The organism is Posidoniimonas polymericola, from assembly GCF_007859935.1.
Taxonomy (GTDB): domain Bacteria; phylum Planctomycetota; class Planctomycetia; order Pirellulales; family Lacipirellulaceae; genus Posidoniimonas; species Posidoniimonas polymericola.
Genome location: NZ_SJPO01000018.1, coordinates 1 through 82446, shown reverse-complemented (window position 1 = coordinate 82446; position 82446 = coordinate 1). Strand labels below are relative to the sequence as shown.

Below are 82446 nucleotides of genomic sequence, written 5' to 3'. Positions count from 1 at the left end.
ACACCGCCTCTAAGGCGACCAAGCCACCGCATCAAGACCAATCTTACTACTGTCAGAGGGTTAACGGCGTAAGGTGCCACCCGCCGCTTCGCCAAGGAGGTTGGATGTCGCCGGTTCGTTCAACTCCACTATTTGACTGAACATCAAGCATTGCGATACCATTTTAGTCGCGCAACGAGAAGCTCAGCCGTCGTAGAGGGTCTTAGAGGGCGGACCACGGCACCTCTCGACCAGTATCCCCGTCCAGTTGAATCTGCAAGGAGAACGAAACTCCGTGACGCTCCGAACTGTCCACAGCAACGAGGCTCCCGAGGCCGTCGGTCCTTACTCGCAAGGAGTGTGGGCCGGTGAAATCCTGTACCTGTCCGGCCAAGCCCCGCTCGATCCAGCAACAGGCAAGCTCATCGAAGGCCATGTCGGGGAGCAGGCCAAGCGGGTTTTCGACAACCTGGAAGCGGTCCTCACTAGTGCCGGACTTGCAATGAATCATGTAGTCAAATGCAACGTCTATCTCGTCAGCATGGACGACTTTCAGGCGATGAACGAGGTGTACGCTCAACGGTTCACTGCGCCATTTCCAGCACGCAGTACCGTTGGAGTCGCGGAGCTCCCGCTCGGTGCGCGAGTGGAGATTGAGATGATCGCACGGCGGCCTGAGCAATGAACGAATCCACGGGACACTCAGAGGCCGAAACCGTTGGGGAGGGCGAGTTACTTCGCTTAGCTGCATTTACGGACAATCCGCAGGCCGGTAATCCTGCGGGGGTCTGGATCGGCGATACGCCTCTCGGCGACGATGAGATGCAGCGAGTAGCGACAGAGGTAGGATACTCCGAAACAGCGTTTGTAGTGCCTTCTCAGGGACAAGATCGCACCGTTCGCTTCTTTAGTCCCGAGGCCGAGGTCTCCTTCTGCGGTCACGCAACCATTGCAATCGGCGTTGCACTCGGCCAAGCACATGGGGATGGCGCCTATCGACTAAACACTCCGGCGGGCGACGTGCGGGTCGATGTCACCACGCACGACGGTGTTCTCGAGGCGGCGTTGACGTCGGTAGAACCTCGATACTCAGCCGCCAGTACCCAGCTGCTCACGCGATCGTTGTCAGTGTTGAGCTGGGAGGCCGCCGACCTTGATCCGGCGATCCCTCCTGCCAAAGCATTTGCAGGGAATTGGCATCTCGTCATTGCCGTGAGCGAAGCGAAACGTTTGGCAGAATTAAGCTACGACTTTGATGGGTTGAAGTCGCTTATGTTGCAGGAAGGCTTGACCACACTGCAACTAATCTGGCGTGAAGACGCGAACACTTTTCGATCCCGCAATCCGTTCCCCGTGGGGGGAGTGATTGAGGACCCCGCCACTGGAGCAGCCGCGGCTGCTCTCGGCGGGTATCTGCGTGGGATAGGCCAAGTAGCCGCACCCGCTAAGATTCTCATCAAGCAAGGCGATGATATGGGACGGCCGAGCAGGTTGACCGTGGACATCCCTGCCGCGGGAGGGATCATCGTGAAAGGCACAGCGGTGTTGATTCAAGCCGGCCGTGGCGGTTTCTAAACTTCTGGTAGCTGGTGATTCTTTGTCACCCGCCGTGAGCCCAGTTCTTCAACGCCCAGGCGTAAGACTCCTGCGCCCGTGAGCCGCTCCAGCTCGGCTTCGCCGCCCGGAGCCGGCGCACAGAAAAAAAGCCCCGGCCGCAAGCGACCGGGGCTTTCTAGGTTTTCAGCGAAGCGGCCCGCCTTACAGCGCGGCGATCTTGGCGATCAGGTCGACCGTGCGGCAGCTGTAGCCCCACTCGTTGTCGTACCAGCTCACGATCTTCACCATCTTGTCGGTGATGCCCGTGGTCCACGGACCGGCAAAGATGCTGCTGTGCGGGTCGTGGATGATGTCGGTCGAGACGATCGGGTCCTCGGTGTAGGCGAGGATGCCCTTGAGCGGGCCTTCGGCGGCCTTCTTCATCGCGGCGTTGATCTCTTCGGGCTTGGCGGCCTTCGTGAGGTTGACCGTCAGGTCGACGACCGAGCCGGTGACCACGGGGACACGCATGGCGTAGCCGGTGAGCTTGCCCTGCAGCTCGGGGATCACCAGGCCGACGGCCTTGGCGGCGCCGGTGGTGGTCGGGATGATGTTCATCGCTGCGGCGCGGGCCCGGTACGGGTCGGCGTGCGGCAGGTCCTGCACGTTCTGGTCGTTCGTGTAGGCGTGGATGGTGGTCATCAAGCCGTGCTCGATGCCGAAGGTCTCGTGGAGGACCTTGGCGACCGGGGCCAGGCAGTTGGTGGTGCAGCTGGCGTTGCTGATGCACTTGTGGTCGGCGGTCAGCTTGTCGTCGTTGACGCCGAGCACGCAGGTCAGGTCGGCGCCGTCCTTGGCCGGCTGGCTGAGCACGACCTTCTTGGCTCCGGCGTCGAGGTGCGAGTCGTAGCCCGCCTTCTCGGCGGTCTTGGCGGCGGCGAACACGCCGGTCGACTCGACACAGACGTCCACGCCCAGCTCGCCCCACGGGCACTCGGCCGGGTTGCGGATGGCGGTGGCCTTGATCTTCTTGCCGTTGACGATCAGGTGCTCGTCATCGAAATCCACCGTGCCGGGGAAGCGGCCGTGGGTGCTGTCGTACTTGAGCAGCGTGGCGAGCATCTTGTTGTCGGTGAGGTCGTTGATCGCGACCACCTCGAACTCATCGCTCCGCTCCATCAGCCCACGAAACGTCAGCCGTCCGATACGGCCAAAACCATTGATGGCGACTTTGGTAGCCACGGTAGGATCTCCTGATTCAATCAATACGTCGGGGTCAGCCAGTAGGTGGGGCAAACGGCCGACAGGTGGGTAATGCCTGGGAAAAAACCTTCCAGCGAGCGAATTATACTGCTGTCGTGGGGTACCCAAAAGGGGCGCAAGAAAAGCACTGATTCGCGCATATTGGAGGACTTTATCCGCTTGCCGTCCCGCCGTTGGCGATCGGCGCTCTACCCCCTAGAATCCTGTAGCGGCCGGACCCACCGCCGGCCCCCGAATTCTTCTACCGCTCTCAAGAGGCCCCTGATGACTGGCATGAGCAACCCTTCGACCGGCGCTAAGTCCTTTATTGTGAAGGTCCAGCGTCAATCGGCGCCCGGCGAAGCGACCCGCTGGGAGCGGTTCCGCGTGCCGTACGAAGCCAACCTGAACGTCATCAGCGTGCTGCAGAAGATCGCCGCGATGGCCAAGACCTCCGACGGCAAGGACACCACGCCGGTCGCGTGGGACTGCAACTGCCTCGAAGAGGTCTGCGGCGCGTGCACCATGGTGATCAATGGCCAGGTGCGTCAGTCGTGCTCGGCCCTGGTCGACAAGCTGCTGGAAGACTCGCCCGGTGAGATCGAGCTGCGGCCGATGAGCAAGTTCCCCGTGGTCCGCGACCTGGTGGTCGACCGCGGCCGCGTGTTCAACGCGCTCAAGCGGGTCAAGGCGTGGGTCGGCGTCGACGACTACTACGACCGCGGCCCCGGGCCCAAGGAGAGCCAGGACCAGCAGGAGACCCGCTACCCGCTCTCGGAGTGCATGACCTGCGGCTGCTGCATGGAGGCCTGCCCCCAGTACACCAAGGTCGAGGTGAAGAAGAAGGCCGGCGAGTCGGAGGCCGACTTCGAGGCCCGCCGCGAAGCCGAGTACTCGACCGCGTTCCTCGGCGCCGCGCCGATCAGCCAGGCGATCCTGTTCAACGAGCACGGCACCGGCAAGATGGCCGCCGACGACCGCCTCGAGGAGCTGATGGCCCCCGGCGGCGTGCAGGTCTGCGGCAACGCCCAGAACTGCGTCGCGGTCTGCCCGAAGGAGATCCCGCTGACCCGCAGCATCGCCCGCGCCGGGCGGCAGGTGACGGTGTACTCGATCAAGAAGTTCTTCGGGCGGTAAGCGGGCCGACTGCGACCAGACTCAACAGCAACGCCGCCCCCGGCTCGGGCGCGGCGTTGTTTGTTGGCGGGGTCGCGGCGATCGTCGCGCCGTAGTTGTCGCGCCAAGCCTGCAGGTCGCTCGGCTGGTACGCGCCGCCCGGGTTGTCGCGCCACACCGTGTAGTCGGCCGCGTCGACGACGCCGTCGGCGTTGAAGTCGCCCGGCAGGGCTTCCACCACCGCCAGCGACAGCGTTGTGGCGTCGGTCTGGACCTGCCACCGCAGGCCGGCCGAGAGTGCGGGCGCGGCCGTGAGCAACGGGTCGCCGGTGACGCCGCCGCTGGCGGTGATCAGCGGGAACGCATCACCCAGCTCGGGGGCGTAGGAGCCCGCTAGCGAGAACTGCAGCTGACCGTCGATTACCAGCGGCCCGACCACCTCGGCGACGCCGTAGCCTCCGCCCCCGGCGTCGCCCGGCAGCTGGGCGAACAGCGTGGCGTTCTGCAGCGAGAGGCCGTCCAAGAACACGGCCCGCGAGCCGGCGAAAACGCTCAGCGTGCTCTGCGCGAGCAGCACGCTGTCGTGGAATCGCAGCACGCTCTCGTTGGTCACCGCGATCGAGGCGCCGTCCCGCGAATCGACCCTGCCGTGGATATCGTTGACGCCGCCGATCGCGGCGATGCGGCCCTCGTTCTCTAGGTTCGTGTTGAGGCGGTTGCTCGGTCCCACCCGCACAACGCCGTCCTCCAGCGTTATCGAGGCCGCGCCGTCTGGACCCGAGAAACTGCCGCGGTTGCGGAGGCCGTGGAGGGCGACAAACTCGCCGCCGGCGACCGCGACTTCGCCGTTGTTCTGGAACGGATAACCCTGGAAGGATTCGAATTGCAGCCGCTGGTCGCCGCCCACCTCGACGACGCCCGAGTTGCCACCGCTCTCCATCTGACTGTAACGGACGCGACCGTCTCCCGACACACGCCCGTCATTGCCGAAGTTGCCGGTCACCACCGCGCCGCCGTCGAGGGCAAGGCGCGCCAACTCGCCCAAGTAGACCTCATTGGCGGTCAGCAAGCCGCCGCTCGCAACTTCAACGTCGGCGCTGAGACCCTGAGACTGGTAGCCGAACGCCCCGCCGATGGCGAGCACCGAGGACTCGCCGCTGACGCGGAACTCACGGAGCGCACCGCCATACTCGTTGAAGGAGCCGATCTGCGCCTGCGCCCCGCCGGTCACCTCGAGCAGGGAGCGGAGAGAACCCTCGAGCTGCAGACCCTGCATCTCCCATCGGGACCCCGGGCCGCTCACCCGGGCAATACCGACGCTGAGGTCGACTTGGTTGTTCCTGACGCCGAGCTTCACGGCGGCGGAGGCCAGCACAGAGCCGCCATCGACGATCACCTCGCCATACGCCCCCACCCCGATCTCGACATCCTGGCCGTCGACGACCGGATTGGGGTTCACGACGCCGACAACCGTCACGGCCGCGTGGACGGTCGCTGAGAACAGCAGCACCGGCAGCACAGCCGGCAGCACGCCGCGACCCAATTGGCGGGCTCGCATGACAGCGGGTCTCGGGAGGGAGAGGAAAACAAGAAGACCGTTCGGTCCCTCCAGAATGGCAGCGGCCGCACGCCGAGTCAACAAATGCTGGCCTCGCGGCTGCCACCCTGGACAGCGGCCGGCCACCTGCCGCCTAGATTACCGGTGTTTAATGGTCCGTTCCGCTTCTGGCACGGCCGTTGCTTCTCATCAGGCCAGCCACTCAACGGGTCAACGACCCGATTCACCAACGACCAGTTTCAGCACTCAACCGGAGGGAAAAACGATGGGACTTATTTGGGCGTGTATCGTGTGGGCCGTGTTTGGTTTGATTGCGGGCGCGATCGCGCGACTGCTGGTGCCGGGCCGTCAGGCGATGGGCACGCTGGCCACCATGGTGCTGGGCATCATCGGCTCGTTCGTGGGCGGCTTCATCGGCTACATGTTCGCCGGTGGCGAGCTGGTGCAGGCCTCGGGCTTTATCATGTCGGTGATCGGCGCCGTGATCGCGCTGCTGATCTCGATCTACGCCGGCAAGCGGAACGCGACTGTGTAACGCAAACGGCGACAACCGAAAAGACAAAACGCCGCGGGCCCGTCTGCCCGCGGCGTTTCTTTTTGCACTTGTCTCGCGCCGCTCACGCCCCCGCCATCGCGCGGCGGCCGCGGCCGTTCTGGGGCGGCGGCGTGGGCTTGGGCGGGGCGCTGGTCAGGCGGAACGAGCCGGGCGACAGGAACTCCTCGACGCGGTGGCGCAGCTCGGCCTCGAGGCTCACGCGGCGGCCGCTCTCGAGGATCACCGCGCCGCCGTCCGCCAGCATCAGCTGGAGCTTGAGCGGCATCTTGCCCGGGTAGCCGCGGACGATCTCGCGGAGCGTCTTGAGCCCCTCGGCGCCGTGGCGGGTCTCGTCCACCATGATGGTGACGCCGCTGGTGAAGCGGGTCTCGAGTTCGGCGACCGGCATCAGCTCGTTGATGATCAGGTTGACCTCCTCGGCGCCGGGCCGGCGGTCGACCACCGCGCGGATGCCGACGATCGCGTCGCCCACGACCTGGTCGCCGAACTGGGCGAACTGCTCGGGCCACATGATGCACCGCACGATTCCGTCGAGGTCTTCCAGGTCCCACATGGCGTACTTGCTGGGCATGCCGGGCTTGGGGTTCTTGGTGTGGCTCATCTTGATGGCGGCCAGCATGCCGCCCAGCACGACCTCGCTGCGGTGCTCCAGGTTGCCCAGGCTCTTGCTGGTGTGCGTGGCGTAGGTCCGCAGGATCTGCTCGTACTCGGCCAGCGGGTGGCTGGAGAGGTAGTAGCCGAGGACCTCCTTCTCGTAGGTCAGCAGCTGCTTCTCCTCCCAGGGCGCGGCGTCGGGAAGGTCGAGGCAGGCGTCCTCGGTCGCTTCGTCCTCGGCCTCGTCGAACAGGCCCTTCTGGCCGCTGCGGCGGTCGGCCATCGCCGAGGCGCCGGACTGCATCGCCCGCTCGACGCCGGCCATCAGCCGCGCGCGGTCGGCGCCGAACGAGTCGAACGCGCCGGCCTTGACGAGGGTCTCGACCGTGGCGCGGTTGCACGACTGGGGGTCGACGCGCTCGCAGAAGTTGAACAGGTCGGTGTAGGGGCCGTTGGCCTCGCGTTCGGCGACCACCGCGTCGGCGGCGCCGCCGCCGCACGCCTTGATGGCGGACAGGCCGAACAAGATCCGGCCCTCGCGGACCGCGAAGTCGACGAACGAGGTGTTGACGTCCGGCGGGACCACCTCGATCTCCATCCGCTCGCAGTCCTCCAGGTGCTCGACCAGCGCGTCCTTGCTCTTGAAGTTGCGGCCGGGGATGTCGCCCGACAGCAGGGCGGCCATGAACTGCACCGGGTAGTGCGCCTTGAGGTAGGCGGTCATGTACGCGATCAGGGCGTACGCGGTGGAGTGGCTCTTGTTGAAGCCGTAGCCGGCGAACTTCTCGATCATGCCGAACAGCTCTTCGGCCTTTTTCTTGTCGAGCCCCTTTTCCTGCGCGCCGTCGATAAACTGCTCTTGGAACTTGGCGATGATCGGCAGCTTCTTCTTGCTGATCGCCTTGATGCACTTGTACGCGTTGGACAGCTCGATGCCGCCCAGCAGGTTCAGGATCCGCATCACCTGTTCCTGGTACACCATGACGCCGTGGGTCTCGGCGAGGACCTCCTCCATCACCGGGTGCGGGTACTCGGCGGGCCGGCGGCCGTGCTTGACCTCGATGTACTGGTCGACCATGCCCCCCTCGAGCGGGCCCGGCCGGTACAGCGCGGCGGTCGCGATGATGTCGTGGAACTTGTCGGGACGCATCCGCTGCAGCAGGTCGCGGATGCCGCCGGACTCGAGCTGGAAGATGCCCTTGGTCTCCCCGCGGCAGAGCAGGGCGTACGACGGCTTGTCGTCCAGCGGGAACTTGTACGGGTCGATCCGCTCGCCGGTCGACTCCTCGATCAGGTCGATGCTGCGGGCCAGGATCGTTAGGTTGCGGAGGCCGAGGAAGTCCATCTTCAGCAGGCCGGCGTCCTCGACGTCGTTCATCGACCACTGGGTGATGACCTCGGTCTTGCCTTTGACGTGCTGCAGCGGCACGTACTCGCTGACCGGCTCCTTGGCGATCACCACCGCGGCGGCGTGCGTGCCGACGTTGCGCGCCAGACCCTCGATCTTGCGGGCCAGGTCCAGCAGCTCGCGGATCTCGGGGTCGCCCTCGTAGGCGGTCTTGAGCTCGTCGGACTGCTCCAGCGCCTTGTCGAGGCTGATGCCGAGCTGGTCGGGGATCATCGCGGTGATCTGGTCGACGCGGAAGATCGGCATCGACATCGTGCGGCCGACGTCCTTGATGGCCGCGCGGGCCGCCAGGGTGCCGAACGTGCCGATCTGTGCGACGTTGGCTTCGCCGTACTTCTCCTTGACGTACTGGATGACCTCGACCCGCCGCTCCTTGCAAAAGTCGATGTCGATATCCGGCGCCTCCAGCCGGCTGATGTCCAGGAACCGCTCGAACAGCAGGTCGTACTCCAGCGGGCAGACGTGACTCATCTTCAGCGCGAAGCAGACGATCGAGCCCACGCCGGAGCCACGCGCCGTGCACGGGATGTTGCTCGCCACGGCGAAGCGGACAAAGTCCCACACAATCAGGAAGTAGTCCGGGAAGCCGAGCGTGTTGATCACGTGCAGCTCGCGGTCGATGCGGGCCATGACCTCCTCGGACAGCTCGCCGGTCGCGTGCTCGGGCCCCGGGGCGACCCCGTCCTGCCAGCGGTGCGGGGTGTCGGCGTACCGCTCCTTGAGCCCCTTGATGACCAGCTCGCGGAGGTAGGCCTCGCTCTCCTTGATGTCGGGCTCGTCCTTGCCCGGCGCGGTGAAGGTCGGGAAGAACCGCTTGCCGAGCTCCAGCTCGAGGTCGACCGAGTCGGCGATCTGCTGGCTCCGCGCGAGGGCGTCCTCGTGGCCGGGCAGGGCGGCGTACATGTCCTCCGGGCCGCGGAGGTAGAACTGGTCGCCCTCCATCTTCATGCGGTTGGTGTCGGTGCGGTACCGGCCGGTGTTGATGCACAACAGGACGTCCTGCGCCTCGGCGTCCTCCTGGTTGACGTAGTGGGCGTCGGACGTGGCGACCAGCGGCATGCCCATGTGGTTGGCCAGGTCGACCGTCAGCTCGAGCGCCTGCCGCTGGATCTCGACGCCGTTGTTCTGGATCTCGAGGAAGTAGCGGTCGCCGAAGGTGTTGTGGAACCAGTGGACGATCTGCTCGCCCTGCTTGAGGGCCTCGTTGGTGGTTCCGCCGGCCAGCAGGGTGCGGCTCAGCTCGCCGCTGACGCAGCCCGACAAGCAGATGATGCCCTCGGAGTACTGCTTGAGGATCTCCTTGTCGATCCGCGGTTTGTGGTAGAAGCCCTCGAGGTACGCCCGGCTGGCGAGCTTCACCAGGTTCTGGAAGCCGGTGCGGTTCTGGGCCAGCAGCGTCAGGTGGTAGGCGGCCGCCTTGCTGCTGGACGCGCCGCCGCGGTCGCGGCGGCTGCCTGGGGCGATGTACGCCTCGTAGCCGACAATCGGGTTGATGCCCTGGTCCTTGCAGGCGCGGTAGAACTCCAGCGCGCCGTACAGGTTGCCGTGGTCGGTCAGGGCCAGGCCGTTCATGCCCAGCTCCTTGGCCCTGCCTACCAGCTTCTTGATCGGGCTGGCGCCGTCGAGCAGGCTGTAGTGGCTGTGGCAGTGCAGGTGAACGAACGGCTTCGCATCCATCGTGCGGCGGGTCCTTCCTCAAGAATGCGGGAGCAGGGCAGGGCGGGTGGAACAGAGCCCAGGTGTCTCAGTTCTCGGTAGCTTCGAGCACGCTCCAGCATTCTAGCGGCGGCGTGGAGGCGCCGCCAATCGGCCGAAAAACCTGCAGGATTCGCCCGCTGCGTTAAATCGCCAACGTCAAACGCCCACTTCAAACCGCCCACGTCAAACCGATAGCGCCGCGGCGACCAGCACGTTCACCACCGCCGCCACGCCCACCGCCGCGATCGCTACCGCGGTCGCCCGGGCGGTGACCAGCGTCACGGCCTTGTCGGCCAGCCCGTCGGACAGCCCGTCGCGCATGGCGAGCAGGTCGAGCCGGGCGTGGTCGCCCGGGGTGCCGGGGATGTGCTCGATAAGCCGCTCGGTGATTGCCCAGCCGGCGGCGCCGGTCAGCTTCTTGGCGATCCAGCGTCCCTGAGCGGGGAGCCAGCGGTCGAGCGAGTCGCCGCCGAACAGGTCGCCGAGGTGCTCGGCAAGCCGCTCCTTCGCCTGGCCGACCGTCGCGCCGTCGAGCTCGGCGGCCACGGCCTTGGAGCCCTCGGGCCGCTTGTCGCTGACGCCGAGCGCCTGCTTGAAAATCACCTTGCTGAGCATCGGCCCGACACTGGTCGCGTTGACCCAGTCGCGAAGGGTCTCGGTGACGGCCAGCCGTACGCCGCTCGCCAGGCCGGCTAGCATCACGCCGATCGACACCAAAATGCTGACCGCGACCAGCCGCCAGTACGCCTGATCGCTGACCAGGTAGTAGCAGAGCCCGCCCACCAGCAGGGCGAACAGCCCGCCGCCCAACAGGGCGCCGGTGAAGAAGCGGTGGAGGTTGTCGGTGACTAGCCGGAGCAGGAACTTCATGCGGAGAGCTTACAAGATAATGTCGAATGACCAAGCCGGAATGACCAATGGCCGTTGAACGAGAGGCCGTGTGGTCACTGCGGCTTGGTCATCGGCTACGTCACTCGCTGTCCGGCTCGCCGATCTTGCGGAGGTACTCGGCCAGCAGCGATTGGACGTCGAGCAGCTCCTGCCAGTTCTCGAAGGTGACCTCGACCGCCTCGCCTTCCTTGGGGGCCGCGACCGCCTGGATCAGCACCCGGACCCGCAGGTGCAGGTACTCAAGGATCTCGGAGAACTGGGCGGCCTGGGCCGGGCTGAGGCCGACCGGCACGTCGGGGGGCGAGGGGATGTGCAGCGTGCTGCGGAGCTCTTCCTCTTCGGACCACTGCAGCTCGGACTCGTCGTTGGGGCGGTCCTCGGCGCGGCGGGCCAGCTCGTCGGGGTCGAGGTCCTCGGCGATCGGGGTCCCGTTGGCGCGGAGCTCCTCCAGCCGGGCGGCGATCTGTGCGCGGGTGCCGTACAGCAGCACCGAGCGGCCGACGTGGATGAGGTCGCCGTAGCGGAGGATGCGGAGCTGGGTCTCCTCGCCGTTGACGCGGGTGCCGTTGGTGCTCTCCAGATCGGTCAGCACGACCTTTTCCTGGTCGTCCTGGATCTTGATGTGGAAGCGGCTGATCCGTTCGTCGTTGAGCTGGACCGTGTTGCCTTCTTCGCGGCCGATGGTGACCGGCACGGCGAGATCCTGGTACACGGTGCCCCGGTCGCTGCCGTCGAGAACTCGCAGGGTAATACGGGACATAGAGCTACGCTGGATCTTCAACGCCAACCGGGGGGCCCCACAGGGCGTCGGCGGCCCGCCTGGGGCGGCCGACTTCCGGGGCCGGCGGCCCTATCTTCCCTGTGAACTTCAACTTGCGCTTATAACACGCCGGGAATTGGGAAGCAAGTTACCGGCCATTTTCTCGCGATTTGTGGCGGGAAATCGCCCCCCCAATCAGGCCAGCACCACCGCCGTGTCCGCGATGTCGTCGTGCAGGCAGTAGCGGGACTTGCGGAAGATCATCAGCGGGTCGAGGAGACCGAAGATCATACCGATGATGGGAATCAACCCAATAAACCACAACAGGAAGTAGCGGTGGAGAATCAACCGTGAGAACTCGGCCTTGCTGCCGTCTTTGCGGACGATCTTGATACCAAGAGCCTTCTTCCCCACGGTCTGGCCACTAGCGCTCAGCAGGTAGCCGTTCACCAGCAAGTAGGCCGCCGCCGGCGTCACGATCGTCAGCACCAGCTGCAACGGGGACATCGTCGCATAGATACTCCAGACGTTCAGCGGATTGAATTCTTCGGGGTTTGCTGGCGGGGCCTGAAAGAACCCGATCTTGAACAGGTAGTACGCCGGCAGCATGACGATGTTGAGCACAATGCCGTCGATGATGATCGCCACGAGCCGCTGCCCGCGGCCCGCGAGCCGGCTACCGAACATGTATTCCCGCTGGTCGCCCGACTCGGCGTCTTCCGACAGCGGCGAGGCGTAGGGGTTCGGGGCGTCGGGCATTGGGGAGATCTTTCCGGCTAGGATGACTGCGAGAGCTGACGACATTCTAGCCGCTGCATTTCACCGCAACAGCCACGCATCCCAATAATTCAATCGGCCAGCACCACCGCCGTGGCGGCGATGTCGTCGTGCAGCGAGTAACGAGACTCTCGCAATGCCAGACCGAGGCTGTAGAACGCAAACAAGGCATTGAAACCAGGGACGAAGTACAGCGGCCAGAGCAGGGCGGTGCGGCGTATCAGGATCTGACCGACGGTCACCGGCGAACCGTCTCGCGAAACAAATTTCAGCCGCTTCCACCGCATGCCGAGCGTCTGGCTACTGCGCTCTAGTGAGCGGTAGTTGAGCGCGCAGTACGTGGCAAGCGACGAAAGGCACCACAAGGCGAAGATCGCCCACAGCATCCAGCTCGAGAACGCATCCGGCTGCTCCGCAAGCGGCAGCCCGAAGAGCGGAAAAACCGGACTGAACGCCAGCGGCGCCGCGAGAAACTGCGCCGCGAACCAGTCGATGACGGCGGACTCGAGCCGGGCCCGGCGACCGGCGAGCGGATGGCCGTCGACTTCAGGAACAGACCGCGTTGGTCCTTCATCGGTCTCCGGCGACTGATAAGGGTTCTGCGTCACTCGCATCCTCGGGAGGCCCTCGACGGGGATCAGGCGCCGTAGCCGCGTGCTGAGCGTAGCTCTAACCTCTCCTCGGCGTTCATAGCAAGGAGGCTTGCCGTCGCCTCGCCGGTAGAGGTAAGCCCGACGACCCGAGCCCCCTCGAAAGCGAAGTGGTCGGCCCAACGCTCGGTGCGAGGATTGAACAAGGCCACAGGCGGTCCCTGAGTTCCTGGCACAACGCTTGCGATGTTCGGCCCCTTCTTGCCGTTGCAGTAGGGGCACGCTAACGCAGTGTTCTCCTCGGTGTACTCGCCCCGGTGCTGACCGGCGATGATCCGGTCAACCGGGAAACGCAGCATGCGGTCGTGGTCCTGGTGAACCGTGCAGTACTCGCAGCGGTTGCCTGCCCGCACGATGACCAGAGCGCGAAGGTCGGAAGTGGGAGGCACCGCTTAGCCCCGGCTAGGCGGGGACTGCGATAGTAACTTCTCAGCCTCGGCCTGCATGACGGCCACCACGGTCGAGGCGCCGACCATCGAGTGGTAGGCGCTCTGCTCGGCCGCTGAAAGTGTGCCGTCGCTCGCCTTCTCGGCGAGCTCGTCGAACCGCCGCTGCGTCGCATCGTCGGCGCGGAACGCCACGAGGCTCTGCAGCGCGGCCGCGTCGAACGACGAGACCAGCGGCGAGAGTGCTCCTGCGACCACCGAGGTATCCAAGCGGATGTTCATAGGCGCATCCTACCACCCCGCTCGGGCGGGCGGCAACAGAAGTGCGGCGCCGCTTGCCGGCGAGGTGTAGCTCGCCGGCTGCTAGCCCTAGCGGGGCGTCGCGGCCTAGTGCCTAAAGTGCCGCGTCCCGGTGAACACCATTGGCAGGCCGTGCTTGTTGCAGGCGGCGATGACCTGGTCGTCGTTGCGGGAGCCGCCGGGCTGGATGAACGCCTTGACGCCGGCGGCGGCCGCGGTGTGGATCGAGTCGTCGAACGGGAAGAAGGCGTCACTCGCCATGACCGCGCCGATCACCCGGTCGCCCGCCTTCTTGATCGAGATCTCGACCGAGTCGACGCGGCTCATCTGGCCGGCGCCCACGCCCACCAGGGCGTTGTCCTGGCTGAGCACGATGGCGTTGCTCTTCACGTGCCGGCAGGCGGCCCAGGCGAAGCGGAGCTCGGCCAGCTGCGCGTCGGAGGGCTGCGTCTCGGTGACGACCTTCCACTCGGACTCGTCGTCGGCCATGTCGTCGGCCGCCTGGGCGAGGTAGCCGCCGTCGATCGCGCGGAGCTGCAGCTCGCCGCCGCCCGGCTTCACCTCGCCGACCTTCAGCAGCCGCACGTTGGCCCGCCACTTCGGCTTGGTGGTGAGGATCTCGATCGCCTCGGTCGTGAAGTCGGGGGCGACAATCGCCTCGACAAACTTGCCCGGCTCGGCCAGGCACTCGGCCGAGGCCGCGTCGACCGTCGTGTTGTAGCCCAGGATCGAGCCGAACGCGCTGACCGGGTCGCCGTCCCACGCCTTGCGGGTGGCGTCGCCGACGCTGAGGGCGGTCGCCGCGCCGCACGGGTTGTTGTGCTTCAGCACGGCCACGCCGGGCACGGGCAGCGACCGCGCGACGCCGAGCGCGGCGTCGAGGTCCAGCAGGTTGTTGTAGCTGAGTTCCTTGCCGTTGAGCTGCTCGGCGTTGACCAGCGAGGTCGGCCCGGCGTCGGCGTTGACGTACAGCGCGGCCGACTGGTGGGGGTTCTCGCCGTAGCGGAGCGGGCACTTCTTGGTGACCGTGATGCTCAGCTCGGCCGGCGTGAGGTCGTCGCCCTCGGCGGCGGCCAGCTTGGCGAAGTAGCCGGCGATGGCCGTGTCGTACTCGGCGGTGTGGGCGAACGCCTCGCCGGCGAGCGCGCGGCGGAGTTCGGGCGTGGTAGCGCCGGTCGCCTGAACCTCGGCGAGGATGCGGTCGTACTGGCCGGGGTTCGAGGCGATCGTGACGAACGCGTGGTTCTTGGCCGCGGCGCGGACCATGGTCGGGCCGCCGATGTCGATCTTCTCGATCGCCTCGTCGACGGTGACGTCGGGCCGGGCGATGGTCTCGCGGAACGGGTAGAGGTTCACCACCACCAGCTCGAACGGCAGGATGCCGTGCTCCTCGGCCGCGGCGACGTCGGACTCGTTGTCACGCCGCTGCAGGATGCCGCCGTGCACCTTGGGGTGCAGCGTCTTGAGACGGCCGTCCATCATCTCGGGGAAGCCGGTGTAGTCGGTGACGTCGCGGACCGGGATGCCGGCGTCCTCGAGCGCCTTGCGCGAGCCGCCGGTGCTGCACAGCTCGACGCCGTGGTCGGCCAGGCTCTTGGCAAATTGGGCAAGCCCGGATTTGTCGCTAACGCTGATTAGCGCCCGCTTGATCTTTGGCGATTCCACAGTATTCCTTCTGGCTTCCTCGTTGCGACTTTTTGTGCGGGGTTTCGCACCTGGTGCAAGAAACCGGGCGGCGGTTGCGAACCCTCTAGCAATGCGGGCGTAGAACAAACAGGCCGCAAGGCCTCCTGCGAACGAAATCACTACGCTGCAAGCGCGGCACGATAGCACCTCAGGCCGCCCCTTTCAACTTACCGCCGCGGTCCAAAGTCCTCCCCCTCCTAAACCGCGGCGGCTGAAAGGGGCGGCTATTTTCGTGCGCCGGCCTGGCTTTTCTACTCGGCCGCGATGCCCGGCGGCGGCGACTTGATCGCCCCCCACTCATCGGCTGCCCGGCCGGCGTTCACACTGACGCCGCACCGCGCGGTGACGCCTCGGCTAGTCCTCGGCGACCTCCCGACGACCTCCCGACTGGCCCCTTTCAATGACGCCTGCACGGCGCCCCCAACGGGCCCTAGCAGGCCACCCGGGTGGCGGGTTGCCTGGCCCGGCAGAGCGGGGCAGGGCGGGGCCGAACCAGACTTGTCAGAAAAGGCGAACCGACCGCGAGCCATTCCCGTAATGGGGGTGTCCAATCAAACGGACAAGCTCAACCGACCGGGGACACGACTCTCCGGGTTCTTACGGCACGACGCCAACCACCAGGTCCGCGTTCTCTTCCGCGGCGCCCCAAGCGCCGCCGGCCGCAGCCGACGCCTCTCAGCCGACGCCACCAAATCGTCACAGGTGGTTGTCCGTAACGAGCCGCACCACACAGCCAACCCCTAGACACCGAGCGCCCGGCGCGCCGGACCTCCGGGATGGCCGTGATGTGCGGGTCGCGCCACGCGGCCGCCGGGGAACGTGCAAAAACTCTCGCTCCCGTTTTTTGACCGGCGCGATTCTGTGACCTATATTCGCCTGTGCCCGCAGCTCTTTTGCCGCAGCGAGCGCCTGGCCTGGCAGCGACAACCCTCACAGTCGTCGCTGGGCCGCACGACCCGACCTTCGGGGCCTCCCAACGGGGTGGCAGACGGGTACGGGGAGTGAAACGGAACTCGGTCAACCTGCCGGACGCCGCGGGCCCCTAGAGAAGATGGAACGAAGCATGCTGAATCGGGTCGCTGACTTGCTGCAACGCTGCCTGCTCGCAACCGTGGTCGCTGGCGTTCTGACCTCGGGCGCCATGCCGTCGATCGCCCGGGCCCAGTCCGCGTCGCCGGTCGTCGAAGCCCCGGCCGGCCCCTCGGCCGCCACGCTCCTCGCCAAGGGGCGCGAGCTCGAGAGCCAGAAGCGGTGGGGCGACGCCCTCGCCTTCTACGAGGACGCCCTCCGCGAGCACCCGTCGGACGCCTCGCTCCGGCAGCGGTTTGTCACCGCCCGCATGCACTTCAGCCTCGAGCGTCGGTACACCGACGACAGCTTTGTCGACTCGGTCCACGAGCTCAGCAGCCAGCAGGCCGAGGGCCTGTACCGCGAGCTGCTCAGCAAGATGGAAACCCACTACGTCACGACCCCCCAGTGGGACGCCGCCGCCCGCAAGGGCATCTACGGCCTGCGGATCGCGTTGCAGGAGCCGCAGTTCCTCCGCGCCAACGGCGTGCGGGCCAGCTCGAAGCAGGTCTCGCAGCTCGATGAAGAGCTGCGTCAGCTCGGCTCGGGCGCCCTCACCAACAGCAGCCAAGGGGCGTTGGCCGCCCAGCAGCAGGCGGCCCGCCTGGCCTCTTACCGGATCGGCCTGAACCCGGTCGCGACCTCGCTGGAGTTCACCGCCGCGGCCGCCGAGACGCTCGACCACTATTCATCGTTCCTGACTCCCGCCCAGCTGCGGGACGTCTACTCGCAGATCGAGGGCAACTTTGTCGGCCTCGGCGTTGAGCTGAAGCCAGACAACGGCGCCCTCCTGATCGTCCGCGTGATCCCCAACAGCCCGGCCGAGCGGGGCGGCATCCACGACGGCGACCGCATTGTCGCGGTCGACGGGCAGGCCACCGCCGAGCTCAGCACCGACGAGGCCGCCGGTCTGCTGACGGGCGAAGAGGGCTCGTACTGCCGCGTGACGGTGGTCTCGCCGCGAGAGGAGGCCCACGTCGTGGCCCGGCCGACCGAAGGCCGGCTGTCGAGCTGGATGGGCGAGCCGACCGTGACCCGCGACCTGTCGGTGCGGCGTGAGCACGTCGACGTGCCGAGCCTCGAGGACGTGCGGATCCTCGACCCGCAGTACGGGGTCGCCTATGTCCGCGTGCCGGTGTTCCAGAAGTCAACCAGCCGCGACCTCGACGCCGCCCTGTGGGACCTGCACGGCAAGGGGATGCGGAGCCTGATCCTCGACCTGCGGGGCAACCCGGGCGGCCTGCTGACCTCGAGCGTCGAGATGGCGGACAAGTTTGTCGCCGAGGGTCGGATCGTTTCGACCAGCGGCCGGAGCGAGGGCGAGACCATCGACTTCCGGGCCCACCGGGCCGGCACCTGGCGGGTGCCGCTGGTGGTGCTGATCGACGGCGACAGCGCCAGTGCTAGCGAGATATTTGCCGCGGCGATCAAAGACTCGAATCGCGGCGCCATTGTCGGAGAGCGGTCTTTCGGCAAGGGTTCGGTGCAGGGGATTTTCTCCCTGGGACAAGGTGGGGCTGGGATCCGCCTGACGACCGCTAAGTTCTTTTCGCCCCTCGGTCATCCAATCAGCAAAGTCGGGGTTAATCCCGATATCGTCGTGCGACGAGCTACGAGCTTGACCGAAGGGCGTTCTGAAAACAGCGACGCGGCCCTCACCCGGGCCGTCGAGGCGGCCAAGATCCAGGTGGCGATGCGGTAGCGGGCCGGCGGCCCGGCTTTCCGCGGGCCCAACTGGGCGGGCCCCCCGCATTGACGCGGCTTCCGCGGGGCTGGATACTGGGGGGCAGTGCGGCTCGGCGGCCATTCTCGGCCCGCCCCTTGCTTCTTTGCCGCCCCCCTTCGAATCACTGCAGCGGAATCCAACATGCCGGCGCCTCGCCAAGAAGACGACGACGACCTCTACGACGACGATTTCGAATTCGTTGACGTCGACGACGACGATGACGACCTCGACGAAGAAGAGGCGCCCGCCCCTAAGAAGAAGAAGACCGCCAAGAAGCCGGCCCGCAAGACGGCCGCCGAGTCGAAGGACGGCCCCAAGAAGAAGGCCGCCAAGAAGGCGCCCAAGAAGAAGAGGGCCAAGAAGAAGGTCAAGCAGCAGGACGATCCCGAGTCCGACGACCCGACCGACGACGAACCCGCAGAGGAGGCGTCGCCGCAGGCCGAGGTGCCCAACGAGCCGACGCCCGAGGACGCGAAGCCCACGGAGTCGAAACCCGAGGAGCCGCCCAAGCCCGAGGCCAACTACGTCGTGCACATCTACGAGCACGCCGGCTACCGGCGGACGATCGAACGCGACTTCACCGCCGAGGACGCCGAGGCCTTCGCCGCCGAGTACAGCCGCACCGCCAAGCCGTACACCCGCTTCGCCGTGCCCGCCCTCAAGGGCGAAGAGCCCTCGCCGGTCCTAAAACCGTAACGCCCGGCACGACCGGCCCCGCGCGGCAACCCACCGCGGGGAGCCCGGGCAGAGCCTGTCAACTGCTGCAATCAGCGCCGCCCCGCGGGCCTGGCGCAACCGGTGCATCCACACCCTGGAAAAGCTGGTTCGCCCCCGCAATCTGAGGGGCGCGACCGGAGCCCGGTGGTACGATGGCCTGTAGCTCTGCGCGAAGCGCGGCCGGCGGTCTCCCCCGTGATGCCCCGGCGAGCCACACCCTGACTCTCATGTAACACGGGCTGCCGGACCATGATTCATCGCTCCTATCGCTTTCGCTCTCTCGCTGCGCTAGTCACGTGCTGCCTGCTCTCGTGCTGCCTGCTGCCTGCGCCGGCTTGGGCCCAGATGTCCCAGGAAGAGGCCCTCGAGAAGTACAACGCCATGCTCGAGCAGGGGCAGCAGCAACTCGAGGCCGAAGAGTACGAGGAGGCCGCCGCAACCTTCAGCGAGGCGATCACCGCCAGCGGCGGCGCTTCGGGGCCCGGCTACATCGGCCGCGCCACCGCCCGCAAAGAGCTCAAGGAATACGCCAAGGCCCAGGAAGACCTGAAGAACTTCCGCCAGTACAACCAGTCGCGCGACCCGGCCATGCTGGCCGCCGCGAGCAACCTGAGCGGCGAGATCTACCTCGAGATGGGCGCCCTCGGCGACGCCCTGGCCGACTTTGAAGAGGCCGTCGAGTCCGACTCCAACAACCCGCTGTACCAGTTCAACCTCGGCAAGGTCTACGCCCTGGCCGGGGCCCCCGATCAAGGACGCAAGGCCCTCGACAAGTGGATCGAGGCCGGCGTCGACGACCCCGAGAAGAACGCCGAGGCCTACCGCCTGCGGGCCCAGACCTACGCCCAGAGCGGCAAGTTCGAGGACGCCAACGCGGACATCCAGGCCGCCCTCGCCATCGACGACAAGGACTACGAGGTCTACGCCCTGCAGGGCATGATCGCCGCGATCCAGGAAGACTGGGCCGCCGGAGCCGAGGCCTACCGCAAGGCGATCGAGAACTACGAACCCGAAGAGGACTCCGACCTGCCGTACGTCGAGGGCCAGCTCCAGCGGGCCGCGATGCTTGAGGAGGCCGCCAAGGAAAGTGAAGACCCCGAGGAGCAGCGTCGCCTGTTCCAGGAGAAGCTCGACGAGAGCCAGCGGCTGCTCGACGCCCTGCCGGACCGCCCGCAGCTGGCCGCCGCCAAGGCTTCCGCCCTGTTCAGCCGCGGCGTGGCCGAGCGTCAGCTGGGCGACCTGGCCTCCGCGGTCGGCTCGTTCACCGAAGCGATCGACCTCAACCCCGGGCTGGCACAGGCGTACTTCCGCCGCGGCATCTGCTTCTTCCACATGGGCGAGGAGCGGATGGCGATCGACGACTTCGACAAGGCGGCCAGCATCGACTTCGCCACGCCGCACTCCGCGCTGTGGAAGGGCCGCGTCTATGCCCAGCTGGGCGAGTACTACGAGGCCCTGAAGTCGTATGCCCAGGCCCTGGCCGTCAGCGACCGCTACACCGACGCCTACGTCAACCGCGGCCTGGTCTACGTGCAGCTCGGCGAGTACGAGCGGGCCATCGCCGACTTCAACGACGCCATCCGCCTGCAGCCGACCAACGGCCAGCACTACTACTTCCGCGGCGTCGCGTACGCCCTGCAGGGCAAGCACGACAAGGCGGTGAAGTCGCTCGCCACGGCGGTCGACTTCGACGACCAGCTCGCCCCCGCCTACCTGAAGCTGGCCGACGAACTCGACGCCATCGGCCGCTCGGACGTCGCCGCCGACTTCCGCGCCCGCGGCAACGAGCTGAGCAACCAGGTCAGCCAGTAAGCCAACCGGCGACTCAACGAGAAACGAAAAAGGCCCCGCGGGATCCGCGGGGCCTTTTTTGTTGGTTCATGCTTTGCTTGTAGCGCAACGGACTTCCTCAGTCGCTGGCGACCGCGCAGGGCGCTTCGCCGGCCTCTTGCCCAGTACCCTTCATAAATCGCTTCAACGGCAGAACGACTCCGAGCGTCACACCGAGCAGCGCAGACACTGAGACGACCGTGAGATCCAGGAAGAGCAGAATCGTGTAGTACTCGCCGTGGTACTTGAACGAGCCGGGCGGGGGAGGATTCCGCTTGTCCCACCAGTCGTGCAGCGCATCAAGTGCGGAGTCGGGGTAGGGGAAGGGACGCGGCCAGCCTGCATCGCCCCAGGGCGTGCCCCACCGAAGCCGAAACACCAACGCGACGCCCAGCAGCAAGACCGCCACGGAAATAGCTATCCCCGTCGCCCATGGACGACACCACGTTCCGGTACTGACTTCGCTACGTCCGTGTAGGCTGCAAGTTAGTGCGTAGACGACCGCTGAAATGAACGGCGCCATAGCGGCGACGTGCTCACTCAAGAAGTAGGCTATGTCTATCCAGTTTGCCGCCGCTACAGCGGCAAGAGTGAATCCGGCAAACATCGGCATGAGGCCGAACTGAATCCTCCCTTGCCGAATACTTTGCATACCTCGCGTCCGCTAGTCACCGCAATTTACTGGGAACTACGTTGACAATACTCGCAGCGGCTGCGCTGAGGTATTGCACCATGATCGATCGCAGGTTCCATGCCTGCTGCTACTTGTGCCCCATTGGCGGATAGCCACCACAAAACGCCGGCTATGAATGCTGGTCCTTACGGCTCACCTCGAACCTTTTCCAACCAGCGGGTGTCTGGTTTCGCCGCCTGCCACATTCGCCATGTTGCGATCGCTTGCCGGCCACTCAGCCCTGCTTGCCCGATCATGCCCACCCGCCCACACAGCTATGCTCGCTTCGCCCGGCTGGTCCGGAAGGCTCGGGGCGGCCACGGTTACGCCGCCAACAACATCGCCGCCGAGTGCCGCATTCTCGGCCGCCCCGAGCTGGCCTACCGCTGGTGGGTCCGAGCGGCCGCCAACGGCGACGGCGACCACCTGCTTGAGGTCGCCTACTGCCTGCATCACCAATTAGGCGTCCGGCGAGAGGTCGCCGCGGCTCGGCATGCCTATCGACTCGCGATCGATTCGCCATCCATCACGCCCTACAGTCGCGAGGAGGCTTGCTACCACCTCGCGACGCTGCTGCTGAGGCACGTCCCTGGCTCGCGGAACGACGCGATCTTCTTGCTCATCCAAGCAAACGCCGACAAGGACTACCCCCAGGCCGGCGCCCTCCTCGACGTGCTGCTGGCAGGCGGCGCACCACGGCGATTTTGCTGCTGCCGGCGGTGGTTGGCGGTGGATCTAGGCCGAGCTGACCGCTGCCCGGTGCACCGCCAGACGCGGGCGTTTTGTCGCTACCGACGACCCACGCCGAGTGCCCGACACCCGAAGCGAGTGTAGCCCCGACTACCACCACCCACGCACGCCGAACAGCATGGTCGACAGGCCGGCCGAGCCGGCCTCGACGTACTCGTAGCCGGTGTAGACCTCGACCTCTCGCCATTGCAGGCCGAGGGTGGTGCGGCTGCGCAGCAGGCGCTCGTGGCCGAGTGTGCCGAGGTCGATCTCGGTCGAGAACACCACCGGCTCCCACGGCATCGCGTCGAGGCCGTAGGTGAAATTGAAGCCGGCCTCGTTGTGCGTGTCGGCCAGCCAGTTCATGCCGACGCCGCTCCGCCAGACGATCCGCTCGCCCTGCGCGAAGCGGAACACCAGGTTGGCGTCGCCGATAGCAAGGTGGTCCTCGCCGCCGGCCGCCAGCTGCTCGTAGTAGCTGCTGATCGAGCCGTCGAGCGTCAGCCGCCAGACCGGCAGGTCGACCTGCAGCTTCGTGCCGATCTGCTCCAGCCCGCTGAAGTCGGTCCCGTAGTCGACCTGCGCCCGGGCCGACGCGACGACGTTGGTGCTGTTGCAGAACCAGTTGGTGTCTTTGTAGGCGATCTGCCTCTGCTCCGCGGCGTAGCTCTCGAAGCGGTCGCAGCCCGGCTGGTCGAACGCCGCGTAGGGCAGGTAGTACGGCGCGGCCAGTACGCCGAACACCACCATCGCCTTGAGGTCGTCGAACGGATCATCTTCGCAGTCGTAGAAAGACCGCCGCCGCTTGGCGGGCTTCGGTTCCTCCGGCTGCGGGGTGTGCGCGGATTGGCGGAACTCCTCGAGCTGCTGCGTCTGACCAACCGACGCGGCAGCGCCCACCAGCAGCAACAGCACAGCGTATTGCGTCAGGCGTTTCATGCGGGCGGCTCGACGGTTCGAAACGGGCAAAGGGCGGCGACTTTAGCCACTCCCCGACAAGCGGTCCACCGCGATGCCGGTTGTTGCTAGCAGCCGGGGGCTGCATGCCCGCCACCATGCGGGCGCGAGACTAATGGCCACGAGACAATCCTGCCGCGTCCCCAAGCTAACGGTCTGTCAGGGCTTCCACATACGCATGGATCGCGTCTAGCTGCTGCTGGAATGCCTGCTGCTTATCTGGTTCGTGCTGGCTGTCGCGCAGCTGCTGGATTGATTTATCAATCCGCTCCTGCAGCTTTTCGTCGTTGGTCTCGACCGCCTCGAGCTCGTGGATCGCCTCGTCAGAGAACGTAGTGAAGGTGGCTAGCGCCCCGGCGGCGTTGAGACGGACCCAGTCGTCGCTGTCGTTGAGCATGCGGGCGATAGCCTGCATCGACTCGCGGCGGTAGGGGTCGAGGCTGGCGATGCGCCCGCAAGTCCACCCCCGCACGGACTGGTCTGTGCTCTCGAGGGCCTTGGCGTAGCGGGTCTGCAGGTCGGCCAACTCCAGCACGTCGACGCCCGCGGGAATCCTCAGGGCGTCCAGCTCGACGCCGTCACCGAGGTAGATGTGCAGGTACGGGTTCGGGTCCCACACGTTACTGCCGAGGGGAAGCGTCGCCATGTGCTTGGCGATCCCGCCGAGGAGATGCAGCTGCCAATCGAATTCGACCTGACGCTCTTGGTTGAAGGAGTGCGTCTCGCCTGGCCCGGGGTGGATCACAACGGCCAAGCGGTCGGCCTTGATGCGGGCGAAGTCAGCCAACGCGTCGTTCAGATCGGCCGTACTGCCCTGGTAGTAGAACGACTCGTTGCCATTGACCCACTGATGGTAGACCCGGTGCTTGCTGTTGATGACCGGAATCGCGCCCGGCCAATCGCGGTAGTTCAGGGCGGAAAGGCAATCGTTGCCGAATGACTCCATCCCCATTCCGCTTGCGCTGGTCACGCAGGAGAGCACCAACCCAATCGCGGCGATCGTACGCAACATCGTGTCTCTCCCAAATGGGTTGGTAAGCGATGGAGCTCATTGCCCTCGGCCCATTGTCGCCGGGTGATGAAGCCGAAGCAACGATTGAGACCGCGATTCGAACGCGATAAACGGGGGGCTATTCCACCACTTCTTCCACCATCTCCCAGGCGCAGAGACGCACCCCCTCCATGCTATCGAGCCGGACCTTTGGGAGCTTGGATTGCCGCACTTGCAGTTCGCCCACCTGCTTCGCTAGTTCCGTCAGTCCTTTCAGGCGGTCCGGTGAATCGACGGGGCCGTACGCCGATGCTGGCTCTACTCGGCTGCTATCGATGTGGACAGCGACCGTCACCAACCGCGACTTTTCGGTAGCCCGGGGAGGAGTCGTCTGATGCTGCAACAGGACCTCGCCTGCTTTTCCGATGGCCACGACCGTTCCTTCGAGTGGGACGCAGAATCTAAATTCTTCGTTCTTCACCGCCTCGAAAGCTCTTGAACCCTGGAGCCTGAGTAGAGCTACCGCCGGTTTGCCCGTGAGTTCTAGTAGCACCGGGTCGCCCACATGCAGGCTTGGCGTCGGGTCCGCTGGCTCCCCACCTACGCAGATCTGACAGACGAGGCACGCCGCTAACGCCAACGAAGACTTCAGGGCCATGGGAAAGCTCTTCTCGAAGTTCTGAGTACTGGGTGCTGAGTACCGAGGCTACACGCCGGACGCGGACAAACAACCCAGAGGTGGATGCTCGTGAGATTTTTGCACGAGAACCGTCGCCGGTGAAACCTCAATCCGAAGGACTGCTATCACAAGTCCGCGTGGATTGGCTGAGATGCTCGGGCATCGGTTCCGCGTCGGCGGAGACCGCCGTTGGCCGCCGGGGGCGCCACGCTACACACGTCCTAACTCGTCCTGCCGAACAAACGCCGCACCAACCATCGCCAACAAGCTAGACACCGCGCCGCAGGCAACGAACCAGCCATACCCAGCGAATGGAGAAGCCGCCGTTCGCTGCCAGTGAGAGAGCCAAGACTGGGAGACTTGAGGCTCGAGCGCGTAGGTGAGCCCCCAACCAATCGCGGCCAGAAACGCCACTTTCGCCAGCATCTTTGGCTGCCTGAGGCCGGCGGCGTAGCATCCAGCGGTTGGGAGAATACACGATGCCACCATCGCTAGGGCTGGTAGCTCAGTCTGTAACGCCGCCAAGAGCCCCAGCAGCATCCCGAGCGCACAGCCGGCAATGCACCCGCAGAACAATCTGAAACGTGGATGAGACATACGTAGGGATTGTAGCGGCAGACCCCGCTGAGCGTGAAACGCTGACCCAGGATCGCCCAGAACCGGCTGCCCGAAACACGAAAAAAGGCCCCGTGGAAACCACGGGGCCTTGGGAACATTGGCATTCAATCTCGGACGATCAGATCTCCAGCGAGATCTTCTCTTCCTTCGCGGCGGCGCGGAGCTTGTTCAGCGCCCGGACCTCGATCTGGCGGATCCGCTCCTTGGTGACGCCCATCTCGGCGCCGACCTCTTTGAGCGTGAGCGGCTCTTTCGAGTGGTCCAGGCCGAAACGCGAGCTGACGATCTGCTGCTCGCGCTCGTCGAGCTTCCGCAGCAGACGCGTGATCTTCGCCTCACGGTCCTTCTGGGCCGTCTCGTGGATCATCGGGTTGTCGCGCGACTCCTCGGTCGCCGCGAACAGCTCGTCGTGGCTGGTGCGGAAGCGGTCGCGGTGCTTGAACTCGCCGGGGATCGTCCGGGCGAAGTTCTTCATGATCGCCCAGCTGGCGTAGGTGCTGAACTTGTTGCCGCGGGCGAAGTCGAACTTCTCGATCGCGCGGAGCAGCGACATATTGCCGTCGGACACCAGCTCGAAGAAGTTCTGGTCCGCCGACACGTGCCGCTTGGCGATCGACACCACCAGCCGCAGGTTGCAGCGGGCGATCTGGTTCTTGACCTCGACCGCCTGCTCGGCCAGCTGCTCGATCTCGTCCATCAGGGCCGACTTGGGTCGCTCGAGGTCGAGTTGATCGCGGAGCTTGGCCGCCTTGTGCTTCAGGTAGTTGTACTTGCGGAAGACGTGCCCCTCCTGCTCGCGGGTCAGCAGCGGCATCTCGTACAGGCTAGCCAGGTACGGCGGCAGGTCCGACGGGCGACGCACCTTCTTGGTCGGCTGGTCGGAGTCGGGCATCTCGCCCAGGCACGCGTTGTCGGCGCCCTTGCGGGTGAACCGCGGGTTGGGTATGTAGTCGAGCTCGAGCTCCATGATCCGCTGCGCGCGGACCTCGCTGATCACGCGGTAGACGGTGGTCTTGGTGCGGCCGTAGCGTTTGGTGAGTTTGTCGACCGACACGCCGCGGCGGAAGTCGCGGTAGATCTTCGCCCGCTGCGAGTCCTTCAGGGGGCCCTTCACGTCGGGGAAGATCGCCAGGTCGGGGTGCTTCTGGTCGAACTGCTTGAGCGCGGCGCGGATGGTCTCGACGCTGCGGCCCGAGCGGCGGGCCAGCTGCCGCGACACCTCGGCCTGGCAGCTGCCGTCGGACGCGAGGCGGCGGGCCTGCTCGAGGATCTCGTTGCGCTGCTCGTCGGAGAGCTGGCTAAAGCGGGCGCCCCGCTCAACGCGGTCGCGGTTGGACTGCACGAAGCGGTCGACGCTGCTCCGCAGGAAGCCGACCCGCTTGCGGCCGTCGAACACGAACCGGCGGCTCACGAGGCCCTGCTCGCGCCAGCGGCTGATCGTTTTGGTTGAGACGTTGAACTGCTCGGCGACCTGGTCGACCGTCAGCACCGGCTCGCCCATGGCGTCGGCCGGCAGGTCGGTGGCGTCCGACAGGTCCTCGATGAACAGCCGCAGGTCGTGCAGCAGCTCCTCGCCGACGATCTTGACGAAGCTGTCCTCGGCCGGGCGGTAGCCGGTAATCCGGAAGAACACGAAGTCGAACGGGTACTTTTTGGCCGGATCGATCTCCGCAACCAGACGCTCGGCGGCCTCGATCTGCTCGATCCGCTTCTCGCGGGGCGCATAGCGCACCTGCTGATCGCGGAATTGGTCCAGGATGGAATGGGTGTATGCGCGTTGCATGGCGTGGGCCTTCTTCTCGGGTTCGGTCTACCAGCGTCGGCCTACCAACGCCGGTCTCCTTACCGTCAATCTCGTGTATTCGCCGCGTCCCTCCAGTGCTTGCCATGCTCTCAGCATTTCTGCTGCCAGAGCGTTCGGTTCCCTGCGGGGGCCACGCCAATTGGGCGGGCCGGCCCGCTCCTCCGCCGGGGCGACACGGCCCACGGCGTTGAATAACGCAAGCTCAGCTGCCGCCTATCCAAGTGCTAGCACGAATGGCGCCCAAACGCTTGGGACGCCCTAACTGGCCGACCCTTTGGGTCAAGTCTGCTAGCGGGGCGAGGCGGCATTTGTTGTACGCAGGTAAGTCGCGTGGGGTCGAGAGAAAGTTCACTGGTTCATTAAACCGACCGCCCACACGCCCTCGCAGCGCACCCCAAACACCACACCTAAACCCTACCATATTATAGACTTAGACCAACACCCTAAATCGGATGCCCGTGTCTGGCAGAGGGTTAGCGCGCTTACTTTCGGGGAGGATTTGCCCCTCTCCGCCCGCCCGCAGCGGCTTTCCCATGAATTCTTCCACCGCTTGTGGACGATTTATCAAATCCAGCACGTCCGTCCGAAACGGTACTCCTTCTCAGCGAACACGAGGTTCTTGATGCCCCGCTCCCTGACCGCCGCCCTGCTCGCGACGCTGTGCGGCCTGACTGCGGCCGCCACTGACGCTGCCGAATACAACCTGACGCCCTCGGCCAAGGCCGGCCAGGCCTACCAGGTCGAGGTGCAGCTGAAGGTCGGTGGGGACCTGACCGTGCGGGACCTCGACGCCGCGCCCGCCACTCAGAAGGAGGGTGAGGAGCAGGCCGAGGGCCCGGTCCGCAAGCTGCCGATGAGCGTCGAGGGCCGGTTGGCCTACGAGGAGGCGCCGCTCGCCGAGAAACAGACCGCCCGCCACTACAGCGTCGCGATGGCGACCATCAAGGTAGGCGATGGCGGCAAAACGCCCAACCTGACCGATGGCCGCCGCCTGGTGGTCGCCGAGCAGACACCCCAGGGCGTCAAGTTGGCCTGCCCGAACGGGCCGCTCACCCGAGAGCAGCTCGACCTGATCGACGTGGTCGGCGGCACGCCGTTCCTCGACGGTCTGCTGCCGGGCGAGTCGCTCCCCGAGGGCAAGGCCTGGGCGGTCGACGGCGAAGTGATGGGCGCCCTGCTGGGGCTCGACTCGGTGTCGGTCTGCGAGATTTCCAACGTCATCGACGAGGGGACCGCCGGCTACGTGAAGTTCCAGGTCGCCGGGGTGGTGCACGGCGAGGTCGAGGGCGCCACGACCGAGTTCGACATCCGCGGCCTGGGCCTGTTCGACCGCCACGCCAGCTGCGTGACGCGGCTGAACCTGGCGATCAAGGAAAAACGCTCGCTCGGCCCGGCCACGCCCGGCTTTGTCGGCGTCGCGAAAATCAACATCAAGCGGGACCCGATCAGCAAGCCCGAGTTCCTGATCGCGGACGCGCTGGCGGCCGCCAAGGGTCAGACCGACGCCAACCTGGTGCTTCCCTCGCAGGACCTGGGGTTCGAGTTCCAGCACGACCGCTCGTGGTTCGTCGCCTCGGCCGGGGGTCCGCGGGTCTCGCTGCGGCGGATGCACGAGGGCGCCCTGGTGGCCCAGGCCACCATCACCCGGCTGCCGTCCAAAGCAGGCGTCGAGCCGTCGCTCAAGCAGTTTGAGGCCGACGTGCGATCCTCGATCGGCGGGGCGTTCAGCGAGCTGATCTCGGCCGGCGAGTGGACCAACCAGGCCGGCTGCGGCTGCCTGGGCGTGATCGCCCGCGGCAAAGTCGACGACATCGAGCTAGAGCACCGGCACTACCTGGTCCGCTCGCCCGGCGACGGCCGCACCGTTTCGCTGGTGGTGACCCTGGCGGCCGGCGACCTGGCCGCAGTGGCCGACGCCGACAAGCTGCTGGCCGACGCGGCCCGGCCGCTGGGCAGCGCGGTGGCTCAGAAGGCAACGAACAAGAAGTAATCCGGCCACGGGTGGCGCGCCCAGCATGGGCATGGTGAACCACCAGCGGGGCCCCACGCCCATGCCGGGCGTGTCACGCTGTGGACGTAGCCTCCCGCTCGGCGCATAAGAAAGGCCGCCGAGCTGCGGGGACTCGACGGCCTCATCTGGGGAGGGAATCTGTCGGTGGGAACGTGTCTCGGTGGGCGGCTTGTTTGGCCTGCGTTGCTTGGGTCCCGCCAACGCCGGCCTGGCTCACTGCCCGATCTCTTCTACCGGAAGACAGCAATTGCACGCGGTGTGCCAATCGGCCATCCGCCGCGGAGGCGTTCAGCGGCGTCGGTCGCAACTCGTTACTGGCAAGCCATTTCGATGGCGCCTTCCCACCGTGGGGCCGGCGGGGAAGAATGGCAGCTGGGCGTGCTAGCGTGTAAGCCTGGGACCACCAGATTGTAGAAGGTTCCAAACTGGTCTGAACCGAGCCACCCGCCCCGGCGTACCAGACAGCTGACGCCGCCCCAAACACCCGCCTGTCCTCTTTTGCCCCTATTTGGCGACCGATGCTATCGCTGACCGACGTCAAGAAGTCGTACCCGGAGCCCGGCGGCACACGGCTGCCGATCCTCGACGTCCCGCGGTTTGAGGTCAACGAGGGCGAGCAGGTCGTGATCCGGGGCCGCAGCGGCTGCGGCAAGACCACGCTGCTCAACGCCATCAGCGGGCTCACCACCATCGACAGCGGCTCGATCTCGATCGCGGGCGTCGAGGTCACCAGGCTCCCCGAGTCGGGCCGCGACCGCTTCCGCGCCCGCAAGCTCGGCTTCGTGTTCCAGACGTTCAACCTGCTGCCGGCGTTCACGGCGCTGGAGAACGTGATGCTCGGCATGACCTTCACCGGCCAGACCAAGGACCGGGGCAGGGCAGAGGAGCTGCTGGGGAAGGTCGGCCTTGGCCACCGCCTGCACCACAAGCCGCAGGCGATGAGCGTCGGCGAGCAGCAGCGGACCGCGGTCGCGCGGGCGCTGGCCAACCAGCCGGTGCTGCTGCTGGCCGACGAGCCAACCGCCAACGTCGACCCGGGCCACCAGCAGCAGGTAGTCGACCTGCTGCGGCAGGTCTGCCGCGACGAGAACGTGGCGATGCTGCTGGTGACCCACTCGCCGGAGGTCTCCGGCCAGTTCGAGCGGGTCGAGCAGCTCGAAGAGGTCAACCGCGTGGTCGCCAGCTCGGATTCACTTGCGCACCACACCGATGCAACTAGCGGGGCTAACCCCCTCCCCTAGCCCCTCCCCCTGCCGGGTAGGGGGAGAGTTTTGGCCAGCCACTAGCCACCAACCACCATCACGCAATGAGTTTCTGGACGATCGCCTGGCGGAACATGCAGCAGCGGTGGCTCGCGTCGTCGCTGACGGGGCTGTCGATGGCGCTTGGCGTGGCGGTGATGGTCTGCGTGATCGTGATCCACAGCGTCGCGGTCAAGCAGTTCAACCAGGACGCGGCCGGCTACCACTTGATCATCGGCAGCGGCAAGGGGAGCAAGACCGACCTGGTGCTCAGCACTGTGTTCCACGTCGGCACGCCACTGTTCCCGATCCCGTACGCCTACTACCGCGACTTCACCGACGGCCCGCACGCCGACCTGACCGCGGTCGCGATCCCGTACTGCCTGGGCGACAGCTACGAGGCAAACGGCCGCCTGTACCGCGTCGTCGGCGTGACGCCCGACCTGTTCGACAAGATTCAGTACGGCACGGACCCCGACGGCACGCCGCGGATGTACCAGTTTGCCGACGGCGAGAACTTCAAAGCCGACCGCTGCTTCGAGGCAGTTGTCGGATCGATGGTCGCCTCGCAGGCCGGCCTCAACGTTGGCTCCACCTTCAACCCAACCCACGGCATCAGCGCCGAGGGGGACAAGCACGAGCCGTTCAAGGTGGTCGGCGTGCTCGAGCCGACCGGCACCGCCAACGACCGCGCGGTGTTCGTCAACATCGAGGGCTTCTACCTGCTGGCGGGCCACTCGCTCACCAAGCCGCACGAGGGGATCGAGACCCCGCCCCCGCCCGCCGCGGACGCCGAGCTGAAGGGCGTCGTCGCGCAGCCGGTACTCTACGACAACGACGGCAACGAGGTCGAGCCGCTCGCGCCCGAGCTGCGCGAGGTGACCTCGGTCCTCGTGCTGTGCGCAAACCCGTTCGGCTCCAATGCGCTGATCTACGCCATCAACAAGGACGCCACCCGCAGCGCCCAGGCCGTGGCGCCGGGCGGTGTGGTTACCAAGCTGCTCGAGGAGATCGTCGGCCCGGTGCAGGTCGTGCTGCTGGTGCTCACGATCATGATCGTCATCGTGGCGTCCATCAGCATCCTGGTGAGCATCTACAACTCGATGAGCGAGCGGAGCCACGACATCGCCGTGATGCGGGCGCTGGGCGCCAGCCGGGTGGCCGTGATGCTGATCGTGCTGTTCGAGTCGATCCTGCTGTCGGTCGCCGGCGGCCTGGCGGGTATTGCGCTCGGGCACATGATTGTCGGCGCCGCGGCGCCGTACGTGGTCGAGGCGACCGGCGTGCGGCTGGCGGTCTGGGAGTTCGACCCGCTGGAGCTGCAGATTATCCCCGCGTTGGTGGTGCTGGCGTCGCTGGCGGGTTTGATCCCGGCAATCTCGGCCTACCGCACCGATGTGGCCCGGTCGCTGAGCGGCGCCCGGTAGGCGAGCTTTCCCCTCCAGAGCAAGTCGCCAAGCGGCAATCGCTAGTTTCCCTCACTCACGGGGGAGAGGGAGATTAAGGGCTAGCCGCGGCGGAGGGGGATTAGATGGCTTGGGGTTCTGCCGACCCCGCGTAGAATAGAATCCTTGCCTTTTGCAACGCGTCCGCACCATCAGGTGACCCCATGCGTCGAATTGCCATCTTCCTGCTAACCCTCTCGCTGCTCACCGGACCGACGGCCCGCGTGTTCGCCTGCCCGTTCTGCTCGGCCGAGCAGAGCACGCTGACCGAGGAGCTCGGCACGGCCGACGCCGCGGTGATCGCCCGGCTGGTCCGCGAGGCGTCGTCGGTGATGGACGCGGGTAACGGCCCCCTCGACCCCGACGCCGGCAAGGCCGGGTTCCGCGTCGAGGACGTGCTGTTCGGCGAGGGGATCGAGCCCGGCAAGACCGAGTTCGACGCCATCTACTTTGGCGAGTCGGACAAGGAGGCCGCGTACCTGATCCGCGGCATCGGCGAGCCGTACGAGTGGGCCATCCCGCTCAAGCTGTCCGACCGGGCGGTCGACTACGTGAAGCAGCTCCGCTCGCTGCCCGAGTCCGGCCCCGGCCGGATCGCGTTCTTCCAGGACTTCCTGCAGGACGAAGACCCGATGCTGGCGCAGGACGCGTACGACGAGTTCGCCCGCGCCCCGTACTCGGATGTCCGCGGGATCAAGGACCAGATGGACCGCCAGCAGCTGCTCGCCTGGATCGAGGACCCGGCGGTCAGCCCGAGCCGCCGGCGGCTGTTCCTGACGATGCTCGGCGTGTGCGGCACAGAAGAAGACCTCCCGCGGCTCGAGTCGATGCTGACGTCGGACTCGCGGCGGCTGATCCCCGCGGCCGAGGCCGCGGCCGCCGCCTCGTTCGCGGCCGGAGCCCCGCTCGGCTCGACCCTCACCATCGAGGCGATCCGCCTGAACGAACGCGCCAAGAAGCAGGGCCTCGACGCGCTGATCGCCTGCTACCTCACGCTCCGCGGCCCGGATGGCCTCGACCTAATCGACCAGCGGTTTCTGTCGGGCGAGAAGGTCAACGGCATGGCGGCCGACTACTCCCACATCTACTCGGCGCTGATGGCATTGCGGTTCCTGGCCGAGGAGTCCGACATCGTGCCGATGGACCGCCTGGTCACGTCGGCGCGGCTGCTGCTCGACAACCCCGACTTCGCCGACCAGGTCATCCCCGACTTGGCACGCTGGGAAGACTGGTCCGTGCTCGAGCGGCTGACCGACATGTACGCCCGGGCGGGCGAGGAGGACTCCGGCGTGCAGAAGTACGTCCGCGAGCCGATCATCACCTACCTGGACGTCGCAGCCGAGCAGGAGGGCGAGGTAGCCGACCGCGCCGCCGCGGCGCTCGAAGAGATCGAGGGCGTCGACCCGGCCGCCGTGAAGCGGGCCCGCAGCCTGCGGGCGTTTGGTTTCCTGGCCCAGGCTCGGCCCAAGGCGAGCACAACCGCGGACGCCCGCCAGCCCACCGGCCTGAGCAACGTGGGCGATGACCCGGTCGTGCTAGCCGAGGACGAGGCCACCGACGAGCCGCCCGCCGAAATGGAGTCCGCCGACAACAACCTGCCCGACCCGTCTGCCTTCGCGACGCCGCAGGGGAGTCGGATGGCGAACCCGCGGCCGTCCGACACCGACGAGCTGCAGGGCGTGATGCCCGGCCCCGCGGCGGACGAGCAGAAGGCGGCGGAGGGGGAATCGGTCGCAGACGCCCCGGCCGCCAATCCCGAGGATCCAAAACCAGCCGCCGCCAACTCGGTCGCAACGCTCGACCCCGCGCCCGAGCCCCCCAGCCGCACGCTGTTGATCGCCGCGCCCACCGCGGCCGGCGTGCTCTGCTTCGGGCTGTTCTGGATGATCCTCCGCAGCGGCGAGAGTTGAGCCGCGAAGCGATCGGGACGATGCGCGAGGAACTAAGTCCAAGGGTCGCACGCCCTGACAAGGGCGTGGTGAATCGCCACGAGAGCCCCAAGCCCACGCAGGGCGTGCTGACTACTTCTTGAGCCGCCGTGCCCGAAAGAACTCGCTCAGCACGCGGCCGCACTCCTCGCCCATCAGGCCGGCGGTGACCTCCACCCGGTGGTTCAGCCGGTCGTCGGTGAGCAGCTGGTACAGGCTGTCGACCGCCCCCGCCTTCGGGTCGGCGGCGCCGTACACCACCCGCGGGATGCGGGCCTGCACAATCGCGCCGGCGCACATCGGGCAGGGCTCGAGCGTGACGTACAGCGTGCACCCCTCCAGCCGCCAGGCCCCGAGCGCCTCGGCCGCCTGCGTGATGGCGATCATCTCGGCGTGCGCCGTGGGATCCCGCAGCGTTTCCCGTTCGTTGTGGGCCGCGGCCAGCACCCGGCCGTCTGCTACAATGAGGGCTCCCACCGGGACCTCGCCCGCTTCAGCGGCCGCCTGGGCCTGCTGCAGGGCCAGGCGGAGGTAGCGTTCGTCTGGTTGATCGTTCAAGCTTCGCTCCGCGTCGTCATTCCCCGCGTCCTCATTCGTCCCGCCCGCAGCCTGCCCCCGCGCCGATGCCCCCGCGATCCACCCTCAGAAACACGCTGCACGCCATCGATCGGCGGTCGCAGTGGCTGCTGCCAGTCTACCTCGTGGTGTTGGTCTTTGCGACGCACTACCCGGCCGACGTGCTGCCAAGCGAGAGTATCATCGGCATCGACAAGGTGGTGCACGTGCTGGCCTACGGCGTGCTCGGCCTGCTGATCGCCATGCGGCTGCCGCAGTCCTCGGCAATCAAAACCGTGCTGCTCACGACCGCCATCGCGTTCGGTATCGGGCTGCTTGACGAGATCACGCAGCCGTACTTCAACCGCATGTGCGACCCGCTTGACCTGCTGGCCGACCTGGTCGGCGCGGCGATAGGCAGCGCCGTCTGGCTGAATATACGTAGCGGCGCATGCCCGGTGACGGATTGAGAGGGTAAGCGGCCGGGTGGGCCACCGCGTCACCAATAGCCGGTCCGCTGATAGGCGATACCGGTTTGGCGGTCAAAGTAGTAGACGGCGCCACCGCCGTCCGGCTCGGTGGGGCTGTGAAACTCGACCGCGCTTTCTAGAGTCGGCCACCCGAGATCGCCAAACGCTAGTTGCATTGTCGTGGCGTCCGCCGCAGACTCCTCTCCCGCGTATCCCCCTCGCTCCACGGCAGAGCGCGAGCCGTAAGTCTCCCAGAGGCCATCAAGGTACGACTGGAAATCCGCCTCCGAAATCGAGTAACGGGCTCGGTACCCCTGCGCGTGCTTGTGCATCTCGATGTCGACCGCTGCGTCCGGCAGGTAGCGTCGGGCGCGGAAGTCATCGATCTGGCTAACGTCGGCGTAGTCGAAGCGACCGAATCGCAGGGCGTCGATCCCGAGCTGCACTACCGTGCACGAGGGGACCAGGGCGAATAACGCGAGCATCGTGGCGATCAGGAACGTAGACCCCCGCTTCCACCGCCACCGCGGCGCCGCCGCGGTGAGCACGACCACCAGCGACGCCAAGCAGGCCGCCGAGATCTGAAATGGGAGTACAAGCGGCCACAGCATCGTCTTGCGGCTCGCCTAGTAGTTCGGCGTCGGGGCGCGGAAGTCGTCGAGGTCGACCGACTTGAACCACTCGATGGTCTTGGTCAGGCCCTCGCGCAGGGGGACCTGCGGCTCCCAGCCGAGGTGCTTCTTGGCCAGCGTGATGTCCGGCTGACGCTGCGTCGGGTCGTCGGACGGGAGCGGCTTGGTGACGAACTTCGACTTCGAGCCGGTCAGCTCTACCACCTGCTCGGCCAGCTCCTTGATGGTGAACTCGCCCGGGTTGCCGATGTTGACAGGGCCGATGAAGTCGTCCGGCCCGTTCATCATCCGGATCATCCCCTCGATGAGGTCGTCGCGGTAGCAGAACGAGCGGGTCTGGTTCCCCTCGCCAAAGATCGTGATGTCCTCGCCGTACAGCGCCTGGCGGATGAAGTTCGACACCACGCGGCCGTCGTAGGGGTGCATCCGCGGGCCGTAGGTGTTGAAGATCCGCACCACACGGACGTTCACGCCGTTCTGGCGGTGGTAGTCCATGAAGAGGGTCTCGGCGGCTCGCTTGCCCTCGTCGTAGCACGCACGGGTGCCGATCGGGTTGACGGCGCCGCGGTAGCTCTCTGGCTGGGGGTGCACCTCGGGGTCGCCGTAGACCTCGCTGGTCGACGCCTGGAGGATCTTCGCGCGGCACCGCTTGGCCATGCCCAGCAGGTTGATGGCGCCCATGACGGACGTCTTCATCGTCTTGATCGGGTTGTACTGGTAGTGGCCCGGCGCGGCGGGGCACGCCAGGTTGTAGATCTCGTCGACCTCCAAAAAGATATCGTGCGTGACGTCGTGCCGCACCAGCTCGAAATTCGCCCGGTCCAACAGGTGCGTGACGTTCGACTTCTGGCTGGTGAAGAAGTTGTCCAGGCAGATGACGTCGTGCCCGTCGGCGACGAGCCGCTCGCACAGGTGGGAGCCGAGGAAGCCGGCGCCGCCGGTCACGAGGATACGCTTGATTTGGGACATCGAAACCGCAGAGGTAGGAATAGGTTGAGGGAGCATCTAGTTTGATTGCCGGCCCGCGAGTCCGCAAGGTTGCCGCGGCGGCCACCCGCCGGCGGCCATCAGCCCGCGGATGGCGGATGGCGCAGCATTGCCGGCTACGCGCTTTCCGCGGCCGCTTTTTGCAGGCGTTCGACGCGGACCCGCTCGACCCGGCGCTTGCTGGCGTCGACCACGGTGAGGTGCATCAGCTCCTGCCAGACGAACGACTCGCCCGGCACCGGCACACGGCCCAGCTCGGAAAAGACGAACCCGCCGATGGTGTCGAAGTCCTGGTCCTCGGGGAGGTCGAAGCCCATCATCTCGTTGATCTCGTCGACGTGGGCCCGGCCGATCGCCTCGCAGACGTCCTCGTTGATGCGTTGGACCTCCTGCACCACCTCCGGGTCGTACTCGTCGACAATCTCGCCGACGATTTCCTCCAGGACGTCCTCGATGGTCACCAGCCCGGCGACCCCGCCGTACTCGTCCAGCACAATGGCGATGTGGGTGCGGAGCTGCTGGAACATCTCCAGCAGGTCGTCGACCGCCTTGGACTCAGGCACAAACACCGGCTTGCGGACCAGCTCGGCGAGCGGGGTGCGTGGCTCGTCGCCCGGCTTGGCGAGCTCCGGCAGCAGGTCCTTCACGTACAGCACACCGAGGATGTCGTCGCGGTTGACGCCGTACACCGGGATCCGCGTGTGGCCCATCTTGATCACGTCGGCCAGGATGTCCTGCCAGGGCGTGTCGGCCTGCAGCATGTGCATATCGGTGCGGGGCGTCATCACGTGCCCGACGTCAACGTCGCCGAGCTCCATAACGCCCTCGATCATTCCGCGGGCATCTTCTTCGAGCAGGCCCTCGCGGTGGCCCTCGGTGACGATCGTGCGGATCTCTTCCTCGATGGTCTCGCCGTCGAGGGTGACCGGCGTCTGGCCCATCATGCGGTGCAGCAGCGCGTCGAGCCCGCCGGCCAGCCAGAGCACGGGGGTCATCCCCCAGCCGACCAGCTTCCAGGCGGGCCAGGTGTAGTACAGGAACGACGACGCGCACAGCCGCGACACCGACCACGGCAGCCAGATCCGCAGCGCGCTGAACCCGACGCCCAGCAGCGCCGCGCCGGCGACCACCACTCGCAGGCTCGGCATCACCTCGGCCTCGGCGAGGATCTCGCCGAACCACTCGAACAGCGCCCAGTAGGCGGCCGCCGCGAAGAAGACCGACGTGCAGACCACCACCAAGATCTCGGCGGCCAACGCGTTGCGGTCGTGGGCCTTGAGGATCTCGCTGAAGCGGTCGAGCCGGTCGGATCGCTGGCAGAGCTCCTGCAGGTCGTGCCGCGAGAATTCCCGCAGCGTCCGGGCGCCGATGGCGCCCAGGCAGGTGAGTACGGCGGAGATGACGGCGAGCCACAACAGCGCGTCGGGGGACACAGTCAGTTGTCTCCTGTGGGGGGAGCGGGGGTCGGTGAGGGGAAGAACCGGCTCAGCCAGCGTTGCTCGGCCCGGCGCATCTCGGCCGCCTGGTCGTCGGACTTGTCGTTGTAGCCCACTAGGTGGAGCGTCCCGTGGATGACGTACAGCAGCAGCTCCTGCGCGGCGGGCGAGCCGTACTCCACCGCGTTGCTGGCGGCCGTGTCGGAGCTGACGATCACCTCGCCCTGGAAAGGGCCGACCCCGCCGGAGAGGTCGAAGCTGAGGACGTCGGTCGGGTAGTCGTGGTCGAGGAACTCGCGGTTGAGCTTGTGCATCTGCTCGTCGTCCACGACGGCGATGCTGAGCACGCCGTCGGCCACCTCGGCCTCGGCGAGCACGGCTGCCGCGGCGTCGATGAGCCGCTGCTCGTCGACGGCGAGGGTCGCCTGCGAGTTGTTGACTGAGATCTCCATCGGGGCGGCCTAGGCGGTCTCCTGATCGGGGTACTTCACGCGGCCGTGGTAGACGGCGGTCAACGACTTCACCAGGCTGTCGCCCACCTTGCGGAGCTCCTGCAGGGTCAGGCCGCACTCGTCGAACTGCCCGTCGTCGAGCCGCTTGCGGGTGATCTCCTCGACCAGGTTCTCGATACGCGCCGGGGTCGGCTCGACCAGCACGCGGCTGGCGCTCTCGACCGCGTCGGCCAGCATCAGCACGCCGGCCTCCTTGGTCTGCGGCTTGGGACCGGGGTAGCGGAACGAGCGTTCGTCGACCTCGGCGGCGTCCGGGTCCTCGTTCTTCTTGTTAGCGGCCTGGCGGTAGAAGTACTCGACCAGCGTAGTGCCGTGGTGCTGCTGGATGAAGTCGACGATGCACTCCGGCAGGTTGTTCTGCCGCGCGAGGTCGGCGCCGTCCTTGACGTGGGCGATGATCACCAGCGTGCTCATCGCCGGCACCAGGGTGTCGTGCCGGTTGGCGCCGCGGGTCTGGTTCTCGATGAAGTAGCCCGGCTTGAGCATCTTGCCGATGTCGTGGAAGTAGGCCCCCACCCGCACCAGCAGGCCGCGGCCGCCGATCGACTCGGCCGCCGCCTGGGCGAGCGAGGCGACCGTGATCGAGTGGTTGTACGTGCCGGGCGCGCGGCGGATCAGCTCCTGCAGCAGCGGGTGGGCCGGGTCGCCCAGCTCGATCAGGCTGAGGTCGGTCTGCACGCCGTACACGCGTTCGACCAGCGGCAGCAGGCAGGTCATCAAAGAGCCGGCGATGATGCACCACAGCGCCAGGTTCAGCGCCAGGCGGAGGGTCGGGGCCAGCTCGTGCCCGGCCACCACGCCGGCGCCGATCGCGGTCAGCAGCCCGACCACCGCGGCCAGGAAGCCGACGACCAGCAGCTTGCTGCGGGTGCGGACCGAGTCGAGGGTGAGGATCGCGCCGGTGGCGGCCGCCTGCAGCACGATGGCGTCGACCAGGTCGTAGCCGACCGCCATGACGATCACCAGGGTCATGGCCGCCGACAGCAAGAGCGCGACGTCCTGCCGGCTCACCACGGCGATGGTCATGCCGAACAGCAAGAGCGGGATCGCCTCGGCCCGCCAGCCGTTGGCGTGCGTCAGCAGCATCACGCCGACGGTCGCGAGGATGGTCAGCAGCAGGGTCACCAGCCGGGGCAATTCCGACACGAAGCCGCCGTCCAGCCGGTAGACAAAGAAGCCGCCGACCGTGAACAGGGCGAGGTACATCCCCAGCACGGCCAGCGCCAGGCCGAGCCGCTCGGCGGCGCTACGCTCGGAGAGCTCCTTCTGGTACTCCAGCTCCAGCCGGCCGAGCTGCTCCTCGGAGAGCGGCTGGCCGGCGGCGGCGATCAGGTCGCCGGGCTCGAAGTGCTTTTCTTCTACTTCGACCTTGTCGGCCGCCTCCTGCTGGGCCGCGGTCGTGGCGTCGCGGTTCAGCTTGAGCGACACCGCCAGCGGCAGACGCTCGCTGATCCGGGCGAACACCCGGTTGGCGATCTCCAGGCTCGACGCCTTCTGGGTGACCTGCCGCTGCAGGCGGTTGAGCACGTCCTCGAGGCGGACCTCGCTGATCGGCACGGTGGCGTCGAAGCTGCCGGAGCTGCCAAGCGGGCGGACCTCGATGCGTTCGGGGTTGGCGTTGTGCTCGGGGTCGAGCCGCGCCAGCACGCCGTGCTGCTCGAGCGGCAGGAAGAGCTCGTCGATTGTGTTGTTGAGCGCGTCCATCGCGCCCTCTTGCGAAAGCGCCTGCTTGAACCGTGCGAATTCCTCGGCCTGCTCCTCAGTGGTCGGCTCGGGGGTCCCCTCGGCCAGCGGCGGGGAGAAGCTCTCCCACAGGCCCTGGTCGACCGACTCGAAGTCGTCGGCGCTGATCAGCTTGCTGAGGTCGTTCTTGAGCTCCGACTTGAGCAGCGTGATCGGGGCGGCGCCGTGGTCGTAGACCGCCACGGCCAGGCGGCGGGCCTCGTCGCGGGCCTTCTCGGTGGCGACCGGGTCGATCTCCTCGAACGGCGTCCGCACGGTGACGGCCCGCTCGGGGATGCGGTCGGGACGGAAGTCGCGGGGCGGGTCCCAGCCGCGGGTCATGGCGAGCATCGCCAGCGCGGTGATCATGCAGAGCGCGATGCGCAGCAGCACGCGGCCCTTGCGGAGGTTAGCCGCCAGCATGGCGAACCTGCCCCGGGGCAGCTCGACCGAGGCCACCCGCTGGCTCCGTGTTCGCGTTTTAGCGCCGGTAGACATGAGGCATTACGAACGAGTGTCCGAGCCCTCCTCGTAGGCGTCGACAATCGCCTGCACCAGGCGGTGCCGCACGATGTCCTCCTTGGAAAGCTCCACCCACTCCGAGCCCTCGATCCCCAGCAGCCGCCGCCGGGCGTCGATCAGGCCGCTCATGGTGTGCGGCGGCAGGTCGACCTGCGTCGCGTCGCCGGTGACGACCACCCTGCTGTTGGCGCCCATGCGGGTGAGGAACATCTTCATCTGGCCGACGGTCGTATTCTGCGCCTCGTCCATAATGATGAACGCGTTGTTGAGCGTGCGGCCGCGCATGTAGGCCAGCGGCGCGACCTCGATCACGTCCTCGGCCATGTAACGCTTGAGCTGGTCGAAGTCCATCATCTCGCCCAGGCCGTCCAGCAGCGGGCGGAGGTACGGGTTGATCTTGGCCCGCAGGTCGCCCGGCAGGTAGCCGAGGCTCTCGCCGGCCTCGACCGCGGGGCGGACCAGCACCACCTTGCGGACCTTGTCCTGCCGCAGGGCCTCGACCGCCGCGGCCACGGCCAGGTAGGTCTTGCCGGTGCCGGCCGGGCCGATGCAGAAGACGAGGTCGTTCGAGCGGATCGCCTCGATGTAGCGGCCCTGGCCCGACGTGCGGGGGCGGATGCTCACGCCCGCCCGCTGGACGTCCACCTTCATCTCCGACGCCCCGGTCGGCTTGGCGTCGGTGAGGTCGGCGAGCACGCTGTCGACAAACTCGGGCGAGATGATCCCGCCGATCGCGACCTCGTTCTTCAGCCGCTCGATGATGGCGGTCGCCTGCAGCACGGCGTCCTCGTCACCGCTGACGCGGATCTTGCCCTCCCGCGCGTGGATCTTCGCGGGCACCGCTTCGCGGATGCGGCGAAGGTGTTGATCTGAAGGGCCGAAGAGCTGTATGAGCTGGTCGGGACCACTGACCGGGATGAAAGCTTCGATCATACTAGGGGCGTAGGGAGGCGGGCCGCCGAGCGGGCGGCTGTCGCATGCCTACGCAACGCCTTCGGCCTGTGGCTGAAGAATGGGGTCTTTCCTAGGAACAACAACGGCGGCCCGCGGCCGCCGACACAGCGGGGCACGTGTCCCCGCCGCTGCTTCAAACTATACCTGATCCGCGGATACCGACGCCAGGAGTTGGCTTGTTGCCGGGCGCAAGTGGCGCAAGGGACTCGGGTTGTGACGATTGCGACAAATCTCCTGCGGTAGACAGCCGCCGCCGCCGCCCCGCGGCGCAGGTCCCTGCCCGGCCCTCACGGCCCAACCAGCTGGGTCACCCACAGCACGTAGGCGATGGGAGCCGCAAAGATGATCGAATCGAGCAGGTCGAGCACGCCGCCAAACCCGGGCAGCCAGCTGCTCGAATTCTTGAGACCGGCGTCGCGTTTGAGCAGCGAGATCGCCAGGTCACCGCCGACCGCCGCCAGCACCATTGCCACCGAGTACAGCCCCACACCAACCACCCAGGCCACCGGGCCCTTCTCCGAGACGCAGCCCAGCCGCTCGGCGACCGGGCCCAGCACCAGGAAGCCGCCGAGCAGCCCGAGGGCCATCCCGCCGGCGGCGCCCTCCCAGGTTTTGCCCGGGCTGAGGATCGGCGTCATCTTGTGCTTGCCGAAAAACTTGCCGCTGAAGTAGGCGCCGGTGTCGTTGCACTTGGTGATCGCCACGACCGAGAGCAATGCCAGCAGCCCCCAGCGGCCCTCCTCGCCCCAGCGGCCGCCGGTGATCAGCCGCAGCTGCACCACGAAACCCATCAGGCCGCCGCTGTAGGCGATCGCCAGCACCGACTGCGACAACCGGATGGTCGCGATGCCCGGCTGCTGGTAGCGGGCCATCTCGACGACGATCGCCATTAGCACGCTGAGCGCCAGGCCGATGGCTGTCCAGCCCGCGCTGGCGACCGCCTCGCCACGGGTCGGGTAGAACAGCGGCGCGAAGCTGATGACCACGGTGATCAGCGCCCCGGTCGCCACGACGTAGCGGGTAGGCGTGATGTGGCGGGGCTGGCCGGTGGCGGAGTCGCTCTCGTACAGCTTGGCGTTGCTCTCGAACAGCCGCACCAGCTCGCCCGCGCCGAGGAACGACCCCAGGAACGCCAGCGGCGAGAGCCACAGGCCCGGCCGGGGCGAATCGTAGTCGAGCCAGGCCAGCCCTACCAGCACGCTCACCAGCAGCACGCCGAGTACTAGTCGCCAGATGAGCACAGGTGGTAGTCGATCGAGTTAGGGGTGCGCGGCGGGGTTAGACGTTCAGCCCGCCGTAGCGGCGCTCGCGTCGGGCGTAGTCTTGGATTGCCCGGTGGAGGGTCGCCTCGTCGAAGTCGGGCCAGCAGTCGTCGGTGACCCAGATCTCGGAGTAGCTCACCTGCCACAACAGGAAGTTGCTGATCCGCAGCTCGCCCGCCGTGCGTATCAGGAGGTCCGGATCGGGGATGCCGGCGGTGGTCAGGCGGTCGGCGATCAGCTGCTCGTTGATCTGGTCGGGCGCGAGGTCGCCGGCCTCGACCTCCTCGGCGATGCGGGTCATGGCGTCGGTCAGCTCGGCGCGGCCGCCGTAGTTGATCGCCAGGTTGAGCCGCATGCCGGTGTTGGCGGAGCTCAGCTCGATGGTCTTGTCGACCTCGGCGAGGACGTCGTCGGGCAGGCCGCAGCGTCGGCCCAGCATCGACACGCGGATGTTGTTCTGCGTGATCGTCGGGCGTTCATCGATCATGTACCGGGCGAGCATCTGCATCAGGAAGTCGAGCTCTTCCTGCGGCCGCTTCCAGTTCTCGCTGCTCAGGCAGTAGAGGGTGAGCGCCTGGATGTGCCCGAGCCGGGCCGCCTCCTCGGTGACCGCCCGCACGGACGACACGCCGCGCTGGTGGCCCTGCATGCGGGGCAGGCCACGGCGCTCGGCCCAGCGGCCGTTGCCGTCCATGATGATCGCGATATGCTTCGGCCACCGCTCGGGGGGCAGCTCGGCAAGCGACAATGGCGGGTCGACGCCGGCGGTCATGGGGGTCGGTGCGGTCGGAATGGAGGGGGCGCCTTCGCGGGGCGGTTACTGGTGGGTGTCTTTCGCTCAGGCTCCGACCGCGGCGGCGGCAGCTTGGATCGTCTGCTCACGCCCCGGGCCGACCGAGACGTACTCCACCGGAGCGCCGACCAGCTCGCTCACCCGCTTCAGGTAGCCCAGCGCCGCGGCGGGCAGCTGGTCCATCTCCGTGCAGCCGGTGATGTCCTCGTCCCAGCCGGGCAGGGTCTCGTAAACGGCGGTGACGCGACGCAGGTCGTCGACGTGGCTGGGGTAGGTGTCGGTGGTGCGGCCGTCCAGCTCGTAGGCGGTGCAGATCTTGATCTCCTTGAGGCCGCTCAAGACGTCCATCAGCATCACGCTGATGCCGTCGACGCCGCTCAGCCGCGCCGTGTACCGCAGCGCGACCGCGTCGAGCCAGCCGCAGCGGCGCGGCCGCTTGGTGACCGTGCCGTACTCGTTGCCCTGCTCGCGCAGGTGCTGGCCGTACTCGTTGTCCTGCTCGGTCGGGAACGGCCCGCCGCCGACGCGGGTCGAGTACGCCTTGACGATGCCCAGCGTGTGCGTGATGTGCTTGGCCGGCACGCCCGAGCCGTTCGACACGCCGACGCCCGAGCTGTTGCTGCTCGTGACATACGGGTAGGTGCCGTGGTCGACGTCCAGCAGCGAGCCCTGCGCGCCCTCGAACAGCAGCTGCTTGCCCTCTTCGGCGGCGGTCAGCAGCATGTCGGTGGTGTCGCAGACGTGCGAGCGGAGCTTCTCGGCGAAGACCGTGTACTGCTCGATCACGGCGTCGGCGTCGAGGTGGTCGGGGGCGGTGAGCATCTCGTTCTTGGCGGCCACGATGTGGCGGACGCGGTCCGGGAACGAGTCGCGGTACAGGTCGCCCATGCGGATGGCGAACGAGCGGCCGACCTTGTCGCGGTAGCAGGGGCCGATGCCGCGCTGCGTGGTGCCGATGTCCTCGCCCCCGGTGCTTTTGTCGAGCACGCGGTCCTCGGCGAAGTGCCACGGCATGATGACGTGCGCGCGGTCGCTGATCTTGAGGTTGTCGAGGTGGGTCATCCCTCGACCCTCCAGCTCCTCGAGCTCCTCGATCGCCTTGGCCGGGTTGATCACCACGCCGCCGGCGATCACGCAGGTGACCCCCGGGGTAAGCACGCCGGAGGGGAGCAGCGACAGCTTGTAGGTCTGGTCGCCGACGACCACCGTGTGGCCGGCGTTGGCACCCCCCTGATAACGGACCACAAAGTCGGACTGCTGGGTCAGAAGATCGACGATCTTCCCCTTCGCCTCGTCGCCCCACTGGAGGCCGATCACACAAACGCCAGGCACGCGGGACCCCCGCTCGTAGCATAGTGGGCAGATTCAATCTGGACAGAAAACGAGCCGACGCTTGCCCAAGCCAACGCCGGCCGATCCCCGGACGGATGCCCGCCCGGCTGCAAACCCAGATTCTACGCGGGCTTTCGACCAAGGGTCAACCGCCGGCGTCCCGCGGCCGGCCGCCGGCCCACCGGCCAGCAGGCGGCCGGGGCAGCTATCGTTGACCGCCCCACAAATCGGCTCTAGGCTGCCGCAGACGGACGCGGGGGAGTTCCTTATCTCACGGAGGTGGACGATGAAGCTTCGGAACACGGTGTCGCTGTGCCTGGTCCTGGTGGCGGTCGGCCCAGCGGCCGCGGTCAATCTCGTGCTCGACTACTCCTACGACTCGAGCAACTTCTTCGGCGCCGGCAACCCGGACGGCCCCGCGGCCGGCGCCGCCGCGAAGGCCGCCCTGGAAGAGGTCGCACGCTACTACTCAGAGATCCTGCAGGATTCGTTCTCCGAGGTGCGGACCCCCGATCCGGTCGTCAACGGCTCGGCCGAGTACTCCTGGACCTGGAGCCAGACGTTCACCCACCCGGCCACCGGCTCAAACGTCACGATCGTCGACCCGACCATCAACGCCGACGAGTACCGCATCTACGCCGGGGCCAGGTCGATCGCCGGCACAACGCTCGGCATCGGGGGCCCGGGCGGCTACGGGTACAACCTCGGAGGTTCGTACTTCCCGTCCGACCTGGCCCTCATCAACAGCACCACCGATCAGTTCCTCTCGCAGGTGGTGCACCGGGGCGAGCCCGACGGCGAGTTCGCCGCGTGGGGAGGATCGATCAGCTTCGACTCAGACACCAGCACCAACTGGCACTGGGACTGGACCACCGACGTTGAGTTCCTAGAGAGCGACTTCTACTCGGTCGCCGTGCACGAGCTCGGGCACGCCCTCGGGCTCGGCGCGTCCAACGAGTGGTCCTCGCTTGTGCAGAACAACAGCTTCCTCGGCGCCAACGCGTACGCGGCCAACGGGGGCTCCTACCCGTCGGCGTTCGGCGGCCACTGGCAGTTCGGCGTCGAGAGCACCGTGCTCGGCCTCGACACCGTGCAGGAGGCGGCCCTCGACCCCGACGTCACCAACGGCACGCGGAAGTACCTCACCACGCTCGACGCCGCCGCCCTCAAGGACATCGGCTGGGAGGTCGCGACCATCGCGCCGCCGATCGGGGGCGACCCGCTGTTCGGCGACTACAACGACGACGGCTTCGTTGACGCCGCCGACTACACCCTCTGGCGCGACAGTGTCGGCCAGCCCGCCGGCTCGCTGCCGAACGACCCCTCCAGCACGACCATCGGATCCGAGCAGTACCGGGCGTGGAGCGACAACTACGGCGCGGCGGCCACTGCGCCCGGCGCGACCGCCGCGCCCGAGCCCTCGGCGATTGTGCTGCTCACCGGCCTCGGATGGTGGTCACGCCGCCGCAGGGCGGCTACTCCACCACGACCTCGACCGGCATAAACAGCCCGACGCGTTCCTGCTGCAGCAGTCGGGCCCACAGGCCCATCCGACCGACAGCGTCCCGCAACCCGGCCGGCAGGGCCAGGCCCTCTACCCGCACCGAGACCTCCCGCTGCTCCTTGCCGCCGCCGAACAGCTCCTGGAACAAGTCGGGCTGCTCCGGCAGGGTCATAATGCGGACCTTGTCGTCTGCTTTCAGGCCGGCCTGCACCTTGGCCGCGTTGATCGCCTGCTGCAGCGAGCCGAGCTCGTCGACCAGGCCGTTCTCCTTTGCCTGGCGGCCGGTGTAGACCTTGCCACTGGCGAGCTTGAGCAGGGCCTCGTGCTCCATGCCACGGCCCTTGGCCGCCTTGCTGGTGAAGAGCTCGTAGATCTCCTCCATCATCCCCAGCATCGCCTGGCGTTCTTTGTCGCTGAACTTGTTGGTGCTGCTGAACACCCCGCTGTTCTCGCCCCGGCTGATGACATCGACGTTCAGGCCGAGCTTGTCGTACAGGCCGGCGAGCGCCATCTTGCCGCTCACCACGCCAATCGAGCCGGTCACGGTCTGCGGTTCGGCGAAGATCTTGTCGGCGCCCATCGAGATGTAGTAACCGCCGCTCGCCGCGACGTCGCCCATGCTGGCGATGATCGGCTTGTCGATCTCCTGCGTCTTCCGCCAGATGAGGTCGCTCGCGATCGCCGACCCGCCCGGGCTGTTGACCCGCAGCACGATCGCCACGACGTCCTTGTCACGGTCGGCCTCGTCGAGCGCCTTGACCAGCGAGGTCGAGCCGATGGTCGACGCGCCGAACAGGTCGGACTCGCTCTCGCCGGTCATGATCGGGCCGACCGCGTAGACCACGGCGATTTTCTTGCCGCGGGCCGGGGCGTCGTTGCCGGCGCCCGCCAGCACGCCCATCAGCTTGAAGAACCCAGCCGGGCCAGAGAAGTCGGTGTCGACCTTCTTGCCGCCGTAGTTCTCGACATACACCAGCTTGCTCCCCTCGTGCTTGTCGGCCAGCGTCTGGCGGACCTCGTCGGGGTACGCGATGCGGTCGATCAGGCCGAGCCGCTTCGCCTCGCCGGCGCCGAGCACGCCCTGGTCCATCGCCTCGCGGACCTGGGCCTCGGTCATCGGCCGGTCGAGGCCGATGGTCTCGTACATCTGGATGTACAGGTCGTCAATCAGCGCGGTGAGGTTCTTCTTGACCGGCGGGCTCCAGGAGTCGCGGGTGTAGGTCTCACCGGCGCCCTTGGCGTCGCCCATGTGCAGGAAGTCGGCCTCGACGCCGATCTTCGCCAGCAGGCCCTTCATGAACAGGCCCTCCGCCCGCACGCCCGGCAGCACCAGCAGGCCGCTCTCGGGCATGATGATCTGGTCGCACGCGCAGGCGATCAGGTAGTCGCCGGCGGTCGCCATCTCGAGCTGGGCATGAACCGTCTTGCCCGACTCGCGGAACCGCGTGATGGCGGCCCGCAGCTCGCACACGCCGCCGCGACCCACGCCCGGGCTGCGGATGTCGAGCACCAGGCCCTCGATGCTGTCGTCCTCGGCCGCGCGGTCGAAGCGGGCGATCAGCTTCGCCAGGTGCGGCTTGAGGTCCGCAAACGGACCGCCGCTGCCTGGGCCCTCGGGCACCGCGCCGCTGAGCACCACGTTGGCGTAGCGGACCTTTTCCTTGGGCTGCTTGGCGGCCGGCTTGTCGCTCTTCGTTTCACCCTTCTCAGATCCCTTCTGGGCGACCCGCACCCCCTCGGTCTGGGGATCGGCCGCCTGGGCGGCGGGGCCGACGATGGGCCCGGCGACCAGGGCCAGCAGCAGTGCTAGCACGAGCGGGCGAGCAGCGCGGTAATTTGAACGATTGGAGCAGCGGTGGTTCATGATCTTGTCGTGGTCGTTGCAGGGCTGGGTGTATCGTGACGCGGCAAGGCTCTGGGGGGCATTCGCCCCACGCCGCCGGTTCTTGCAGCAGGAATCGCTTCATTCTGGGCGGCCGCAGCGTTAAACAGCACGGGCCGGACGCACCTACCCCATCTTACCGCAGGGGCCGCCCTCGGGCGCTGAAAAACGCCCCGCGGCCGGTCTGGCTCGATTCTTCCCATTTCGCTAACGTCCGCCCCCTGACCAACCGACACGCCCTCGACCAAACCAACCCAGTGCCCGCCCCGGCACAACGGAGATCGCCCATGCTCGGCCGCATGCTCACCCCGCCCCTCACGCTCGCCCTCGTCGCGGCGTCGCTTGCGCCCACCGACGCCGCCGCGCAGAACATCTTCCGCCGCTTCGTGCCGGTGGAACGCGTCGCCGCCGACCCGGGCGCGTCCTACGGGCTTAGGCAGTCGCACGGCCCGTGGCTGATCATGGCCGCCACCTTCACCGGCGACGGCGCCGAGCAGCAGGCCAACCAGGTCGCCCTCGAGCTGCGTCAGCGGCTCAACGCCAGCTCCTACGTGCACGACCTCAAGCTCGAGCTCGACACGACCGACGTCGGCCGCGGGGTCGACAAGTACGGCAACAAGAAGCACATGAAGTACCGCGGCGGCGACACCGTCCACGAGTGGGCCGTGCTGGTCGGCGACTACCCGGCCATCGACGACCCCGAGGCCCAGCGGATGCTCGACAACGTCAAGCGGTTCGAGCCCGACGCCCTCAAGATCGAGGACGACAAGCCGACCTTCCAGACGCTCGCCTACATCCGCCGTCACCAGGAACAGATCATCCAGAAGGTGAGCAACGCCGAGCCCCACGGGCCGATGCGCACCGCGTTCATCACCCGCAACCCGCTGCTGCCGCAGGAGTACTTCGTCCCCAAGGGGGTCGACAAGTTCGTGTCGGACATGAACAAGGGCGTCAAGCACAGCCTGCTCGATATGAAGGGCCGCTACACGGTGAAGGTCGCCACGTTCGCCGGCAAGGCCCAGCTGCAGACCGCCTCGCTCGCCAACACGCGGAGCCAGAAGCGGTCGGACGTCGACCCGCTGGTCGAGGCCGCCGAGAACGCCCACCTGCTGACCGAGGAGATGCGCCGCCTGAACATCGAGGCCTACGAGTTCCACGACCGCTACGAGAGCTACGTCGTGGTCGGCTCGTACGACGAGGTCGCGAAAATCGACGACGAGGGCCGCCTGTACCCGACCGACGCGATGATGCCGGTGATCCGCGCCTTCGGAGCCGCCTACAACACCCCGTCCGACCCGCTGCAGCGCGTCCGCCTGCCGGACCAGGTCGCCAGCGAGGTCTCGCAGGTCGAGGGCCAGTTCAAGCAGATGTTCCAGCAGAAGCACGGCCAGGTCGCCAGCGGGTTGAACCCCAAGTTCGCCCGCGTCCCGCCGAAGGACCCCAACGCCCGGGTGATCCCCTTCGACATCCACCCGCACGTGATCGAGGCCCCCAAGCGGAGCATCAGCGGCTCATTCAGCCTGTTCCGCTAGGCAATTTCACTCGCTCCCCCTCCGGGGGAGGGCCGGGGTGGGGGTAAAGCGGAGACACGGCTTGTCCGCCCGATCACTCATAGCCAAACTTGAGGAGCAGCCCCCGGCGGCAGCCGGGGGTTCCGCGGAGGGTACAGTGCCCGCGAGCTCGCCAGCCTCCATCGCGGCCCCCTCTTCGTTTTGTCCAAGAATACGAAGCGAGGGGACAAAACCCTCACCGGCCGGATCGCCGTCGTTCGTGTTTCCCCCTACTGCTGCAGGCTCTGCCGAGGTTTCCGACACACGCTGCGGCGCCGATTTTGTCCGCTGCGCCGACTCCCGGTTGGCCGACGCGGCGAGCTGCCCCGCCATCTCGCGGAGCGCTGCGGCGACCGGTGAGGGCCGCTTGGTTCTGGTGGTCGGCGGCAGGGCGGCGGTGCTGGGCTGCTCCCTCGGCTGACGCCGAGGACTCTTGTTGATCGAACAACGCTCACCGGCCGCGGGTCGCGCGGAAGCAATCTGCTGGATCTCCTGCTCGAGATTCCACCGCTCCGCCGGCTGCTTCGGCTTCGACTTGGCCAGCTGCTGCTTGCGTTTAACCTGCTCGCGCCGCGCCCGGCGTTCGCGATCTTCCTGGCGGTCCTGCCGGTCGACCAACCACGCCGCGGCCCGCCAGTGCGTGGCCGCCGCCTGCCGCACGGCCTGCAGCGGCCCGAGCCGCGCCGCCATCCGCGCCCGGCGGACCCGCTCGTCAAAGCCCTCGTCCCGGGTCTGCTCCCGCCCGATCGTCTTCTCGCAGCAGCCGACATACGCGGCCGCCTCGCCCATGGTCATCCCCGCCGTCAGCAGCGCACAAACCTCCCGCTGCTTCCCCTCATCCAGCACCCGTGGTCGCGCCATCGTCGGCCCCCTGTCGTTGTCGGTTCGATCGCGAATAGACACCTCTGTCCACATTCGAATTTTCGCCGACTAGGTGGCCCATTCCCACTGAAAAGCACCGAAGTAGCACCACTCTCCGAGCCGTCAACAAGCAACGCCGCCGCTCAAAGAAAGCGTGCCCACACACATGAGCCGGCCATCAGGTGGCACGCGCTGAAAGGGCGTGGTAGCCCCGCTGGTGATTCACCACGCCCTTTGAGGGCGTGCCACCCAGCAACCCCAGCCCCCGCTGCAGGCCATCAGCCGCGGGGCGTTAGCCCCCGGCGAGGCCTCCCAAGGCCAGACATCGTTTGATTGACTTCCAGGCAACCATGCCGCATGATCGTAGTGAGGAACCATGCCATGGACATGCAACTGCCCCCCGACATCGAAAGCCAGCTCAACCGGCTCGCCGCCAGCGGCGCCGATGTCCAGCAGTTTGTCGCGCAGACCCTGCGTGAAGGGTTTGAGCGGCATACGCAGGAAGACCCCTCGCTAAGCGAAGAGGAGTGGCAGGCCGGCTTCAAGAGCTGGGTCGACAGCTTTCCCCAGCGGAAGACAACGATGGACGACAGCCGCGAGTCGATCTACGAAGGCCGCGGTGAATGAGGTTCCTGCTCGACAGCAACATCCTCTTGCGACAACAGAGCCATCGAGTCCAGTTTCGACTGCCTGCACACAAATCCCATCCGCCGGGCACTCTAGCAGAATCCAGTCGATTGGAAATGGCCGAGTGCCTGCTTCTACCTGCCTAACGAGGTGGAGCCGGATTCGCCAAAGACCGCGCGCACCGATTGCTATTGGCTGGCCCCATAGATCGCGTGAAGTGCAGATGATAGGCTACTGGGGCCCTCACTTGGTCGAGTTTTCATCGTCTGTATGCGATGGAACGCTAGCAATGTTGCTAGCACACGCTACTGCAACCTCGTGACGATTAGCATCGTTACATGTGTGTCCGATCGGCGCACTATCGCGGAAGGGGACCAAGTGTAGGGCACTTTTCTTTGCCTCCAGAATTGCATGAATTCTCGTCAAGACGTCGCAACTTACCTAGGGATCAGTGACGCCCGGCTATGCGCCATACTCTACGGCTACTGCGATCGGCGACGTTACACAGAATTCCAGATCCCTAAGGCCTCCGGTGGCCATAGGAAAATCCTCGCGCCGCCCAAGCGACTCAAGTGGCTGCAGTCTACGCTCCTGCGACGGCTGGAGGGCCAGTACACTCCAAAGGTGTGCGTCCATGGATTCGTGAAGAACAGAAGCATCGTGACTAATGCTCGTGTTCACTGTGGAAGACGCCTAACAGCATCATTCGACCTGGAAGATTTCTTTCCCAGCATCCACATAGGACGCGTGAAAGGGATTTTCAAGAACCCTCCCTTCTCATTTGGCGAGGACGCTTCGGAGGTCCTTGCTCAAATCTGTTGCTGCGACGACGGGAAACTCCCCCAGGGAGGCGTCATGTCGCCTTATCTTTCCAACCTCGCGTGCAGGTCACTCGACAACGACCTACTACGACTGTCAAGACAACATCGGTTGCGTTACTCTCGCTACGCAGACGACCTAACCTTTTCCAGCAACGACCGATACTTTCCGCACGAAGTAGTAGAACTCGATGTCGAGCAGCCGCAACCTGGCGAGCGGCTCGTGGAACTTATAACCAGCAACGACTTCCGACTGAATCACTCGAAAATGGTGTTCAGAACGTCGACGCGCCGGCAAGAAGTGACAGGGCTAACAGTCAACGCTTTCCCAAACGTAAGCCGCAAATTCGTCAGAGGGATAGAGGCAGCCCTATCGTCCTGGAGAAGATTCGGGTACGACGCTGCGCAAGCACATTTTCTAGAAAAGTACCACGAAGGTGGAGGCTCAGAACTTTCGAGCGTACTACGAGGGCGAATAGCCTTTCTAAGCATGGTGCGAGGAAAAGATGACTTTATCGTGCGGCGCCTTTCACGCGAATTCAACGATCTAGGCCAACCAAGCATTAACGTCAAACCTCTCACGACCGCACGCCCTAGCCCTCGGCACAATTCCCGGGCTGAGTGGCAGACTTGGATTCGCAAATACTCGGAAGGTGTGCTTCACCTTCTCTTTACTTCGCCAGAAGGCGACCCTTCTTGCGGAACTGCTTTCCACATCGGAAAAGGCACTTTTGCGACAGCCCGCCACAACGTCTTTACAGAATGTGGTGCAGTACACGACGACCTGAGGCTCAAGCACGATGGCAATGAGTTCGTTGCCAATGTGCTCGCACCGCTCGATGCAGACGCGAATACGCCTGATGTCGCCCTATTAAGCTGCAATGCGCTTTCGAAGCTCGCGAGAATCCCGACACAAGTTCGGTTGCCGGAACTCGGTGAAGAGATAGTGGCGATTGGGTTTCCCAGTATCCCCCAACGCAATGTTACGCAGGTGGTACACAGCGGAATCGTCGAAGCGCTTCCTGTGAATTACAGTGACCGTCTCCGATTCATCCAAGTCAGCTTCCAAAGTGGCGGTGGCTTGAGTGGAGGAAGTTTGATTGATGCTGGAGGCAACCTTCTGGGTGTAGTTGTGGAAAACGTATTCATGCAGGCCGCCGATGCTGGCGGAATCACCGCGCCGTCGAGACCCTACGGGCAGGCGGTTCCCGTAGAGTACTTAGACGATCTGCTCAAATCCTATGATCGACAGCAACGGCCGATTAGATAGAAACGCCTCTTCGGACGTCGCCTTGGCTCCACCGACTAACCACGCGACGTCGGCGTGCTTCACTGGCAGCTCGGATCTAGCCTCCGCTACTTCAAATACCGAGCCACCGCCGTCAGGATCTCCCCCAACTGCAGCAGCTTGTCGCCGCTGGTGTCGATCAAAGCGAAGTGCTTGGTGAGGCGTTCGTTGGCGGTCGCCTCCTCGACGCTCAGGCCGCCGTTGTGGTCGGCGTCGGCTAGGTCGAACATGCCGACCAGGTCCTGGCCGGTGTGCACCGGCTTGGAGCCGGCGCGGCGAGCATCGTCGCGCGGCAGCACCACGTCGAAGTAGCCGAGCATCATCTCGTCCCACGACTGGTCGCCCCAGCGGACCGTGGCCGACGGGTCGGGGTTGGCCAGGTTCTGCTTCGAGTTGTCGAACGCCGCGCGGCAGTGGATCACCGACCCCGCCGGCAGCTCGCGCGGCTCCGTGAGCACGTAGCGGGTCTGCCAGTTGAAGTCGTAGGCGGGCACGTCGAGCAGCACCTCGCGGGCGCCGCCCGGCGTGGCGAGCTCGTAGCGGAACGCCTTGCCCCGCAGGTGCATGTGCGGCGAGAGCGACAAGAGCGTCGTGGCCCGGTCGAGCGGCCGGCTGCTGGCGGTCACGACATGCTCTGGCTCACCGGGCGGGATCTCGAACCGCATGTTGCCGATCTCGCAGGTCACGACCTCGCTGCTGACCTGCTGGGGCTCGGCGAACAGCACGCCGAGGCGGCTCATGTCGGTCTGCTCGGAGCCGATCGGCGTGTAGTGCATCTCGAACACAAAGTTGGACCCCGCCGGCACCAGCTTGGCCGCGCCGGTGGGCATCGGGTCGAACCGCAGGCCGGGCACGTACGCGGTGAGGAAGATCCAGCCGCGGCGGTCCTCGCCGCCGGGCGGGTCGGCGTAGACGATAATGTGGTGCACCACCTGCCGGTTGCCGGGCTGCACAACGGCGGCCTCGACCCAGCGGTCTTCTTCGTAACCCGATGGGCGCGTGAAGTACTGGTACGGCACGCCCGAGGGGCCGCCTTCGGCGGGGATCGTGAACGGCTGGTCGGCCATGTCGGTCACGGCGTCGGGCTCGCGGGCCGTTGGCCAGCCGGCGGCCGTGGTGGTCGGCTCAATCGCTTCGGACGGCTCGCCTTCGGGGCAGCCGTTCTCGACCCACTGGTAGACGAGCTGCTTCTCGTCGTCGGGCATGCTGCGGTCGTTGGCGAAGTGGCCGTAGTCGGGGTTGGCGTGCCAGGGCGGCATGCGTTGCTCGCGGATCACCTCGGTGATCATGTCGCCCCAGCCCGACGCCTGCTCGTAGGTCAGCAGCGGGAAGGGGCCGATCTCGCCCTCCTGGTGGCACTCGACGCACCGCTGCTGGAAGATCGGCGCGATGTCGCGCGTGTAGGTCACTTGGCTGTCTTCTTTGGTCTCGCGGGTGCGGCCGATCAGGCAGCCGAGCGCCTTGGTCGCTGGCTGCGAGACTTCTTTGCCGGCCAGCAGCTCGTCGAGCGCCGCGCGGAGGTCCTCGCGGGTTGGCTCATCGCGCTGGATGCCGACGACGTACTGGTCGTCGACGCGGCCCTGGTAGCGGACCCGCCGCGAGCGGTCGAGCACGAACACTTCGGGCGTCCGCGTCGCGCCAAACTGGTCGGCCACGCGGTTGGCCTGGTCCTTGAGCACCGGGTACTGGACTTCGTGCCGGCGGACGTAGGCGGTGATCTCGGCGAGCGAGTCCTGCGAGTTGGAGTCGACCGCCACGAACCGCACGCCGCGGGGGCCGTACTCGTCGGCCAGCGCCTGGAGCCGCGGCCCGTACAGCTTGGCGAGCGGGCACTCGGTCCCCAGGAAGGCGACCACCACCAGCTCGCTGGCGGCCTGGTCGGCCAGGGACCACGGCTTGCCGAGGTGGTCGGGCAGCGTGAAGTCGGCGACCAGCCGGGGCGCGGCGTGGGCCGCCTGCGGGGCGAGCAGGGGCGCGGCCAGCAGGCCGAAAGTGAGCGAGGACAACACGAGGAGACGGTGCATCGGAAGCGTCCTGCCGGTGGGTTGCGGGGCGTTCGGGGTCCCTGCATTGTGCGCTGGGGCCGCAACGGCGCGAAGCTCACAACGCAAAGGCGCCGGTGACAGCGCTTGCGGCGAGCGTTATCCTGAGTAATTCACCCAAGGCATTCATCCTCCCTACAGACGCGGGCCCTCGTCGTGCGAATCGCGATCCCCAGAGAAACCGCCCCGGGAGAACGACGCGTCGCCGCGTCGCCCGATTCTGTCCGGGCCCTGCTGAAGCTGGGCCACTCAGTGGCTATCGAGTCCGGCGCCGGCGAGGCCGCCGGCTTCACCGACGACGCCTACCGCGACGCCGGGGCCGAGGTGACCGACCACACGCAGCCCTTGTGGTTCGACGCCGAGCTGGTCCTCAAGGTCCGCCCGCCGTCCGACGCCGAAGTCGAGCTGCTGGAGAAAGGGGACCTGCTGGCCTGCTATCTGCAGCCGGCCCAGAACGGCGAGCTGCTCGCCAAGCTAGCGGCCAAGGGGGTCACCGCCCTGGCCCTCGAGGCGGTGCCGCGGATCACCCGCGCCCAGTCGATGGACACCCTCAGCGCGATGGCCAACATCGCCGGCTACCGCGCCGTGGTCGAGGCGGCCAGCAACTTCGGCCGCTTCTTCGGCGGCCAGATGACCGCCGCGGGCCGGCTGCCCCCGGCCAAGGTGCTGGTGATCGGCGCCGGCGTCGCGGGCCTGGCCGCCGTGGGCGCCGCCAAGGGCCTGGGCGCCGTGGTCCGCGCGTTCGACACCCGGCCCGCCACCAAGGAGCAGGTCGAGAGCCTCGGCGGCGAGTTCCTGACGGTCGAGATCGAGGAGTCGGGCGAGGGCGCCGGCGGCTACGCCAAGGAGGTCTCGCAGGCGTTCCTCGACGCCGAGTTCGCCCTGTTCCGCGCGCAGGCCCAGGAAGTCGACATCGTCATCACCACCGCGCTGATCCCCGGCAAGCCGGCGCCCAAGCTGTGGCTGAAGGACATGGTCGAGCTGATGAAGCCCGGCTCGGTGGTGGTCGACCTGGCGGGCGAGCAGGGGGGCAACTGCGAGTACACCGAGCCCGGCCAGAAGATCCAGACCCACGGCGTCACCGTGATCGGCTACACCGACCTGGTGAGCCGCATGGCCGACACCGCCAGCGCGCTGTACGCCAACGTGATGGTCAACCTGATCAAGCACCTCGGCGGAGCCGAGCCGCAGATCGACATGGACGACACCGTCACCCGGGCGATCACCGTCACGCATGACGGCGCGGTCACCTGGCCGCCGCCACCCCTGCCTGCCCCCACGCCCGCCGCCGCGCCGCCGGCGAAACCTGCGGCCAAGCCCACCGAGGCGGCCGCTCCTGCCGACGACCGCCGCTCGCCGCTCGACGCGGTGATGATCGGCGCCGGGCTGCTGCTCGCCGCGGTCTGGCTGTACATGCGGTTCCAGCTGCACGAGGCGCCCGGCGCCACCGGCGGCGAGGCCCAGCAGTTCGTCCAGCACCTGACCGTGTTCGTGATGGCGTGCATCGTCGGCTGGCACGTGATCTGGAACGTCTCGGCGGCGCTGCACACGCCGCTGATGGCGGTCACCAACGCGATCAGCGGCATCATCATCGTCGGCGGCCTGCTGACCGGCGGCTCGCTCGGCGAGGCGGGCTTCACCCCGGCGGTCGCGCTCGGCCTGGTCGCCATCCTGCTGGCGATGATCAACGTCGCCGGCGGTTTCCTGGTGACCCAGCGCATGCTCAAGATGTTCAGAAGAGGATGAGCTGGCTGCGGATTGGGGACTTCGGATTGCGGGTTGTCTCGTCGCAATGCCGGCCCTGGCTGAATCCGCAATCCGAAATCCGCATTCCCCAATCGGCCCCCTCCAACCACGCGATACCACCTTGGACCAGGTTCTCCTTTCCATCCCGTACCTTGTCGCCGCGGTGCTGTTCATCCTGAGCCTCAAGGGGCTCAGCAGCCAGGAGACCGCCCGGCGCGGCAACCTGTACGGCATCATCGGCATGGCGATCGCCGTCGGCGCGACGATGACCTCGCACCAGATCACTAGCCAGGGGCTGGTGTACGTCGGGATCGCAGTGCTCATCGGCGCCGCGATCGGCGCGGTGATGGCCGCCCGCGTGGCGATGACCTCGATGCCCGAGCTGGTCGCGCTCCTGCACAGCTTTGTCGGCGCGGCGGCGGTGCTGGTTGGCTTCGCGAGCTACTTCGGCGAACACGGCGAGACCGTCATCGGCGTCCGTATCCACCTGACCGAGATCTACCTGGCGGTCTGGATCGGCGCGATCACGTTCACCGGCTCGCTGGTCGCCTTCGGCAAGCTGTGCGGCAAGCTGTCCGGCCGCCCGCTCTTGCTGCCCGGCCGGCACCTGCTCAACCTGGCCGCGGTGGTGGGCAGCCTGGCGATCGGCGTCTACTTTGTGCTGGTCGCCGGCCCGGTGATCGCCGACGGGGTCCTGCCGCTCGTGATCGCCACCGCGATCGCGCTCTTTCTCGGCTACCACCTGGTGGCCGCCATCGGCGGGGCCGACATGCCGGTGGTGGTGTCGCTGCTCAACAGCTACTCCGGCTGGACCGCGGCTGCGGCCGGCTTCATGCTCTCCAATGACCTCTTGATCGTCACCGGCGCCCTGGTCGGCGCGTCGGGAGCCATCCTCAGCTACGTCATGTGCAAGGCGATGAACCGCTCGATCGTGAACGTCGTGTTCGGCGGCTTCGGCGCCGCCCCCGCCCCAACCGCCGGCAGCGGCGAGGCCGCCGAGCAGACCGGCACAATCACCGAGACCACGGTCGCCGAGCTGGCCGACGAGCTGCAGCACGCCAAGAGCGTGGTGATCGTGCCCGGCTACGGCATGGCGGTCGCCCGGGCGCAGCACGCCGTCCGCGAGGTAAGCGACAAGCTGCGGGCCAAGGGGGTGAACGTCCGCTTCGCGATCCACCCGGTCGCCGGCCGGCTGCCGGGCCACATGAACGTGCTGCTCGCCGAGGCCAGCGTCCCCTACGACATCGTCCTCGAGATGGACGAGATCAACGACGACCTGCCCCAGACCGACGTCGTCCTCGTGATCGGCGCCAACGACATCGTGAACCCTAGCGCCCTGACCGACCCGAATAGCCCGATCGCCGGCATGCCGGTCCTCGAGGTCTGGGAGGCCGACCGCGTGGTGATGCTCAAGCGCGGCCGCTCCGCCGGCTACGCGGGCGTCGACAACCCGCTGTTCTACTACGACAACACCCACATGCTCTTCGGCGACGCCCACAACACGATGAACGCGTTGGTCGGGGCGCTGTAACTCAGGCCCTTCGCGCGGAATCGGGCCCGGAGAGGCCTCCCACGGAACGGCGTTGGCCACGCCACTTGGCGGCCTTGGCGTCTTGGCGGTTCTCATCTCATCGTCCGCTGCCAGCACGCGTCGCGCGTGGCGGGCGTTGACCGCCCGGGTTGGTCGCTCACCACCCAACATGCTTCGCGTGCTGCGTCGCAAACCCTTGCGGGGTAGGTCCCTCTGCTGGGTGGCGCCCCGTTTGCCTTTGGTAACGCCAGACGGGCGTCAGCCCTACGCAGCAAGCGACTAGCGGCCCCACTCTTGGGCGCCGCTACCAATCATACCGAACGAAGGAGCATCGCCGTGCAACCCAAGACCGTTCAGCAAACCGACATCATCGCCCTGGCCGACAACGAGGCGTCGCCGTGTGTGTCGCTCTACATGCCGACGCACCGCGCCGGCCGCGAGACGCAGCAGGACCCGATCCGGCTGAAGAACCTGCTCAAAGAAGCCGACGAACAGCTCGCCAAGCGTGGCCTTGACCACGACAAACGCCAGCAGCTGCTGGCGCCGCTGGCCGAACTCCCAGATAACGCCGACACCGACTTCTGGCGGTACTCGACCGATGGCCTCGCCGTGCTGCTCAACTCCGACGGCGCCCAGGCGTTCCGGCTGCACGGCCCGACGCCCGAGTTTGTGCTCGCTGCCGAGCAGTACTTCCTCAACCCGCTGCTCCGCTCGCTGCAGTCTGACGGCCGCTTCTACCTGCTGGCGGTCAGCCAGAACAAGGTGCGTCTGTTCGAGGGCGATTCGCGTCAGCTTTCCGAAATCGAAACCGACCTGCTGCCCGACGACCTCCGCGATGCCTTGAACATCGACGAGTACCAGTCCGCCCTGCAGTACCACTCGACCGCGCAGGCCGGCGCCTCGGGGGGCGATCCGGTCTACCACGGGCACGGCGGCGGTGAGGGCGAGGACCAGAAGAAGGAGCTGCTGCAGTTCTTCCATCGACTCGCGACGCCCCTCTCGAAGGTCTTGGCGGGCGAGCAGACCGGCTCGCCGACGCCGCTCCTGTTCGCCGGCGTGGGCTACCTATTCCCGATCTTCCGCGAGGCGTGCGACTACCGCGGTCTGCTCGACGAGCCGCTCACACGCAACCCCGACGAAGCGTCAGCCGACGAGCTGCACGACCCGGCGTGGGAGATCGTGCGTCCGCACTACGCGACCCGTTGGAGCGAACTGAGCGAGAAGTACGGCCTGGCCGCGTCACGCGACCTGGCGACCGACGACCTGTCCGCCATCTGCAAGCACGCCGAGCAGGGGCGCCTGCAGACGCTCGTCTTCTCCGAAGCGGCGATGCAGCACCACGAGACCGCCTCCGAAGAGCGGAGCGCTGAGCTGGCCCACGCCGGCGTCGAAACGCTCCGCACCGGCGGCGATGTGCTGGTGTGCTCGCCGGACAACATGCCGGTGAAGGGTGACGTGGCGGCGATCTGCCGGTTCTAGGCAGACGAGTCGACAGACGGCATTACCCGGGATACCTGCCACGACGCCTATTCGCATCGTCGGCGTCTCCGCGATTCTCTTTCCAATCAGGAGACGAGGCCAACGTGCGTCGGCATTGCTGGCGGCTAAACCGCCGAGTTCCGCATGCGGGGATAACCGCGGCTAGCAACGCGACGCCACTCGGCGCCGGAACGGGGTCTGACACGTCGCCGACAGTTAGCAGCGTGAAGCCGGCGAGATCGCCCGAGATCAGGTAGTCCAGGGAGTAATCGACTCCGTAGGTCGCGGTCGCCAGCGGCGCCCAGTCAGCTAGCGACTTGTCCCAGAACCGGATTGCTTCGGACCCGCTGATCGCGTCTGAGAAATGCTCGAGGGAACTGTCGGTTCGGCCCCGCAGGGCCAGCATCCCCCCACTCGATAAATAGATACGGCTGTCGCCGTCGTGGTCCTGGTCGACGCTCAGCCGGTCGCCAACGCTCACGAGCCCGCCTCTAGAAATCCAGAGTTCGCCGCGCCCGTTAATTCCGACCTCGAGTGAGCGGTCGTTGTTCCACTGCGACCCCACACCGGTGACCGTCGCGGCGCCTACCGCGTTGGTCGAATGGCCGAGCGTCCCCGAACGGCTGTTCTTGCGCCCTCCCGACTCTATGGTTAGCTCCCCATCGCCATCCAGGCCAACCGACAACTCGTAGCGGCTGTTCCACACCGACCCCGCGCCGGCAATCACCACCGCCCCTGTAGAGCCAGGCTGCTCCCCGATGTAGCTGACCCGGCTGCTCACCTGCGCCCCCGAGTCGATGGTCAGCGCGCCGCGGCCGTCGTGGCCGATCGACAGCGGATCGGCGAGCGTGCTTCGGGGAGTGATTGTCCAGCTAGATCCGGCGCCGGTGACCCGCACGCTGCCCATCGACCCGACGCTACTCCCCAGGTCGCTGGTCCCGCTAACGACCTGCCCCCCTGCTTCAATGAGCAGGGTCCCGACGCCGTCCTCGCCGACTCGAAGCGCACTGCCGGCGTCCCACTCCGAGCCCGCCCCGGTGACGGTCGCCAGGCCGATTCCACCTAAGTTGGTCCCAAGGGAGCTGCCAAAACCGTTGACCACCCGACCGCCGGCCGAAACGGTTAGGGCGCCGTAGCCCCCATTGCCGATCCTGAAAAAGGTGGCCATCTCCCACAGCGATCCGGCGCCAGCAACCGCAGCCGAGCTTGTTGATCCGGCGGCGGCGGCGATGTAAGCGCCAGACCGAGTCGCAACAAGTCCGCCCGAGTTGACGTCCAGCGTCGCGTCCCCTTCGTCGCCGACAACGAGCCAGCCATTCTCCCACCTGGAGTCCGGGCCGACGACTGTCACGGCGCCTTGCGCGCCAGGCGAACGCGCTATGCAACTGGTGCCAGAGTACAACTGACTCCCCTCATCAATGCCGAGAGCTCCTGCACCGGTGTTGCCGACCGTGAGCGAGGCCCCCGCATCTAGATCCGCTGGAATCACGTCTCCAGACGAGTTGATCGCGGCGAAGCCGGGACTGACACACGCGTTCAACAAGATCCACGTGGCGGCGATTGCCCAAGAACACAACACGGTCTTCATTTGGCTGTACTAACTGTAAGAGGCGTCTAACCGAGCGACGCATGTGGCAAGCGGTCGTCTCACCCGTGCTGTGCCGGTGAGACGCCGGCGAATCAAAAATTTGAATGGGCACCCTCGAGTCTAGTCACCACGACCGACTATTAATAGCTTGACGGATGCGATCTGGAACGCTGTACTCACGACGCGCTAGCGCGGTGGAATCCAACGGCTTGCCCGTCTTGGCGTTCGGCTTCCGAGAGCGCAATCCCAAACCGGCGACTGGCGCCCCGCGGCTAATGGGGTGTCATTACGGCACGCACTACGCCTGGGCCGTGACCTGGCGGAGCTGCTCGCGCAGCCAGTCGGCCGGGAATAGGCAGAAGGCGTACTCGCGGGACTCGAGCACGGCGGTGGTGCGGAGCAGTTCGGTGGTTCGCTCTTGCTCGACGAGCAGCTCGGCGCGGCGGGGCTCGACGAACGGCTGCAGGGCGGCGTTGGCCGACTCGATGGCGTGGTGCCGCTCGGCGGCATTGGCGGGGGTCTTGTCGGTTTGGACCCAGCGGCGTTTGGCGTCGATGTGCGCCGCAGCGTTAGACGGAGGCGACTCGAGGTGACGCTCGGGGTGGTACTGGAGCGCGCGGAGCTCGGCGGCGATCTCGCGGGGGCGGTCGCGGCTGATCCGCGGGGCGTGCGGGATCGGCAGCTGCAGCGTGGCGGTCGCGGTGGCGTGCGGCGGGGGGGCGAAGCCGAAGTACAGCTCGGCCGCCCGGTCGGCGACCTGGTCGTACTTCGCGCCGCCGATGCCGTGGATGAAGACGTCGGCCAAGAGCAGCCGGGCGAACACTGTCGTGACCAGCGCGCGGGAGCGGATCTTGACGCCGTGCTGGAAGCGGAGCTCGGCCAGTCGGGCGGCGCCGGAGTCGAAGTTGGCCGCGTCGGCGATCGGCCACTCGCCGCCTAACAGGTCGGAGAGCACGAGGCGGCCCGAGTCGCGGCGGGCGAACAGCGGGCGGCGCTCGGGCTGGTCGTCGGTCCAGACCCAGAAGGGCGCCTCGAGCCAGCCGTCGCGCTGGTGCAGGTCGGGGATCGGCTGGGCCGGCGTGCGGATCTTGTGGGCGGTGCGGTACTCGGCCAGCGCCTGGTTGTGGGCGCGGTGGAAATCGTCGAGGCGGAGCAGAATGTCCAGTGCGAACCAGCGAAACGGCGAAGCGTCGCACACCGAGCTGATCGGAGCCTCGCTGTGGGCGAGCCCCCAGTCGAGCTCGAGCGCGTGCCGCGCGACGCCGATCGCCGCGCCGAGCGGCTGCCCCTCGGCGACCGCCGCGACGACCCGGGGCCACAGCCCGGTGACCAGCGGCTGGTCGATCAGCCCGGCCAGCGCCTCGCCGACCCGGTCGGGGAACGACTCGAGCACCGACCGGTCGAGCACGCCGCGCTGCTCGAAGGGCAGGGGGGTCGAAGCGGCGTCGAACGCGACCGCGTCGACCCGGGGAGAGGTCGCCCCGCCGGTGGGGACGCTAATGCTCGGCGCGCGGCACAGGTCGGAGTCGATGACCAGGTTTACCGCCCGGCCCGCGGATTCCCGAGCCAGCCGGTCGAGCACGAAATTCTTGAACCAGACACCCGGGTGGAACAGCTCGGGCTGGTGGCCCGACATGATCAGCGGCCGCTCGAGCGCGTCGGTCACCGTCGCGCCGGTAGCGGCGTGCAGCAGGCTGGAGCGGGCCGCGGCGCGGAGCTCGACGAGCGGCGTGCCGCCGAAGTCATACGGCAGCCCGGCGGCCAGCTGACGGTTGGCTTCCACGAGCGGCAGGAGCTCGTCCCAGCCTGGGTCGACCAGCGACTGCCCCTGACCGCGCGGCGCGCGGAACTGTCGGAACGCCGAACGATCGACCCCAGCCACCTACTTGTCCTGGGAAAGGCACGGGTCGAGCGACAGCGGGGCCGGGTCGTGCGACACGCCCGGCGCCAGGGGAGAAGGGAGCTTGGCGACCGCGCGGTCGACCACCTCACGGTAGTAGGCCAGGCGTTTCTCGGACTGGTCGAGGGCTCCGCCGAAGCTGCGCTTCTCGTCGAGGTAGATGAGCGGCACGGGGACCTCGGTGATCCGCAGGTTGGCGTGCACCGCCTGCACCCACAGCTCGAGCGGCATCGCGTAGCCTTCCTCGGTGAGGTTGAGCTTCTTCAGGGCGTCGACGCGGTACGCCTTGAAGCCACAGAAGGCGTCGGTCAGCTCGAGGCCAAGGCGCTCGTTGAGCTCCTCGGTGATTTGTCGGTTGATCCGCCGCCGGTCGGTCGGGGCGGTGCTGGCGGTCGCCTCGTCGAGCTCGAGGTAGCGGCTACCCGAAGCGATGTCGGCGTGGCGGCAGGCGTCGAACAGCTCGGAGATCCGCTGCGGCTCGTGCTGGCCGTCGCAGTCGATGGTGACGACGACCAGGTAGTCGTGCTTGATGGCGTAGTCGAAGGCCGTCCTGAGGGCCGCGCCGTAACCCCTGTTCACCGAATGAGTTTCGACATAGATGTCGGTTCGTTTGTCAAGGCACTCGCCGACCCCGTCGGTCGAACCATCGTCGACGACCAGCACGTCCTTGGCGTACCGCTGGACCTCGTCCAGCACGGCGGTCAGGTGGGCGCGCTCATTGTAGACGGGCAGCGCGGTCAGGCAGCGGGAGCGCGAGTTCATAGGCGGATCGGGTTGCCCCGTGGGCAGGGTTTTGGTCGCGGTTTCGGCGGGCGGCGGGTGGTGAGTCCCTCTCGGTTGCCCCCGCGGGCTGGGGTCGCGTCTGGCGACGTTACATCATAGACAACTGCCTACCAGGAGGCGAATCGCTGGCCACCCGGCGGCGAATCGCTGGAGTCGCGGAGGCGGCGGTAGCGTGCTGCGGGAATTAAACCGAATTCCGCGCAGATTGGCTCGCTTTTGCGGTTCAATCCCGGAAGAGGGCGTGTTAAACTCCGGCGTGAAAGAGTGTTGTAGCAAATACGCCAGCTTGGCAACCCGGCAGAGAGGGATTGGCCAGGCTGTCCCGCGGCGTTTTTGTAGACCGGCCCTCTTGAATGCCACAGTTGAATGCCACAGCGTTTTGCCGGGCGTGTTGCCCGACTCGCTTGACGCCCCTATCTAGTTTGCGCGCTCGGCGGCGCCCGCGTGCCCCGACGTCTCAGGTCCTACTGACGTGGACTTCCAGCTCAGTCTTTCGAGTGAGAGCGTCGGCGCTACCCAGCCCGACCCCCCCTTAGCAACCACGCCCGACGAGCCTCTCGCGAACGTGCTGGGGCTGCTACGCGCCCAGAAGCAGGCGGCGGTGATGATCTGCGAGGGCCCCCAGCTGGTGGGCATCTTCACCGAGCGTGATGCGCTGAAGCTGCTAGCAGCCGGCTCGGACCTGTCGGCGCCGGTCTCGTCGGCCATGTCGACCGACCTGATGACAATCGCCAAGGACACCACGGTCGGCGCCGCGATCCGGCTGATGTCCGAGGGCGGCTACCGGCACCTGCCGGTGGTCGACGGCGACCGCTCGCCATCGGGGGTTGTCGCGGTCCGCGGGATCGTCCACTACCTGGTCGAGCATTTCCCAGACGCGGTCTACACGCAGTCGCCCTCCGGCGACCGCCCCCACGCCGAGCGGGAAGGCGCCTGACCCCCGGCCGAACCCGCCATGTTGCCACCCATTGGCTCAACTCCCGCCGAGCCGCCCCAACCACTGCCGCCCGCCGCCGCAACCCTACCCATCCCTTGAGCGCCGACGGCCGTCCGAGCTCCCCTCTCTTATTACGCCGGGCCAAGAAACGCCCGGCAACACAAGGAATCAACGTTTACGATGGCGACCGCAACAGAGAAGCACGTAGAAAACCTCGACGAAGCCACGGTTCGTTTCTGCGGCGACTCCGGTGACGGCATGCAGCTGGCCGGCACCCAGTTCACCAACACGTCGGCCCTGGCGGGCAACGACGTCGCGACGTTCCCCGACTTCCCCGCCGAGATCCGCGCCCCCCGCGGCACCAAGGCCGGCGTCTCTGGGTTCCAGATCCACTTCTCGAGCAAGGACATCTACACCCCCGGCGACACGGTCGACGCCCTGGTGGCGATGAACCCCGCGGCGCTGATCACCAACCTGGACGACCTGCGGCCCGGCGGCATCCTGATCGTCAACACCGACAACTTCGACAAGAAGGGCCTCGAGCAGGCGGGCTACGAGGGCAACCCGCTGGAAGACCCCGAGCTGGAGGAGAAGTACAAGGTCCACCAGATGGACATGACCAAGCTCACCCGCTCCGCGGTGGACGGCTTGGGGCTGAGCGTCAAAGAGGCCGACCGCTGCAAGAACTTCTTCGCGATGGGCCTGGTCTTCTGGCTGTACGACCGCTCGCTCGATCCGACCCTGCGGTTCATCGACGCCAAGTTCGGCAAGAAGCCCGAGATCGCCCAGGCGAACGTCGCGGCCCTGAAGGCCGGCTACCACTACGGCGACACCGTCGAGGGCTGGAACACCCAGTACCTGGTTGAGAAGGCCAAGCTGCCGCCGGGCCGCTACCGCAACATGATGGGCAACCAGGCCCTGGCCTGGGGCCTGGTCACCTCGGCCAAGCTGTCGCACAAGCGGCTGTTCCTCGGCGCGTACCCGATCACCCCGGCGAGCGACATCCTGCACGAGCTGGCCAAGCACAAGCACTTCGACGTGCTCACCTTCCAGGCCGAGGACGAGATCGCCGCGGTCACCTCGACCATCGGCGCCGCCTTCGCCGGCGAGATGGCGGTCACCGCGAGCAGCGGCCCCGGCATCGCGCTCAAGGGCGAGGGCCTGGGCCTGGCGGTCATCACCGAGCTGCCGATGATCGTCATCAACGTGCAGCGCGGCGGCCCCTCGACCGGCCTGCCCACCAAGACCGAGCAGTCCGACCTGCTGCAGGCGATGTACGGTCGCAACGGCGAGTGCCCGATGCCGGTGATCGCCGCCAGCAGCCCCTCCGACTGCTTCGACGCCATCCAAGAGGCGTGGCGGATCGCGGTTGAGTACATGACCCCGGTGTTCTTCCTGACCGACGGTTACATCGCCAACGGCAGCGAGCCGTGGCGGATCCCGGACGTTTCGGAGCTCAACAAGGTGCGGGTCAAGCACCCCGACCCGATGCCGGACTCCAACGACGAGGGCGCCCCCAAGTTCATGCCCTACGCCCGCGACGAGAAGCTGGCCCGCCCGTGGGCGGTGCCCGGCACGCCGACGCTCGAGCACCGCATCGGCGGCCTCGAGAAGCAGGACGGCAGCGGCAACGTCAGCTACGACCCTGCCAACCACGAGCACATGATCCACACCCGGGCGGCCAAGATCGCCGGGATCGCCAACGGCATCCCCGAGCAGGCGGTCGACGGCCCCGACAGCGGCGACCTGCTGGTCGTCAGCTGGGGCGGCCCCTACGGCGCCTGCGCCACGGCCGTGCACCGCGCCCAGGCGAAGGGCCTCAAGGTGAGCCACGCCCACCTGCGGTACCTCAACCCGTTCCCGCGGAATCTCGCCGAACTGCTCGGACGCTTCAAGAAGGTGCTGGTCCCCGAGATCAACTGCGGCCAGCTCCAGATGATCCTGCGGGCCGAGTTCCTGATCGACGCCATCCCGTACAACCGCGTCCAGGGAAAACCGTTTGCCGTGCACGAGCTGCTTGAGAAGATAGAAGAGTGCGTGGCTTCGTAGGCCCCGCCACGAGCCCCGCCACGAGCGCCGCCTCCCGACCTCCGCAAACAAGACCAACAAACTTACATCTCGCATCGAAGCCCCCGCCTGGCGACTACCTCGCCGGGGCCAGCTGCACGAAGGTTTCCCATGTCCGTCGACCTGCCGCTCCCCGTCCTGACCCCCAACGACTTCGCCAGCGACCAGGACGTCCGCTGGTGCCCCGGCTGTGGTGACTACTCCATCCTCGCGCAGATGAAGAAGGTCATGCCGACCCTCGGCCTGCCGCGCGAAAAGATCGTGTTCATCAGCGGCATCGGCTGCAGCAGCCGATTCCCGTACTACATGAACACCTACGGCATGCACAGCATCCACGGCCGCGCCCCCGCCGTGGCGACCGGCCTCAAGACCTGCCGGCCCGACCTGCAGGTTTGGGTCATCACCGGCGACGGCGACGGCCTGTCCATCGGCGGCAACCACCTGATGCACGCCATCCGCCGCAACATGGACCTCAACATCGTGCTGTTCAACAACCGGATCTACGGGCTCACCAAGGGGCAGTACTCGCCCACCTCGCCCGCCGGCAAGAAGACCAAGAGCACGCCGATGGGCTCCATCGACAACCCGCTGCACCCGCTGTCGATCGCGATCGGCGCCGAGGCCACCTTCGTCGCCCGCAGCATCGACACCAACATCAAGCACCTGGCCGAGACCCTCAAGCGGGCCGCCGACCACCGCGGCACCGCGTTCGTTGAGGTCTACCAGAACTGCAACGTCTTTAACGACGGCGCCTGGAGCTACGCCAAGGACCGCAACACCAAGGCCGAGACCACCCTCGAGCTCGAGCACGGCAAGCCCCTCATCTTCGGCAAGGACCGTGACAAGGGCGTCCGCCTCAACGGCCTCGAGCCGGAGGTCGTGGCGCTCGGCGGCGGCATCGCCGAGGACGACCTGCTCTTCCACGACGAGCGCTCGCCCGAGCCGAGCCTCGCCTACCTCCTCAGCCGCATGCGGTACGAGGACGGCTTCCCCGAGCCGATCGGCGTGTTCCGCGCGGTCGAGAAGCCCAAGTACGACGACATGATCAACGACCAGATCGAAGAGGCCACCAAGATGCACGGCATCGGCGACCTCGAGAAGCTCTACAACGCCGGCGAGACCTGGGAGGTCGAGTAGGCCCCGCCCGTGTCGCCGCCCGCTCGTTTGCCCCGTCCCCAAACTCGGCAGTTAGCCATGCTTATCCCTTGCCCCGCCTGCGGCGCCGAGAACATCGAGGGCGCCGACGCGTGCGAGTCGTGCGGGGCGCCGCTCGCCGAGCTCTCGGTCCGGGCGCCGCAGTCGTCGGTCGAGGCCAGCCTGCTGGACGACTCGGTCGACCGGCTCGACGTGCGGATGCACGGCAGCGTCTCGCCCGAGGCGTCGGTCGGCGAGGTGCTGCAGATGATGGTCGACATGTCGGTCGGCTGCGTGACGATCGTCGACAAGCAGGGCCGCCTGGCCGGCATCTTCAGCGAGCGCGACGCCGTGACCCGCTTGGGCGCAGACGCGGTCGATCGCCGCACCCAGCCGATCATGAAGTACATGACCCCCAACCCGGTGACTGTCGACCAGCACTGCCGCATCGCGTTCGCGTTGCAGCAGATGGACACCGGCGGCTACCGCCACCTGCCGGTGCTCGACCGCGAGGGCCGGCCGGTGATGCTGGTCTCGATCCGCGACATCCTCCGCTACCTTGCCGACCGGGTCGGCGCCTCCGGCTAGCTCGCGCGCCGCGGCCGCATGCCGAACCCCTACCAGAGCCCGCAGGCCGACAACCGATCGGCCGCTCTTCCACCGCCGGGATTGCTCTGCACCAGGTGCGGCGAGCAGGCGCTGACCGCCCGCCAGAAGGCCGCTGTACCCCCCCTCAGCGTCGCCCAGTGCAACGCTTGCGGCGGGGCCGTTGCCCTCACCTGGCGTGACACGTTGTTCTACGGGCTTACTCCTTTCCTTGCCGGCTATCTCATTGGCTCGATCCCGCTCGCCGCGTGGATGCTCTGGCTGTCGAAGGCGGGGGGTCTCCGACTCGCACCCGGCTGGCACGAGTGGCAGCTGCAGTGGAGGCTAACAGTCAACATTGCGGGCGTCGCGTGCCAGTTTGTCGGCCTGGCAGGCGGCTTCTTCTGGTCCCACAGGGCGATGGTACGAAGGGCCCGTCTGATCGCGAAATAGCCCGCAGTTGCCCGGCCGCCGGGCGACGACGGACTCTCCAGGGCTTCTCCTTTTCCAGACCAGCTCCTCCTCTACGCCGCAATGCGCTCCCTGTGCACCGTGGTAAGCGCGCCGACTGTGCGGTTCCGCACGACGCAGAAAGCGGCCCCCTTGATCGCCATTTTCGATTCGCCGGAATCCGTCGACGACGGTCAATCTGGAGGTCGTTTGTCGCCGTTGGCACGCCCGTTGCTTTAAGAGGAAAGTGCGTGGCGTTCGCCCAACGTGGGACTGAACGGCTGGCTCCTCTAGGAGCACGACACTACGGCACAGCCGTGAAGCATCGCTACGCTAATCAATAACAACGCCCCCGTAGCGCGGGCCCAGTGTGATACGCAGCGGTCGTCTCTTCTCCGCACGGCCGCGGCTTGGTGAAGGTTGTTTGCGTGACGCAACCGACACCTGAGTAATGGTTGTTTCGTGAGGTGAGGCTCGAAACAGCCGATGGGCCCGCGTGGGGGCGCTTCTTTGCGCTCTCGCGGATTGCTTGAATGCTTGATGGCGTTTGGTGTTGGACGGCCTGGCGGCCGACGTTGCCGACGCCGACCGTGTTCGTGCCGACGCGTCACCGGACGTCCTGCTGGATGAACTGCCGCAGGTACGTGTGGCTCTGCCGCAGCGCCGCCTTGCGGTTCTCGAGCGAGCCCTCGTACGAGCGGTCCTCGACCTCCACGCAGATCGGCCCGGCGTAGCCGATGTCGCCCAGCGTGCCGAAGAACCCACCCCAGTCGATGTCCCCCAGGCCCGGCAGTTTCGGCGAGTGGTATTCGTTCGGGTGCGCGAACATCCCGACCTCGTCGAGCCGGTCGCGGTGCAGGCGGACGTCCTTGGCGTGCAGGTGGAACAGCTTGCTGGTGAACTGCGTCAGCGGCTTCAGGTAGTCCATCTGCTGGAACGCCAGGTGCGAGGGGTCGTAGTTCAGGCCGAACGAGTCGCTAGGGATATCCGCGAACATCCGCCGCCACTGCCGCGGCGCGTTGGCCAGGTTCTTGCCGCCCGGCCACTCGTCCGCCGTGAACAGCATCGGGCAGTTCTCGATCCCGACCCGCACGCCCGCCTGCTCGGCGTGGGCGATGATCGGCCGCCAGACGTCGAGGAACCTGGGCCAGTTGTCGTCGACCGATCGAGTCCAGTCGCGGCCGACAAACGAGTTGACCCGCGTCACCCCCAGCGTGTGCGCCGCGTCGATCACCCGCCGCAGGTGCAGGGCGCTCGCACGGGCGGACTCCTCGTCGGGGTCGAGCGGGTTCGAGTAGTAGCCCAGCCCGCTGATCGACAGCCCGCGGCTATCGAACAGGTCGAGCACCCGCTGCCCGCCGCCGCCCTCGACCTGCGCGAAGTCAAGGTGCGCGATGCCCGAGTACCGCCGGTCCGCCTGGCCGCTCGGCCAGCACATCACCTCGACGCACGAGTAGCCGATGTCGGCCGCGACGTCCGCCACCTGCTCGAGCGACAGCTCCGGCAGGATCGCGCTCATGAAACCTAGCTGCATCGCCCCGTCCTCCGAATGGATGGCCCCTTGGATCCCCGACACTTGGATCCCCGACACTTGGCGGCGGAGTTTTGTCCCCTGCTACCGCACCTATTTATAGGGACAAAAGTCCGGCCCGTTTTCGCGCGCCGGATTTTGCAACCGCTTAAACAGCCGTCACTTGCGGCGGCCGCTAGACTCAGGCGGGTCCGACTTCTGTCCCTTCTTGCGCACTCGAGCGGACAAAACCCCCCGGCGTACACGTTCGATCGCACCGCCATAACCGGCCCCGCTCGGCGCCCAGAGACTCCCCAGCGCAGACCCTATTGGACCACGGTGCGTGGCGCTTTTCTACCAGGGAATGGGAAAGGGGTGGCGGAGAACGCCTGTGCAGGGGCGCCGGTTCGACAACGCTTCGCGTTCGCAGACGGCGTGCGTTTCAGTGAGTAGAGGCTGCGATTAGGGAGCCCCGCTAGCCGTCTCCCAGCCTGAGCCCGCTGGGGAGTGACTCGCCGAAGACGAAGTCACGCTCCTGATGCTCGAGGCTGCCGCTTGCTAGAACCAGTTGGACAAAGTGATCCGGCGCGGCGCGTCTCTCTAGCCATCCGACCACGCGTTCACGCAGTCCGTCGTCGATGTCGCGGTGGCGGTCGTCGGTGCGGCGGGCCAGTTGCATGGCGGTGACCGTCGCGGCCTCGGGCGGGGCGTCCCAGTCGAGCAGCCACCGGACCCACCGCTCCGCGTCGTCCACGGGGACGAGCGTGTTCAGCGGCCCGTAGAGCGGCACGCGCTGCCCAATCCGACCGAGCGCCCAGAGCATCTCGGGTAAGCGTTTCTCAAGCTTTCGCTTCGGCAGCAGTTCGACAATGGTCTCGCCGAGTTCGATCTTCGCTTCCACCGGCAGGAGCTCCAGCCCGCCCAACAGCCGCCAGACCTCGGCCGACTGCGATGGGTCGAGCGCCACGGGGGCGGTCGCCTTGCCGCCCTGGAACCGTCGCCTCAGAGCGCGGACGTCCGCGAGCAGCGACTCCGCAAGCCCCAACTGCTGCCCGCGACTCAGCCCGCCGGCGACACGCCGCCACAGCACAAACACTTCCGGCCGCGAAGTGGGGAACGCGATCTTGCCGTGCAGGGTGCGCCACGTTTCGGAGACCCGCCAGTCGTCCACCGCAAACCCAAAGCCAGGACGCAGCGCGTAGCCGGCCAGGTTGAGCCAGCGCGACTCGTGCGCCGGCGACTTCCGCCGCCCCGGCTCGAGCTCCATCAGCATCTCCCACAGGCCGCGAAGCACCGAAGTCGGCCACTCGGGCTTGGGGCCGCCGATCGCCTGAGCGAGCTCCTTCATCAGCTGCGACGGCTTCTCACCGCCCTGCTTGCCGAACACCCGTTCGATTGATTCCCGGCAGGCATCCAGCGTGGCGTCGTCGACCATGCCTTCCTGCTCGCCCTGCGACTCGTGCGGCGCGAGGTCGGTCTGCGTAGTCGAGCGGACGTCGAACTGCAGCCGCCAGCTCCGCTTGGCGTCGATCTCGTGGCACGAGAGCTCTAGCACGCCGACCTCCGAGAGGTGCGAGTGCAGCCGGACGGTTGCGGTCTGCGGTTCGCCCTTCTTGCGGGTGTGCAGCACCGTGCGGATCGGCGGCAGTGGCGTCAGCTCGGCGTGGTCGATGTCAATCAGCGCCCCGGGCGGGTCGACCAGCCGCGTGCTCGACACGTACAGCGGAAACTCGACCGGCTCGGCCAGCGCCAGCTGAAAGTCGAGGTTGCTGACCTCGAAGTCTTGCCCTTCGGTGGCGTTGCCGGGCGCCAGACAGACTGCGCGGGGCGGATGCCCCCCGATGCCGACGTAGTAGCTGCGTGCCAGCGACGCCTTGATGCCGACGCCCTCGCCGCGCCGCACCATGCCGTAGTACGCGGCTCCCTGCGAGACCGCGAGGTCGAGCCGCTCGTTCTCCAGCACAAGCGGACGCCAGGCGTCGTCGTCGCTGGGGAACCAAGACGAAAGCACGTCGAGGAGCCGCTCACGCAACACCGGGGACGCAAAGAACCCGCCGTTCAGCAGCACGATGTCCGGCCGCGCGGGGTCGGGCAGGCCCCGCGCCTGCCAGTCCTCCGCGGGCTGCTCGTCGCCGGTGTGGCGGTGCGCTGTGAGGAACGCCGCCAGGTACCGCGTGATAGCCGGGTCGGCCGCGTAGGGCAGCCCCAGCTCCTGGAAGCCCGAGCGGCGCCGCGACGGCTGATCGGTCAGATCCACCCGCGGCAAGAAGCCGTCGACCAACACCTGGCGGGCCTCGGCCAGACCTACTTCGGCCTGCACGGCGGAGCCGATCAGCTTGGCTCCCGACGCGGGCACGTTGACGGTGACCGACTCCGGCGGCCGCTCGCCCAGCAGGGTTTCCTTGACGCGTTGCGCGGCGCGGAGAAGCACCTCCCATTGGCGGGCCGGCAACTTGCCGCCGGGCGTCAGCTTCTGCTCGACGTGCCGCGCCAAAGCGAGGTCCAGGTTGTCGCCCCCCAGGATCAGGTGGTTGCCGACCGCCACGCGGTGGAACTGCAGATCGTCGGAGTCGGGCTTACGGCCCACGCGGATCAGCGTGAAGTCGGACGTGCCGCCGCCGATATCGCAGACCAGCACCTTCTGCCCGGCCGACGCGTGCTCGCGCCAGTCGGCGCCGTGGCGGTAGACCCAGGCGTAGAACGCGGCCTGCGGTTCTTCTAGCAGCACCACCCGCGGCAGCTTGGCCCGCTTGGCCGCGGCGACCGTCAGCTCACGCGCCACCTCGTCGAACGATGCGGGCAGGGTGACGACGACTTCTTGTTCGGCTAGCGGGTAACCCGGGAAGGCCGCGTTCCACGCGTCGTGCAGGTGCCCGAGGAAGCGGGCGGAGGCTTCAACCGGCGACAGCCGCTCGACGTCGACGTCGCTCTGCCACGGAAGCAGATCGGCCGTGCGGTCCACCCCAGAGTGCGACAGCCAGCTCTTAGCCGACGTGATCACCCGCCCCGGCTTGGCCGCGCCCTCGTCACGCGCGAACACGCCGACCGCTACGCCGGGCTGCGCGTCGCCCCACGGCAGCTTGAGCGAGCCCGACTCGGCCTCGGTGTCGGTCGCCTGGTAGTGGGCCGACGGCAGGGTCTCGCGCGCGTCGACCTCAAACGGCGCCACGACCTGCGGCGCCGAGAACGCACGCACCCGCCAGGGCGTCTCTTTGGTGTCGACGTAGGCGACCGCGGAGTTCGATGTGCCGAGGTCGATGCCCACCACGTACCGACTCGGCGAGTCGTCTGCGGCCGCTGCGTGCTGTGCGTTGCCGCTCACTCTGGCGTTCCGTCCTGCGCGTCGTCGCGGATGCTGAATTCGAGCTTCCACCGCCGGTCGGAGTTTGTGCTGACGCACCACAGCTCGAAGACGCCCAGTTCGGTGATGCGGGTCTCAAACCGCACCGGCACGTAGGCCTCTTCCTCCTCGACGCTGGCCTCGAGCGCGGTCTCTAGCGAGTCGGTTTCGGCCAGCTCGTCTTCGTCGATGTCGGGCAGCACCTCGCCCGGCTGGTCCTGCTGGCGGACCGCGGAGCTGAAGAAGCGGAAGTGCGCCGGCTCGCCGAGGACCAGCCCGATCTCGCCAGAGGGCACGTCGGCGGACGTCCCCTCTTCCATGCCGAACGGCGCCACGCACAGCGCGCGGAGCGGGCGGGGCATGCCGGGGATCGCAAGGCCGGCGGTCTCGATGCCGACGTAGTACGAGCGGGCCGTGCCGCCGCGGATGCGGATGCCGCCCCGCTGCTTGGTCCAGCCGTAGAACGCGGCGCCACGCGCAACCGCGTTGTCGAGGTCCCGCTGGCCGGGCAGTTCCTGAAGCGGCGCGCCCTCGGGCGACCAGCCGCCGATCGTGTCCAGCACGCGCGTCCTCAGCATGTCCCCCTTGAACACGCCGCCGTTGAAGAGCACGTGGGTGGGGAACGCCGCCCGCGTCTGGTCGTCGCCGTGGGCGGAGAGGAACGCGGCCAGGTGACGCGTGATCGCGACGTCCGACTCGAACGGCAGGCCAATTTCCTGAAAGCCCGACGCACGCTGCCGCTGCGGCTTGTCGCCCAGGCCGCAGCCCGGGAAAAACCCGTCCGCGAGCAGCCGGACCGCGTCCTCGCGCGACACGTCCACGGAGACCGTGCCGCCGATCAGCTTGCTGCCCCGGCCCAGCACCGAGATGCGGTGGGTGTCGGGCGCATGGTCGCCCAGCAGCGTCTCCTTCGCGTCACGGCACGAGTGCCACAGCGAGACCGACTGCCAGGCGTTGAGCTTCACGCCCTGCTGCTTGAACAGGCCCGCGACGCTGTGGGCGAGCGTGAGGTCCATGTTGTCGCCGCCCACCAGCAGGTGGTCGCCCACCGCGAGCCGCCGCAGCTCCAGCTCGCCGGCGTCTTCCGCGACGTCGATCAGCGTGAGGTCGGTTGTGCCGCCACCGATATCGCAGACCAGCAACCGATCGCCCGCGGCGAGGTCTTTGCGCCACTGGTCGCCGCGTTCGGCGAGCCAGGCGTAGACCGCCGCCTGGGGCTCTTCGAGCAGCACCAGGTCGTCCGGAAGGCCGGCCGCGATCGCGGCCTCGCGCGTCAGCTCGCGTGCGGCGGCGTCGAACGAGGCCGGCACGGTGAGGATCACGCTCTGCTCGGCGATCGGCGCGTCGGGCATCTGCGTGTTCCAGCACGCCACGAGGTGCTCCAGGTACGCCTGCGAAGCGGCCACCGGCGAGACCTTGTCGACCTCTGGCGGCGCGCCGTACGGCAGGATGGCCTGCCGGCGGTCTACCCGGCTGTGGCACAACCAAGACTTGGCCGCCGCGACCGTTCGCTCGGGCATCTCGGCGCCCTGCCGGCGGGCGAAGTCGCCAACGGCGAAACCCCGCCCCGTGGCCCACGGCAGGTCGAGCGCGCCCGACTTTGCCTCGTGCTCCGGCGCGAGGTACTGGAACGACGGCAGCGCGGTCCGGTCCTCCAGCGTGCTGGCCGCGACCAGCTGGGGGATCTTCAGCAGCTTGACTTCGGGCGCCGGCGCATCGACCTCGGCGTAGGACAACACGCTGTTGGTCGTGCCCAGGTCAATCCCTACGGCGTACTTGGCGTTCATAGGCGGATGGGTTGTCAGGCGATCTCAATTTCAGCGGGCGCGATCACGAGGGCGGCTTCCTCCCCGCCGGTCCACGCGGGCAGGTCGCACCTGGTAGCCTCCCACCCGGCGTGCAGCAGCGCGCCGCTCGCCGGCAGTGGCTTCGATACATTGCCTGTCAGGCGGTAGCGACCCGAGCTGTAGTCGGCGGGGACTTCAAGCGACTCGCCTTCGGGGGAGTCGACCAGCGGCTTCAGCGCGAACATCCTGCGGATGACCTTGCCGCAGTCGGTCAGCACCTCGCGCGTCGCCGCGCCGACCTGGGCGTCGCTGTAGCCGTCCAGCGGCTCGCTGACGATGTCGACAAACCGGGCCTCGCGCTGCAGCGTCGCCAGCAGCGAGATGGCGTCGCTACGCTTCGGCGCCGGCGGGGCGGGCGGGGGCGCAGTCTCCGCGGCGGGCGCACGCTGGGGCGGCTGTTCCTCTGCGGCTGGCGAGGACAGGAGCTGCACGCGTTCTGCAAACGCCCCGTTGAACAACACCCCAAAAAAACACCTAACGGCGAGTAGCAATCGCATGCTTCGCTCATCCCATGGATCGGATTCGTAGTACTCCCAGCGACGCGGCCACTCACGGCCCCTGAGGGCCGCCCGCGATCACGTAGGATATACTGCATTGCTTGGTCCCCAACAGTGGCCGACGAGTTCTCGAGGGGTTTTGGAGGGGGCCGACGACTGAGCCAATCTGCGGGATTTTCGCCGCGAGCCGGGGAGATTGTGCGGGGCTCGCGATTCTCAAGCTCGTTGACGAACGTGCCTCCCTGGCAACGCGGCCGGAATCCTCTCGCTCAGCGTAGGCGCCGGCGAACTCGCCGCAGGGCGATCTGCGTCAACCTGGAACGCACTGCCGGTGGCAGACGCTTCTTTCCCCAAGCCGGTCGACGGGGCTGCCTCTTTGGGTAAGCTGTCCGGGAGCGAACGACTCCCAACCACGAGGCGCCCCCTGGACGCCCGCCACCAGGACCCGCTGGCTCGTGGACTGGTGGCTCGACTTCCGCCGTGATCTGTGGACCTCCCAGCAGCCCGAGAACCGCAGCCCGATCCTGTGGGGCGTGGGGATGCTGTTCGTGATCCTGCGACGGCTCTCGCTGCTGGAGTACCCGAACCACTTCTTCTTCGCCCCGGGCCGCATCCCGGCCTGGTTCGTCGACGGCTACATCCTGGTCTGGTTGGCCGGGTTGGGGGCCGTGTCGTTCGCCCTCGACACCGAGGCCTACCGGGCGGCCGACTTCTCGCTCGGCTGGACCCTCTTGGCGTGGTTTTGTGCGCTGCAGGTCGTGCAGGTGAACGTGCACCGCAACATGTGGCGCCGCATCACCCACCGCGACGGCGGCCTGCCCCGGATCTACGGCCGCAACCTGGTGAACGCCCTGATCGGCTTCGCGACCATGAACTGGCTGTTCGGCCTGGTCTACTGGCTCGAGCGGTCGCGGCTCGACCCCGAGCCGACCTCGGTGCTGCACGCCATCTGCAGCGCGTTCATCTCCGGCACCACGCTCGGCTACAGCGATATCCACCCCGCGGCCGGCGATCCCCTGACCGGCGGGCCCGCGCCGCTGATGCTGGGCATCGCCATCTCGCACACGCTGCTGAGCCTGGTGATGATCGCCGTGGCGATCGGCGCCACGGTCACCACGATCGAGCCGAAGGGCCAGCTCGCTGACTGAGGCCCGTCGGCCCGGCCTCGCTTGTTCCTTGGGTATTGGTCCCGTCCGAATTGCCCTGCCGCCCGACTGCCCCGCCAGCCGCGGCCGGATTTTGTCCGCCACTGTTTGCCGCCGCTTCAGGCCCAGCGTCCCGAGAGCCCCGCAAACCACTTCTATCAAACGACTTACAACGCCGCCCCCGCCGCCGCCCTACGCACATAAAGTCCAAAACATCGCGCGGAGGGGACAAAACCCCCGCCCGGACCGCTGCCCTACCGCTGAAACTGTACCAGAGCACCGCTAACCCCGAGCCGATCCCACGCCGCCGGCCGGCCGAGTTTTGTCCCTCAGGAGCGCATCGATTGTTAGCGACAAAAGCCGAGCCCAATCTCAATCGCCCGCTCCCCCAACCCGCTCGCCAGGCGAGACCCACGCCGCCCGCCCGCGCGGACAAAACTGCCCAGCGGCCGACAGGGACCAAACGCGTCGGCCGCTTGACCGAAAGTGAGTCCCCACCTACTTCGCGCAGCGACCCTTATTGGAGCACGGTGGGGTGGGGATTTCTACAAAGAAATGGGGAGGAATACCGAGTCCCAGCGTCCTAATCGCATCGGCACTCGTAATGCCACACACGGGCGCCACTGGCTCTGCCCAGTAGCGTCCGGCGTGCTGCGAAGGAGTGTCGGTCTTGTGCTGTTTCTGTGTCGGGCGAATCAGTGCGAGGCCGCGTGATAAAGTCCGCCCGTCGAGCACGTCGGAAACCCTGGCGCGACATCGTCGTGAATGCGCGCGAAACTCGCAGAGCTCGCCGAGGAAAATGAAGACCGCTGCAAGGTGTCACCTGCTGCAATCCGCGGCGGGCGGTGCAACCACCGGCGGGTTTTTGGGTGACAAAATCACAGCGGTGTCCGGGCTGCCCTCGGGGGGGCGGCCTTGAACATCCTCTCCGGGGCGATCCTCAGAATTCGCTCCACGCCATGACTTCCAGCCCGCTGCTCTCGTCCGCGCGATCCTCGTCGACCGAGGCGGTAAACACTTCGTCTAGCGCGTCCAAGTTGCTGCTGCGCTCGCGGTGCTGGCGGTCCAGCAGCAGCAACAGACTCGCTTGAGCGTGGCCGTCGTCCGTGGGGTTGTCTGTCGTCCAGGATTGTTCGCCGCCGTGCGTGGCGTGGCTGAGCGAGAACGTTGGGGAAGCACTCTTGTTTGGGCCTACTGGATTGCCCAAACCTTCGTCCGTAGCCGTGGCGGTGGCAGCGTTAGAAGAGGTGCGACCGGTTTCTATGCCTGGGTGACTCGGTTCAGTGGCGGGGGCACTCAAAGATTCCCGTAAAGAACAACCGTCGGGCCTGCTTTCGCCGATGGCCAAACTGGAAGTGGCGACAGACGCTGCGTACTGATTGCCAAAGTTCTCTTTCCAAAGCGTGTAGTCGCCGATGTCCACGCCGTTCTGATTATCGCCATGCCCGGCGATCACCGTCTCGTCAGCGGACCCCTTGTTGTCCCGCCACACCGTGTAATCGGCCGCATCCACCTTTCCGTCGTTGTTGAAATCGCCCGGATTGGCAAGCGACACTTGCAGTTCATAGGCGCCCATGTCAGCGCGGCCGCCAACGACCCTCGCGAACCCAGGCCCTCGTTGATCGAACTCGGTCACGAAGTTGCTGGGCCCGGCAACGTAAAGGTCTTCAATCTCATCGGCGTCAAGCGGGCGATCAAAAAAGCGAATTCGATCAACCGCGCCACCCCGTGGCAGACCGAACAGCGGCTCGCTATCGCTGTGCAGCATCGTCAGTAGCCGCGTCGCGCTGGAGTCCCCTTCCTCAGTGAATACACCGACCATGTGGGTGGCGTCAGCCAGCCGTGGAAAATCTCTTTCGAACTGTCCGTCGATGTACAAGCTCAGGGGATTCGTGGCCGTATCGTCGCGAGTTAGCACCAAGTGGTGCCACGTGTCTTCAGCAAGTTGAGTGCCGCCCGTGAAAAAACCGCCATTCGGATTGGCCACGTAGCGGAGTCGCGGGACCGAGCCCGAGCTGCTGTAGACATAGAGCCCTGCAAGAGGATGCGCGTCGGCTCCGAAGTCGATAATTTTCTGATAGTCTTCCGCAAAGAGGAAAGCGTGGAGATCGTCGAACTTGATGAAGAGCTCGAGGGTGTAGTTGTCGGCATTTACCGCCGGGATTTCGGTTTGCAGGCCTTGGTTAAGCAGCATGTTGTAGGCGCCGTTGCTGAACTCGCCGGCGCCGCCCAGATTCGTGAGATCGTCGCCGGCGCCTAAAGAATCGGCAAACGTATCGAGCCGGTAGTCGTACAGCGGCGCGGCAGTCTGCACGGCGCCCGTGTCAATCGCAGGACTTCCCGGCAGCAGGGCATGGGTTTGTGTCGGCCCTCCATTGTCGGCGAGTGGGCCGAGGAGCGGATCAATTAGGCCGACCTCCGCGAGGGTGCCGACGTAGTTGCCATCGGCGTTCGGGGCTCCGCCGGTAAGGTTTACCGAGGTGTTGACGCCGATCAGGCTGTGGCGGACGCTCAGACGGTTTCCGGAGCCAGGCGTGAGATCGTTGGGCTGGGCGGTGGTCGCCGTGTTGCGCAGGTTACCCGCGACGATGGAGTTCTCAATCAGCAATTCGCTGCCTGTGGCGGAACCGCTCGTGTGTATGCCCCCTCCCGCTCCCCCCGAACGATTGCCCGTGACGGTGCTACTGATCACGCGAATCGAACCCGCTCTAATGCCGCCGCCCGTGGACGAATCGCCCCCCGCGGAGTTGCCGCTGACAGTGCTGTTCAATAGCAACAGCGAGCTCGCAAAGATTCCCCCTCCCTCGGATTGCTGGCCGGTCATCGTGTTGCCCGACACCGTGCTGTTAATCAACGTAACGTTGGAGCCCCCGATCCCGCCGCCGTTAGCATACGTCGCGGCTGTCGAGTTGCCGCTAACGGTGCTGTCGATCAAGACGACGTCGAATCCAGCGATCGCTCCGCCCTGTGCAATTCCATCCGGGTCGAGCACATGATTATCGCTGACCGTGGTGCGCAGGAGGCGAATCGGACCTGTCGCGTTAATGCCCGCTCCTACGCCACGTCCGCCGGGTCGCTGGGTGACGTTCCCGCGGATATCGGTGTCGACCACAAACAGTTCACTACTATCGCTTGGAGAGGGACTGACGTAGCGAATCCCGGCCCCCCAAACGCCACCAGCGCTGGTATTGTTCGAGATCGTCGTACGCTCGATGATCGGGTTTTGCACGGAATCCAGATGCAAGCCTCCCACATTTCTAGCGAAGTTATCGTCGACCATGCTATCGGCGAGGAGGAAACTACCAGAGGTTGCGCTAATGCCTCCGCCTAAACCTGTCCCCGAAGTGTTGTTTCCGGCAATCACGCTGAAATGGATGGCGGCGTTCACCCCGCTTGTTAGCAGTCCGCCGCCTACGTGTCGCGCATAATTGTCCGTGACAAACCCCCGCATCAGCGTCAGATCGCCGCCCATCATTCCGATCGCGCCGCCGTCGGAATCTTCTGCGCGGTTGTGTTGCAGAAAACTGTCGGTGATCTCGACCACTGCGTCGAAGATCGCGATTGCACCGCCGAAGGCTTCGGTTCCCAAGGTGCGGTTCTCGAACAACACGCTATCGACGACCTGGATGGCGCCATGCCGCGTAAAAACGCCGCCGCCGGAGGACCCATCGCCCGACGTGCTGTTGTTGCTGATCCTCGCGTCATCGAGCACGACAGCGCCCGACACCGTGAAGATCCCGCCGCCCTCGGCGTTGTCGCCCAGCGTGTGGTTGCTATCAATTGTGCTGCGGGTGACAGTGAGCTGACCGCTGGACAGGAAGCGAATCCCCCCGCCGCTGTGCAAGGTCTCGGGCAGGCCATCGACGACCGCGTTCGATGCGACCGTCACCCCGCCGGTAAGGGTCAATCCCGAAATCGCGAGGTCCGCTGAGCTCTCCGAACCATCGGGGGCGGCAAAGTTGATCACTCGCGAGAACCCGGCGCCTTCGATCGTCAGCTCGCGCTCGCCGGGACCGGTCATCGTCAAAGCATCGGTGACCTGCAACTCGCCAGACGTTAGCGCGATCGTTCCGCTGGCGGCGGCCCCGGAGAATACAATCTCATCGGCGCCCGCCGCCGAGTTTGCCAACGCGACGGCCTCGCGCAGACTACCGCTGCCGGAGTCGTCGAGATTGCTGACCGCAAACACCGCCAACATCCGGCGGTCTTCGAGCGGTTCAAAGCCCAGCCGGCGCTCGCCGGCGCCGGCCGGCTTCCGCGAAGCGTACCTAGGTAAAGCTGGCGGTTGCGTGCGCAGATTGGTCCGTTGCTTGAGGCTCATACCGACTATCCCTTGTCGTCTTCGTGGAGTCTGGCGGCATCAAGAAAAGGGGCGGATCAATCCGGGGGCTTGTGCCTTCAAGAACAATCGTAATCCAGGGCGGCTCCAAACGCCACCAAACCGGGGGGCGCACGAATGCGAAACGCGGGGTTCTGAGCATAAGTCATTCGGTGGGTGGCGCAGTCGCGGAGCAAGAATCGGGCGCCACTGGCTCCGCCCAGTAGCGTCCGGGATAAGTGTACTTAGAAGGTCGTGCAGTCGGAATGTGCGTGAGAGTCCCCTT

62 protein-coding genes and 1 pseudogene are annotated in these 82446 nt (G+C 66.8%); 27 read left to right on the top strand and 36 right to left on the bottom strand.

Annotated features, from left to right (window positions below):
- Positions 1 to 274: 274 nt before the first annotated feature.
- Together Pla123a_RS23995 and Pla123a_RS23990 are read left to right on the top strand one after the other, a co-directional pair.
- Complete coding sequence (locus Pla123a_RS23995) at positions 275 to 664, top strand: RidA family protein (protein ID WP_146591816.1); 390 nt, start codon at positions 275 to 277, stop codon at positions 662 to 664.
- Positions 661 to 1554 (top strand): PhzF family phenazine biosynthesis protein, encoded by an 894-nt coding sequence (locus Pla123a_RS23990; protein ID WP_146591814.1) that lies wholly within the window; start codon positions 661 to 663, stop codon positions 1552 to 1554. The genes Pla123a_RS23995 and Pla123a_RS23990 overlap by 4 nt, the downstream gene beginning before the upstream one ends.
- A 183-nt stretch (positions 1555 to 1737) precedes the next feature.
- Here Pla123a_RS23990 and gap read toward each other — a convergent pair whose 3' ends face one another.
- Positions 1738 to 2757: a type I glyceraldehyde-3-phosphate dehydrogenase gene (gene gap / locus Pla123a_RS23985; protein ID WP_146591812.1), complete on the bottom strand. Its 1020-nt coding sequence runs from the start codon at positions 2755 to 2757 to the stop codon at positions 1738 to 1740.
- A 294-nt stretch (positions 2758 to 3051) separates the two neighbouring features.
- Here gap and sdhB point away from each other — a divergent pair, with 294 nt between their 5' ends.
- Positions 3052 to 3894, top strand: a complete 843-nt coding sequence (gene sdhB, locus Pla123a_RS23980) for a succinate dehydrogenase iron-sulfur subunit (RefSeq protein WP_231956622.1) — start codon at positions 3052 to 3054, stop codon at positions 3892 to 3894.
- On the opposite strand, the gene Pla123a_RS23975 is transcribed toward sdhB, so the two are convergent.
- Positions 3872 to 5431, bottom strand: coding sequence for a hypothetical protein (locus Pla123a_RS23975; protein WP_146591808.1), 1560 nt, complete (start codon positions 5429 to 5431; stop codon positions 3872 to 3874). The genes sdhB and Pla123a_RS23975 overlap by 23 nt on opposite strands.
- A gap of 265 nt (positions 5432 to 5696) precedes the next feature.
- Here Pla123a_RS23975 and Pla123a_RS23970 point away from each other — a divergent pair, with 265 nt between their 5' ends.
- On the top strand, positions 5697 to 5966 hold the full coding sequence (locus tag Pla123a_RS23970) for a GlsB/YeaQ/YmgE family stress response membrane protein (RefSeq protein ID WP_146591806.1): 270 nt from the start codon (positions 5697 to 5699) through the stop codon (positions 5964 to 5966).
- Positions 5967 to 6048: 82 nt separating this feature from the next.
- Here Pla123a_RS23970 and dnaE read toward each other — a convergent pair whose 3' ends face one another.
- The 8 genes from dnaE to purH all read right to left on the bottom strand — a co-directional run bounded on the left by dnaE (position 6049) and on the right by purH (position 15116).
- The gene (gene dnaE, locus Pla123a_RS23965) at positions 6049 to 9666 is read right to left on the bottom strand and encodes a DNA polymerase III subunit alpha (RefSeq protein WP_146591804.1); all 3618 of its coding nucleotides are present in this window, start codon (positions 9664 to 9666) and stop codon (positions 6049 to 6051) included.
- 204 nt (positions 9667 to 9870) lie between these two features.
- On the bottom strand, positions 9871 to 10557 hold the full coding sequence (locus Pla123a_RS23960) for a hypothetical protein (RefSeq protein ID WP_146591802.1): 687 nt from the start codon (positions 10555 to 10557) through the stop codon (positions 9871 to 9873).
- Positions 10558 to 10657: 100 nt separating this feature from the next.
- Positions 10658 to 11338 (bottom strand): FHA domain-containing protein, encoded by a 681-nt coding sequence (locus Pla123a_RS23955; RefSeq protein WP_146591800.1) that lies wholly within the window; start codon positions 11336 to 11338, stop codon positions 10658 to 10660.
- 195 nt (positions 11339 to 11533) lie between these two features.
- Entirely contained in the window at positions 11534 to 12097 is a 564-nt protein-coding gene (locus Pla123a_RS23950; RefSeq protein WP_197528254.1) for an RDD family protein, read from the bottom strand.
- An 89-nt stretch (positions 12098 to 12186) separates the two neighbouring features.
- Positions 12187 to 12723: an RDD family protein gene (locus tag Pla123a_RS23945; RefSeq protein WP_197528253.1), complete on the bottom strand. Its 537-nt coding sequence runs from the start codon at positions 12721 to 12723 to the stop codon at positions 12187 to 12189.
- A 29-nt stretch (positions 12724 to 12752) separates the two neighbouring features.
- Complete coding sequence (locus Pla123a_RS23940; protein WP_146591797.1) at positions 12753 to 13154, bottom strand: HNH endonuclease; 402 nt, start codon at positions 13152 to 13154, stop codon at positions 12753 to 12755.
- A gap of 3 nt (positions 13155 to 13157) precedes the next feature.
- The gene (locus Pla123a_RS23935) at positions 13158 to 13433 is read right to left on the bottom strand and encodes a hypothetical protein (RefSeq protein WP_146591796.1); all 276 of its coding nucleotides are present in this window, start codon (positions 13431 to 13433) and stop codon (positions 13158 to 13160) included.
- A 105-nt stretch (positions 13434 to 13538) separates the two neighbouring features.
- Entirely contained in the window at positions 13539 to 15116 is a 1578-nt protein-coding gene (gene purH / locus Pla123a_RS23930) for a bifunctional phosphoribosylaminoimidazolecarboxamide formyltransferase/IMP cyclohydrolase (RefSeq protein WP_146591795.1), read from the bottom strand.
- Between the two features lie 1084 nt (positions 15117 to 16200).
- On the opposite strand from purH, the gene Pla123a_RS23925 reads away from it, so the two are divergent.
- From Pla123a_RS23925 to Pla123a_RS23915, 3 genes are all read left to right on the top strand, one after another.
- Positions 16201 to 17907: a S41 family peptidase gene (locus Pla123a_RS23925; protein ID WP_197528252.1), complete on the top strand. Its 1707-nt coding sequence runs from the start codon at positions 16201 to 16203 to the stop codon at positions 17905 to 17907.
- A gap of 165 nt (positions 17908 to 18072) precedes the next feature.
- Entirely contained in the window at positions 18073 to 18627 is a 555-nt protein-coding gene (locus tag Pla123a_RS23920; protein ID WP_146591793.1) for a hypothetical protein, read from the top strand.
- Positions 18628 to 18993: 366 nt separating this feature from the next.
- On the top strand, positions 18994 to 20460 hold the full coding sequence (locus tag Pla123a_RS23915; protein ID WP_197528251.1) for a tetratricopeptide repeat protein: 1467 nt from the start codon (positions 18994 to 18996) through the stop codon (positions 20458 to 20460).
- 97 nt (positions 20461 to 20557) lie between these two features.
- Here the strand turns inward: Pla123a_RS23915 and Pla123a_RS23910 are convergent, their stop codons facing one another.
- Positions 20558 to 20887 carry a hypothetical protein gene (locus Pla123a_RS23910; RefSeq protein WP_146591791.1) on the bottom strand — a complete coding sequence of 110 codons (330 nt, stop codon included), beginning with the start codon at positions 20885 to 20887 and terminating at the stop codon, positions 20558 to 20560.
- 519 nt (positions 20888 to 21406) lie between these two features.
- On the opposite strand from Pla123a_RS23910, the gene Pla123a_RS23905 reads away from it, so the two are divergent.
- A complete protein-coding gene (locus Pla123a_RS23905) occupies positions 21407 to 21985 on the top strand; it encodes a sel1 repeat family protein (protein WP_146591790.1) in 579 nt (192 codons plus the stop codon).
- A gap of 6 nt (positions 21986 to 21991) precedes the next feature.
- Here Pla123a_RS23905 and Pla123a_RS23900 read toward each other — a convergent pair whose 3' ends face one another.
- The 4 genes from Pla123a_RS23900 to Pla123a_RS23885 all read right to left on the bottom strand — a co-directional run bounded on the left by Pla123a_RS23900 (position 21992) and on the right by Pla123a_RS23885 (position 26908).
- Positions 21992 to 22819, bottom strand: coding sequence for a hypothetical protein (locus tag Pla123a_RS23900; protein WP_146591788.1), 828 nt, complete (start codon positions 22817 to 22819; stop codon positions 21992 to 21994).
- A gap of 166 nt (positions 22820 to 22985) precedes the next feature.
- Positions 22986 to 23849, bottom strand: a complete 864-nt coding sequence (locus tag Pla123a_RS23895; protein WP_146591787.1) for a hypothetical protein — start codon at positions 23847 to 23849, stop codon at positions 22986 to 22988.
- Between the two features lie 118 nt (positions 23850 to 23967).
- Positions 23968 to 24309 (bottom strand): hypothetical protein, encoded by a 342-nt coding sequence (locus Pla123a_RS23890; protein WP_146591785.1) that lies wholly within the window; start codon positions 24307 to 24309, stop codon positions 23968 to 23970.
- A gap of 934 nt (positions 24310 to 25243) precedes the next feature.
- On the bottom strand, positions 25244 to 26908 hold the full coding sequence (locus Pla123a_RS23885; RefSeq protein WP_146591783.1) for a sigma-70 family RNA polymerase sigma factor: 1665 nt from the start codon (positions 26906 to 26908) through the stop codon (positions 25244 to 25246).
- A gap of 643 nt (positions 26909 to 27551) precedes the next feature.
- Here Pla123a_RS23885 and Pla123a_RS23880 point away from each other — a divergent pair.
- The 4 genes from Pla123a_RS23880 to Pla123a_RS23865 all read left to right on the top strand — a co-directional run bounded on the left by Pla123a_RS23880 (position 27552) and on the right by Pla123a_RS23865 (position 33536).
- Entirely contained in the window at positions 27552 to 28919 is a 1368-nt protein-coding gene (locus Pla123a_RS23880; protein ID WP_146591782.1) for a hypothetical protein, read from the top strand.
- A gap of 539 nt (positions 28920 to 29458) precedes the next feature.
- Positions 29459 to 30181: an ABC transporter ATP-binding protein gene (locus Pla123a_RS23875; protein WP_146591780.1), complete on the top strand. Its 723-nt coding sequence runs from the start codon at positions 29459 to 29461 to the stop codon at positions 30179 to 30181.
- Positions 30182 to 30246: 65 nt separating this feature from the next.
- Complete coding sequence (locus Pla123a_RS23870; RefSeq protein WP_146591778.1) at positions 30247 to 31608, top strand: ABC transporter permease; 1362 nt, start codon at positions 30247 to 30249, stop codon at positions 31606 to 31608.
- 182 nt (positions 31609 to 31790) lie between these two features.
- Entirely contained in the window at positions 31791 to 33536 is a 1746-nt protein-coding gene (locus Pla123a_RS23865; protein ID WP_146591776.1) for a hypothetical protein, read from the top strand.
- A gap of 111 nt (positions 33537 to 33647) precedes the next feature.
- Here the strand turns inward: Pla123a_RS23865 and tadA are convergent, their stop codons facing one another.
- Positions 33648 to 34112 carry a tRNA adenosine(34) deaminase TadA gene (gene tadA / locus Pla123a_RS23860; RefSeq protein WP_146591774.1) on the bottom strand — a complete coding sequence of 155 codons (465 nt, stop codon included), beginning with the start codon at positions 34110 to 34112 and terminating at the stop codon, positions 33648 to 33650.
- Positions 34113 to 34177: 65 nt separating this feature from the next.
- Between tadA and Pla123a_RS23855 the strand changes: the two genes are divergently transcribed.
- Positions 34178 to 34579, top strand: coding sequence for a VanZ family protein (locus tag Pla123a_RS23855; protein WP_146591772.1), 402 nt, complete (start codon positions 34178 to 34180; stop codon positions 34577 to 34579).
- Between the two features lie 29 nt (positions 34580 to 34608).
- Here Pla123a_RS23855 and Pla123a_RS23850 read toward each other — a convergent pair whose 3' ends face one another.
- The 9 genes from Pla123a_RS23850 to Pla123a_RS23810 form a co-directional block, all read right to left on the bottom strand.
- The gene (locus Pla123a_RS23850; protein ID WP_231956621.1) at positions 34609 to 35190 is read right to left on the bottom strand and encodes a hypothetical protein; all 582 of its coding nucleotides are present in this window, start codon (positions 35188 to 35190) and stop codon (positions 34609 to 34611) included.
- A gap of 15 nt (positions 35191 to 35205) precedes the next feature.
- Positions 35206 to 36180, bottom strand: coding sequence for a UDP-glucuronic acid decarboxylase family protein (locus tag Pla123a_RS23845; protein ID WP_146591770.1), 975 nt, complete (start codon positions 36178 to 36180; stop codon positions 35206 to 35208).
- A 134-nt stretch (positions 36181 to 36314) separates the two neighbouring features.
- Positions 36315 to 37631, bottom strand: coding sequence for a hemolysin family protein (locus tag Pla123a_RS23840; RefSeq protein ID WP_146591768.1), 1317 nt, complete (start codon positions 37629 to 37631; stop codon positions 36315 to 36317).
- A gap of 2 nt (positions 37632 to 37633) precedes the next feature.
- Positions 37634 to 38086 (bottom strand): rRNA maturation RNase YbeY, encoded by a 453-nt coding sequence (gene ybeY / locus Pla123a_RS23835; protein ID WP_146591766.1) that lies wholly within the window; start codon positions 38084 to 38086, stop codon positions 37634 to 37636.
- Between the two features lie 9 nt (positions 38087 to 38095).
- Positions 38096 to 40291: an HD family phosphohydrolase gene (locus Pla123a_RS23830; RefSeq protein ID WP_231956620.1), complete on the bottom strand. Its 2196-nt coding sequence runs from the start codon at positions 40289 to 40291 to the stop codon at positions 38096 to 38098.
- Between the two features lie 81 nt (positions 40292 to 40372).
- Positions 40373 to 41323, bottom strand: coding sequence for a PhoH family protein (locus Pla123a_RS23825; RefSeq protein WP_146591763.1), 951 nt, complete (start codon positions 41321 to 41323; stop codon positions 40373 to 40375).
- 308 nt (positions 41324 to 41631) lie between these two features.
- On the bottom strand, positions 41632 to 42585 hold the full coding sequence (locus Pla123a_RS23820; protein ID WP_146591761.1) for a phosphatidate cytidylyltransferase: 954 nt from the start codon (positions 42583 to 42585) through the stop codon (positions 41632 to 41634).
- Between the two features lie 37 nt (positions 42586 to 42622).
- Complete coding sequence (locus tag Pla123a_RS23815; protein WP_146591759.1) at positions 42623 to 43378, bottom strand: isoprenyl transferase; 756 nt, start codon at positions 43376 to 43378, stop codon at positions 42623 to 42625.
- Positions 43379 to 43444: 66 nt separating this feature from the next.
- Positions 43445 to 44731 carry an adenylosuccinate synthase gene (locus Pla123a_RS23810; RefSeq protein ID WP_146591757.1) on the bottom strand — a complete coding sequence of 429 codons (1287 nt, stop codon included), beginning with the start codon at positions 44729 to 44731 and terminating at the stop codon, positions 43445 to 43447.
- Between the two features lie 286 nt (positions 44732 to 45017).
- On the opposite strand from Pla123a_RS23810, the gene Pla123a_RS23805 reads away from it, so the two are divergent.
- Positions 45018 to 46235, top strand: a complete 1218-nt coding sequence (locus tag Pla123a_RS23805) for a matrixin family metalloprotease (protein ID WP_146591755.1) — start codon at positions 45018 to 45020, stop codon at positions 46233 to 46235.
- Here Pla123a_RS23805 and sppA read toward each other — a convergent pair.
- On the bottom strand, positions 46207 to 48099 hold the full coding sequence (gene sppA / locus Pla123a_RS23800; RefSeq protein WP_146591754.1) for a signal peptide peptidase SppA: 1893 nt from the start codon (positions 48097 to 48099) through the stop codon (positions 46207 to 46209). The two genes, Pla123a_RS23805 and sppA, sit on opposite strands and share 29 nt — an antisense overlap.
- Before the next feature lie 317 nt (positions 48100 to 48416).
- On the opposite strand from sppA, the gene Pla123a_RS23795 reads away from it, so the two are divergent.
- A complete protein-coding gene (locus tag Pla123a_RS23795; protein ID WP_146591752.1) occupies positions 48417 to 49649 on the top strand; it encodes a hypothetical protein in 1233 nt (410 codons plus the stop codon).
- A gap of 6 nt (positions 49650 to 49655) precedes the next feature.
- Here Pla123a_RS23795 and Pla123a_RS23790 read toward each other — a convergent pair whose 3' ends face one another.
- The gene (locus tag Pla123a_RS23790; protein ID WP_146591750.1) at positions 49656 to 50528 is read right to left on the bottom strand and encodes a hypothetical protein; all 873 of its coding nucleotides are present in this window, start codon (positions 50526 to 50528) and stop codon (positions 49656 to 49658) included.
- Between the two features lie 381 nt (positions 50529 to 50909).
- On the opposite strand from Pla123a_RS23790, the gene Pla123a_RS23785 reads away from it, so the two are divergent.
- The 3 genes and pseudogenes from Pla123a_RS23785 (at position 50910) to Pla123a_RS25130 (ending at position 53243) form a co-directional block, all read left to right on the top strand.
- On the top strand, positions 50910 to 51155 hold the full coding sequence (locus Pla123a_RS23785; RefSeq protein ID WP_146591748.1) for a hypothetical protein: 246 nt from the start codon (positions 50910 to 50912) through the stop codon (positions 51153 to 51155).
- A gap of 411 nt (positions 51156 to 51566) precedes the next feature.
- Positions 51567 to 52280: pseudogene (locus Pla123a_RS25425) on the top strand (reverse transcriptase domain-containing protein); the annotation flags it as partial.
- 183 nt (positions 52281 to 52463) lie between these two features.
- Positions 52464 to 53243 carry a trypsin-like peptidase domain-containing protein gene (locus Pla123a_RS25130; protein ID WP_231956619.1) on the top strand — a complete coding sequence of 260 codons (780 nt, stop codon included), beginning with the start codon at positions 52464 to 52466 and terminating at the stop codon, positions 53241 to 53243.
- Between the two features lie 86 nt (positions 53244 to 53329).
- Here the strand turns inward: Pla123a_RS25130 and Pla123a_RS23775 are convergent, their stop codons facing one another.
- Positions 53330 to 55285 (bottom strand): redoxin domain-containing protein, encoded by a 1956-nt coding sequence (locus Pla123a_RS23775; protein WP_146591744.1) that lies wholly within the window; start codon positions 55283 to 55285, stop codon positions 53330 to 53332.
- A gap of 174 nt (positions 55286 to 55459) precedes the next feature.
- On the opposite strand from Pla123a_RS23775, the gene Pla123a_RS23770 reads away from it, so the two are divergent.
- From Pla123a_RS23770 to Pla123a_RS23760, 3 genes are all read left to right on the top strand, one after another.
- On the top strand, positions 55460 to 57049 hold the full coding sequence (locus tag Pla123a_RS23770) for a Re/Si-specific NAD(P)(+) transhydrogenase subunit alpha (RefSeq protein WP_146591742.1): 1590 nt from the start codon (positions 55460 to 55462) through the stop codon (positions 57047 to 57049).
- 121 nt (positions 57050 to 57170) lie between these two features.
- Complete coding sequence (locus Pla123a_RS23765) at positions 57171 to 58580, top strand: NAD(P)(+) transhydrogenase (Re/Si-specific) subunit beta (RefSeq protein ID WP_146591740.1); 1410 nt, start codon at positions 57171 to 57173, stop codon at positions 58578 to 58580.
- 336 nt (positions 58581 to 58916) lie between these two features.
- Positions 58917 to 60059 carry a baeRF7 domain-containing protein gene (locus Pla123a_RS23760; protein ID WP_146591738.1) on the top strand — a complete coding sequence of 381 codons (1143 nt, stop codon included), beginning with the start codon at positions 58917 to 58919 and terminating at the stop codon, positions 60057 to 60059.
- A gap of 22 nt (positions 60060 to 60081) precedes the next feature.
- Here Pla123a_RS23760 and Pla123a_RS23755 read toward each other — a convergent pair whose 3' ends face one another.
- The 3 genes from Pla123a_RS23755 to Pla123a_RS23745 form a co-directional block, all read right to left on the bottom strand.
- Positions 60082 to 61647 carry a hypothetical protein gene (locus tag Pla123a_RS23755; protein ID WP_146591736.1) on the bottom strand — a complete coding sequence of 522 codons (1566 nt, stop codon included), beginning with the start codon at positions 61645 to 61647 and terminating at the stop codon, positions 60082 to 60084.
- A 298-nt stretch (positions 61648 to 61945) separates the two neighbouring features.
- Positions 61946 to 63529, bottom strand: a complete 1584-nt coding sequence (locus tag Pla123a_RS23750) for a hypothetical protein (RefSeq protein WP_146591734.1) — start codon at positions 63527 to 63529, stop codon at positions 61946 to 61948.
- On the bottom strand, positions 63530 to 64309 hold the full coding sequence (locus Pla123a_RS23745) for a glycosyltransferase family 2 protein (protein WP_146591732.1): 780 nt from the start codon (positions 64307 to 64309) through the stop codon (positions 63530 to 63532).
- A gap of 493 nt (positions 64310 to 64802) precedes the next feature.
- Between Pla123a_RS23745 and Pla123a_RS23740 the strand changes: the two genes are divergently transcribed.
- From Pla123a_RS23740 to Pla123a_RS23720, 5 genes are all read left to right on the top strand, one after another.
- Positions 64803 to 65267 (top strand): CBS domain-containing protein, encoded by a 465-nt coding sequence (locus Pla123a_RS23740; protein ID WP_146591730.1) that lies wholly within the window; start codon positions 64803 to 64805, stop codon positions 65265 to 65267.
- Between the two features lie 180 nt (positions 65268 to 65447).
- A complete protein-coding gene (locus Pla123a_RS23735; protein ID WP_146591728.1) occupies positions 65448 to 67316 on the top strand; it encodes a 2-oxoacid:acceptor oxidoreductase subunit alpha in 1869 nt (622 codons plus the stop codon).
- A 141-nt stretch (positions 67317 to 67457) separates the two neighbouring features.
- Positions 67458 to 68471: a 2-oxoacid:ferredoxin oxidoreductase subunit beta gene (locus tag Pla123a_RS23730; RefSeq protein WP_146591820.1), complete on the top strand. Its 1014-nt coding sequence runs from the start codon at positions 67458 to 67460 to the stop codon at positions 68469 to 68471.
- 57 nt (positions 68472 to 68528) lie between these two features.
- Positions 68529 to 69056, top strand: a complete 528-nt coding sequence (locus Pla123a_RS23725; protein WP_146591726.1) for a CBS domain-containing protein — start codon at positions 68529 to 68531, stop codon at positions 69054 to 69056.
- 18 nt (positions 69057 to 69074) lie between these two features.
- Complete coding sequence (locus tag Pla123a_RS23720) at positions 69075 to 69506, top strand: hypothetical protein (protein WP_146591724.1); 432 nt, start codon at positions 69075 to 69077, stop codon at positions 69504 to 69506.
- A gap of 604 nt (positions 69507 to 70110) precedes the next feature.
- Here Pla123a_RS23720 and Pla123a_RS23715 read toward each other — a convergent pair.
- The 4 genes from Pla123a_RS23715 to Pla123a_RS23700 form a co-directional block, all read right to left on the bottom strand.
- Positions 70111 to 71037: a sugar phosphate isomerase/epimerase family protein gene (locus Pla123a_RS23715; RefSeq protein WP_146591722.1), complete on the bottom strand. Its 927-nt coding sequence runs from the start codon at positions 71035 to 71037 to the stop codon at positions 70111 to 70113.
- 451 nt (positions 71038 to 71488) lie between these two features.
- Positions 71489 to 74335 carry a hsp70 family protein gene (locus Pla123a_RS23710; protein WP_197528248.1) on the bottom strand — a complete coding sequence of 949 codons (2847 nt, stop codon included), beginning with the start codon at positions 74333 to 74335 and terminating at the stop codon, positions 71489 to 71491.
- On the bottom strand, positions 74332 to 76140 hold the full coding sequence (locus Pla123a_RS23705; RefSeq protein WP_146591720.1) for an Hsp70 family protein: 1809 nt from the start codon (positions 76138 to 76140) through the stop codon (positions 74332 to 74334). The genes Pla123a_RS23710 and Pla123a_RS23705 overlap by 4 nt, the downstream gene beginning before the upstream one ends.
- A gap of 14 nt (positions 76141 to 76154) precedes the next feature.
- Positions 76155 to 76697 (bottom strand): DUF2760 domain-containing protein, encoded by a 543-nt coding sequence (locus Pla123a_RS23700; RefSeq protein WP_146591718.1) that lies wholly within the window; start codon positions 76695 to 76697, stop codon positions 76155 to 76157.
- A 455-nt stretch (positions 76698 to 77152) separates the two neighbouring features.
- Between Pla123a_RS23700 and Pla123a_RS23695 the strand changes: the two genes are divergently transcribed.
- Positions 77153 to 77845, top strand: a complete 693-nt coding sequence (locus tag Pla123a_RS23695) for a hypothetical protein (RefSeq protein WP_146591716.1) — start codon at positions 77153 to 77155, stop codon at positions 77843 to 77845.
- A 937-nt stretch (positions 77846 to 78782) separates the two neighbouring features.
- Here Pla123a_RS23695 and Pla123a_RS23690 read toward each other — a convergent pair.
- Positions 78783 to 82163 (bottom strand): choice-of-anchor Q domain-containing protein, encoded by a 3381-nt coding sequence (locus tag Pla123a_RS23690; RefSeq protein ID WP_146591714.1) that lies wholly within the window; start codon positions 82161 to 82163, stop codon positions 78783 to 78785.
- Between the last annotated feature and the right edge of the window lie 283 nt (positions 82164 to 82446).

Coding starts and splice junctions, on each gene's coding strand:
- Pla123a_RS23795 (WP_146591752.1), top strand. CDS start 48,417: ATGCTCACCCCGCCCCTCACGCTCGCCCTCGTCGCGGCGTCGCTTGCG.
- Pla123a_RS23875 (WP_146591780.1), top strand. CDS start 29,459: ATGCTATCGCTGACCGACGTCAAGAAGTCGTACCCGGAGCCCGGCGGC.
- Pla123a_RS23950 (WP_197528254.1), bottom strand. CDS start 12,097: ATGCCCGACGCCCCGAACCCCTACGCCTCGCCGCTGTCGGAAGACGCC.
- ybeY (WP_146591766.1), bottom strand. CDS start 38,086: ATGGAGATCTCAGTCAACAACTCGCAGGCGACCCTCGCCGTCGACGAG.
- Pla123a_RS23700 (WP_146591718.1), bottom strand. CDS start 76,697: ATGCGATTGCTACTCGCCGTTAGGTGTTTTTTTGGGGTGTTGTTCAAC.
- Pla123a_RS23805 (WP_146591755.1), top strand. CDS start 45,018: ATGAAGCTTCGGAACACGGTGTCGCTGTGCCTGGTCCTGGTGGCGGTC.
- Pla123a_RS23915 (WP_197528251.1), top strand. CDS start 18,994: ATGTCCCAGGAAGAGGCCCTCGAGAAGTACAACGCCATGCTCGAGCAG.
- Pla123a_RS23845 (WP_146591770.1), bottom strand. CDS start 36,180: ATGTCCCAAATCAAGCGTATCCTCGTGACCGGCGGCGCCGGCTTCCTC.
- Pla123a_RS23870 (WP_146591778.1), top strand. CDS start 30,247: ATGAGTTTCTGGACGATCGCCTGGCGGAACATGCAGCAGCGGTGGCTC.
- Pla123a_RS25130 (WP_231956619.1), top strand. CDS start 52,464: ATGGTGCGAGGAAAAGATGACTTTATCGTGCGGCGCCTTTCACGCGAA.
- Pla123a_RS23690 (WP_146591714.1), bottom strand. CDS start 82,163: ATGAGCCTCAAGCAACGGACCAATCTGCGCACGCAACCGCCAGCTTTA.
- Pla123a_RS23925 (WP_197528252.1), top strand. CDS start 16,201: ATGCTGAATCGGGTCGCTGACTTGCTGCAACGCTGCCTGCTCGCAACC.
- Pla123a_RS23745 (WP_146591732.1), bottom strand. CDS start 64,309: ATGAACTCGCGCTCCCGCTGCCTGACCGCGCTGCCCGTCTACAATGAG.
- Pla123a_RS23725 (WP_146591726.1), top strand. CDS start 68,529: ATGCTTATCCCTTGCCCCGCCTGCGGCGCCGAGAACATCGAGGGCGCC.
- Pla123a_RS23815 (WP_146591759.1), bottom strand. CDS start 43,378: ATGACCGCCGGCGTCGACCCGCCATTGTCGCTTGCCGAGCTGCCCCCC.
- Pla123a_RS23900 (WP_146591788.1), bottom strand. CDS start 22,819: ATGAAACGCCTGACGCAATACGCTGTGCTGTTGCTGCTGGTGGGCGCT.
- Pla123a_RS23825 (WP_146591763.1), bottom strand. CDS start 41,323: ATGATCGAAGCTTTCATCCCGGTCAGTGGTCCCGACCAGCTCATACAG.
- Pla123a_RS23705 (WP_146591720.1), bottom strand. CDS start 76,140: ATGAACGCCAAGTACGCCGTAGGGATTGACCTGGGCACGACCAACAGC.
- Pla123a_RS23775 (WP_146591744.1), bottom strand. CDS start 55,285: ATGCACCGTCTCCTCGTGTTGTCCTCGCTCACTTTCGGCCTGCTGGCC.
- sppA (WP_146591754.1), bottom strand. CDS start 48,099: ATGAACCACCGCTGCTCCAATCGTTCAAATTACCGCGCTGCTCGCCCG.
- Pla123a_RS23960 (WP_146591802.1), bottom strand. CDS start 10,557: ATGAAGTTCCTGCTCCGGCTAGTCACCGACAACCTCCACCGCTTCTTC.
- Pla123a_RS23850 (WP_231956621.1), bottom strand. CDS start 35,190: ATGCTGTGGCCGCTTGTACTCCCATTTCAGATCTCGGCGGCCTGCTTG.
- Pla123a_RS23785 (WP_146591748.1), top strand. CDS start 50,910: ATGGACATGCAACTGCCCCCCGACATCGAAAGCCAGCTCAACCGGCTC.
- Pla123a_RS23720 (WP_146591724.1), top strand. CDS start 69,075: ATGCCGAACCCCTACCAGAGCCCGCAGGCCGACAACCGATCGGCCGCT.
- Pla123a_RS23855 (WP_146591772.1), top strand. CDS start 34,178: ATGCCCCCGCGATCCACCCTCAGAAACACGCTGCACGCCATCGATCGG.
- dnaE (WP_146591804.1), bottom strand. CDS start 9,666: ATGGATGCGAAGCCGTTCGTTCACCTGCACTGCCACAGCCACTACAGC.
- Pla123a_RS23990 (WP_146591814.1), top strand. CDS start 661: ATGAACGAATCCACGGGACACTCAGAGGCCGAAACCGTTGGGGAGGGC.
- Pla123a_RS23920 (WP_146591793.1), top strand. CDS start 18,073: ATGCCGGCGCCTCGCCAAGAAGACGACGACGACCTCTACGACGACGAT.
- Pla123a_RS23880 (WP_146591782.1), top strand. CDS start 27,552: ATGCCCCGCTCCCTGACCGCCGCCCTGCTCGCGACGCTGTGCGGCCTG.
- Pla123a_RS23955 (WP_146591800.1), bottom strand. CDS start 11,338: ATGTCCCGTATTACCCTGCGAGTTCTCGACGGCAGCGACCGGGGCACC.
- Pla123a_RS23905 (WP_146591790.1), top strand. CDS start 21,407: ATGCCCACCCGCCCACACAGCTATGCTCGCTTCGCCCGGCTGGTCCGG.
- Pla123a_RS23935 (WP_146591796.1), bottom strand. CDS start 13,433: ATGAACATCCGCTTGGATACCTCGGTGGTCGCAGGAGCACTCTCGCCG.
- Pla123a_RS23970 (WP_146591806.1), top strand. CDS start 5,697: ATGGGACTTATTTGGGCGTGTATCGTGTGGGCCGTGTTTGGTTTGATT.
- Pla123a_RS23790 (WP_146591750.1), bottom strand. CDS start 50,528: ATGGCGCGACCACGGGTGCTGGATGAGGGGAAGCAGCGGGAGGTTTGT.
- sdhB (WP_231956622.1), top strand. CDS start 3,052: ATGAGCAACCCTTCGACCGGCGCTAAGTCCTTTATTGTGAAGGTCCAG.
- Pla123a_RS23975 (WP_146591808.1), bottom strand. CDS start 5,431: ATGCGAGCCCGCCAATTGGGTCGCGGCGTGCTGCCGGCTGTGCTGCCG.
- Pla123a_RS23895 (WP_146591787.1), bottom strand. CDS start 23,849: ATGTTGCGTACGATCGCCGCGATTGGGTTGGTGCTCTCCTGCGTGACC.
- Pla123a_RS23865 (WP_146591776.1), top strand. CDS start 31,791: ATGCGTCGAATTGCCATCTTCCTGCTAACCCTCTCGCTGCTCACCGGA.
- Pla123a_RS23830 (WP_231956620.1), bottom strand. CDS start 40,291: ATGCTGGCGGCTAACCTCCGCAAGGGCCGCGTGCTGCTGCGCATCGCG.
- Pla123a_RS23735 (WP_146591728.1), top strand. CDS start 65,448: ATGGCGACCGCAACAGAGAAGCACGTAGAAAACCTCGACGAAGCCACG.
- Pla123a_RS23885 (WP_146591783.1), bottom strand. CDS start 26,908: ATGCAACGCGCATACACCCATTCCATCCTGGACCAATTCCGCGATCAG.
- Pla123a_RS23715 (WP_146591722.1), bottom strand. CDS start 71,037: ATGCAGCTAGGTTTCATGAGCGCGATCCTGCCGGAGCTGTCGCTCGAG.
- Pla123a_RS23755 (WP_146591736.1), bottom strand. CDS start 61,647: ATGAAGACCGTGTTGTGTTCTTGGGCAATCGCCGCCACGTGGATCTTG.